The sequence below is a fragment of the Janthinobacterium sp. Mn2066 genome, from assembly GCF_049319705.1.
Lineage (GTDB): Bacteria > Pseudomonadota > Gammaproteobacteria > Burkholderiales > Burkholderiaceae_D > Janthinobacterium.
This window is the reverse complement of sequence record NZ_JBMOUF010000010.1, coordinates 168,069-265,281: the sequence shown is the minus strand read 5'-3', so window position 1 is coordinate 265,281 and position 97,213 is coordinate 168,069. Positions and strand designations below refer to the sequence as shown.

Genomic DNA, 97,213 nt, shown 5'->3' with positions numbered 1-97,213 from the left:
GTGAAAGTAGGTTATTGTCAGGCTTGTTATTCGAAAAAACCCCTTCCGGTGATCCGGTTGGGGTTTTTTTACGTCTGGTGATTTTGCAGCACATGCTTGCACCCCAACACCTGAAGAGCCGGGGTCAGACCCGGCGGGTCTGACCCCAGTCTTTGCGTCTGGGGTAATAAGCAAAAAAATCCGATTTTTCCACCATATCCAGGCAAACTCCTATATAATTCGCCTCCTCAGATCAGACGGTTTGCTGCCCAGTTGGGAGCAGGCTGTTGAAAAAGTTATGCCTGATGACCATAGCAAGTTGGTACCACCCCTTCCCATCCCGAACAGGACCGTGAAACAACTCTGCGCCGATGATAGTGCTGCAACCAGTGTGAAAGTAGGTTATTGTCAGGCTTGTTATATAAAAAAACCCCGCTAGATGCGGGGTTTTTTTTCGTCTGGAACTTCCATCTGCCTAGATACCCCAGACGATGCTTTCGCCTTCGGCCTTGGCCGAGCGCAACATTTCCATCAATGGAAACGCACGTTGCGAGAAATGGACTCTTTGCGCCAGTGCGTGCTCGACCGTTTCACCATCTTCGCGTGTCTCTGGCGTATGCACATCATGCTCGACATCATTTTCCGGATGCAACTTGGTTTCCGCGACTTCCTGTTCCAGCAAGGCCAGCGCTGCACCTGCTTCCGCCGGCGTGATCACGCCGCGGGTCGGGTTCTTGTGCAGGATGTCGAGGATGCGCTGGGCATGTTCCTGATACATCAGGACAGCAGGGGAGGATTTGGATTTGAATGAGATCAACATAAGAACTTTCTGAAACTTGTTATTGGTGTCGAAACAGTAGCACGACTTGAAAATTCGCACAGGGCGTCCGCTCACTGTGCCCGCATGCTGGTAAGCCAGCTGAGCTTATCTGTTGGACAGCGTACTTATTTACAAGCCCTTCGACCAGCAATAACTCTTACTTTAAGTTAAAACTAAGTATTGTTTTTTTGGTTAATGGCGACTTTATTCCAGCTTGACCGAATCCATGAAAGTGTCGATCGCTTCGCGTGACAGTTTCTTTTCATCGCCGATGATGACGACCTGGAAGATGCGTTTGTCTTGTGCAATGAAGCGCGCTATCAGCACCGTCTGCTTACCTTGCTGCGTGCCGCTTGCTTCAATGCTCAATGAACTTTGTTGACGTGTGCCGGCCGGCGTGCTGCTGGCTGCCGACACCGATTTTTCGCTGCGCACGCTGCCCTTGATATTGTTCAGCAAGGCAGCTTTCATCGCAGGCAGGGCTGCCTCGGCCTGTGCTTGCGTCGGCATCAGTGCATTGCCGATGGCAAAGGTATTCCCTTCAGCCTGGCTGGCCGTCATGGTCAGGCTGACCTTGCTTCCATCCAGATCCACGTCGCGCGTCAGACGCGAGGGCTTGCCTGGAAAGAGGGCGCTGAATTGCCCGTCAGGACTGCGATAGTCGCGCCAGTCGAATTTCGGACTGCAGGCGGACAGCACGCTGGCGGTAGCCAGTGCGGCAAAAACCATGGCGATTGATGTTTTTTTCATCATTCCATGGTAGCAGTACCATTCGCAGCTGGCAATCACGGTTCAATGCTCGCGTAGCACGCGCCGGTACTGGATGGCTTCTGCCACATGCGACTGGGTAATTTTTCGGCTGTCCGCCAGGTCGGCGATGCTGCGCGCCACACGTAACACCCGATGATAGGCGCGCGCGGACCAGTGCAGGCGCAGCATGGCATTGAGCAGGAGTTGCTCACCGCTCTGGTCCAGGGGGCAGTGCTGCTCTATTTCAATGCTGGACAGTTGCTGGTTGCGCTTGCCCTGGCGCGCCTGCTGTAGGGCAAAAGCGGCCGCCACGCGGGTTGCGATGACGGCGGAACTTTCACCGGTCGACTGGCGCGCCAGGGAAGAGGGCAGCATGGCGGCCACCTCGATCTGCATATCGATACGGTCGAGCAAGGGGCCCGACAAACGGCCGTGATAGCGCAGCACGGCGTCCGGCGTGCAGCGGCAGCGGCCGGAAGCGTGGCCCAGATAGCCGCAGGGGCAGGGATTCATGGCAGCAATCAATTGGAAGCGGGCAGGGAACTCGGCCTGGCGCGCCGCCCGTGAAATGCTGATGAGCCCCGATTCCATGGGCTGCCGCAAGACCTCCAGCACCCTGCGGTCAAATTCGGCAATTTCATCGAGAAACAAGACCCCACAATGTGCCAGTGAAATTTCACCTGGCCGCGGGATATTGCCGCCCCCTACAAGGGCCACGCCGGACGCGGTCTGATGCGGGGCGCGATAGGGGCGGCGCTTCCAGTTTTCCACTTTGAAATTGCCGCTCAGGGAATGCACGGCTGCCGATTCCAGCGCTTCGTCTTCGCTCATCGGCGGCAAGATGCCGGGAAAACGGCAGGCCAGCATGCTCTTGCCAGCGCCGGGCGGACCGACCATCAGCAAGCTGTGGCCGCCTGTCGCTGCCACTTCCAGCGCGCGTTTTACTTGCTGCTGGCCTTTTACGTCCAAGAAGTCAGGGAACTGGAAGGGCGCCGGCGCCAGTTGCGGCTGATGGCGTTGCAAGACGGTCTGGCTGTCGCGCGCGGCAAAGTGGGCGCACACCTCAAGTAGGGTGTGGGCGGGATAGATGCAGGCGTCGTGCACCAGGGCCGCCTCGTCGGCATTTGCGTAGGGCAAGATGAAGGCTCGCCTTGCACCGTCTTGGTTACGCTGCATGGCAAAGGTCATGGCCAGTGCACCACGGATGGGACGCAACTGCCCAGACAGCGATAGTTCGCCGGCAAATTCATAGCGGTGTAATTGATCGCCCGGTAGTTGGCCCGAGGCTGCCAGGATGCCGAGCGCGATCGGCAGATCGAAACGTCCGGATTCTTTCGGCAGGTCGGCTGGCGCCAGGTTGGCTGTAATGCGCCGCGCGGGCATCTCGAAACCGCAGTTCTGTAGCGCCGCACGCACGCGGTCGCGCGATTCCTTGACTTCGGTATCGGGCAGGCCGACGATGGTAAACGAGGGCAAGCCGTTGGCAAGATGGACTTCGACGTTCACCTCCGGCGCCTCCATGCCGGCCAGGGCGCGGCTTTTCAGGACAGCTAGGCTCATTGGATTCCCCGGCAGGATTGCTGCTGGAATCGTACTGGTTCGTAGAATGCAGCGTATTGAGGCGCGCCAAGGCGGGGCGCCAAGTTGGCATGGTAGCTTGTCAGTATTGCGTGACTCTTCCATTGCACGTAATCAGGTATATTGATGAAACCAGATTGTGCGACGTTTATGCGTTGATTCCGCATGCAGCCGCTGTGTTTGAGGGGGCACAAGATAGAAAATACGGTTTTACTGGCACGACGCTAGAATAGCGTGCTGTATTGAAATACTAAAACTGGTTGCATAATTGAACCTGATGAATTAGTATTCATGACTATAGTAATGGAGTAATACCTTGGGTTGCATGACAGTCAACGGGTGTCCGAATGGCCAGACATAAAGAATTTGAACCGGAAGCAGTATTGGATGAGGCTATCTCCCTCTTTTGGGAGAGGGGTTACGGGCGTACATCGATGAGCGATCTTGTCGAAAGGATGGGGGTGCACAAGCGCAGCATGTACGACACCTTTGGCGATAAGCGGACGTTGTTTCTGCAAGCCCTCAGCAAGTATGCCCAGCGGGAACATATGTTGCAGCGCGAAACGGCCAATGCGCAGAATTGTCAATCTGCCATTCGCTCACTGCTGGAATCGGCAATCGTTCCATCGCTCGCGCATCCTGCTGGATGCCTGCTGGTTAACTGTGCTGTCGAGGATGCGGCGTTTGATGAAGACATCGCCCGCCACGTACGAGCCACCTTTGCCTTCACTACCTCGCTTTTTTTACAAGTAATTATGCGAGGGCAAGAAGCTGGGGAAATTCAACAGCGTTATTCGGCGGCGCATCTGGCCGCACAACTCTTCAACACCTGGCTCAGTGTCCGGGTGCAGGTTCGCGCCGGAGTCGAAGTTTCCTGTCTGCGCGAGGTCATCGATATTGCCTTGGGCCAACTGAATTAAATTTTTTTGCCCTTTTCTGCACCGATCGTTCTCATATTTATCTGAAAGGAATTGTAATGTTGCTTCAACAAAAAGACGCAGGCGATATGCCTGCCAATTCGTGGCTGGGCGTGCTTGTCATTGCACTCGGTGCGCTGTCGCTGGTCGTCACCGAGTTCTTGCCTGTCGGGCTATTGCCAGGTATTTCCCGCGACCTGGGCATAGCCGAAGGCACTGCAGGACTGGCCGTCACGGTTACCGCTCTACTGGGTTTCATCGCTGCACCAATCACGGCAATTGCGATTGGCAAGGCTGATCGCAAATGGGTGCTGCTTGGCTTGACTGCGTTGCTGGTCATCTCCAGCGTGCTGTCGTGGAAGGCGGCAACTTTTGGAATGCTGCTGCTTGCACGCATTATCCTGGGCGTCGCGATTGGTGGTTTTTGGGCGATATCCATCACGGCGGCGGCAAAGCTTGTTGCACCTGAAAAAGTGCACGCTGCCTCATCGCTGGTGTTTGCCGGTATCTCGATTGGCTCTGTAATCGCAGTACCGGCCGGCTCGTACATTGGCGCCCACGCAGACTGGCGCGATGGTTTTCTCGGAGCTAGTGTTCTCGCGATGGTGTGCTTCGTATTACAGCTCATTTTCTTGCCGTCGCTCAAGATGAAGCATGGCGTGAACGTGCGCGACTTCTTTGGTTTGCTGAAAGACGCAAAAGTGCGTGCAATTTTCCTGACGGTTATTTTTGTCGTCGCCGGACAATACGCAGGCTACACTTTCGTTACGCCCTATCTTGAACAGATCACGCGCCTCGATACCGGGATCGTCAGCGCGCTGTTATTCGCTTACGGCGTATTTACAGTAGTGGGTAACTTTGTCGGCGGCGCTTTTGCCGGCCGAAATCTGCACAAAACCGTGCTTGCCACCGCCTGGATCTATCTGCTGTCGCTGGCTGCAATGGCACTCTTTGCGACCAGTCCAGTGCTCGCCGGCGTCGCATTGCTGGTGTGGGCCTTGTCATGGGGAATGGCGCCAGTCGGCACGCAATTGTGGCTGTATCACGCAACCCTGCATGCCCCCGAGGCTGCGCAGGCCATGAACACTAGTGTCTTCCAGTTGTCGATCGGACTGGGTTCCCTGCTTGGAGGTATTGCAGTCAATAAGCTGGGCTTGCACAGCTCAATGTGGCTGGGTGCGGCGATCCTGGCGCTGGCCGTCTTGATGGTCTATATCGTCGGCCGGATGAATCGGCCCGTAGCTATCGCGTAAGATCGAGACTGACAGGAGAGTGAAATGCAAGCAACAGCAGTTGTCGTGGGCGTTGGTTCGGAACAGGGATTAGGCGCTGCCGTGGTCCGTAAGTTTGCACGGCAAGGTTTTCATGTGATCGTTGCAGGCCGCACCATGGATAAACTTGAGAAAGTCGTCGGCAGCCTTGGGGTGGGCGGAGGTACGGCCATCAGGGTCGATGTCACCGAGGAAGCGGAGGTTCTTCGGTTGTTCGCATTGGCTAATGCGCCTGGTGCAGGGCGGGCAGCCGCAAGCGTCGTGGTTTTCAATGCTGGTAATAATCAGCATATTCCGTTCCAGCAGGTATCAGCAGCGCAGTTCGAGGATTTTTGGCGTGTCGGCTGTCTTGGCGGTTTCCTGGTCGGCCGGGAGGCCGCGAACCTGCTGCTGCCGCAAGGTCAAGGGACCCTCATTTTCACCGGTGCTTCGGGCAGTTTGCGTGGCAGTTCCGGTTACGCGCATTTCTCAGCCGCCAAGGCAGGGCTACGCATGATCAGCCAGAGCATGGCAAGAGAGTTTGGTCCGCAAGGCTTGCATGTTGCCCATGTGGTGATCGATGGGGGCATTAATGGCACCAGGCTGAAGACCCTGCGTCCCGATGCGGCTGCTCAGCGAGGCGCTGACGGGCTGCTGGATATCGATGCCATTGCCGAGACTTACTGGCAGCTGCATTTGCAACATCGCACTGCCTGGACGCAAGAAATTGATTTGCGACCATTCAAGGAGCCATTCTGAGACTGAGGAGGTGCGATGCGCGAAGGACCTGCCTAGTTCATGGACACGATGCGCGGCAGTAACACGTCTTCAGGCTGTAAAAGACGACCATCTTCGGACCACATTTCCAGTTTTTTGAGTGGGCGTTTTTTTCTGGCGTCCAGCGGAATGGAGCCCATTTCCTTGGGTTCAAAAAGGTGGTCGGCGCCCCATTGCCCCAGGGCGACCAGCACGGGGAGCAGGGCGACGCCCTTTTGCGTCAGGATGTATTCCTGATAGGCACTGCCGTCCGAAGCCGGGACGACTTCCAGGATGCCTTGTTCGGTCATCGTTTTCAGTCGGCTCGACAGGATGTTTTTTGGAATGCCGAGACTGCGCTGGAATTCGCTGAATCGGCCGATGCCAGCGGCAGCGTCGCGGATAATGAGCAAGGACCACCAGTCGCCGATGGCATCGAGCGATCGGGCGATCGCACACAGATTTCCTTGAAGGCTTTTACGTTTCATGCCAGACCCTACCTAATTGCCGTAGGATAGCATAAGAGTTTTATCATTAAACTGAATTCCGCATTACGGCCGGAGTTCGTGGCCAGCAATCGCATCCACTTCGATCCTGCGGCTCCAGAGCGAAGGCTGACACTGCAGCAGCAGCGTTACGCCATCTTGATGCCTGAAGCGCATCAAGACAGTGCAAGCGCAATGCTTACTTCTGTTGTTCGTTCAAGCGCGCTTCCAGTTCCACTACACGCAATTCCAGTGCGTCCAGTTTGGCGCGGGTCTTGGCCAGCACTTGCGCCTGGATATCGAATTCCTCGCGCGTGACCAGATCCAGGCGGGCAAAGCCCTGGGTCATCATCGACTTCACATTTTTCTCGATATCCTTGGCCGGCGAGTTTTCGATGGCCTGGTGGATCTTGCCTTGCAAATCATTAAAGAAAGTATTCATGTCCATGATGGGTCCTTTAGGTGTTCTTCGGGGTGTGGCAGGTGCAACGCACCATTGCGGTGCACTTCAGCCTTAATCTGGTGCGCAGCTGGGCTAATTTTCAAATCTTTAACAGGGTAGGTCCGTCATTGCTGCTGTTTGCAGGCTATGTGTGGGCATAAATACAGCTATCAAGGTGACAAGGTAGCTGGCACGTATTCTGCTAAAGAATTCATAAACGCTCTGTGATCTCCAGGCAAGATTTTAAACCTCAACCGCTTTAAAAGCTCAATAAAAGGAAATCGCCATGAAGAATCTGTCTCACAGTATCACTCTAGCAGCAGCGTTGACATCGGGCATGGCTATTCTGTGCGGCAACGCCATGGCGCAGGAGGTGGCCAGCGCTGCACCGGCCGTAGCGGACACTGTGCCTGATAATGTGGTGAGCTATAACGTGGCGCTGACCAGCGATTACCGTTATCGCGGACTTTCGCAAAGCCGTCTGGATCCCGCCATCAGCGGTGGCATCGACTATACGCACAATCCCACGGGACTGTATGTGGGCACGTGGATGTCGAGTATCAAGTGGATCAGGGATGGTGGTGGTGATGACAATCTGGAATGGGACATCTATGGCGGCAAGCGCGGCGACCTTGGCGCAGGGTTCAGCTACGATGTCGGTGGCTTGTATTACTACTACCCCTCGAATGGCCTGAGCACGAATGCCAATACCTTTGAACTGTACGGCCAGCTCAGTTACGGCCCGGCCTACCTCAAGTATTCGCATGCGACCACGAATCTGTTTGGCGTGGCCGATAGCAAACACAGCGGCTATCTCGATGCGGGCCTGAACTTGCCCATGTACGACGACTATACGCTCAACCTGCATGTGGGACACCAAAACGTCAAACACAATGACTCGCTCAGTTATTACGACTACAAGCTGGGCGTGAGCAAGGATTTCCCGGGCTTTGCCACCGTATCGCTGGCGGTTATCAAGGCCAATATCACCTCGCTGGCGCCCAACGGCACGAATCTGGCCAAAACCGGCCTAGTAGTCACTGTTTCCAAAACCTTTTAAACGAGACCGCCATGAAAATGATTACCGCGATCATCAAACCGTTCAAGCTGGACGAAGTACGTGAAGCCTTGTCGGCTATCAATGTGCAAGGGATAACTGTCACTGAAGTCAAAGGCTTTGGCCGCCAGAAAGGCCACACGGAACTGTACCGCGGCGCCGAGTATGTGGTCGATTTCTTGCCAAAAACCAAAATCGAGGCTGCCGTCGATGACGCCATCGTCGACCAGGCCATCGAAGCGATCGAGGGCGCCGCGCGCACCGGTAAAATCGGTGATGGCAAGATTTTCGTCTACAACCTGGAACAAGTTATCCGCATCCGCACCGGCGAGACCGGTAACGAAGCGCTCTAAGGGGAATCTTAATGAATAAAAATATAACAAAAGTACTTGCTGGGATAGCCTGTCTGTTTGCCTTTGGCGTGGCCGCGCCCAGTTTTGCCGATGCGCCGGCTGCCGCCACGACTGCGGCTGTAGCTACGCCTGCCGTGACGCCGGCGCCCGATGCGGTACCTGCCGCAGCTGCGCCGGCGCCTGCCGCTGCCACCCCTGCAGCGGCACCGGTGCCGAATAAAGGCGACACCGGCTTCATGATGTTGTCCACCTTGCTGGTGATTTTGATGACCATTCCCGGCCTGGCCCTGTTCTATGGCGGCCTGGTGCGTTCCAAGAACATGCTGTCGGTGCTGATGCAGGTGTTCATGGTATTTGCCCTGATCGTGGTGCTGTGGTGCATTTATGGCTACTCGATCGCCTTCACGGAAAAAACCGCCTTCTTCGGTGGCTTTGACCGCCTGTTCCTGAACGGCATCTGGGATCCGGTGAAAGGCACGTTTGCCACCGCCGCCACCTTCAGCAAGGGCGTGGTCATTCCCGAGTTCGTCTATGTTGCCTTCCAGGGCACGTTTGCCGCCATCACCTGCGCACTGATCGTCGGCGCCTTTGCCGAGCGCGCCAAGTTTGCCGCCGTGCTGGCTTTCGTGGTGCTGTGGTTCACTTTCGGCTACTTGCCAGTGGCGCACATGGTCTGGTTCTGGACCGGCCCTGACACCATCACCAATGCAGCCACCTCGGCCAGCGAAACCTTGAAAGCGGGCTGGCTGTTCCAAAAAGGTGCGCTGGACTTCGCCGGCGGCACCGTGGTGCACATCAATGCCGCGATCGCTGGCCTGATGGGCGCCATCATGATCGGCAAACGCGTCGGCCTGGGCCGTGAATCGATGGCGCCACACTCGCTGACGATGACCATGATCGGTGCCTCCCTGCTGTGGGTGGGCTGGTTCGGTTTCAATGCCGGTTCGTCGCTGGAAGCAGGCGATGTGGCGGCATTGGCCTTCGTCAATACCTTGCTGGCGACCGCCGCCGCTACCCTGTCGTGGGTGTTTGGCGAATGGATTACCAAGGGCAAGCCTTCCATGCTCGGCGGCGCATCGGGCGCTGTCGCCGGCCTGGTGGCCATCACCCCGGCAGCAGGTTTCGTCGGCCCGATGGGCGGCCTGGTGATCGGCCTGATCGCTGGCGTGGTCTGCCTGTGGGGCGTGAATGGCTTGAAACGCCTGCTGGGTGTCGATGATTCGCTGGACGTGTTTGGCGTGCACGGCGTGGGCGGTATCCTGGGCGCCTTGCTGACCGGTGTCTTTGCTGCACCACAACTGGGCGGCCAGGGCGTGTTCGACTATGTCACCAATAAAATGTCGGCTGACCCGTATTCGATCGGCCATCAGGTGCTGGTGCAGGCGGAAGCTGTCGGCACGACCATCATCTGGTCGGCGGTGGTGTCCCTGATCGCCTATAAGCTGGTCGACATCGTTATCGGCCTGCGCGTACCGGAAGAAGAGGAGCGCGAAGGCCTCGATATCACCAGCCATGGCGAGCAGGCTTATCACGGATAATAATTAATTATTTGACATGGCAGCGCCCCGGCGCACCGTGTCAACGTTGTTTTGCTTGTAAGGGCGCCTCATCGAGGCGCCTTTTTTTTCTTTATACGAATGCAAAAGGTCTTTAAAACAAGGCTTTTGCCCCGATTTGGGGTACTTACACGGTAATATAGTCGGCAGTTCTGTGTGCTTTTCGATGCCTGCACATAATTTAAGGATGTAACTATGGTTCCCCACCTCGTCACGGCCCTGACTGGACCGCTGCTCGACCTAGAAAAAAAGATCCTGGCCGCGACGCCGGCCATTGAGCGCTGGTTCCGCATGGAGTGGCAAGAGCACACGCCGCCTTTCTATTGCTCAGTAGACTTGCGCAATGCCGGTTATAAGCTGGCGCCCGTCGACACCAATTTATTCCCTGGCGGTTTCCATCACCTGGCCACGGAAATGCTGCCCTTGTCGGTGCAGGCAGCGATGGCCGCCATCGACAAATATTGTCCGGACGCCCGCAATCTGCTGATGATTCCGGAATTGAATAACAACACGCCCCATTATTTGCAAAACGTGGCGCGGTTGATGCAGATTTTCCGCCAGACAGGCTTGCATGTGCGCCTGGGCTCCTGGTCGCCCGAGATTACCCAGCCGACGCCGCTGGCGTTGCCAGATGGCAATATGCTGGTGATCGAACCGCTGGTGCGCCTGAACAATGGCCGCCGCCTGGGCCTGAAGGATTTCGATCCCTGCACGATCTTGCTGAATAACGACTTGTCGGACGGCATACCCGATATCTTGCAAAATATTCATGAACAAAGCCTGCTGCCGCCTTTGCATGCGGGCTGGGCCTTGCGCCGCAAGAGCAACCACTACACGGCTTACGATGAAGTAGTGAAAAAGTTCGGCAAGATGATCGATGTCGATCCCTGGATGCTGAACCCTTTCCACGCCAAGTGCAGCGACATCAACTTCCAGGAAGGCGAGGGCGAAGATGCGCTGGCCGCCAGCGTGGACGTGCTGCTGGCGAAGATCCGCAAGAAATACAAGGAATACGGCATCAAGGAAAAACCGTTCGTGATCGTCAAGCCCGATGCGGGCACCTATGGCACGGGCATCATGACGGTGCGCGACGCCAGCGAAGTGCGCGACCTGTCCCGCAAGCAGCGCGACACCATGTCCATCGTCAAGGATGGCAAGGTGGTCACGGACGTGATCATCCAGGAAGGCGTGCCGACCTTTGAAAGCATCAAGGATGCGGTGGCCGAGCCGGTGGTCTACATGATAGACCGCTACGTGGTGGGCGGTTTTTACCGCGTGCACGCGGAAAAGGGCGTGGACCAGAACCTGAACGCGCCCGGTTCGCAATATGTGCCGCTGGCGTTTGCGCAGCAGCACGCGGTGCCGGACTTGAAGGCCAAGCCGGGCACGGCGGCGCCGAACCGTTTTTATGTGTATGGCGTGGTGGCGCGGCTGGCCCTGCTGGCTGCCTCGCTGGAAATGGAACGCACCGACCCGAATCCCGAGGTGTATTGATCCTGCCAGCCGTATCGCCAGGCGCGGGAGCAACCTCGCCTGGCGATCTCGGCTAGAATCAAGCATTCACCCTCAAGCATCTCCGACTGGACCGTACATGAAAATCGCATTCCTTGCCGACCCGCTGGCGGGCTTCAAGACCTACAAAGATTCCACTTTTGCCATGATGCGCGAGGCGGCCCGGCGCGGTCACGCCATCTATGCCTTCGAACAAAAGGACATGGCGCTGGAAGAAGGCATCGTCACGGCCGAAGTGCAGCACATCGTGCTGACGGGACATGAGCACGACTGGTACGAAGTCGTGTCCCGCGAGGAAGTGCGCTTGTCGACCCTGGACGCGATCATCGAACGCAAGGATCCGCCGTTCGACATGGAATATGTGTACGGCACGTATTTGCTGGAGCTGGCGGAAAAGCAGGGTGCGCGCGTCTTCAACAAGCCGTCGGCCATCCGCGACAACAATGAAAAGCTGGCGATTGCGCAGTTTTCCGAATTCACCTCGCCTACCCTGGTGACGTCGAGCGAAGCGCGCTTGCGTGCTTTTCATGCGAAACACCAGGATGTGATCTTCAAGCCGCTCGACGGCATGGGCGGCACGGGCATCTTCCGCGTCAAGGCCGATGGCTTGAACCTGGGCGCCATCATCGAAACGTTGACGCAAAACGGTGGGCAAACCATCATGGCGCAGCGTTTTATTCCCGATATCGCCAAGGGCGACAAGCGTATCCTGGTGATCGGCGGCAAGCCGGTGCCGTTTTCCCTGGCACGCATCCCGCAGGCCGGTGAAGTGCGCGGCAACCTGGCCGCTGGCGGCACGGGCGTGGCGCAGCCATTGACGGCGCGCGACCTGGAAATCGCTGAAAAGCTGGGCCCTATCCTGGCCGGCCGTGGCCTGATGCTGGTAGGATTGGACGTGATTGGTGACTACTTGACGGAAGTCAACGTCACCAGCCCAACTTGCTTCCAGGAAATCATGCAGCAGACCGGTTTTGATGTGGCCGCCATGTTTGTCGATGCGGTCGAACTGGGCGTCACGCAGCATCGTGCGCAGCAAAGTTAACAAGGTGAAATGATTATGGTAGGGATCTTGCTCATGACCCACGCCCCATTGGGACAGGCGTTTGTTGCCGCCTGTGCCCATGTGTTCCGCGGGCCGACCGAGCGTTTTGAAGCAATCGATGTGCTGGCCGACCAGGATCTGGCCGAAGTGCAGAAACTGGCCTCGGAAGCCATCTGCCGCCTCGACGATGGTTCGGGCGTGCTGGTGATTACCGATGTGAAGGGCGGTACGCCGTCCAATTGCTGCAACAAGCTGGCGGACGCGGGCCGGGTGGAAGTCATCGCCGGCATCAGCCTGCCGATGCTGTTGCGCGCCATCACGTATCGCCGTGACACGCTCGATGTGGTGGTGGAAATGGCGCTGGCCGGTGCGCAAAGCGGCGCCGTGCGCGTCGACAACCGCATTCGCGTTGGCGAGTAGGAAAGGAAATGGCCGCCGCCCTGAAGGCGGCGGATTTTATCGTAGTGACAGTCATCAGCGCAGTATTCAGGGATAGAGACTATACAAAAATGATTCAAAAAGAACTCGAAATCATCAACAAGCTGGGACTGCATGCACGCGCGTCCGCCAAATTTACGCAACTGGCCGCCAAGTTCAAGAGCGACGTGTGGCTGACCCGCAACGCGCGCCGCATCAATGCCAAATCCATCATGGGCGTGATGATGCTGGCTGCCGGCAAGGGCGCCAAAGTGACCCTGGAAGCGGAGGGCGAAGACGAGCAGGCTTGCGTCGACGCGCTCACCGCCCTGATTAACGACAGGTTTGGCGAAGGCGAGTAATGCCCGCCGAACGCAGCCGCAGCCGCATCCCGACAGGTCAACCCATGGCATCCTTCACGCTCCACGGCATCCCGGTCTCCCGCGGCATCGCCATTGGCCGAGCGCATCTGCTGGCGCCGGCCGCCCTTGACGTCAAACATTACCTGGTCGCCCAGGAACAGATCGAAGCCGAAGTACTGCGTTTGCAACATGCGTTCGCTACTGTCCACAAGGAACTGCAAACCCTGTGGAACGAGTTGCCCAAGGATGCCCCCACCGAGCTGGGCGCCTTCATCGACGTGCACGCGCTGATTTTGTCCGACCCGATGATTTCAGAGGCGCCGCTCGACATCATCCGCACGCGCCATTACAACGCCGAATGGGCGCTGCTGACGCAGATCGATGAATTGTCGGCCCAGTTCGACGAAATCGAAGATCCGTATTTGCGCGAGCGCAAGGCCGATATCCAGCAAGTGGCCGAGCGCGTGCTGAAGGTCTTGCTGGGCACCGAACAACTGCTGCCCGTGGCCGCTGCCGAAGATGAGCTGATGGCGCAGATGGTGGTCGTCGCGCACGATATTTCGCCGGCCGACATGCTGCAGTTCCGCGACCGCTCCTTCATCGGTTTCATTACCGACGTGGGCGGACAGAACTCGCATACGGCCATCGTTGCGCGCAGCCTCGATATTCCGGCGGCCGTCGGCATGTCGCAGGCGTCGACCCTGATCGAGCAGGACGACTGGATCATCATCGACGGCGATGCCGGCGTGGTGATCGCCAACCCCAGCGCGCTGGTGCTGGAGCAGTACCGCGAACGCCAGCTGGCCATGCAGCGCGCACGCAAGAAGCTGGGCAAGCTGAAGAAAACGCCGGCCGTCACCAAGTGCGGCACGCCGATTACCCTGCTGGCCAATATCGAATTGCCCGACGATTGCCCGTTTGCGCTGGAATCCGGCGCCAGCGGCGTGGGCCTGTTCCGCTCCGAATTCCTGTTCATGGGCCGCGCCCACAAGATTCCGTCCGAGGATGAGCAATTCGAGGCTTACCGCAATACCGTGGTGTCGATGAAGGGACGCGTGGTCACCATCCGCACGCTCGACATCGGCGCCGACAAGCCGCTCGACCAGTCCGACCATACGGCGCTGAACCCGGCCCTGGGGCTGCGCGCGATCCGCTACTGCCTGGCCGAGCCGCAGCTATTCCTGACGCAATTGCGGGCGATCCTGCGCGCGTCGGCCTTTGGCAAGGTGCGCATCCTGATCCCGATGCTGGCGCATGCGTTCGAGATCGACCAGTCGCTGGCGATGATCGAGCAAGCCAAGGCCAGCCTGCGCGAAGAGGGCGTCAAGTTCGATGAAGAAGTCGAAGTGGGCGCCATGATCGAGATTCCCGCGGCTGCGCTGGCGCTGCCCATGTTCGTCAAGCGCATGGATTTCCTGTCGATCGGCACCAACGATTTGATCCAGTACACCTTGGCGATCGACCGGGTCGATTACGAAGTGGCGCACTTGTACAATCCGCTGCACCCGGCCGTGCTGCAACTGATTTCGATGACGATCGCGGCCGGCCACAAGGCGGGCATCGACGTGGCCGTCTGCGGCGAGATGGCGGGCGATGTGAAACTCACGCGCTTGCTGCTGGGCATGGGCTTGCGGGAATTCTCGATGCACCCGGCGCAGCTGTTGTCAGTCAAGCAAGAGATCCTGAACAGCGACCTGGGGCTGATCGCACCACAAATGCGCAAAATTATGCGTTCGATGGAGCCAAATGTGATCGCCGAGGCGGTACAACAGTTGCAGCTCATGTAAACTGTCAGCTTATCAGCATCAGGGTACGGCGCGCGCGGCAAGCCGTGCTCTGGTGTCAAAGTTGCAGAGCCTATCATCGCGGCTTTGCATCGATCATGGCCCGTGGGGCCACCCCCTTTATAAACCGACACGAACATGTCATCCATTGGAATCGTTTCACCGCAAACCATGTATTTTGCGGAACCCCTGCAGCTGCAAAGCGGAGCATCGCTGCAGGACTATATGTTGATGTATGAAACCTACGGCACCCTGAACGCGGACAAATCGAACGCGGTGCTGGTCTGCCACGCCCTGAACGCCTCGCACCATGTGGCCGGCGTGTATGCAGACGCACCGAAAAACACGGGCTGGTGGGATAATATGGTTGGTCCCGGCAAGCCGCTCGACACCAACAAATTCTTCGTCATCGGCGTCAACAACCTGGGCTCCTGCTTTGGCTCGACGGGGCCGATGCATACCAATCCCGCCACAGGCAAGCCGTATGGCGCCGCCTTCCCCGTCGTCACGGTGGAAGACTGGGTCAGCGCGCAGGCGCGCCTGGCCGACCAGCTGGGCATCACCCAGTTTGCGGCCGTGATGGGCGGTTCGCTGGGCGGCATGCAGGCGCTGGCCTGGAGCATCATGTTCCCCGAGCGCCTGCGCCACTGCGTGGTGATCGCCTCGACGGCCAAGCTGTCGGCGCAAAATATCGCGTTTAACGACGTCGCCCGCCAGGCGATTCTGTCGGACCCCGATTATCGGGGCGGCGATTTTTATGCGCATGGCGTTGTGCCCAAAAACGGCTTGCGCGTGGCGCGCATGGTGGGCCACATCACTTATCTGTCGAATGACGACATGGCCGAGAAATTCGGCCGCAAGCTGCGCGATGCGGCGCAGACCGGTGATTACAAATTCGGCTTCGGCATCGACTTCGAGATCGAATCCTACCTGCGCTACCAGGGCGACAAGTTTTCCGAATATTTTGATGCGAACACCTATCTGCTGATCACCAAGGCGCTTGATTACTTCGACCCGGCGCGCGCCCATGGCGGCGACCTGGCCAAGGCACTGGCCGGCACCAGGGCCAAGTTCTTCCTGGCCTCGTTCTCTACCGACTGGCGTTTTTCGCCTGAATGCAGCCGCCAGATCGTCGAAGCGCTGGTGGTCAACCGCCGCCAGGTGACGTATGCCGAAATCGATGCGCCGCATGGCCACGACGCCTTTTTGCTGGAAGATGCGCGCTATATGAACATGGTGCGCGCCTATTATGGCCAGGTATGGAATGACATCGAGGCAGGCACGCCCGCTTTGGTACGGCAACCGCAGACAGCCCGCCAGGGCGCAAAGGAGACAGCATGACTTTTGACGAATTGAGCGCGCTGCGTCCCGACCTGGCCTTCATCGCCCACTGGGTGCCGAAAAACGCCCATGTGCTCGATGTGGGCTGCGGCGACGGCGTCATGCTGGAATACCTGCAAAGCGACCGCGAATGCAGCGGTTATGGCATCGAGATCGCCGATGACAAGGTGCTCGACAGCACCCGCCGTGGCGTCAACGTGATCCAGCAAGACATGGAAAAAGGCCTGGCCATCTTTGGCGACAACAGCTTCGACACGGTGCTGTGCCTGTCGTCCCTGCAAATGATGAAGCAGGTCGAGCCGCTGTTGCGCGACATCGTACGCGTGGGCACCGAGGCGATCGTCTCGTTTCCCAACTTCGCCCACTGGCCGCACCGGCTGGCGCTGCTCAAGGGCCGCATGCCGGTCTCGAAATCGCTGCCTTACCAGTGGTACGACACGCCCAACGTGCGCTGCGCCACCATCAACGATTTCCGTGAGCTGGCCGAGGAATGCGGACTGGAAGTGATCGAGTGCGTGGCCCTGGCCGAAGGCAAGATGGTCTCCGTGCTGCCGAACCTGCGCGGCGACCTGGCCGTGTTCCGCCTGCGTAAAAAAGCGGTGCATTGATGGACACTGTCCCGGCGCCAGGCTGGCGTAGCTATGCCAATGGCCGCATGCTGGCCGTGCTGGTGCTGGGATTCAGTTCCGGCCTGCCGCTGTTTATTTTGCTGTATCTGCTGCAGGCCTGGCTGGCCAAGTCGGGGCTGAACGTCAAGGCGCTGGGCTTGTTCGCCCTGGTGCAGTTCCCGTACATCTGGAAATTCCTGTGGGCGCCGCTGATGGACCGCTATCCCATCCTGGGCCTGGGACGCCGCCGCGGCTGGATGGCGCTGACCCAGCTGGCGCTGTTTTTTGCCATCGGCAGCATGGGCATGCTCGATCCGCTCACGCAGATTGGCCTGATCGCAGCTGCTGCCGGCGGCGTGGCCTTTTTGTCGGCCAGCCAGGACATCGTCATCGACGCCTACCGCCGCGAAATACTCAGCGATAACGAGCAGGGCCTGGGTGCGGCTGTCCTCGTCAACGCCTATAAAGTGGCGGGCATGGTGCCCGGTGCACTGTCGCTGATCCTGGCCGACCGCATGCCCTGGCAAGCCGTATTCTGGATCACGGCCGCCTTCATGCTGCCTGGTTTGCTGTGTACCTTGCTGATACGTGAACCGGCCGTGTATGGTGCACCGCCCAGTACCATGCGCGAAGCGATCATCTTGCCGTTCAAGGAATTCATCGCGCGCGATGGCTGGCGCAACGCAATGTGGATACTGGCTTTTGTGCTACTGTATAAAATCGGCGACAGCATGGCCACCGCGCTGGCGACGAAGTTTTATCTGGACCTGGGTTTCAGCATGACGCAGATTGGCCTGGCCGCCAACACCACCGGTTTCTGGGCCAGCCTGGCTGGTGGCATCGTGGGCGGCGTGTGGATGCTCAAGCTGGGCATCAACCGGGGCTTGTGGGTGTTTGGCGCCTTGCAGGCCTGCGCCATCCTGGGGTTTGCCTGGCTGGCACAGGTGGGACCGAATACCGCCTTGCTCAGCGCCGTGATCGGCTTTGAAGCCTTCGCCAGCCTGGGCCTGGGCGCTGCCGCCTTTGTCGCCTTCCTGTCGCGCAGCACGGACCCGCGCTATACGGCCACGCAATATGCGCTGTTTTCCAGCCTCAGCGCCGTGCCGCGCACCCTGATCAATGCCTCGGTGGGTTTCCTGGTCGCGGAGCTGGGCTGGTTTTCGTTTTTTATCGTCTGCTTCTTCCTGGCCTTCCCAGCCATGATGATGTTGCCAAAAATTGCTCCATGGAGGACTCGTGACACGACACCCGTTTAAATATCTCACTGCAGTGGCCAGCCTGTGCGCGGCCACCGTGCTGGCGCCGCTGCCCGTCCTTGCCCAGCAGGCGACGGTACAGGATGGCATCAAGGTGCGTCCGCTGTCGAACACGCGCATTTTTGCCGGCGGCGAAAATTTCAATGAAAAATCCAGGCTGCAGTACACGCAACTGCTGCGCGAGGCGAAAGACAAGAATGCCCTGGTGGGTGACAGCGATCCGCAGGTCAAGCGCCTGCGGGCCATCGCCCAGCGCATCATTCCGTTTGCGTCCCGCTGGAACAATGCGGCCAGCAGCTGGCAGTGGCAAATCAATTTGCTCAATTCCGATGAGGTGAACGCCTTTTGCATGCCGGGCGGGCAGATCGCTTTTTACAGCGGCATCCTGAATAAACTGAACCTCACCGACGATGAAGTGGCCGTCGTGATGGGACATGAAATCTCGCACGCCTTGCGCGAACATGCGCAGGCGCAGGCTGGCAAGGGCAACCTGGCGGCGGTTGGCGCCAAGCTGGCCGGCGCCGGCCTGTCGGCCTGGCTGGGCGTCGACCCGAATCTCACCAGCACCGCCACCAATATGGCGGCGCAGGGCGTGATGCTGAAGTTTTCGCGCGACGATGAGCGCGAAGCGGACCTGATCGGCATGGACCTGGCCGCGCGTGCCGGTTTCGACCCGCGCGCCGGCGTGGTGCTGTGGCAGAAAATGGCAGCGGTGAGCAAGGGCGCGCCGCCGGAATTCCTGTCGACCCACCCGTCGGGCAGTGACCGCATCTCGCAAATGAACAATCACATGGCGCAAGTGCTGCCGCTGTACGCGCGCACCAAGGGCGTGAGCGTGGATGCCTTGCCACCATACCGCAGCAACGTTGTCGCTGCGCGCTAGCATGTCTTCCAGCCGCAATCAGCCTGCACCACCGCCGTTACCCATGCGCGACGGCGTGGCGCCCAGCTATCTGTGGCTGCCGGAAGGACAGTGGCCGGACATGCTGTCCTTCCTGGTCGAACGTTATCCGCAAATCAGCGCCGCGCAATGGCAAGACCGCATGGCGCGCAGTGAAGTGGTGAGTGGCGAAGGCGCCGTGCTGACACCGGCCAGCCCTTATCAACGCGGCATGCGCATCTTTTATTACCGCGAACTGGAATATGAGACGCCGATTCCGTTCCAGGAGGAGATCCTGTTCCAGGATGAGCATCTGGTGGTGGTGGACAAACCGCATTTCCTGCCGATGACGCCGGGCGGGCGCTTCGTGCAGGAGACCTTGCTGACGCGGCTGAAGAAAAACCTGGGCATCGCCGAACTGACGCCGATCCACCGGCTCGACCGCGAGACGGCCGGCGTGGTGATCTTTTCGCGCCAGCCGGCCAGCCGTGGCGCGTACCAGTCGCTATTCCAGCGCCGCGAAATCGCCAAGGAATACGAGGCGCTGGCGCCGCGCCTGGAGGGGCATGCCTTTCCATTCACCTACCGCAGCCGCATGGTCGACGGCGACAAATTCTTCCTGATGCGCGAAGAGGCGGGCGAGCCGAATTCGGAAACCATCATCGACGTGATCGAGCAGCGCGGCGACCTGAATCTGTACCGATTGTTTCCGCATACGGGCCGCAAACACCAGCTGCGGGTGCACCTGGCGTCGCTGGGCATCCCCATCGTCAACGATGCGTTTTACCCGGTGGCCCTGCCGTGCAAAGAGGATGATATGTCGCAGCCCTTGCAACTGCTGGCGCGGGCGATCCGCTTTACGGACCCGTTGACGGGTGAGCTGCGCCACTTTGCAAGCCGGCGCCAGCTCGGCGTTTAAGCTTTCGGCGTGTAATCGATAATCAGCGGCGCGTGATCCGAGAAGCGCTCGTCCTTGTACACGCTGACCGTATGCGCCTGGGCGGCGATGCCGGGGGTAGCGACGTGATAGTCGATACGCCAGCCCACGTTCTTGGCGTAGGCCTGGCCGCGGTTGCTCCACCAGGTGTATTGTTCTTCGCGCTTGTCCAGGCCGCGGTGTACATCGATGTAGCCCAGTTCATCGAACACGCGCGTCAGCCAGGCGCGTTCTTCGGGCAGGAAGCCGGAATTCTTCTTGTTGCCTTTCCAGTTCTTCAAGTCGATTTCGTGGTGGGCGATATTCCAGTCGCCGCAGATGACGATTTCGCGGCCCAGCGCCTTCAATTCCAGTAAATGGGGCAGGAATAATTCCATGAAGCGGAACTTGGCTTCCTGGCGCTCCGGGCCCGACGAACCGGACGGGCAGTACACGGAAATGACGGAAAGGTTGCCAAAATCGCAGCGCACATAACGGCCTTCGGCGTCGAATTCAGGGCTGCCGAAGCCGATATGCACGGCGTCCGGTTCGACCTTGCTGTACACGCCCGTGCCGGAATAGCCTTTTTTCTCGGCGTAGTGGAAATGGCCATGGTAGCCGTGCGGATTGAGGAATTCCGGCGTCATGTCGGGCAGTTGCGCCTTCAATTCCTGCACGCAGATGAAATCGGCCGTCTGTGTGCCCATCCAGTTGAAAAAGCCTTTTTTGGCGGCGGAACGGATGCCGTTCAGGTTGGCGGAGATAATTTTTGGCATAGGTAATCAGGAAAAATGGGGCGGAGCAGGGCGGCGGAACGGATTGTCTCGGCGGTGCGCGCGGATTAAAATACAGGCACTTTCAAATAATGAGGCTCATGTGAATAATTTACGCCAGCAGTTTATCGCGTTTTCAGTATCCAAGGGAGTCTTGCGGTTCGGCGAGTTCACCACCAAGGCCGGGCGCCAGTCGCCTTACTTTTTCAATGCCGGCTTGTTCCACGACGGCGCTACCCTGGCCGAGCTGGCGCAGTTCTATGCCCAGACCCTGCTCGACTCGGGCGTCGAATTCGACATGCTGTTCGGCCCCGCCTACAAGGGCATCACGCTGGCCTCGGCCACTGCCGTGGCGCTGGCCGGCAAGGGCCGCAATACCTCGTTTGCCTTCAACCGCAAGGAAGCCAAGGACCATGGCGAAGGCGGCACCATCGTCGGCGCCAAATTGCAGGGCAAGGTTGTCATTATTGACGATGTGATCTCGGCCGGCACCTCGGTGCGCGAGTCGGTGGACATGATACGCGCCGCCGGCGCCGAACCGTGCGCCGTGCTGATCGCGCTGGACCGCATGGAGCGTTCCGGCCCGGACGGCCAGTTGTCGCCGAGTTCGGCGGTGCAGGAAGTGTCGAAACAGTATGGCATTCCTGTCATCTCGATCGGCAATCTGGACGATTTGTTCGGCTACCTGAATGGCGCTGGCGCCGATCCGGAGCTGCTGAAGTTCAAGGACGCCGTGTCGGCCTACCGCAGCCGTTACGGGATCTGATATCAACGTCCTGTTCGTCTGCAGCCGTAACCAGTGGCGCAGTCCCACGGCGGAGCGCGTGTTCCGCCGTCACCCTGCGCTGGCCGTGCGTTCGGGCGGCACCAGCCCGAACGCGCGTCATCCCGTCAATGCCAATGACCTGGCCTGGTGCGATGTCATTTGTGTGATGGAAGAAAAGCACAAGTCGCGCTTGCGCGCACAATTTGGCCGTCTGCTGGAACACAAGACCATCCACGTGCTCGATATTCCAGATGATTACCAGTTCATGCAGCCGGAACTGGTGGAACAGCTGGAAGTTTCGGTCGTCTCCATTCTCGGCCTCGACTGACCCAGCATACCTGCGCATGGCGCCGCAGGATGTCGCGCAACAGCGCCCTGGCCACGCCGTGGTGGCGAAATGGCGGTTTCACAAACACCATGTTCAGCGTGACTTGTCCGCCGTTGCGGCTGAAGTCAAGCATGGCCACTTGCTGGCCATCGATGCAGGCCGATAGCGCGTGTTCGCCCAGCGGCATGATCGTGATATCGATTACCCCAGCCATGGCTTGAGCGCCGCATGCAGGCCCAGGGCGAACAGGCCTATAAAAAAGCATTTCTTGAACAGTTCGGGCGCGATGCGTCCGCGCAGCCATTGGCCGGCCAGCATGCCGGCCAGCGCCGGCAGCAGGGCCCAGGCCGAAGCGCCTGCCGCGCCCAGGCTGAAATTGCCCTGCAGCGCCAGGCTGGCGGCCAGTGCGATGGTCGATGCGGTAAACGCCAGTCCCAGCGCCTGCACCAGTTCGTCGCGCGCCAGTCCCAGCCCCTGCAGATACGGCACGGCGGGGATCACGAACACGCCCGTGGCGGCCGTCACCAGGCCCGTCGCCGCACCGACTACGGGGGCCAGCCAGCGTTCATGCCGTGGCGGCACGTGCAGCCGCAGCGACAGCAGGCCAGCCAGCGCATACAGCATCAGCGCCAGCCCCAGGGCGATGACGGCCCAGTCGCCGCTGTCGCGCGGCAGCAGCGCGCCACCGGCGACGGTACCGCTCATGACCGTCAACAGCAGTGGCCACAGGCGGCGCAGCAGGGCGCGCAGGCCCGGCCCGGCTGCCAGTTGCCACACATTCGTCACCATCGACGGTACGATCAGCAGGGCGGCCGCCTGCACCGGCGGCATGACCAGGCCCAGCGTGCCCATGGCCACGGTCGGCAAGCCCAGCCCGACTACGCCTTTGACGAAGCCAGCGAGGATGAAGCTGGCGCAAACGACCAGCAGAAATGAGCTGTCCATGATGTTGAGTGATGAGTAAGAATGAGCGAATTTTGCGCCGGCTTGCCGTATTTGCAAAGATGGATTATCTTGACTCAGCCTCAGTGAAATCCATAGGCTGATAAGATGTGCCGAAGGAGGCGTCATGCGGTTTGATCTGGTCGATTTGCAATTGTTCGTGCACGTGGTGGAAGCGGGCAGCCTGACGGCGGGCGCCGAACGCAGCCATCTGGCGCTGGCGTCGGCCAGTGCGCGCGTGCGCGGCATGGAGGAGGCGCTGGGCATGCCCTTGCTGCTGCGCGGCCGGCGCGGCGTGGAAGCCACGCCCGTGGGGCAAACCTTGCTGCACCATGCGCGCCTGGTGTTGCAGCAGATGGAAAAAATGCGCGGCGAACTGGGTGAGTTTGCGCGCGGCTTGAAAGGGCAGTTGCGGCTGCTGTGCAATACGGCGGCGCTCAGCGAATTCCTGCCCGAGGCGCTGGGTACTTTCCTGGACCGCCATCCCAACCTGACGGTCGACCTGGAAGAGCGCCTCAGCTACGATATCGTCAAGGCCGTTGCGGAAGGGCTGGCGGACATGGGCATCGTCTCCGATTCGGTCGACATGCGCGGCTTGCAAACCTTTTTGTTCCGGCCCGACCGCCTGGTGGTGATCGCTGCCGATGATGGCCTGCATCACCGCACCATCGGCCAGGATGGCGCCGTCGATTTCGCCACGGTGCTCGACCACGATTTCATCGGCCTGGCCGATGACAGCGCGATGCAGCAGTACCTGATCTCGCACGCGGCGCGCGCGGGCTGCCCCTTGAAAGTCAGGGTGCGCCTGCGCAGTTTCGATGCCGTCTGCCGCATGGTGGCCAATGGCGTGGGCATCAGCGTGGTGCCGCTGGCGGCGGCGCGCCGCTGCCAGCAGACGATGGCGCTGCGCTGCCTGGAATTATCCGATCCCTGGTCGGTACGCAATCTCACCATTTGCGTGCGCCAGTTCAGTGAACTACCCCTGTATGCGCGCCAGTTGATCGACCACCTGAAGGCGTGACGGGGAAAACAGGAGCCAAGATGCGTTTTTCAGAAGACAGGATGGATACTTTGCGCTGCAGCGACCAGGTCGAGCGCCCGATTCATATCTGGCAGCCGCCAACACCGCCACGCGCCGTGATCCTGGCGCTGCACGGCGGCATGGCGCATGCCGGAGACTACGTCACGCCAGCCCTGTATTTTCGCCAGCACGGCATCGCCACCGTCAGCTTCGACATGGTGGGCCACAACGGCCAGCGCAAGGTGGATATCCCTTCGTTCGAGACTTTTCTCGACGATGCCGAGCTATTCCTGGCCTGGGTCAGGCAAACGTATCCGGGCTTGCCCATCTTCGTCATGGGCCACTCGATGGGCGGCCTGATCGCCACGCACCTGGGCTTGCACCGCTTTGCGGGCGATCCGGCGATTGCCGGCTTCATCATCTCTTCGCCCTACTATGTGAATGCGATTCCCGTGCCGAAAGTGCTGCAGATGCTGTCCGGCTGGCTGGCCAGCCGCTTTCCCACCATGAAAGTGCCGCTAGGAAACTTGACCATGCTGCTGACGCACGACCAGGCCATCACCGCGCGCCACTTCCAGGATGAGCGCGACGGCATCCGCGCCAGTGAAGTGTCGGTGCGCTTCGCCCACGCCCTGACGACGGCGCAAAAAGCCCTGTCTGGCGGCCTGTCCAGCTGGACTTTCCCGCTGTTTGCGGTGGTGGCCGGCGACGACAAGCTGGCCAGCAGCCGTGCCACCGAAGCCATGCTGCGCAGCGTGCCGGACGATCTGCTCGACTACCACCTGTATCCGGCCAATTTCCATGAAAATTTCAATGAGATCAATCGCGAGACCATCTTTGCCGGCATCCTGGACTGGATGGAAAAATTCCTTTCACCCGCCACGCCGCAGGGGGAGTAAACTAAGTTCGTCCTAAGCTGCGCTTTTTATCTTGATACAGTGAACTGATGGAGGGTGACATGGCACATGACAGCGGTAGTACTCCGGGTCTGGCGGCGGCAATGCTGGTTGCAGGATTGCTGTGGGGCGGCGCGGTGCAGGCGCAGGCCGACAGCGCATTGCCGCCGATACATAAAAGCGGCGCGGTCGAGTATTTAAGCGGCGGCATCGGCCTCGATGAATCGACGGCCATCAAGAACGCCAGCCGGCAGTGGCCATTGAGCCTGGTGTTTTCCGTGCAGGCGGCGGGCCGCGCGCAATTTGCTTCCGACGTGAAGCTGGAAGTGCGCGACGCCAAGGGCACGCTGGTGCTGCAGACAACCGCCAGCGGGCCGTACCTGCTGGCGCGGCTGGCGCCGGGCAGCTATCGCCTGCATGCCAGCCTGGCCGGCAAGACGCTGGAACGTCAAGTCGAAGTCAAGGCCGGCAGTTCGGCGCGCGTGGAGCTGGTATGGCCCGCAGGGACGAATCAGGGCTAACTCCGATCTCGGACAAAGACGACAAGGCCCGCGAACGGGGCTTGTCGGCGCATATCCTGCCCACCTCGGCCACGATGATCGGCGTGTGCATGACGGTGCTGTCGATCGGCCACCTGGGGCCGCGCGGTGAATTGCGGGTGCTGGTCGACAAGCTGCTGGCGGCGGATGCCTTGCTGTTTCTGGTCAGCGCCGTGCTGTCCTTCATGTCGCTGCGCCCCGGCCAGGCGCGCCAGCGCTACGAATGGTGGGGCGAGCTGGTGTTCATTTGCTCGCTTGCCATGCTGGCGCTGGGCGCGGTGGTGCTGGCTTTCCTGGTCAGCTGAATTCAGCTGACATCGACCACGCGGCCTTCTTCTGCACTTTGCAAGGCCAGCTCGATCAGGCGTATCGTCGCCAGTGCGTCTTCGGGGGCTACCGGTGCGGGCGCACCGCGAAGAATGGCGTCGGCCATGCCCTGGTAAAAATCCTGGTAGCGGCCGGCCTGCATGGGCAAATGGTCGAACTGGCCATCGGGCTGGGTGCCCAGGTGCAGCGCGCCACGCACGGGGTCTTGTCCCCAGCCTGGCTGGTCCGGCTTGCCGCCCGCCTTCAGGGCGTCTTCCTGCGGGTCGAGGCCAAACTTCACAAAACTGCCTTTATCGCCATGCACGGCAAAGCGCGCCGTGGGTGCTTTCACCAGGCAGCCCGCCTGCAGCACCACGCGCAGCCGGTCGTAGTACAGCACGAGGTGCATATAGTCGATGGCTTGCGCGCCATCGCGCTGCAGGGCGATATCGGCGTAGATTTTTTCCGGTGTGCCGAACAGCTGCATGGCCTGGTCCAGCATGTGCGGCCCCAGGTCGTACAGCAAGCCGCCACCCGGCGCGCTGGATTCACGCCAGCGCTGGCGGATCTCGGGGCGGTAGCGGTCGAAATGCGATTCGAAACTGGCGATGCGGCCCAGCGTGCCTTGGGCCAGCAGCGCTTTCAAGGTGAGGAAATCGCCATCCCAGCGACGGTTATGGTACACGCTGAGCACCAGCTTGCGTTCATTGGCCAGGTCGATCAGGGTTTGCGCCTGGGCGCTGGAAATCGTGAAGGGCTTGTCCACCACCACGTGCTTGCCTGCCAGCAGGGCTGCCTGCGCCAGGCTGAAATGCGCTTCATTGGGCGCAGCGATCACCACCAGTTCAATCGCCGGATCGGCAAACAGCTGCGCCGCATCGGCGTACACGGTCGCTTGCGGCCAGTCCTTGTGCACCAGCTCAGGTTTGCTGGAGGCGACGGCCGTCAGTTCGAGGGCATCGACGGTAGACAGGACGGGGGCGTGGAAGGTGGCGCCGGCAAAGCCGTAGCCAACCAGGCCGGTGTTGATTTTTTTCATGGCATGTTCAGGGCGTGGAAGAATCCATGATCATACCTGCAAGTGGGCGGCGGCATCGTTGCCGTGATGCGCTGCGATGCCGCCGCTTTCAGATTAATCCAGGGTCCAGACGTATTGTATTTGCACGCTGGAGTCGACTGGCTTGCTATTGGCCAGTGCCGGCTTGAAGATGCACTTGGCGATGCCGCTGCGCGCCGCTTCATCGAGGGCAGGATGGCCGCTGCTCTTGACCACGCTCGAGCCCTGCACCTTGCCGCTGGTAGCGACATCGAAAGACAGGGTGACGGTGCCGGTTTCCTTGGCCTGTATCGATGCGGCAGGATAAACAGGCTTGGCGCATACGCCAAAGTCGATGATGGCTTTTTGCGTGACGACCGGTGCGCTGGCAGCGGCGACGGCCTGGCCGTAGATGCCAAGGCAGGCGCCGGCCAGGGCCAGCAGCGGCACGGCTGCTTTCCAGTTCAATGCTTGTGGTGCGGGGCGCAGCAATCGTTTGATACGTGACATAAGATCTCCTCCGTTGGCCGCCTGGGCCAGGTGGTGGGTTGAGAACTGGAGACGTTCCAGTTCCGAAAGTGCAAGAGCCAGACGCCGCGGTTCGCCTAGTTGTCTTGCTGCGAAATCGTCTGCAATGTGTTCGCGCTCGATGCGCACGCCACGTGAAATCCACCAGACGGCAGGGTGGAAGAACAGCAGCGCCTCGATGGCGTTTTGCAGCAGGTTGAACAGGTAATCGTGGCGGCGGATGTGCGCCAGTTCGTGCGCCAGCAGCGCCGCCAGCAGGTCGGGCGGCATGCCCGTGATCAGCGAGGCGGGCACCAGCACCACCGGGCGCCAGACGCCGGCCGTGACAGGGCTGGCGATGCCATCGAGTATGCGCAGGCGCACGGTGCGCGTCACCCCGGCTGCTTGCGCCATCTGCGACAAGCGTGTTTGCCACGCGGCGTGCGTGACGCCGGTGCGGCTGGCGCTGCGTTCTATCCACAGCATGCCCAGCGCCATGCGCAAGGCCAGCACGGCGGCGCACAGTGCCCACACGCTGACGATGACGCTCAGGGCGGTGTGCAGGCCGGGCCAGCCTTCGGGCGCCAGCAGTGTTGTGGACAGCAAGGGACCGGCAAACGCAGCGCTGGCGGCGTCGCCGCTGGCCAGGCGCAGGGACAGCCCTACCGCTGGCCAGCACAGGCAGGCCAGCAGGGCGCCGCAGCCGACTGCGTAGCGCGCTTCCGGGCGGGCGTTGCGCAGGGCTGCCCAGGCCAGCGCGGTGGCGCAGCCGATCAGCAAGCCTTGCCACAGGAAGTGCAGCAGGGTCCAGCCCAGCGCTTGTACCAGGGCGCTCATGATTGTTCATCCTTGAGCATTTTTTCAATTTCCTCGCGCTCGGCGCGCGACACGCCAGTACGCAGCGCCGCCAGCACCAGCGCCTTGGCCGAACCGGCAAAGGCTTTCTGCATCAGTTCCTTGAGCAGATTGGTCTGCAGGCTGTCTTGCGCCTGGGCCGGTGCATACACGTGCGAGCGCTGGCTTTCATCACGGATCAGCAAGCCCTTGCCATGCATGATCTGCATCAGGCGCAGCACCGTGCCGTACGTGATGGCCGGCTTGGCCAGCGCCATCGCCTCATGCACCTGCTTGGCCGTGGCCGCGCCCAGGGGCCATAGTGCTTGCAGCAGGTCGAGCTCGGCTGCCGTGGGTTTTGGAATGGCGGAAGTCTTGGCCATGTTGTTTTTCCTCTTGCTGGAATTTCAATATGGCTAGATTAATCGTTGTAGACAGAAATGTATACTTTAATTTTCAATACTGCCAAAAAGCTTCTTAATTCAGGCTAGAGAACCAGACAAGATTGTTTATGAGTCGTTCGTTCAGACGAAAAAAAAGGACGCCGCAGCGTCCTTTCTATTTTCAGGCGGTGATCAGCCCGCCAGCTTGGCTTTCAGCAGTTCCGTCAGCTGGGCCGGGTTGGCCTTGCCTTTCGAGGCCTTCATGGCCTGGCCGATCAGCGCGTTGATCGCTGCTTCCTTGCCGGCGCGGTACTGCTCGACCGACTTGGCGTTCGCTGCCAGCACTTCATCGACGATGGCTTCCAGGGCGCCCGAGTCCGAGATCTGTTTCAGGCCCTTGGCATCGATGATGGTGTCGACCAGGTTGTCGTCGGACGACTTGGCTTCCCACATGCCGGCGAAGACTTCTTTCGCGGCCTTGTTGGAAATCGTGCCGTCGGCAATGCGTTTCAGCAGCGCGGCCAGCTGGGCGGCCGAGACGGGCGCGTTATCGAGATCCACGCCTTCGCGGTTCAGGGTCGATGCGACATCGCCCATCAGCCAGTTGGCGGCGGCCTTGGCGTTTTCCTTGCCGGCTTTTTCCACCACGGCGATGAAGTAGGTCGCCATCGCCTTCGATTGCGTCAGCACCAGCGAGTCGTATTCCGGCAGCGCGTATTCGCTGACGAAACGCGCGCGCATGGCCGCTGGCAGTTCCGGCATCGAGGCCTTGACCGTGTTGATCCATTCTTGCGAGATGGTCAGCGGCGGCAGGTCCGGGTCCGGGAAGTAGCGGTAATCCTGGGCGTCTTCCTTGCTGCGCATTTCGCGCGTTTCCTTGCGGTCCGGGTCGTACAGGCGGGTCGCTTGCACGACCTTGCCGCCGTCTTCGATCAGCTCGATCTGGCGGCGCACTTCCACGTGCACCGCTTCTTCGATAAAGCGGAAGGAGTTCAGGTTCTTGATTTCGCAGCGGGTGCCGAATTCCTTCTGGCCGACCGGGCGCACGGACACGTTGACGTCACAGCGGAACGAGCCTTCCTGCATGTTGCCGTCGCAAACGCCCAGCCACATCACCAGCGAATGTAGCGCCTTGGCATAGGCCACGGCTTCGGCGGCGCTGCGGATTTCCGGTTCCGAGACGATTTCCAGCAGCGGCGTGCCGGCGCGGTTCAAGTCGATGCCGCTCATGCCCGCATAGTCTTCATGCAGCGATTTGCCGGCGTCTTCTTCCAGGTGGGCGCGCGTCAGGTTGACGGTCTTGGTGACGAACTCGCCATCTTTTTCGTAGCCGAAGGTCAGCGCGCCGCCGATCACGACCGGGTCTTCGAACTGGCTGATCTGGTAGCCCTTCGGCAGGTCAGGGTAAAAATAGTTCTTGCGCGCGAAGACCGATTGCGGCGCGACGGTGGCGCCTACGGCCAGGCCGAAGCGGATCGCGCGGTCGACGGCTTGCTTGTTCATTACCGGCAGCACGCCTGGCAGGGCCAGGTCGACCGGGCTGGCCTGGGTGTTGGCATCGGCGCCGAACTTGATCGGCGAACCGCTGAAAATTTTTGAGTCGGTCGTGAGCTGCACGTGGTTCTCAAGACCGATGACGACTTCCCATTGCATAGTGTTCTCGCTTAATTTTGGTGGCGCCGCCTGGGCGGCGCGAATCTGTTCTTGGTCTGCTTTTTACACGCCTGCAGGGCTGCGCGTATGCCAGTCCGTCACTTGCTGGAACTGGTGGGCGACGTTCAGCAGCTTGGCTTCGGCAAAATAATTGCCGATGATTTGCAGGCCCACCGGGCGGGCGCTATTCTTTTCGCCCGTGCCGAAACCGCAAGGGATGGACATGCCAGGCAAGCCGGCCAGGCTGGTCGACAAGGTGTAGATGTCGGCCAGGTAGTTGGCGACCGGGTCGTCCGTCTTGTCGCCCAGGTCCCAGGCCACGGTCGGTGCGACCGGTCCCATGATGACGTCGCAAACGGCGTTCGGGCCATTCAGCACGGCTTCGAAATCCTGCGCGATCAGGCGGCGGATTTTTTGTGCCTTCAGGTAGTAGGCGTCGTAGTAGCCGTGGCACAGCACATAGGTGCCGATCAGGATGCGGCGCTTGACTTCGGCGCCAAAACCTTCGGCGCGGCTCTTCTTGTACATGTCCTGCAAGTCCTTGTACTCGCTGGCGCGGTGGCCATAGCGCACGCCGTCGTAGCGCGACAGGTTCGACGATGCTTCGGCCGGGGCGATCATGTAGTAGGCCGGAATCGACAGCGCCGTGTTGGGCAGCGAAATGTCGACCAGGGTGGCGCCCAGCTTTTCATATTGCGCCAGCGCGCCGCGCACGGCCGCTTCCACATCCTTGGACAAACCCTCGCCGAAGTATTCGCGCGGCACGCCGATGCGCAGGCCCGTCAATGGTTGATCGAGCTCGCGCGAAAAATCTTCCGCCACGCCGCCCTGTTCCGGCGTCAGACTGGTGGAATCGCGCTCGTCGAAGCCGGCCATGGCACTCAAGAGCAGGGCGCAGTCTTCGGCCGAGCGGGCCATCGGGCCGCCCTGGTCCAGCGACGAGGCAAACGCGATCATGCCGAAGCGCGAGACGCGGCCATAGGTCGGCTTGATGCCGGTGATGCCGCAAAAGGCGGCGGGCTGGCGGATCGAGCCGCCCGTGTCGGTGCCGGTAGCCGCTGGCGTCAGGCCGGCAGCCACGGCGGCGGCCGAACCGCCGGACGAACCGCCAGGCACGGCCTGGTGGTCCCACGGATTCCTGACCGCGCCGAAGGCCGAGTTTTCATTGCCGGAGCCCATGGCGAATTCATCGCAGTTGACCTTGCCCAGGCTGACCATGCCGGCCGCCAGGAATTTTTCCACCACGGTGGCGTCAAACGGGCTGACGTAATTGCCCAGCATCCTTGAGCCGGCCGTGGTGCGCCAGCCTTTGGTCACGAATAAATCCTTGTGGGCGATCGGCACGCCCGTCAGCGGGGTAGCCGTGCCGTTGGCGATGCGCGCATCGGCTTCGGCCGCTTGCGCCAGGGTCAGCGCACGGTCGACGTGCAAGAAGGCGTTCGAGCTGTCCGCTTCGATGCGGTCGAGGAAATGCGTCGCCAGGGCTACGGCGGAAATTTCCTTGTTCTGCAAAAGCGTGGACAGCTGTTTGATGGATTTTGTATGCATGGCGGTTCTAATCTAATCTAGTCTGTTCGGCGAAGGAGGGTATCGAGGTGCGGCGTATCGCGGCGTATCGATTATTCGATGACCTTCGGCACCAGATACAGGCCGTCCTGCACCTTCGGCGCCACGGTCTGATAGTCGTCGCGGCGATTCGGTTCGGTGGCCACGTCTTCGCGCAGGCGCAGGGCGATCTTGTCCATGTGGGCGGCCAGCGGGTGGCTCAGCGGGGCGACGCCATCCGTATTGACGGCTTGCATTTGTTCGGCCAAGGCAAAAATTTTGTTCAATTGTTCAAGCGACGCCGTCGCCTGCTCGTCGGCCATGTCAAGTTGTGCCAGATGGGCGATGCGTTTTACGTCGGATAGTGTCAGGGACATGTCGAATGGCGCGGAGTGCCGCGCAGATAATATTAAGTTAGCGTTTTGATAAAACGCGGGTATTTACTGCTCTTTTGCTCACAAAAACTCTGGAATGCCGCGTAACTCGCGGCCGCAAGACTCGCACTTTTCCATGGTTTTTGAGCAAATCGCATTCAAATTATAAGGTAGAATGGCGGGTTAATGCGTTGTCGGCGCTGATGGACTGCTGCCGCAGCATAGAAAAGATTGCGCAAGCGCCAAGTGAAACCCGGAAAAATCGCCTTATCGGATTTTTAAGGGGCCGGAAAGCGCCCGCTTTGAAACTCCCTATAAACAGCTTTTGCGCAGCTCGATGCGCTACAGGACACTCATGTTTGGTTTTTTACGCAGGTATATCTCCACCGATCTGGCCATTGACTTGGGCACGGCCAACACCCTGATCTATGTACGCGGCCTGGGCATCGTCCTGGACGAGCCGTCCGTTGTTGCAATCCGCCAGGAAGGCGGTCCGAATGGCAAAAAGACCATTCAGGCAGTCGGCAAGGAAGCCAAGCAGATGCTGGGCAAGGTGCCGGGCAATATCGAAGCCATCCGCCCGATGAAAGATGGCGTGATCGCCGACTTCACCGTGACCGAGCAGATGCTCAAGCAGTTCATCCGCATGGTGCACGACTCGAAATTCTTCCGTCCATCGCCGCGCATCATCATTTGCGTGCCATGCGGTTCGACCCAGGTCGAGCGCCGCGCGATCCGCGAATCGGCGCTGGGCGCCGGCGCATCGCAGGTCTACCTGATCGAAGAGCCGATGGCTGCCGCGATCGGCGCCGGCCTGCCGGTCTCGGAAGCGACCGGCTCGATGGTGGTCGATATCGGTGGCGGTACCACCGAAGTGGGCATCATCTCGCTGGGCGGCATGGTCTACAAAGGTTCGGTGCGCGTCGGCGGCGACAAGTTCGACGAAGCCATCGTCAATTACATCCGCCGCAACTACGGCATGCTGATCGGCGAACAGACGGCCGAAGCGATCAAGAAGGCCATCGGTTCGGCTTTCCCTGGCTCGGAAGTGAAGGAAATGGAAGTCAAGGGCCGCAACCTGTCCGAAGGCATTCCGCGCTCGTTCACCATTTCCAGCAACGAGATCCTCGAAGCGCTGACCGACCCGCTGAACAACATCGTGTCGGCCGTGAAGAACGCGCTGGAACAGACGCCGCCGGAACTGGGCGCCGACATCGCCGAAAAAGGCATGATGCTGACCGGTGGCGGCGCGCTGCTGCGCGACCTGGACCGTTTGCTGATGGAGGAAACCGGCCTGCCGGTGCTGGTGGCCGAGGACCCGCTCACCTGCGTGGTGCGCGGTTCCGGGATGGCGCTGGAGCGCATGGACAAGCTCGGCTCGATCTTCTCCTACGAATAATCTGACAGAAGGGCCGGAGAAGTATTTCCGGCCTTTTTTGGGTTTTGGCGCCGACGTTTGAGCGGCGCCTGTACGTTGGCGCACTGCGCCTGATTATTGGATGTCATGGAATACAGTCCTCCGCCACTTTTCAAACAAGGCGCCTCTGCCCGCGTCAAGATGATGGTGTTCGCCGGCATTTCGATCGCCCTCTTGCTGGTCGATTCACGCATGCACGCCTTGACCGCCGTGCGCCAGGCGGTCGGTACGGCGCTGTATCCGGTGCAGATGCTGGCCCTGATGCCGCGCGATGTGGCCCAGGGCGTGGGCAATTATTTTTCTTCGCTGTCCGTGCTGGAAAAACAGGTACGCGACCTGAAACAGGAACAGATCACCTCGGCGCAGCTCTTGCAGCAGGCGCAGTTGAATCTGGTCGAGAACAATCATTTACGTAAATTGATGGATGCGCGCGAGCGCGTGCCCGTCAAGACCATGCTGGCCGAAGTCCTGTACGACACGCGCGACGCTGCCACCCGCAAGATCGTGCTCGATCGCGGTACGCAAAATGGCGTTGAACTGGGCCGCCCCGTGATCGACAACCTGGGCGTGGTAGGCCAGGTGACGCGCGTGTTCCCGTTTACGTCGGAAGTGACCTTGCTGACCGATGAAGAGCAGGCGATACCGGTGCAGCTGCTGCGCAATGGCGTGCGCAGCGTGGCCTATGGCCGCGGCAAGTCCGGCACCATGGAATTGCGCTTCACGGCGCCCAGCGCCGATATCCAGATCGGCGACATCGTGATTACCTCGGGCCTCGATGGCCTGTATCCGGCCGGCCTGGCGGTGGCGCGCGTGACCCTGGTCGAACGCAATGCGCATGGACCGTTTGGCCGCGTGGTGTGCCAGCCGCTGGCAGGCATCGAGCGCAATACCCAGTTGCTGATCCTGATGACGTCGCCGCAGATTCCCCCGCGCCCACCGGCGGAAGACATCAAGACGGGCCGCAAGATTGCCGGCAAGATGGCGCCGATCAAGGATACGGCGGCGACGCCGGCCGCGCCTGCGGCCAATGCGCCAGCCAATGCCGCTGCCAATGCCCCGGCGAATACGGCAGCCAGGACGCCGGCAGCGCCGGCGCCGCAGCCAGCACAGAAACCCGCGCCTGCGCCCGTTAATGCAGCACCGAAAGAAACGACACCATGAACCGCCCGCATTACATCCTGCTGCCGGTCAGCCCGATTTTTATCGGTTTCAGCCTGCTCTGCGCATTTTTGCTGAACCTGTTGCCATGGGGGCAAACTATCGGCGTGCCCGATTTCGTCGCGCTGGTGCTGGTCTTCTGGGGTATCCACCAGCCGCGTAAGGTCGGCATCGGCGTGGCCTTCTTCATGGGCTTGATGATGGACGTGCATGATTCGACCCTGATGGGCGAGAATGCGCTGGCCTACACCTTGCTGTCCTACTTCGCCATCATGATGCACCGCCGCGTGCTGTGGTTCCCCGTCATGACGCAGGCCTTGCACGTGCTGCCGCTGCTGCTGCTGACGCAGCTGCTGCAGATGGTGACGCGGCTGATCGTTTCCGGGCGTTTCCCCGGCTGGCTCAATTTCATCGAAAGCCTGGTGGCCGTGATCCTGTGGCCGGTGATTACCTGGGTCTTGCTGGCGCCGCAGCGCCGTGCCGTGGACCGCGATCATAACCGGCCGATTTAAGCGCTCGCCCAGCCATGACTGAAATCAAGAACACCGAGCGCGAACTGCATTTTTTCCGCATGCGCCTGACGGCCCTGGGCGTGCTGGTTTTCATCTGCTTTTCGCTGCTGCTGGCGCGCTTCATCTGGCTGCAGGTGATCAAGCACGAAGACTATGCGACCAAGGCCGAGGATAACCGCATCTCCGTGGTGCCCATCGTGCCCACGCGTGGCCTGATCCTGGACCGCAATGGCGTGGTCCTGGCGCGCAATTATTCGGCCTATACGCTGGAAATCACGCCGTCGAAACTCAGTGCCAGCCTCGATTCCGTGATCGATGAGCTGTCGACCCTGATCCAGGTCGACATCAAGGACCGGCGGCGTTTCAAGAAGCTGCTGGAAGAATCGAAGAATTTCGTCAGCGTGCCGCTGCGTACGCGCCTGACTGATGAAGAAGTGGCCCGTTTCACGGCCCAGCGCTTCCGTTTCCCGGGTGTTGAAGTGCAGGCGCGTTTGTTCCGCCAGTATCCGATGGGCGAGATCGCCTCGCATGTGGTGGGTTTTATCGGCCGTATCAACCGCAATGAATCGAAAGCGCTGGAAGAGGGCGATGACGCCGCCAACTACAACGGCACCGACCATATCGGCAAGGAAGGCCTGGAAAAAAGCTATGAAAAGCAGCTGCACGGCACCACCGGCTATGAAGAGGTGGAAGTGTCGGCCGGCGGGCGCGCCATGCGTACCCTGTCGCGCACGGCCGCCATCCCCGGCAGCAATCTGATCCTGTCGATCGATATCGAACTGCAAAAGGTGCTGGAAGAATCGTTCGGCGAATGGCGCGGCGCAGCCGTGGCGATCGATCCGGAAACCGGCGATATCCTGGCCTATGTTTCCAAGCCCGGCTACGATCCCAACCTGTTCGTCGATGGCATCGACCAGCAAAGCTGGAACGACTTGAATACCTCGCTGGACCGGCCGATGGTGAACCGGCCGATTTCCGGCACCTACGCGCCCGGCTCGACCTTCAAGCCCTTCATGGCGCTGGCCGCGCTGGAACTGGGCAAGCGCACGCCCAGCCAGTCCATCGTCGATCCCGGCTACTTCATGCTGGGCGGGCATATGTTCCGCGACGATAAGGTGGGTGGCCACGGCATCGTCGACATGCATAAATCCATCGTCGTGTCGTGCAATACCTATTACTACCAGCTGGGCCGCGACATGGGCATCGACGCCATCCACGACTTCATGAAGCCGTTCGGCTTCGGCCAGCTGACGGGCATCGACCTGAGTAATGAAAAGACGGGCGTGCTGCCATCGACGGAATGGAAGCGCAACCGCTTCAAGACGGCGGCGCAGAAGAAATGGCAGGGCGGCGACACGATCTCGGTCAGCAACGGCTCGGGCTACAACTCCTACACGCCGCTGCAGATTGCCCACGCGGTGGCCAACCTGGCCAATAACGGCGTGGTCATGAAGCCGCATCTGGTGAAAATCATCGAGGATGGCGGCACGCATGCGCGCACCCTGACGGTGCCGAAGGAAAGCTACCGCATTCCGCTCAAGCAGGAAAATATCGACGTCATCAAGAAGGCCATGGTCGGCGTGACCAGCGAAGCGGGCGGCACGGCCGCGCGCATCTTTGCCGGCGTGCCATACACGGTGGGCGGCAAGACGGGGACGGCGCAGGTGGTCGGCATCAAGAAAAACGAGAAGTACAACGCCAAGCTGCTGGCCGAACGCCTGCGCGACAACGCCCTGTTCACGGCTTTCGCGCCGGCCGACAAGCCGCGCATCGCGATTGCCATCGTGGTGGAAAATGCCGGTTTCGGCGCCGGCGTGGCCGCCCCGATCGCGCGCAAGGCGCTCGATTACTACCTGCTGGGCAAGCGTCCTAGCGACAAGGAAAAAGACACTACCAAGGTGCCGAAGGAAGACGTCGACGAAGTGCGGACCCTCGAAGAAATCAATGACGAGCAGGCTGCCCCGGCGCCTGCCAGGCAATAAGGAAATCCATGTCCATTAACGAAAGGCGCTCGCTGTGGCGGCGCGCCAAGCCCTATCTGATGGTGTTCGACCTGCCGCTCATGGTGATCATCCTGATGCTGCTGGCGACCAGCCTCGTGACCTTGTATTCCGCCAGTATCGGCATCCCCGGCAAGATCGAAGACCATCTGCGCAACATCCTGCTGTGCTTTTTCGTGATGTGGCTGGCGGCCAATGTCACGCCGCAAATGCTGATGCGCATCGCCGTGCCGGCCTATACGGTCTCGGTGCTGCTGCTGGTGGCCGTAGCCCTGTTCGGCACCATCAAGCTCGGTGCGCGGCGCTGGCTGCATATCGGCGTGATCGATATCCAGCCGTCCGAATTCCTGAAGATCGCCTCGCCGCTGATGCTGGCCTGGTTTTTCCAGCACAGTGCCGGCGCGTTGCGCTGGAAGTCCTTTGTCGCGGCAGCCGTACTGCTACTGGTGCCGGTCTACCTGATCGCGCGCCAGCCTGACCTGGGCACGGCCTTGCTGGTGGTGGCGGCAGGGTTTGCCGTGATTTTTCTCGCTGGCCTGTCGTGGAAAGTCATGGCGGGTTTGCTGCTGGCCGCAGTCTGCAGCTTGCCTATCGTCTGGTCGCATCTGCATGACTACCAGCGCGACCGCGTGATGATGCTGATCGATCCGACCAAGGACCCGCTGGGCAAGGGCTTCCATATCATCCAGTCCATCATTGCCATCGGCTCGGGCGGCATGACGGGCAAGGGCTGGACGCATGGCACCCAAGCGCACCTGGAATTCGTCCCGGAACGCACGACCGACTTCATTTTCGCCGTGTATTCGGAAGAGTTTGGCCTGATCGGCAACCTGATCCTGATGCTGATGTATCTGCTGCTGATAGGGCGCTGCATGATGATCGCCGCCAACGCCCCCAGCTTTTTCACGCGCCTGCTGGCAGGTTCGCTGACCATGATTTTCTTTACCTACGCTTTCGTGAACATGGGCATGGTCAGCGGCATCGTGCCGGTGGTCGGCGTGCCGTTGCCTTTCCTCAGCTACGGCGGCACCGCGCTGCTGACCCTGGGCGTGGCGGCCGGCATCCTGATGAGCATCCAGCGCCACCGCAAGCTGGTGCAGACCTGATGGCCGGCGATCTGGACATCCGCCGCTTCCGGCGCCGCCTGGCCGCGCTGGCGCTGCTGATTGTCGCCGGCCTGGTACTGATCATGGCGCGCATGGTGTGGCTGCAGGTGGCGCGGCACGAAGAACTCGCGGCCCAGGCTGAACAGAACCGTATCGTGCGGCCGGCGCCGGCATCGCCGGCTGGTGGTGCACAGTGATGGCGGCAGGCGGACGCCCGCTGTGGCAGCGGATGCGTCCGCACCTGATGGTGTTTGACATACCGCTGACCATCATCATCGTGATGCTGCTGTCGGTGGGGCTGGTGACCTTGTATTCGGCCGGGCTGGCGATACCGGGCCGTGTCAACGACCAGCTACGCAATATCGTGGTGGCTTTCCTGGTGATGTGGATGGCGGCGAATATCCCTCCAGCCATGCTGCAGCGTCTCGCGGCGCCCGTCTACATGCTGGCGGTGGGCTTGCTGGTCGTCGTCGCGCTGTTCGGCACGATCAAGGGCGGTTCGCGCCGCTGGATCACCATCGGCATCCAGTTGCAGCCATCTGAATTCATGAAGATCGCCATGCCGCTGATGCTGGCCTGGTTCTTCCAGCGCCAGGCCGGGTATCTGCGCTGGCCAGTGTACGTGCTGGCCGCGCTGCTGCTGGCGATCCCGGTCGGCCTGATTGCGCGCCAGCCTGACCTGGGCACCGCGCTGTTGGTGGTCGCAGCAGGCGCCTGTGTGATTTTTCTCGCGGGTTTGTCGTGGAAGGCGCTGGCGGCGTTGGCCCTACTGGCTTGCGCCAGCCTGCCCGTGATGTGGCCCTTCTTGCACGACTATCAGCGCGAACGCGTGCTGACCTTGATTGACCCGTATCATGACCCCCTGGGCAAGGGTTTTCATATTATCCAGTCGACGATCGCCATCGGTTCAGGCGGCGCGGTTGGCAAGGGCTGGACGCATGGTACGCAGACGCATCTGGAATTTCTGCCCGAGCGCACGACCGATTTCATTTTCGCCGTATTCTCGGAAGAGTTCGGGCTGGCCGGCAACCTGGCGTTGCTGGTGTTGTACCTGCTGCTGATCTGGCGCGGCCTGGTCATCGCCTCGCGTGCGCCGACTTTGTTTACGCGGCTGCTGGCGGGGGCCATGACCATGATTTATTTTACCTATGCCTTCGTCAACATGGGCATGGTCAGTGGCATCGTGCCTGTGGTTGGGGTGCCGCTGCCGTTCATGAGTTACGGTGGTACGGCCTTGCTGACGCTGGGCCTGGGCGCCGGCATATTAATGAGTATCGAGCACCATAGCCGCAAGGTGCGCGGTGCTGATGGCATGCGGACCTGGAGCTTGCCTGCGTGAGCAGGGCGCCCGCAGACAAAACAAAGAGGACGTGTCTATGAATCGAAGTACTATCCGAAACGCTGCCGCGGTGCTGTCCGTGCTGGTATTGACCGCCTGCGGCACCACGCCGCAAAAGTCATCCAATGTGCCGCTGCCGCCTTCTGGCGGCAAGGTCAAGGTGCCCGTGCGCCAGGATCCGACCTTGCCGGCGCTGCCGGCGGCCGGCTCCGGCCGCGGCGGCTATTACAAGGATGACGGTCCTGGCGACAATCCGCCGCCTAACCTGCGCGACGTGCCCGATGCGGAAGTGCGCAACGAACCGTATTCCACGCGCGCCAACCGTCCGTATGTCGTGTTTGGCAAAACCTATACGCCGATGACGGATAACCAGCCGTTTACGCAGCGTGGCATCGGCACCTGGTATGGCAAGAAATTCCATGGCCAGCGCACCTCGTCGGGCGAGATCTACGATATGTACAAGATGACGGCGGCCCATCCGACCCTGCCGATACCGTCGTATGCGCGGGTGACCAGCACCGAGAGCGGCGAGCAGGTGATCGTGCGCATCAACGACCGTGGCCCGTTCCACGCCACGCGCGTGATCGACGTGTCGTACACGGCCGCGCTGAAACTGGGTTTCCTGGGCAAGGGCAGCCACGAGGTGATCGTCGAGCGCTTGCTGCCGGCCGATATCGATGCGATCCTGGCATCGCGCGCGGCGCCCAAGCCGGCGCCACTGACGCCGTCGGTGGTGGCCATTTCCATCGATACGCCGCCCGAGACGAGCGCCGTGGTACAGCCGGAAGTCACGGCGCAGGCAGTCGATGCCACCGTCGCGGCGCCTGCGCCAGCCGCACTGGCCAGCGGTTTTTATCTGCAGCTGGGGGCGTATTCGCGCGCCGACAATGCGGAAACAGGGCGCACCCTGCTGGCGCCGTATGCGTCCAGCCTGGGCAAGCTGGAAGTGGTGCCGGCCGGCCCGCTATTCCGTTTATACGGTGGACCGTTCGCCAGCCGCGCCGATGCGGCACGGGCGGCGGCCAGCTTGCCGGAATCGGCCGGTGTCAAGCCGATTGTCATTCAACGCTGATTATTTGCAGCTGCGCAGTTCCTGGTCCGGGAACTTCGCCTTGATCTCCAGCAGGCGCGCATGCGTGGCCGCATCGAGGTCGCGGAACTGGTAGGACAGCAGTTTGCTGGAACTGTAGCGGGGACCGACGCGGGCGCTGTGCACGCCCCGTTTATTGAGCGCCGCCAGCTGGCTTTGCGCGCTGTCTTCCGACTTGAACACGCCCAGTGAAATCCCCCAGCGTATGGGGCTGCCTTCGCCCATGACGAAGTAATTCGTCACGCCCAGCTGTTTCAGTTCGCCGGCCTTGCGGTCGGCGCCTTCCTTGCTGCCTTGCGAAGGGATGTAGACCATATAGCTGGAAATTTCCTGTCCCGCGACATTGCGGCGCGACTGGCGGTCGCCCAGTGCCAGCGCGTCCAGTTGCGCTTCGAAACGGCGTCCGTCGGCCAGCACGAAGTTGCCCACTTCCGTGCAAGCATAGGTTTGCGGTGCGGCAGGTGCGGCCGGTATTTCTGGCGCAGCGGCGGGCGGCGTGACGATCGCTTGCGCCTGCGCTTCGCTTAGCAGCTTGATCTTGTCGATGTGAAGCTGGGCTTGCAGGCGTGCCGGTTCGTGCGTCTCGCTGCGAAAACTGCCCAGATAGCCCTGGCCGATGGCCAGTACCAGCACATTGATGGCGGCCAGCAGCCAGAAGACGAATTTCAGCATGCCTGTTCCCCTTGATGGTCAATCTGTGCGGCCGTTTGCAAACCGGTCATGACGATATTGTCCACCAGCCGGAAGGCAATCGAAAGGGCGGAAGCGATGCGCGGCGCGGCGCCGCCCGACAGCAAGCAAGCCGTGGCGCCATGCATGCGCACGGCCCGCTCGATGGCGCCCGCCTGGGCCGCCAGGCAGCCGCTGAGGATAGCGTCATCGGTATTGTCGGCAAAGCCGCTTGGTGCGCGGTTCCCGTCGCCGATCTGCGGCAGCTGCGCCGTATTGCGCGCCAGCGAACTGGCCATCAGGCCCAGGCCCGGCAAGATCATCCCGCCCAGGAAAACGCCGTCGGCGGTGATCGCGTCGATGGTGGTGGCGGTGCCGCAATTGGCGACGATGACGGCCTGGCTGGGCGCCAGCGCGTGCGCGCCGATGGCGGCGGCAAAGCGGTCGCAGCCCAGTTGCGACGGATCGCGGTACGCGTTGACGACGCCGGCCAGCCGCGGCAGCGAGGCGAACAGGCCCGCCTGAACCGGCAGCATGGCTTGCAGGCGCGCGCCGATGGCGGTTCCTGCCACATTCGACAGCAGCACTTCCGAGACGGCCAGGCCGGCCCAGGTGGCTTGCAAGCTATGCAGCTGCGCGTGCGCCACGGCGCCGCTGGCCAGCCAGGCGCCGGCCGCGCTGCCAGGCGAGACCAGGGCCCATTTGATGCGCGTATTGCCGGCGTCGATCAACAGCAGCATGGCTTACTCCTGGCCCAGGCGCAGCGAGATATCGCCGGACATGATTTCGACCAGGCCGGTCTCGGTGCGCAGCAGCAAACGGCCCAGGTGGTCGACGCCACTGGCGACGCCTTGCTGCAGCAGCTGGCCATTGTCGAGGATTTTCACGTGCTGGTCCTGCCACGCGTGCAGGCTGTTCCAGCGTTCCGCAAAGGGCGCGAAGCCCGTGTCGTCGAATTCGGCCAGCACGCCGGCCAGGCGGCTGAGCAGGGCGGCCACCAGGGTATTGCGCTCCATCTGCGCCAGCCACGGCACGGCCGATACGCTGCGCCCGATCTGCTGCTCCAGTGCGTCGGGCATCAGCAAATTGATGCCGCAGCCGATCACCGCCCACACACCATCGGGCGTTTGCTGCGATTCGACCAGGATGCCGGCCAGCTTGCTGCCATCCTTCATCAAGTCATTCGGCCATTTCAGTTGCACCGGCACGCCCAGCGCGCAGATGGTTTCCGCCAGCGCCACGCCGACGGCCAGCGGCAAGCCGACCAGCTGGTGCAGCGGTCCCTTGAAGCGCCAGGCCAGAGAGAACATCAGGGTGGCGTCGGGCTGCGATAGCCATGGACGGCCCGCGCGGCCACGGCCGGCCGTTTGCTGACCGGCGATGCGCAGGGTAGGGCCGGCCAGGCTGGCGCAGCGGGCCAGCAGGTCGGCGTTGGTGGAGCCGGTTTCCTCGACCACTTCGATGGTCACGTGGGAGGCGCCGGTGGCGCAGTGCGCGCCAATGGCCGCGCTGGTCAGGTCGGTATGCTTGGTCATGGTGTCCGGTATTACTGGTGTTCGCCCGATGGCTTGCGTGCCTGGCGCGCCTTGCGCGGCGCCCTGGCGAACAGCCGGTCGTAGAGAAGGTTGGGCAGCGCGCGCAGCAGCTTGGCGACGATACCCATCTGCCAAGGAATCACGCGGTAGCTGTCGCCGTCATCGATGGCGCGCGCGGCGCGGGCGGCGAATTTCTCGGCCGGCATCAAAAAGGGCATGCGGTAGGCATTGTGGCGCGTCATCGGCGTGTCGATATAGCCGGGGGTGATGGTGACGACCCGGATGCCGGCTGTTTTCAATTCCAGGCGCAGCGATTCGCAGTAGCTGATCACGGCCGCCTTCGAGGCGCTGTAGGCTTCGGCGCCGGGCAGGCCGCGGATGCCGGCCACGCTGGCGATGCCCACCAGGCGCCCGCTGCCCTGGACTTTCATGGCGGCGATAAAGGGCGCAAAGGTGGCGACGGTGGCCGTGACGTTAATCTCCATCAGGCGGGCAAACGCATACAGGTCTTCCGCGTGTTCGGTCAGGGTGCCGTAGGAAACGCCGGCGCTGGCGATGACGACGTCGATGCGTCCTGCTGCCTGTAAAAAATCCTCGGCCGCCAGCTTCAGCGCCGCGTGGTCGCAGACATCGACGGCGTAGGCGCGGTGCAGTTCAGGCTGGGGCAGGGAGGCGATCAGGTGGGCCAGGCTTTCGCCGCGGCGGGCCAGCAGGCCCAGCCGGGCTCCCTGGCGCGCGTACTGCAACGCCAGGGCGGCGCCCAGTCCGCTCGACGCGCCGGTGATGAATACGCTCGATACGCTATTACGCACGGCGCGCCAGGGAGGTGTGCATGCTTACTTCTTTTCCGCTTTGGCTTTCGCCACCAGGATGTCCATCACGGTCAGGGCCTGGCTGTTCAGCTGCTCTTCATTTTTTGCCGTCTTGCTGCCCTGGTCGGCTTGCGAAGGCGAGGTGATGTAGCGGCCATCGATGGCGATCATGGGCCAGAAAGTGACGTTATATGCCTGCATCATGGCATCGGCGTGGCGGATGCGGCCCGAGATGCCCATCGAGCGGTAGGTGTCGATGAATTTCTGGCGGTCGACGCCCTGCTTGGTGATGAAATCGAACACGGCATCATCGGTGTTCAGGCGGTTGCGCTCCACGTGCATGGCCTGGAAGACCTTGGTGTGCAGCTTGTCGACCAGGCCCATGGCTTGCAGCGTAAAGAACAAACGCTGTTGCGGCGCCACGCTTTCATCGCGCGACACGTGCACGCGCTTGAAGACGATATTGTCGCCCTGTTTCTTGACCCACGCCGACAACTGCGGTTCGAGTGCATTGCAATGCGGGCAGTAGTAGGCGAAAAACTCCGTCACTTCGACCTTCTTGCCCGCATCCGTTGGCTGCGGCGTGGCCAGGGTTTCATACTCGACGCCGTTTTTCGGATCGGACGGCGAGGCATGGGCTCCCAGGGCGGCGCTGCACAGGGCGGCGGCGAGCAGGACTTTGTTCAGAAAACGCATGCTGATTCCTTATTTTTGGTTGCGAACGACGGCGACATCGACGCCGTTTTCAGAGAGCTTGGTGCGCGCGCGGTTCATCGCCTCGACCTGGTTGAAAGGACCGATACGGACCCGGTGCAGCACGCCGTTATCGGTGCTGCGGTCGCTGATGGCCGCTTCAAAGCCCAGCAAGGCCAGTTTGCCGCGCGTGCTTTCGGCGTCTGCCATATTCTGGAAGGCGCCAGCCTGCAGATAATAAATCCATTTGTCGCTGGCTGCATCGGCTGCCTTGGTTTCCACCTTTGCCTGTGGCGCAGGTGCGGCGGCAGGTGCTTTCGGCGCCGGCTTGTCCTTCAGGGTGCCGATCAGTTCCTGCAGCGGATCGGCCGGTGGCGCCTTGGGCGCCGGTGCTGCCGGCGCCACCGGGGCTGGCGCCGCTGGCGTTGCCACCTGTGTGCCTGGCGTGGACAGTTCACGCGGCTCTTTCGAAAAATCGCGCGCCGCCTCCTTGGCTGCTTCCTTGTTGCCGTACATCGGCTTGTTCGGATCGGCGATCTGGCCGGCCGTCGGCTCGGCCGATTTACCGGCCTTGCCACCCGACTTGTCGGTGAAAGGCGACGAACCCTTGGTGATCATCAGGGCGACCACCACGGCAATACCCAGGCCGACGACCAGGCCGATGATGATGCCGACCAGGGTGTTGCCCTGCTGGCGGCGGACAGGAGAGAAACGGGAAGCGCAAAGGGAGGCGTGGTTCATTGGCGGTTAGACTTTCGCGATTACATTTTGGTTGGCGCGGATACGCCGATCAGTGCCAGGCCGTTGCGCAGTACCTGGCGCGCAGCCACCACCAGCGCCAGACGGGCCAGTTTGACGGCTTCGTCTTCGACCAGCACTTTTTCGGCGAAGTAGAAGCTGTGCAGGTTGGCGGCCAGGTCGCGCAGGTAGAACGCCACCTGGTGCGGTCCCAGTTCGCTTTGCGCGCGCACCAGCATTTCCGGGTAGGCGGCCAGGGTCGCCAGCAAGGTCGCTTCGGTCGGCGCTGTCAGGGCAGACAGGTCGGCGCCGGCGATGCTGCTTTCATCGCCGCCCCAGTTTTCCAGGATGCGGCAGATGCGCGCATGCGCGTACTGGACGTAATACACCGGGTTTTCATCGGTGGTTTTCAGGGCCACGTCGACGTCGAACACGAATTCGGTGTCGGCCTTGCGCGAGATCAGGAAGAAGCGCACGGCATCGCGGCCCTTGGCGATATCGCCGCCGCCCGACCATTCGATCAGGTCGCGCACGGTGACGTAGGAGCCGGCGCGTTTCGAGATCTTCACTTCTTCGCCGTCCTTCATGACGGTGACCATCTTGTGCAGCACGTAGTCGGGATAGCCCTGCGGGATGCCCATGTCGAGCGCCTGCAGGCCGGCGCGCACGCGGGCGATGGTGCCGTGGTGGTCGCTGCCCTGGATGTTGATGGCCTGGTTGTAGCCGCGCTGCCATTTCACCAGGTGGTAAGCCACGTCCGGCACGAAATAGGTGTAGCCGCCGTCGGTCTTGCGCATCACACGGTCCTTGTCGTCGCCATAGTCGGTGGTGCGCAGCCACAGCGCGCCATCCTGTTCATAGGTGTGGCCGGCCTTGACCAGGTTTTCCACCGCGGCGTTGACCTTGCCGTCGGCGTACAGCGAGGACTCCAGGTAGTAATTGTCGAACTTCACGCCGAACGCCTGCAGGTCGATGTCCTGTTCGTTGCGCAGGTAAGTGACGGCGAACGGGCGGATCGATTCGAGATCGTCCACATTGCCATTGGCCGTGGCGGGCAAGCCATCGCTGGCCGAGACGGTCTTGCCGGCTTTAAAATCTTCGGCGATGTCGGCGATGTAGTCACCGTTGTAGGCCGATTCAGGCCATTCGGCGTCGCCCGGCTTGAAGCCGCGCGCGCGCGCCTGCACGGAATGGGCCAGGGTCTGGATCTGCACGCCGGCGTCGTTGTAGTAAAACTCGCGCGTGACCTTGTAGCCTTGCGCATCGAACAGCGACGACAATGCATCGCCCAGCGCCGCCTGGCGGCCGTGGCCCACGTGCAGCGGGCCGGTCGGATTGGCCGAGACGAATTCCAGGATCACCTGTTTGCCGGCGCCGGCCGTGCCGCGGCCATAGCGATCGCCTTCGGCCAGGATGGTCTTGACCACGGCCTGTTTCGCGGCGGCCGAGACGCGCACGTTGATGAAGCCGGGGCCGGCGATTTCCACCGCCTCGATCAAGCCTTTGCCGGCCGGGTTGGCCAGTACGGCCGTGACGATGGTTTGTGCCAGTTCGCGCGGATTCTGTTTCAGCTGCTTGGCCAGTTGCATGGCGATATTGCAGGCGACGTCGCCATGCGATGCATCGCGTGGTCGCTCGAGCACCACGGACGGGGTCAGCGAGGTGCCGGCCAGGACGGGAGCGAGGGCGGCCTGGAACAGGGCGATGATTTCTTGTTTCTGTTGGGCGAGCATGAGCAGGATGGCGGTGGAACCGCGTTAAGAATGAATAGAATGAATAAGGATGTAGCAATAAGGTGCAACAAAAGCAAACGGACGGCTGGCATGCGCCGCCGCCCGGACAGCTTTAATTATACTGGTTTGCTGTCAGGAACAATACGCAAGCGGGCCTGCAGCGCGACAGCAGGCAGGACCGCAAGTGGGGGCACGAGTGGGACAGCCTGTCCAGGCTGGCCATTTTCACTATCTTATCAGAGCGGCATGCCGGCGCATGGTGATATTAATATTGCCAATTAAATACTTTTAATGTGCGATAACGATGCGGGAAAACATCAGCACTAGCAGTTCTCCCTCTATATAGGCAGTTTTTTGCCGCAAATTGCCCGGATCGCTGCAATCGTCTGGTTCAGAGAGCGCCACAAACGCTACAATCGACCCTTTATTGATGACGCGCGGCCGCGATTGCCCCCATGCCGCCAGCCGCGCGCAGCCACACCGGATACTCTATGATCAAGCGCCCCACGCTGAAACTGAAAACCAAGCCGGCGCCAGGCCCGGCGACGGCGCCGAAATTGCGTCCCAGCTACCATCCCGATTTGAAACCCGTGTTGCAGCCCGGCTTCCAGCCTGATCTGCGCGCCGATTCACTGGCCTTTTGCCTGCTGGGCGCCGCCAATGCGGTAGCGCAAGTACGTACCGGCACGGCCTTGCCGCAGGCGCTGGCCAAGGTGTTTACGCAATCGAACGCCAGCCCGCAAGCGCGCGGCGCGATCCAGGATATTTCCTACCGTACCATGCGCCAGCTGGGCCGCAGCGAAACCCTGGTCGGCTTGATGACCTCGAAGGCGCCCGAGCCGCCGATGCTGGCCGCACTGCTGTGCTGCGCGCTGTCGCTGATGTCGCCCGAGCCGGGCGAGCAGCCGTATGAAGAATTCACGGTGGTGGACCAGGCCGTCACGGTCGCCACCTCGCATCCGGACCTGGCGCACGCCAAGGGCATGGTCAATGCCGTGTTGCGCCGTTTCTTGCGCGAACGTAAATCCTTGCTGGAAGCGGCTTTGCAACAACCGTTGGCACAATGGAACTATCCGCAGTGGTGGATCGATTCCTTGCGCCTGGCCTACCCGCGCGACTGGCAAGCCATTTTGACGGCAGGCAATGCCGCGCCACCGTTGACCTTGCGCGTGAACCGCCGCAAGAGCACGGTGGAAGCCTACCTGGCCGTGCTGGCTGAGGCCGGTATCGCAGCGCGCCAGGTGGGACCGTTTGCCGTGCGCCTGGACAAACCGATCGGCGTGCACCTGATTCCCGGCTTTGAGCAAGGTCATGTTTCGGTGCAGGATGCCGGCGCCCAGCTGGCCGCACCGTTGCTCGATTTGCACGATGGCATGCGCGTGCTGGACGCCTGCGCGGCGCCGGGCGGCAAGACTTGCCACATCCTGGAGATGGCTGAGGTGCAAGTGACCGCCATCGACGCGGACGCCAAGCGCTTGCCGCGCATCGCCGAAAACCTGGAACGCCTGGGTTTGCACGCGACCCTGAAGGCGCAGGATGCGCAATCGAACGCGTGGTGGGATGGCCAGCAATACGACCGTATCCTGGCCGACGTGCCGTGCACGGCATCCGGTATCGTGCGCCGCCATCCCGATATCCGCTGGCTGCGCCGCAAGGGCGATGCGTTCCAACTTGCAACACTTTCATCGAAAATCCTGGACAACCTGTGGCAGATGCTGCGCCCCGATGGTAAATTGCTGTTCGTGACTTGCTCTTTGTGGCCGCAAGAATCCGAAGCGCAAGCGGCGGCCTTTGCGGTACGTAATAATGCGACTCGTTTGACAGCCCCTGGCCAGCTCTTGCCCACCGGCAGCGCGGAACAGGACCATGACGGTTTGTTCTATGCGTTATTCCAAAAAAATGCGGCTTGAGCACGGCGTCGCTCTTTTTCCTACGGACTACACTGGCACACTTGTGACAAAACGACTCTTCCGACTCCTGGCCCTGCTGCTGATGCTGGCATGTCTGATGCCTCGCGCGTATGCCGCCGATGTGGTTGAGATCACGCGTTTTTACATCGAGTCGGGGGAAGATGGTTACAAACTCGATGCCCGCTATTCCTTTGATCTGAATCATGATCTGGATGACGCCGTGCAGCATGGCGTGCCGCTGTTTTTCACCACGGAAATCGAGATTACCCGGCCGCGCTGGTATTGGTTTGACGAAAAAGCCATCGTGGCGCGCCAGACCAGCCGCCTGTCGTATAACGTATTGACCCGCCAGTACCACGTTTCCATCGGCGGCTTGCAGCAAAGTTTCCCCAGTCTCGACGATGCGCTGTTCCTGATCCGGCGGCCCAGCCGCTGGCTGGTGGCGCCGCGCGGCGCGCTGAAGGTGGGGCAGACGTATAACGTCACCTTGCGCATGGGCATGGACCGTGATTACCTGCCCAAGCCGATCCAGGTCAACGCCTTCAATAATAGCGACTGGCGTCTGGCGTCGAATAAAAAAACCTTCTTGTATACGGCGGAGTAGTGACACAAGCATTGCGCTATCTGCTGGTGGTGGGCGGCGGCATAGTCAGTATCCTGCTCTTCCTGCTGGCGTCCGCCTCGGACAATTCCGGCTTCTTCGACCGTTACTATTCCTGGCTGCTGGGCCTGAACGCGGCCGTGGCCGTCTCGCTGCTGGCGCTGGTCGGCATTTCGCTGGCGCGGCTGTATGCCCGCTACAAGAGCGGCAAGTTCGGCTCCAAGCTGATGACGCGGCTGGTGATGCTGTTCGCCGCCGTCGGCATCTTGCCGGGACTGGTGATTTTTCTTGTTTCCGTGCAATTTGTTTCCCATTCCATCGAATCGTGGTTCAACGTCAAGATCGAGGCGGCGCTGGAATCGGGACTGGAACTGGGGCGTGCCGGTCTCGATGCGGCCCTGGTCGAGCTCGATCATCGGGGCCACAAGGCGGTCGAGGAGCTGCACCTCGATCCGGTCGCCAGTCCCATCATCCTGACGAGCCTGCTGCGCGAGGAGGGGATGCAAAATGTGATGCTGGTCAGCGCCGATGGCGTCTTGCTGGCCAGCGCGGGACCGCATAGCGCCGCTGACTTGCCCACGCCGGCCATGCTGGCGCAGGCTGCCTTGCCGGCCGGCTATGCCTCGGCCGAGGGCGGGCTGGAACTGCACGATGACGGCATGGAGTCGGGCGCCGCGCCGCGCGCGCCGCCTTCGCCGCTCGACACGGCCGCCAGCCTGCGCTTGCGCGTGCTGGTGGCCGTGCCGGGGCCCTCCGTGTCGCCGCGCTACCTGCAATTGCTGCAATCGGTGCCGCCCAAGCTGGCCACCAATGGCGAAATGTTGCGCGCTGCCTACAGCGAGTACAAGGAACGTTTTGTGGCGCGCGTGGGCTTGCGCAAGATGTACATGGAAATCCTCACCCTGACCTTGCTGCTGGCCATCTTTGGCGCCATCGGCAGCGCCTTTCTGATCGCCGGCAAGCTGGCCCAGCCTTTGCTGCTGCTGGCGGAAGGCACGCGCGCCGTGGCCGAGGGCGACTTGTCGCCGCGCCCGATCGTCGCTACCAAGGATGAACTGGGTACTTTGACGCAATCGTTCAACATCATGACGCGCCAGTTGCTCGATGCGCGCACTTCGGTGGAAAGCAACCGCGCCGCGCTGCAAAATGCCAAGGCCCACCTGGAATCGGTGCTGGCCAATATGTCGGCCGGCGTGATGGTGCTCGATGGCGATTTCAAGCTGGTGACCTGCAATGAGTCGGTCGAGCGCATCTTGCAGCATTCGGGCATCAGCATGGTGGGCTTGCCACTGGCAAGTATTGTCGGAATGGAAGAGTTTGGCGAGGCCATCATCAGCGCCTTCACGGCGCAGAGCGCGCAATCGGCCTCGGGCCGCAACCAGCAGCGACTGCACTGGCAGCAGCAGATTGAAATCCCGCGCCGCCTGGGCAGCAGTGCCGATGAGCATGACATCACCTTGCTGGCGCGCGGCTCGCGTTTGCCGCTGGAGTCCGGCAGCGGCTACATCGTTGTCTTCGATGATATCTCCGACGTGATCTCGGCCCAGCGTTCGATTGCCTGGGGCGAAGTGGCGCGCCGCCTGGCGCATGAAATCAAGAATCCGCTGACGCCGATCCAGCTGTCGGCCGAGCGCCTGCAAATGAAGCTGGAAGGCAAACTGGAGCAGCCCGACGCCGATTTGCTGGGCCGCGCCACCACCACCATCGTCAAGCAGGTCGATGCGATGAAGCGCATGGTCGATGATTTCCGCGACTATGCGCGTACGCCGCCGGCCGTGCTGGTGCCGCTGCGCCTGAATGAACTGATCGAAGAAATCCTGAACCTGTATCTGCGCGGCGATGATGGCGACATCATCCACCCGCAACTGGCGCCGAATTTGCCGATGGTGATGGGCGATCCGACTCAGTTGCGCCAGGTAATCCACAATTTGCTGCAGAATGCACAGGACGCCATGGCAGAGCTGCCGCCGCACTCGCCACATCCCCGGATTGACGTGAGGACGGAAGCAATTCATTATCGCAGTGCAGACGGCGGCGTGAACATCGCCGTGCGGCTGGCCATCACCGACAATGGCCTCGGTTTCGCGCCGAAGATCCTGGCGCGGGCCTTCGAGCCCTACGTCACGTCGAAGGCGCGCGGCACGGGGCTGGGCCTGGCGATGGTGAAGAAAATCATCGATGAGCATGGGGGGCGCATCGATATCGAGAACCGTGTGGACGGCAATGGCGCTTCAGTGGTCATTTTGCTGTTAAAGTTAGCTCCCGACGCCCCGGCTTAGCAATTGCTGGACGGGAAGTCTGGTTTAGTATTTAAAACACTAATAAAATCATAGTTGTCCGCTGTGCGCCTGTTGTGTGCGGGGGGCGGCGAAATGAGGAAGGCAATACACGAATGGCAAACATACTCGTAGTGGATGATGAAATGGGTATCCGTGAGTTGCTCTCGGAAATATTGGGCGACGAAGGACATGCTATCCAGCTGGCCGAAAATGCGCAGCAGGCGCGCGAGGCCCGTGCGGCCGGCGCGCCCGACCTGGTGCTGCTGGACATCTGGATGCCCGATACCGATGGCGTGACCTTGCTCAAGGAATGGCAGCGCGATGGCTTGCTGACCATGCCTGTGATCATGATGTCGGGCCACGCCACCATCGATACCGCCGTCGAAGCGACACGCATCGGTGCACTCAACTTCCTGGAAAAACCGATTGCCCTGCAAAAACTGCTGAAAGCAGTCCAGCAAGGCTTGACGCGGGCCCAGGAAACCGTGCGCGCCCCTAGCGTGGCGCCGCGGCCTGCCGCACCGGCGCCTGCCGAGGAAAGCAGCAGCCATCCGGCGCCCAGTTTTGGTGGCAGCGCACCGCAGCAGATGATGGTGCGTCCGGGCATCGCAGCACCGGCGGCGACGGAAGGCCATGGCTACAATCTGTCGTTTGACCTGCCTTTGCGCGAAGCACGCGACGCCTTCGAGCGCATGTATTTCGAGCATCACCTGGGCCGTGAAGGCGGCAGCATGACGCGCGTGGCGGAAAAAACGGGCCTGGAGCGCACCCATTTGTACCGCAAGCTGAAACAGCTGGGCGTGGAACCGGGCAAGCTGGCCAAGAAAAACCTGTGATGGATGGTGTGACTCACGTTGCGTAATCTCCCCCAGCGCGCGACGCGGCTGACCCTGGTCAGCGGCGGGCGCGCCCCTGAGCGCGAGGCCGCCATCGCGCAAGCCTTGCAGCCGCAGGAAAGCACGGCCGTCATCCTGGAAGGCCTGGCGACTGGTAATTCGATACTGGCCGACCTGGCTGAACCCACTTCCCCCTCTTCATCGTTACCCTTGCAACTATTGCGTATTGCGCCAGGCTGCCTGTGCTGCAGCGGCAATCTGGTATTGCGTGTAACATTGAATCGTCTTCTGCGCCATCCCCCTGCGCACCTGTTCATCAGCCTGGCAGACGCCACGCATATCGAACAATTGCGCGCCTGGCTGTCTGCCAGTCCCTACGACGTCTGGCTGGCGCTGGAGGCGGATCTGCTGCTCACTTAGTTTGATCGTTCTTGCATCTCGTTACAAATGTGACCCCGCAGAGGTGGGCGTGGCGCTTGAAATGGCGCCGGTGAACCCCACCTCAGTTCTGAAACCGCAGGAGCTTCTCCTGCTTGAGCGAAGGACGCAAAATGAACCTGATCTATAACAGCGAGCAATATAGCGTCGTCGAATTCGGCGCCGACCGTGACCTGGAAGCCTTGCGTTTTGGCGGTTATGAAATCGTCGACAAGGGCGGCAAGCGCGAAACCTTTATCGCCGGCGTGCTGGCGCAGAACTTCCGCCGCGATGTCACCGAACTGATCGCCAGCGAACCCAGCATGGAAGAGATCGATGAATTCCTGGGCAGCTACGATTCCCTGATGAGCCAGCCTGTTTTGCTGCATTGAGGTAGTGTTGTTTGATGGCGATAGCCACCATACCAATCCGCGAGTCGGCATGGTATGGTGGCAGCGTTACCTCGCTGCAAACAGACCATGTGCCAACTTCTCGCAATGAATTGCAATGTCCCTACCGACATTGTGTTTAGTTTTACCGGCTTTGCCATGCGTGGCGGCCACACCGATACCCACCATGACGGCTGGGGCATCGCGTTTTTCGAAGGCGCTGGCGTGCGCCATTTCGTCGACCACCAGGCTGCGATCAATTCGCCGGTGGCTGAACTGATCAAACGCTATCCGATCAAGTCACGCAATGTCATCGCGCATATCCGCAAGGCCACGCAAGGCCAGGTGGCGCTGGAAAATTGCCATCCCTTCGTGCGCGAACTGTGGGGCCGCTACTGGGTGTTTGCCCATAATGGCGACCTGAAAGAGTTCAATCCCGTGCTGACGGGCAGCTACCGCCCCGTGGGCTGCACCGACAGCGAGCGGGCCTTTTGCTACCTGCTGCAAGAATTGCACGCGCGCTTTGGCGACGCCCCGCCGGACCTGCCGCAGCTGCACGCGGCGCTGGCCGAGTTGCTGCCCGGCATAGCCGCCCATGGTACGTTCAATATGATGCTGTCCAGCGGCGACGCCTTGTTTGCCCATTGTTCCACCAGCTTGCATTATCTGGTGCGACAGCATCCGTTTCCCACTGCTACACTGTCCGACAATGATCTGAGCGTGGACTTTTCCCAGGTTACCACGCCACTGGACCGGGTCGCCGTCATTGTGACCCAGCCGTTGACCACCAATGAGTCGTGGACGGCATTTGCGCCGGGCGAATTGAAGTTATTTGTCGATGGCGCAGTACAGGAACAGTAATCCGTATAATTTGTTGACGACAATAGTAGCAATTGCTGCCAAAATACATCCGAAACAAAGAAATTCGGGTAAAGTATTGTCAATATTGAACCTAGATGCGGGCGCAGAGGGCAAGGCCGGCGTCACTCGACGTGATTGATGAAGAATTAATGATCGATATTTCCAGCAACGACATTTCCCCCAAACCCTTGCGCGTACGCGAGTTTTATTTGGGCCGCCAACCGATACTGGACCGTAACCAGGCCCTGTTTGGTTATGAGTTGCTATTCCGCAACGCCCCTGTCGGCCCTGCGAATATCACCAGCGACCTGTCCGCTACCGCTGCCGTGATCGCGCATGCCTCGCAGCTGGGCATGGAAAAAGTGATCGGTGACGCGCTCGGCTTCGTGAATGTCGATGCCGACGTGATCATGAGCGATATCTTTGTTTTCCTGCCGCGCGAAAAAGTGGTGCTGGAAATCGTCGAATCGATGACCGTCACGCCGGAATTGCGCACGCGTATCAGCGAGCTGGTGGGCCACGGCTACACCTTTGCGCTGGAAAACGTGGTGTCGGACACGAATCAGGTGCAGCAATTGCTGCCGCTGGTGGACTACGTGAAGATGGACATGAGCACCGTCGATCCGGCCGTGCTGGCCAGCCTGGCGCCCCGCTTCAAGCAGGAACACAAAAAGCTGGTGGCGGAAAAGGTCGAGACGCGCGAAGAATTCAAGACGGGCCTGGATCTGGGCTTCGATTACTTCCAGGGCTATTATTTCGCCAAGCCGGCCATTATCACCGGTAAAAAACTGTCGCCGTCGCAACTGGCCGTGATGGAACTGATGACCCTGGTGACGTCCGACGCCGATAACATGGATATCGAGCGCGCCATCAAGCGCGACGTCTCGCTGGCCCTGAACCTGTTGCGCCTGGTCAATACGCCGGCCGTGGGCGCGCGCCAGCGCATCGATTCGCTGAGCCAGGCCGTCACCGTGCTGGGCCGCCGCCAGCTGCAGCGCTGGCTGCAAATCATGCTGTATGCGGAACCAAGCAAGCGCGGCCATAGCATGACGCCACTGCTGATGCTGGCCACCACGCGTGGACGCTTGCTGGAATTGCTGGCGCATAAACTGCGCCCCAATCACGCGCATTCGGCCGACATCGCCTTTACGGTCGGCATCATGTCCTTGATGGATACCCTGTTCGGCGTACCGATGTCGGAAATCCTTTCCCAGATCGAAGTGATTGATGAAGTGAGCGAAGCCTTGCTGTCGCGCAGCGGTTTCTATGGCGACCTGCTGCGCCTGGCCGAATGCATCGAACGCATCGAAGACCTGGAAGGTGAAATCGTGCCCACCCTGCGCGACCTGGCGATGTCGCCGGACGACCTGGTGGAGCTGGAAATGGCCGCCTACGAATGGAGCGACAACGTTGTCAGATACGCCCTTTAATTGATGCACTCTTCTTGAAAAAGCCCCGCCCGGCGTTGCCATGGCGGGGCTTTTTACTTATGCTGCGGCACCGGGCCAGTGCTTGTGCAGTTCGGGGTCGGTGCGCAGTTCCCACAGGGCCAGGATGACCACGGCGATACCGACGATCAGCTCGTTCCACAGCATCACGCGTTGGTCGGCCAGCCGTAATATCCAGGGCGACGCGGCGACCCAGACGCCCACCAGCAGGTTGACGACGACGGCCCAGAAATACGTCTTGTACAAGTCGAAGGCCGCCAGCACGGCGATCACCAGGCCGGAGATGATGGCATTGCTCATTTGCGCCGAGCCGTCGGGATAGGAAAAGACCCATGGCGACACGATCAGCCACAAGCCCAGCAGCAGGATCACTTGATCTTGCCAGCGTTTGAATGCGAAATGGTTTGCCATGGCAGCTCCTTGACGTTGAGGGAACGGGCCGGAGCGGCCATGCAGCATGCCGACCGGCATACTGGGTTAGTGTCTGCGGCGCGCTGAAAGTTCCACGCGCCGCCAGCGTCAAGCCAGGGCAGCGCTTACGATAAATTCGGCGCCAGCCAGCGTTCCACATCGTCCACGCTGGCGCCACGGCGCTTGGCCATGTCTTCTACCTGGTCCATGCCGATCTTGCCGACCACGAAGTATTTCGATTCCGGGTGGGCAAAGTAAAAGCCGGAGACGGCCGCGCCAGGGAACATGGCGTACGACTCGGTCAGCAGCATGCCGATTTCCTCGGCCTGCATGACATCGAACATCTCCCGTTTGACCGTGTGTTCGGGACAGGCCGGGTAGCCGGGTGCGGGCCGGATGCCGACATATTTTTCGCCGATCATGTCGTCGTTGCTCAGGTGTTCGTCGGGCGCATAGCCCCACAAGTCCTTGCGCACGCGCTCATGCAGGTATTCGGCAAACGCTTCGGCCAGGCGGTCGGCCAGCGATTTCAGCATGATCGACGAGTAATCGTCGTGCGCCTCTTCGAAGCGCTGTTCATATTTCTCGATACCCAGCCCGGAGGTGACGGCAAACATGCCGATGTAATCTTTCACTCCGGAATCTTTCGGCGCGATAAAGTCGGCCAGGCATTGATTTGGCCGCTGCACGCCGTCGACAATGGGTTTCACGCCTTGCTGGCGCGTACCGTAATAGGTGAACGCGACGCTGGTGCGGGTATCGTCCGTATAGATTTCGATATCGTCATCGTTGACGGTATTGGCCGGCAACAAGGACACCACGCCATTGGCCGTCAGCCAGCGCCCGTCGATCAGCTTTTTCAGCAAGGCCTGGCCTTCCGCGTAGACCTTGCTGGCCGCGTCGCCCACCACTTCATCGGTCAGGATGGCGGGGAAGGGACCGGCCAGGTCCCAGGTCTGGAAGAACGGCCCCCAGTCGATATAGTGGGCCAGGGTGGCCAGGTCCACATTCTTGAACAGGCGCCGGCCGATGAATTTCGGTTTCACGGGCGTGCAGGCGCCATCGAACGGCACGATCATGCGGTTGGCGCGCGCCTGCGCCAATGGCAGGATGGGCAGCGCCTTCTTGTTGGCGTGCTGTTCGCGGATGCGCGCGTAATCGAGTTCGATTTCTTCCACGTATTTTTCGCGCTGTTCCGGCGTCAGCAAGGATTGCGCCACGGACACGGAACGCGAAGCGTCCGGCACGTAGATCACGGGGCCTTCGTAGTTGTGCGCGATCTTGACGGCCGTGTGGGCGCGGCTGGTGGTGGCGCCGCCGATCAGCAGGGGAATTTTCAGCATGCGGAAGTGTTCGTCGCGCTGCATTTCCTTGGCGACATAGGCCATTTCTTCCAGCGACGGCGTGATCAGGCCGGACAGGCCAATGATGTCGGCGTTTTCCACCTTGGCGCGGGCCAGGATTTCCGAGCACGGCACCATCACGCCCATGTTGACCACTTCGAAGTTATTGCATTGCAGAACTACGGTGACGATATTCTTGCCGATGTCATGCACGTCGCCTTTTACGGTGGCCATGATGATCTTGCCTTTCGGCTTGGCGACGATGCCCGTGCGTTTTTCCTCCAGCAGCTTTTCTTCTTCGATAAACGGGATCAGATGGGCCACCGCCTGTTTCATGACGCGCGCCGATTTCACCACTTGCGGCAAGAACATCTTGCCCTGGCCAAACAAGTCACCGACCACGTCCATGCCGGCCATCAATGGTCCCTCGATCACGTGGATCGGGCGGCCGCCATTGTGCAGCAATTGCTGGCGCGCTTCTTCCGTGTCTTCCACGATGAATTGCGTGATGCCGTGTACCAGTGCGTGCGACAGCCGCTCCTGTACCGTGCCTTCGCGCCAGGCCAGGGTTTGCGCTTCGGCCTTGCCGCCCGCTTTCAGGGTGCCGGCAAATTCGATCATACGTTCGGTGGAATCTTCGCGGCGGTTCAGCACCACGTCTTCCACCCGCTCGCGCAATTCCGGATCGAGGTTGTCGTACACGCCCACCATGCCCGCATTGACGATGCCCATGGTCATGCCGGCCTTGATGGCGTGGTACAGGAACACTGTGTGGATGGCCTCGCGGGCCGGATCGTTGCCGCGGAAACTGAAGGACACGTTCGACACGCCGCCCGAGATCTTCGCGTACGGCAAGTTTTCCTTGATCCAGCGCGTGGCGTTGATGAAGTCCACGGCGTAGTTATTGTGCTCTTCGATACCGGTCGCCACGGCAAAGATGTTCGGGTCGAAAATAATGTCTTCCGGCGGGAAATCGAGCGCATCGACCAGCAAGTGATAGGCGCGGGCGCAAATCTCGATCTTGCGCTCGAAGGTATCGGCTTGCCCCTTTTCATCGAAGGCCATGACGATCACGGCCGCGCCATAGCGGCGGCACAGTCTGGCCTGGCGCAGGAATTCCGCTTCGCCTTCCTTCATGGAAATCGAATTGACGATGGCCTTGCCCTGCACGCATTTCAAGCCAGCCTCGATCACCGACCATTTCGACGAATCGACCATGATGGGCACGCGCGAAATGTCCGGTTCCGAGGCGATCAGGTTCAGGAAGCGCGTCATGGCGGCCAGCGAATCGAGCATGGCCTCATCCATATTGATATCGATCACCTGTGCGCCATTTTCCACTTGCTGGCGCGCCACCGACAGCGCTTCGTCATATTGCTCGTTCAAGATCATGCGCGCAAACGCCTTCGAGCCCGTGACGTTGGTGCGCTCGCCCACGTTGACGAACAAGGATTCGTCATTGACGACGAACGGTTCCAGGCCGGACAGGCGCAGGTCGTGCGACGGGGCCGGCACGGTACGTGGCGTATTTTTGGACAGCAACTCGCCGATGGCGGCGATGTGCTCGGGCGTGGTGCCGCAGCAGCCGCCGGCCATGTTCAGGAAGCCCGCGTCGGCAAATTCGCGCAGCAGGGCGGACGTGTCGGCTGGCAACTCGTCGAAACCCGTGTCGCTCATGGGGTTGGGCAAGCCCGCGTTCGGGTAGATACACACGAAGGTGTCGGCGATCTTCGACAGTTCTTCCGCATACGGACGCATCAGGGCCGCGCCCAGCGCGCAGTTCAGGCCGATCGTCAGCGGTTTGGCGTGGCGCACGGAATTCCAGAAGGCGGGCACGGTCTGGCCCGACAGGATACGGCCCGAGGCATCGGTGACGGTGCCGGAAATCATCAAGGGCAGGCGTACCACCTCCGGGTTTTGCTCGTAGAACAGGTCGATGGCGAACAGGGCTGCCTTGCAGTTGAGCGTATCGAAAATGGTTTCCACCAGCAGCACATCGGCGCCGCCGGCTACCAGGCCGCGCGTCTGTTCCAGGTAAGACGCCACCAGCTGGTCGAAGGTGATGTTGCGCGCGGCGGGGTCGTTCACGTCGGGCGAGATCGAGGCCGTCTTGGGCGTGGGCCCCAAGGCGCCGGCGACGAAGCGCGGCTTGTCCGGCGTGGAATATTTATCGCAGGCGGCACGCGCCAGCCTGGCCGCGGCCACGTTCATTTCATAGGCCAGGTGGGCCATATGGTAATCGTCCTGAGCGATCGTGGTGGCGCCGAAGGTATTCGTTTCGATCAGGTCGGCGCCGGCCGCCAGGTAGCGCTCGTGGATTTCCTGGATCACGTGCGGCTGGGTCAGTGTCAGCAGTTCGTTGTTGCCTTTGACGAACAGTTCACGCGCACCGCTATCGGCCGGTGCGGCGAAATCAATAAAACGGCCTTGCGGACCACCGCGGTAGGCTTCTTCGTCGAGCTTGTATTGCTGGATGATCGTGCCCATCGCGCCGTCCAGGATCATGATCCGCTGCGCCAAAATGGCGCGCAAGGTGGCTTCGGTCGGGGACAGGGCGGGGATCACGGTATCGGTCATTTCAAGCTTTCAATAGGCAACGGGCGGTGTGGCGCGGCGGCAAGGCGCTTGCGGACCAGCCTGATAGGCTGGGGGAGAGTGCCGGCCGGGTAGGCAGGCAAGGGCTGGCAAAAGCGGGCAAGCCTTGAGACACCGGGCCTAAAATTATACGGCATCAGGCTGCTTTAGTTTCCCGGCCCGCCCTTGCGGCGGCCAATACTGGCCATGCCTGATGTTGCCATGCCACATGCAGTTCCCTTCCCGGCCCTCCGCGCCACTGCCTTGCCTTGCGCAGCCGCCACTATCAATTCGATAGTTGCATTTCTGAAAATGTTAATTATTCCATTTGACTTCCCTGATTGATACGACAAGCTTGCGATTTTGCTGTGTGGAAAATCTTCCACACTTCATGATTTTCGGCATTTATTTTTTAGGGCGTTGCCGATAAAAAAACCAAGCTTGAGGTACAGCAATGCAGAGTGAAAAGGGGCATGTTTTAAATAAACATTGTTTTTTATTTCATGTAATTCATTATTAAAATTCATTAAACCAAAAGCACTGATAGTTGTCTTTCGGAATCAAACTCGCGGATAATAATGGCTTTCTGAATTCTAATTCTCACTAAAAGTCACCAATATGTCACATTTCTTATGTTTGCTGCCTGGCTGCGCGCCACGCGGAACCAGGGGGCAGCAATGAAATACCGTCTGCTAGTTTGTCTGTTTGTCATGCTGGGCCTGTCTGCATGCGGCGGCGGCGGTGGGGGCGGTGGCGACACCGTGGTGGCAACCAGCTCGAACAGTCCGGCCATCAAGCCTGCCGTGACGGCAGTGTCAGCGAGCAATGTCGCCGTTGGCGGCAACCTGGTACTGACCGGCACGAATCTGAGCCAGGTGACGGCTTTCCAGATCGCCGGCGTGACTGTCTCGACCAGCAGTGTCAGCGATACCAGCGCTACGCTGGTGATGCCTGGCGTGCCGGTATCCGGCGTTTTGAGCCTGGTTTCTGCCAGCGGCACGGCCGCTACCAGTTATAACGTGACGGTGTATGTGCCGCTGACGGTGAGCAGCATTGCGCCGGCCAGTGGTGGCGTGGGATCCGGCGTGACGCTGACGGGCAATGGCATGGGCGCCGTGACGGCGGTGCTGTTCAGCAACGGCACTGCCGCCACCTTGCAAAGCCAGGGCGCAAATAGCGTGGCGTTGGTGGTGCCCGTGGGGGCAGCGACGGGACCGTTGACGGTGCGCGGCCCGTATAACGATGTCATCACCAATGACAGTTATACCGTGTTGCCGAGCGTGTCGGTGACTTCGATCACGACGGCCGTGAGCGGCGCAACCATGTCGGTGACGATACAGGGCAGCAATCTCGACCAGGTGACGACGGCGACGGTCGGCAATACGCAGGCGACCATCGTCAGCGCCACGGCCAGCCAGCTGGTATTGAACGTGCCTGCCACGGCGACCGGCAATGTGCTGCTGTCGGCGCCGTCGCGCGTCGCCGTCAATGCGGGCACGGTATCGGCATTTACCCTGGGCAGCATCGACTTTGCCCAGGTGCTGGACTTTAACGCCAGCGATACGTCCTTGCACCTGACGCGCGGCAAGGCCGCTGCCGTGCGCGTGTCCGTGCTGGGCACGCAAACGGGCCGCAGCAGCCCGGCAGTCACCTTGACGGCGACCTCGGCCACCGGCGCCAGCCTGGGCAGCATCGCCATGAGCGGTCCGGCAACCTTGCCAACGGCAATCAATACCTACAGCTTCAATGGCAACTTCAGCGCTGTCTTGCCGGCAAGCTGGATCGCGCCGGGACTGCAAGTCCGCGTGACGGCCGTCGGCAATGACGGCACGCAAGTGAGCCAGCAAGCTACGCCGGCCATCTCGAGCGCGGCAAAAATCAACCTGGTGCTGGTCCCCCTGAGCACGGACGATGGCATTTCGCAAGTGCCGGATGCCGACGTGATCCGTGCGGCGCTGGCCCTGGTCTATCCTTATGCAGCGGACAATATTACGATCAGCACCCGTGCACCGCTGGCCATTGCCGGCAGCAGCAGCGTCGATAGCTGGTGGACCGACATCGCCTTGCCGGCCCTGGAGTCGGCGCGCGCCAACGAAAACAATACGGCGTTCTACTTTGGTTTCGTCTCGAAACTGTCGGCCAGCCGCACGGCCGGCCTGGCGTATATCAGCAACCGCACGACGGGCGGCGCCAACCCTTCCGCACTGGGCCTGGACGCCACCTTCGGGCAGACGGCGTCGATCGATCCGTTTGGTAATGCCTGGCCGCAATGGCTAGCCACCATGGTGCATGAGCTGGGACACAACCATGGCTTGTTCCATGTCAATTGCGGTTCGCCAGCCAATCCCGTGACCGATTACCCGTACAACAACGGCGACCTGGGGCCGCAACCGATTTACAGCAGCAATTATGGCGCCACCATCGGCCAGCTGAGCCAGGCTGCCTACGCCAGCGGCAACACGACCAAGCAGATGAAGGACGTGATGAGCTATTGCAGCGGCGCCTGGTTCTCGGACTACAGCTACACGCGCATCCAGCAATTCCTGGAAAAGCGCACCACCTTGTTGGGCCGCAGCGTGCAGGTCGGCGCCAGCACCGTGCCACCGGAAAATGGCTATCTGACCATTTCCGGCCGCATCACGCCAGCCGGCGTGCAATTGCGTCCTGCCGAAGCGTCCACCACGGCCGGCCAGCAAGTTGCCGGCGCGAATGCGGCTTATACCTTGCGCGTGCTGACGGCGTCCGGCAAGACTATCGACGTGCCATTCGATAGCATGCAGCTGGCCGACCACAGCGGCAGCGTCAGCCACTTCCGCGTCACCCTGGCCAATCCTGGCGATATCCAGGATGTGGAAGTCCTTTCGCAAGGCAAGCCATTGGCCAAGCTGGACAAGGCGGCCCGCCGCAACAAGGCAGTCGCGGCGACCAGCGCCGTGACGTTTGACACCACGCAAAACGATGGCAGGCTGGCCTTGACCTGGGATGCGCAAACGGAGCCGTATGCAGCCGTGCTGTACGTGGGCGCCGATGGCCGCAAGCAAGTCGTTGCCAGCGGCTTGACGGGCGGTGCTGCCAGTGTCGACGTGAGCGCCCTGCCAGCCGGCGGCCGCTTCGAGATCAGCCTGTCGTCATCGGTGGGCGGCCGTTTGATGAAGGTGCAGCGCCGCTGATCACGGTGGCTGCATCAAGAAAAGGGCTTGCCGCGGCAAGCCCTTTTTTATGCGGCGAACGTTTGCCCGACTCAGGTAAAACGCTTGCCTTCGAGCGGGAAACCCTTGATGAATTCGGCGGCTGGCAGGCGCTTGCCGCCCGGTTTCTGCAACTGGGTCAGGCGCAGCGAACCATTGCCGCAGGCCACCACGATGCCGTGCTGGGCGTCGGCCGCCAGTACCTGGCCGGCTTCCTGCTTGCTGTCCGCTTCCAGCACGTCGGCGGCCCAGATCTTGACGGTGACGCCATCGACCAGGCCGCAGGCGCCGGGGAAGGGATTGAAGGCGCGGATTTTCAGGCCCAGTTCCAGCGCGGGCAGGCTGAAGTCCAGCGCCGCTTCTTCCTTGGCGATCTTGGCCGCGTAAGTGACGCCCGCTTCCGGCTGCGGCACGGCTTCCAGTGGCGCCTGCTGCATCTTGCGCAGGGTCTCGACGATCATCCTGCCGCCCAGCGCGGCCAGCTTGTCGTGCAGGGTGGCGGTGGAGTCGCCCGCTTCGATGGGCGTGCGCTCGATGGCCAGCATGGGACCCGTGTCGAGGCCTTCTTCCATCTGCATGATGGTGACGCCCGTTTCATCGTCGCCCGCCTCGATGGCGCGGTGGATCGGGGCCGCACCGCGCCAGCGCGGCAGCAGGGAGCCGTGGATATTGATGCAGGGGCGGATATCGAGTGTGCTGCGCGGCAAGATCAAGCCATAGGCGGCCACCACCATCACATCGTAGTCGGTGGCCAGCAGGCGCTCATGGGCCGCTTGCGCTTCGGCGGCGCGCTGCGGGTCCTTGCTATCCATGCGCAGGGACAGCGGCTGCAGCACCTCGATGCCGTGTTCCAGTGCGTATTGCTTGACGGCCGAGGCGTGCATCTGCATGCCGCGGCCGGCAGGGCGGTCGGGCTGGGTCAGTACCAGCGGAATCTCGAAACCGGCTTCGTGCAGGTCTTTCAGGGCGATGGCGGCGAATTCAGGCGTGCCTGCGAAGATCAGTTTCATATTCTTCCTGTTCGTGTGAGGCTGGCTTAAAAACGGCGGTTTTGCGCGCGCAGGCTTGCTTCGCGTTCCAGGCCGCGGATTTCCTTGATCATCTTGGTCTTGATACGGTTGCGCTTGAGCGGCGACAGGTATTCGACGAACACCTTGCCCATCAAGTGATCCATTTCATGCTGGATGCACACGCCCAGCAAGCCATCGGCTTCCAGTTCGAACTGCTTGCCGTGCTGGTCCAGCGCACGCACCTTGATGCGCGATGGACGCTCGACGCCGTCATACACGCCAGGCACGGACAGGCAGCCTTCGTCGTAGACCTGCTTTTCTTCGCTGGCCCAGATGATTTCCGGATTGATAAATACTTGCAGCTGGTCTTTGGTTTCCGTCACGTCGATCACCAGCAATTGCTCGTGCACATCGATTTGCGACGCAGCCAGGCCGACGCCAGGGGCGTCATACATGGTTTCGGCCATGTCGGCGATCAGCGTCTGCAGGCGTTCATCAAAGGCCGTCACGGGCTTGGCGACCGTGTGCAGGCGCGGATCGGGGTAACGCAAAATGTTTAATATGGACATACGAATTCGACTGGTTAAGGTGGGCGCCGCTGCGCCCGGTTATTTGTGCCTGGGCCATGCGGAAGATGGCGCGGCGATGCAGGCTGGGTGTTCCTGGATACTTTTTGGATACGGTAGTGCAGTGCGCGCAAGGTGCAAGGGCGTGGCAGTCTGGTTCGCCAGTCCGCCGTAATGCGTCTGCCGCAAGTCGAAATTTTATCACAGACCCCCATGCCGCTGTGGCAGGCAGCCATTTTCCGCCATGTCCGGGGCCACTTCTTGCGCCGTTCGATATCGCCGCGCCGCCGCGCCGCTACCATGGTCAGGGCAGACCCTGATTAACCAGCGAGCGTGTCATGCAGGCAGAAACAACGGTAGACAAGGGGCAGGTGGCGGACGATCTGGCGGCCTGGCTGCGCCTGCAGCATCTGTCTGGCGTGGGGCCAGTCGCGGCGCGCGCCTTGCTGGCCCGTTTCGGTTTTCCGCCGCAGATTTTTTCGGCCCCGTTCGAAGCCCTGTGCGAGGTGGTGTCAAGCAGCGTGGCGCGCACCATTGCCGAGCCGCCCCGGAGGGTCGCCAACAGCCAGCTGGAGCTGACCTTGCAGTGGCTGCAGCGGCCCGGCAACGCCGTGCTGACCCTGGCCGACGCCGCTTATCCGCCCTTACTGCTGGAAATCGCCGATCCACCGCTGCTCTTATATGTCAGGGGCCGGGCTGCACTGCTGTCGCGCCCGGGGATCGCCATCATCGGCAGCCGCAACGCCAGCGCACAGGGCATGCAGAACGCGGCCGCGTTTGCCCAGTCGCTGAGCGGGGCCGGCTTGACCATCATTTCGGGCCTGGCGCTGGGCATCGATACGCATGCGCATGAAGGGGGCTTGCGCGGCCAGGGCTCGACGGTGGCCGTGATCGGCACCGGTGCGGATTTAGTGTATCCGAAGCGTAACCTTGATCTGGCGCAAAGAATTGCCGAACAGGGCTGCATCGTCAGCGAGTATGCGCTGGGCTTGCCCGCGATGCCCAGTAACTTTCCTCGGCGCAATCGCCTGATCAGCGGCCTGGCGCGCGGCGTGCTGGTGATCGAGGCGGCTGCCCTGTCCGGTTCCCTGATCACGGCGCGCCTGGCGGGCGAACAGGGGCGCGATGTGTTTGCCTTGCCCGGTTCCATCCATTCCACCCTGGCCAAGGGCTGCCATGCACTGATCAAGCAGGGCGCCAAGCTGGTCGAGTCGGTGGAAGATGTCTTGCAGGAACTGCAGTGGCAGGGCGGCGCCGAAAGCCTGGCGCCCACGCCCGCTATCGCGCCCCAAAGTGCTGTGCTGGCCGCGCTGGGCTACGATCCGTGCGATGCCGATACCCTGGCCGAGCGCAGTGGTTTGGCCGTGGAAGCCGTGATGGCGGAGTTGCTGGCGCTGGAAATGGCGGGTCTGGTGGAACGTTTGCCTGGTGGATTGTTTCAACGCTGCAAATGACAGTCTGCCACTTGTGTGGCGGCCATGCCGCATGGGCGCGCTTTGTCGGGATGCACTCTTGTGCCGTGGCGAGCTTAGCTGATAGAGTAGAGCCATGTTCGATATCCTGGTGTACCTCTACGAGACTTATTACCGCCCCGATGCCTGCCCCGAGCCGGCCGCGCTGGCGCGCAAACTGTCGGCCGTCGGTTTTGACGACGTGGAGATTTCCGAAGCGCTGGTCTGGCTGACCGACCTGACGGCCATGGCCGGTGTCGAGCACACCCTGACGGCCAGTTCGACGGGCACGCGTTTCTATGTCCAGCAAGAAAGTGATGTGCTGGGCGCAGCTGCCATCGGTTTCATCCAGTTCCTGGAAAGCGCCAGGATACTGTCGCCGCTGCAACGCGAAATCGTCATCGAACGCGCGCTGGCCCTCGATGAGGCGCCTGTGTCGCTGGGCAAGCTGAAAGTGATCGTGCTGATGCTGCTGTGGAGCCAGGGCAAGGAACCGGATGCGCTGATGTTTGACGACTTGTTTATCGACGACGAAGACCTTCCTCCCCGCCTGCTACACTAAAAAAGCCCATGGCGGTCTTGCCGGCCTTGCCACGGACATTGTTAGGGCACGCCGGCAACGATCTCTATCAAGATGCCACCGAGTTTGCCGTGGCATTTGCTCCCGCGCATCCTTGCTTGCAGATAACTTGCCGAATTCTTCAATACGCGCTTATCATTGGCCGCTTGACAAGACCACAAGTCACAATGCCAGGTAAAGACAAAAGCGTCAGCGTCTGGCAATGCACTGTATGATGCGCATGCTGAAACTATCCTAGAGCATTTTTCGAGACTAAAAAATATGACAAAAACCCTCATCATCGCCGAGAAGCCTTCTGTCGCGAACGATATCGCGAAGACGCTTGGCGGCTTTACCAAGCACGATGAGTACTTTGAATCGGATGACTACGTCCTGTCGTCGGCGGTGGGCCACTTGCTGGAGATCGCCGTACCGGAAGAATTCGACGTGAAGCGCGGCAAATGGAGTTTCGCGCACTTGCCGATGATTCCACCGTATTTCGCGCTCAATCCGATCGCCAAGACGGAAGCGCGCCTCAAAGTATTAAACAAGCTGATCAAGCGCAAAGACGTCACCACCCTGATCAACGCCTGCGACGCGGGGCGCGAAGGCGAGCTGATTTTCCGCCTGATCGCGCAGAACGCGAAGGCCAAGCAACCGGTCAAGCGCCTGTGGCTGCAATCGATGACGCCGGGCGCCATTCGCGACGGTTTCTCCAATCTGCGCAGCGACGAAGAAATGTTGCCGCTGGCCGACGCGGCCCGTTGCCGTTCGGAAGCGGACTGGTTGATCGGTATCAATGGTACCCGCGCCATGACAGCCTTCAACTCGAAAGAGGGCGGCTTTTACCTGACCACCGTGGGCCGGGTGCAAACGCCGACCCTGTCGATCGTGGTCGAACGCGAAGACAAAATTAAAAAGTTCGTGCCGCGCGACTTCTGGGAAGTGCGCGCCGAATTCGTCTGCGCGGCAGGCATCTATGAAGGCCGCTGGCTCGACACCAAGTTCAAGAAGGACGAGAACGATCCCGAGAAGCGCGCCGAGCGCCTGTGGAGCAAGACGGCGGCCGATTCGATCGCCACCGCCTGCCGCGGCCGCCAGGGCACGGTGACGGAAGAATCGAAACCGACCACCTCGATGGCGCCGGGCCTGTTCGACCTGACCAGCCTGCAGCGCGAAGCGAACTCGCGTTTTGGTTTCTCGGCCAAGAATACGCTGGGCCTGGCCCAGGCGCTGTATGAAAAGCACAAGGTGCTGACGTATCCGCGTACCGATTCGCGCCATTTGCCGGAAGACTACATGCCGACCGTCAAGCAGGCGCTGGAAGTGGTCAAGGAAAACAGCAACTACCACCAGTTTGCCAAGCAAATCCTGGACAAGGGCTGGGTCAAGCCGAACAAGCGCATCTTTGACAACACCAAGATCTCGGATCACTTTGCGATCATCCCGACCACGATCGCGCCCAAAAACCTGTCCGAACCGGAACAGAAGCTGTACGACCTGGTCACGCGCCGCTTCATGGCCGTATTCTTCCCGCCGGCGGAATTCCAGGTCACCACGCGCTACACGGAAGTGTCCGGCCATCAGTTCAAGACTGAAGGCAAGGTGATGACCAATCCCGGCTGGCTGGCCATTTATGGCAAGGAAGCGTCGACAGACGCCGACAAGGAAAGCAATGGCAACGGTAACCTGGTGCCCGTGGCCAAGGGCGAAAAAGTGCAGACGGAAAGCGTCAGCGCCAACGGCCTGGTGACGAAGCCGCCTGCGCGCTACACGGAGGCGACCTTGCTGTCGGCGATGGAAGGCGCGGGCAAGCTGATCGACGACGACGAGCTGCGCGATGCGATGGCCGGCAAGGGCCTGGGCACGCCAGCGACGCGCGCGGCCACCATCGAGGGCTTGCTGACGGAGCGCTACCTGCTGCGCGAAGGCCGCGAGCTGATGCCGACCGCCAAGGCGTCGCAGCTGATGACCTTGTTGAAGGGCCTGGGCGTCAATGAATTGACGGCGCCGGAACTGACGGGCGAGTGGGAATACAAGCTATCGCAGATGGAAAAGGGCAAGATTTCGCGCGATGAATTCATGCGTGAAATCGCGCAGATGACGCAAATCATCGTCAAGCGCGCCAAGGAATACGACAACGACACGATCCCCGGCGATTACGCGACCCTGCACACGCCGTGCCCGAATTGCGGCGGTGTGGTGAAGGAAAACTACCGCCGTTTCGCCTGCACCAAGTGCGAATTCTCGATGAGCAAGACGCCTGGTTCGCGCCAGTTCGAAATCGAGGAAGTGGAACAATTGCTGAAGGACCGCACCATCGGCCCGCTGCAAGGTTTCCGCTCGAAGATGGGGCGTCCATTCGCCGCCATCCTGCGCATCGTGCGCGATGAAGACATCCAGAACTTCAAGCTGGAATTTGATTTCGGTCAAAACGACGACAGCGAAGATGGCGAAGGCGTCGATTTCACGGGCCAGACAGCGCTGGGACCTTGTCCCAAGTGCGCCGCTGGCGTGTATGAAATGGGCCTGGCCTATGTGTGCGAACACAGCGTGGCGAAACCGAAGACGTGCGATTTCCGCAGCGGCCGCATTATCTTGCAGCAGGAAATCTTGCCGGAACAAATGGCAAAACTGCTCAACGATGGCAAGACCGATCTGTTGCCTGGCTTTATCTCGCAACGCACGCGCCGTCCCTTCAAGGCTTTCCTGGTGCGCGGCAAGGATGGCAAGGTGAGCTTCGAGTTTGAAGAACGCAAGGCCAAGCCGGGCGCCAAGGCGCCGGCCAAGGGCAAGGCGGCAGCTGCCGAGGTGGAAGGCGAAGAAGGCGCGGCGCCAGCCAAGAAGGTCGTCGCCAAGAAAGCGCCAGCGAAAAAGGCCACGGCCGTGAAAAAGCCGGCAGTTAAAAAAGCGCCGGCCAAGAAGGCGGTGGCGGCGGAATAACCTTTATTCCACCAGGATAGGAAGCCAGGGCGGTTGCCCTGGCTTTTTTTTAGTCCAGATAATCCGAATACTCGCGCTGGGCGTAGTTTTTCACATTCGCCCAGGGTTGGGCCCGGCTCAGGGTAGGCTGCAGCTTGACGTCGACCCGGCGATAAAAGGTGTTGGCGCGGTCGCCGCTTTCGATGATCAGCGGTATCTGTTTTTGCTCATCCCACAGCACGCGCTGGAAGACGCCATTCTTTTCCACTTCGCGCCAGCGCGCGCCCGCGACGGTCGACACCTGTTTCGACAGCGGCATGGCGGCCACCAGCTTCGGGTCCAGCAAATAAAAACTGTTTTCCCAGGAACCGTCGAAATTGACGTTCTCGTATTCCGCTTTCGGGATCGCCACCACCACCTTGTCGTGGGCATCGATGTATTCCACCTTGACGGTGTTCTTTTCCAGCATCACGTGGCGCGGGATCACGACCGGGTTGAAATGCTTGTGTTCATGCTGGGTGCTTTTCAGCGCCACTTTCTTGTTGTCGCCATGCGCATCGTCGTGTGCACTGTGGGCGGCCGGCAAGACGCGCTCGACCCACACGTGGCCGGGGCGGCGCAGCATTTTTTCTTCGTAGCGGCTTTCGCGCGTCACGCCTTCCGGCGTCAGCACGCGGTTGTAATAGCGGATGCCCAGGTCCAGGTCGACGGGAGTGGCCGGGGCGGCTTGTGCCGTGCCGGCAAAGCCGGCCGCCAGCAGGATGGCGATCAAGTGCGATTGCATGGTGGTCCTTTACATGTGCAAGGGGGCGGATGCCACTTGCGTGTCATCCGCCCCGGTCTGACTACTTATTGATATCAATCAAAAGCCGAATGCCGCCTTCAGCAAGTCGAACACCTTGGTGTTGTCCAGCGTGCCCTTGAAGGTCTTGGCGCCGGCGCCGGTAGCGAGCAGCTTGACGTCGCCGCCGCCGTGGGTTTCGCTGGCCAGGCGCACGCCCGTTTCTTGCAGATAGTTGTCGGCCAGCGCGGTGGCGCTGTCGACGCTGGTGCGCAGGTTCGGGCGGTTCGGGCCATTGCCGAACACCAGGGTGGTGTAGGTATTGCCATCGGCATCCTTGCTCGGCTGGCCGGACTTGTAGTCGCGGTTGATGTCGAGGATAGGATTGCCGCGCTTGCCATAGCCGTTGAAGGCCAGGGTGTGGTCATGGTCGGCCGTGACGATGATCAGGGTGTTCGACAGAGTCGGGTCGGTCAGCTTGATCTTGTCGATGGCCGCCTTGATGGCGTCGTCGAAGGCGATGGTGTCGCTCAGCGCGCGCTTGGCGTTGATGCCGTGCAAGGCGTGGTCGATACGGCCGCCTTCGACCATCAGGAAGTAGCCATTGCTGTTTTGCGACAGCAGATCGATTGCTTTGACGGTCATTTCCGACAGGCTAGGCTGGGTCGCGCCTTCGCCCAGCGGCGGCGTGGCGGTGCGGTCCAGTTCATATTCCAGGTGGCTGCGGGTGGAATACAGGCCGATGAACTTCTTGTTGTTCGGCGCCGCTTGCATGTCGGTCTTGGTGGCGGCCACCGTGTAGCCCTTGGCGGCAAATTCCGCCAGCAGGTCACGGCCATCGGCGCGGCCATATTTATTGGTGGCCGACCATGGCGTGTAGTGGTTGCGGCCGCCACCCATCAGCACATCGACGCCATCGAGCAGGGCGGCGTTGTAGCCTGCGCCGCCCGGTACGCTTTGCGCGGCAATCGCGTATTGCGCATTGCGGTTGCAGATGTGCGAGAAGGTCGTCGCCGGGGTGGCGTGCGTCAATTCCGTGGTGGTGATGGCGCCCACGGCCTTGCCCTTGGCTTTTGCCAGTTCCAAAATTGTCGGCACGGATTTGCCGTTGCCGCTGGCCGGGCAGTTATCCACGCCCAGGTTGCCGTTGGCGTCGCGGCTGGGCTCCTTGGCGATGGTGTCCGACGACATCGAGATGACTTCATTGTTCATCTTGACGCCGGTCATGTAGGCGGCCATCGATGGCGCGCTATCCGTGGTTTGCGCATCGTTCGAGTAGGTCTTGATGCGCGCCGTGCGTTCCAGCTTGTCCATGTTCAGGCTGCCATCTTCGCCGTATTTGTAGATGCGCGAAGCGGTCACGACCGATGGGCCCATGCCATCGCCGAGGAAGAAGATGACGTTCTTGGCGTCGGCGGCGTAGGCGCTGGCCACGCTGGCGGCCATCAGGGTGGCCAACAAGGAGAGATTCAGGGCGGCGGGTTTCAATGCGAGTTTCATATGCTAGTCCAATTCTTTATCTTGGGGATTACAGACCGCCGGCGCTCTTGACCAGGCCGAATACTTTGGTGTTGTCGATGGTGCCCAGGAAGGTGTCTGCACCCTTGCCGATGGCGCCCAGGAAGACATCCGTGCCGCCGTGCGTTTCATTGCCGGCAGAAACGCGGATCACTGCTTCCTGGTGGTAAGTGTTGGCGCTAGTCACGGTTTCATCGAGGCTTGCCATGGTGGCGCGGCTCGCTTGCGTGCGGTTTTCGCCATTGCCGAAGCCGATGATGGAGTACGGTGCGCCGTCGAGGTCTTTCTCGATGGCGCCGGTCACATAGTTCTTCACCAGGCCCAGTACGCCAGGGTTGCCGGCGGCCGTCTTGCCGGTGCGCTTGGCGTAGCCGTTCAGCACCAGGGTGTGGTCATGGTCGGCCGTGACGACGATCAGGGTATTGGCCAGGGTCGGGTCGGTCAGCTTGGCCTTGTCGATGGCGGCCTTGATGGCGTTGTCGAAAGCGACGGTGTCTTGCAGCGCTTTCTTGGCGGTGGTTTCATGCAGCGCATGGTCGATGCGGCCGCCTTCGACCATCAGGAAATAACCCTTCTTGTTCTTAGCCAATACGTCCATCGCCTTGGTGGTCATTTCCGCCAGGCTTGGTTCCTTGGTGGCATCACGGTCCAGGTCATAGCTCATGTGGCTGGAAGTGAAGGTGCCGAACAAGCGGTCGGTTTTCGTGCCATCGACGGCCTTGAAGTCGGCGCCTGTGTTGGCGACGGTGTAGTTTTTCGCTTTCAGTTCGGCCACCAGGTCGCGGCCATCGGCGCGCTTGCCGCCGTTCTTGAATGGTGTAAAGAATTGCGCGCCGCCGCCCAGGACCACTTCCAGGCCGGTGGTGCCCAGGGCGCTGTTGTAGCCTGCGCCGCCTGGCACCAGTGCCGCGGCGATATCGTTTTCCAGGTCGCGGTGGCAGATATGCGAGTAGGTGGCCGCTGGCGTGGCGTGCGTGACGCGCGCCGTGCTGACCACGCCTGCCGCAAAACCCTTGGCCTTGGCCAGTTCCAGCAGCGTGGTGGCTGGCGTGCCATTGCCGGCGCCGCACTTGTTGACCAGCTTGTTGCCATTGGCGTCCACGCCTGGCTCGATGGCGACCGTATTGGCCGACATGGAAATGACTTCATTGTTCATCTTGACGCCCGTCATGTAGGCGGCCATCGATGGCGCGCTGTCGGTCACTTGCGCGTCGTTCGAGAAGGTCTTGACGAAGGCCGTTTCCGGCAAGGTATCCATGGTCAGCGAACCTTCTTCGCCCACCGAGTAAATGCGCGCCGCCGTCATGGTGGTCAGGCCCATGCCATCGCCGAGGAAGAAGATGACGTTTTTCGGTGGAGCTTCCACCACGACTTCTTTATTGTCGCTGCCGCAGGCGGCCAGCATCAAGGTGATTGCGACGCTGCAGGCAGCGACGGAAGTTTTTCTGCGTGTCATGTGATCGATCCAGCTCGGTTGAAGAAGCTGGCAAGATAACAATTATTTGTTACGTAACAATGACACTGTATTTTTTTATGTCGAGCGCGACTATCCGATTTTGTCGATACGCCAACGTTCAGCGCCCACGCTGAGCACCTGGCCAGGCTGGCTGTCGTCGAGTGTTGGCAAGACCATCGTTGCGCCCTGTTCCAGCCAGCCATGATTCGAGGCGGCGATATGCCATGGCGCTGCCGCGTGGGCGCGCCGCAGCAGTGAAAATTCGCTGCCTGTCGTTGCCGGAAACTGCGCATCCGCGCGTCCGCAGGCCCAGGCCGCCTGCTCGCCGCCGATGATCAGGTAAGCGACCTTGCCGCTATCGTCGAGGCTGTCGAGGCGTGCACCAAGGACGGGGCCGGAGGCCACGCGCAGCCAGTCTTCCTGGTAGCTGGCGTCGAGGCCGCTTTCATGCAGATTGTCCGGCGTGTCGAAACGCATCAGGCCGGCGTCAATCTCCTCGCTGATGGTGGGGAAGGCGATTTCCGGGCGCCACTCGCAACGCTCGCCTTGCACCACGGTGACGCCGGCAAAGCCGCTCTGGGCGCCAAAGCGGGCCAGTTGTGCGGGCGGCAGGCTGGCAAGCAGGGCTGGGTCGGTGACGCGGGGCCGGTCTTGCGGCACGCGCAAATCGATGTGGAACAGCGCTGACTGGAACCACCAGACGCTGGTCGTCAAATCGATGCGGCCATCGCTGCGGAAAATACCGGTGCGCCGCCAGATACCCTGATAAGACGCTGGGACGGGAGAAATGAAGTTGGACATATTAATAATGCTGATGTGAATTATAGATAAGGTCGATATTATCTTATTTTTAAAATGCAATCCGGAATATCGTGAATGGCGCTTATAAATAAATGTGATGGCTCGATTATTTTTCAGTTTTCCTTTCGGGAATAAAAAAAGCCTGAAGTTTTCACTTCAGGCTAAAGCCGATGAGAGGCTGAGTTGAAAATCAGATCATCTTATTTTTTATCGGCGATGAAATGGTCATCCGCGCCGGCCGGGATCGGAATATACAGGCGGTCCCACTTGTCGCCGTCGAGCAAGTCCCAGGTGTGGCCTTTGCCCTTCACGTCTTCGGCGATCAGGATGGTGCCTGGCTCGATGATGAAGGTGTCGCCATTCGTCACCTTGAACTGCAGCTTGCCCTTCAGGGTCACGACGTACTGCATGCGTGGCGCCGGATGGGCCACTTTTTCATAGGCGTCGACCTTGGTTTGCGCGAAGAAGCTGGTGGCCGGCATATGGACCTTGGTTTCCAGCTTGCCATATTCAAAGGCGCAGTCGCCATTGGGCAGGTTGATCAGGCGCACGGCCTTCAGGTAGGTTGGCGCTTCTTCTTCGTGGTGGCTGGCTGCCGCCTGGTTACCGACCGTGGTCGTGGCGTTCATGTCTTTGGCCGAAGCCGCGCCAAAACTCAGCAACGACATCAGGGAAAAAATGGCTAAGGTAGTTTTCGTCTTCATTCGATTTCAGGCGTGGTGGTTTAATGGTGGTGACTATGTAGTAATACGTATATGGGCGGCGCATTCATCATGCTCTGATAATGCGGTATGCTTTTTATACTGTATTCCTAGTCCCGCCAATTTGCAATGCTGTTTATAATGCAATGCGCTATTCACGATTCTGGCTATATTATTTTAAATATCGAATTGTGTATATATTTTTACAGTTTTAAATAAAGCTCGATTTTATCGACCACGATGGTGACGTCAGGGTATTCGGTCTTGCCATCCTGCTCGAAATGCCCGAGCACGATGTCTGCCTTGAAGTGCCTCAGGGGATTGTTCGAGGCCGGGTCCAGCCGGTTCAGCTCGAACTTTTCCGGCGCGATGGTCCACAAGGTAGGGTGCGCTTCGAGCCGCTGGCGCAGCGCCGCATCGATCTTCGCGTCGGCCACATGGAAGGTGAAGATGGCCTGGTAATCGTGCGGTGGATGGGCCATCGGCAAGTGCGCGGCGGTCAGCCCGTTCTTGCCGCCAAACATGGCCATGCCATGCGTGCCCCAGGTCGGCATACTGGCATGCGGATTGGTGTGGCCGGCCGGCATGGCCATGCCCGGCATGGCGGGCTCGGCCGCCAGCGCCGCCAGCGACAGCAGCGCGCCGCATAGCGTCACAGCGAGTTTCTTCATGCTTTCACCAGCAGTTTGCCGCGGTGTTCGCCGCCGAACAGGGAATTGAGGGCGCTCGGCAATTGCTCGAAGCCTTCGATGATGGTTTCCTCGAACACGATGTCACCGGCTTGCACCCACGGCGCGACGATACGGCGCATTTCATCCATGCGGTGCAGGTAATCGCGCGCCAGCATGCCCTGGATGGTGGCGCGCTGGTACAGCAGGTGATGCAGCAGCCGGGGCCCCAGTTCCGGGGTTTCCAGGCCGCCGCTGTATTGGCTGATCTGGCCGCAAATCACGATGCGCGCGCGCCGGTTGATCAGCGGAATGATGGCGTCCGTGATCATGCCGCCCACGTTGTCGAAGTACACGTCCACGCCGCCCGTCAGGCGCTTGATTTCCGCACCCAGCGTATCGGCATCGTTAAATGCCTTGTAATCGATGGCCCAGTCCAGTTTTAATGTGTCGCGCAGCCAGTCGCACTTGGCCTGGCCGCCCGCGATGCCCAGCACGCGCGCGCCGTGGCGCTTGGCAAATTGCGCCACCAGCGAACCGACGGCGCCGGCCGCGCCCGATACCACCACCACTTCGCCCGCATGCGGCTTGCCCGATTCGGTCAGGCCGAACCAGGCCGTGCGGCCCGGCATGCCCAGCACGCCCAGCGCGGTGGTGACGGGCGCCTGCTGCGGATCGATCTTGGTCAGGATGCCGGCGTTGACCTTGGCGTGCGTCTGCCAGCCCGTATAGGCGCTGACCCAGTCGCCCTCCACGAACGCGGCGCTGTTGGAGGCCAGCACCTGCGCCACCACGGCGCCTGCCTGCACCGTATTGAGCGGATGGGCTTCGGTATCGTAGGTCGGCTTGCTGGACTGGCCGATGCGCATATACGGATCGACGCTGAAATAACGCGATGCGATCAGCACCTCATTGGCCGCCAGGCTGGTATCGAGCGTCTGTTCGACCAGTTCGTAGTGCTCGGGGGTAATGGCGGCCAGCGGCTGCTGGCGGTATATCCATTGTTGCTGGATCAGTGACATGGCGGTCTCGCGAAAAATGGGGATGCGATGATGGTAGACTGTGGTTTGTATCCCGTAAAGCAACTTAAATTCACTATTCGTATCCCATCAGGACATCATGAACTTGTCTGACTTGCGCATTTTCGTCAGCGCCGCGCGCCGCCCCTCGCTGGGCGCGGCCGCGCTGGAAATGCATTTGACGCCCTCGGCTATCTCGAAAGCCTTGAAACGCCTGGAAGACAGCCTGGGCACGCCGCTGTTCGACCGTTCCGCCAAGCAACTGGTGCTCAATACCAGCGGCCAGCTGCTGCTGGAGCGCGCCGCCACCTTGCTGGCGCTGGCCGACCAGACGCGCACCGACATCATGGGTGAAAAAGCCGCGCTCGATTGCCGGCTTGGCGGCCCGGCCATCTTGCTGTGGCGCCAGGGCAGGGCGCTCGCCGGCGCCTTGCGCGGGTATCCGCAAGCAAACCTGCGCATGCTGGCCATGTTCGAGGAAGAAGCGCTGGCTGCGCTGGCCCGTGGCGATATCGACGCGGCGCTGGTGACGGGCGAGGTGCTCGATGGGCGCGGCGAACACTGGTCGCCGGAATGGCAAGCCACGCCGCTCGGCAGCGTGACCCTGCACCTGGTGGCCGGCCGTTCGCACCCACTGGCGGCGCAGCTGTCGCCCAGTGACGATGGATTGCTGCACGCCAGTAGCGCCCAGGTGCTGCAGCATGATTTCGCTTGCCCGTCGCGTTCGCTGTTTTGCGGCGCCCAGCGCGGTGCCCGTTCCGATGGCTGGCGCGACGATGCCTTGCCGCGCAAGATACGCTACTGGAGCGACGATCTGCAATTGCTGCTCGGTTTCGTCAAGTCGGGCGATGCGCTCGCTTACCTGCCCGAGTTCGCGCTGGAAGACCAGGAACTGCTGCGCATCCAGGTCGACGATTGCGCCTTCGAATGCAGCGAACAGGTGGCGCTGGTATGGAACCGCCAGCAGGCGGGCGGCTGGCTGCAGCGGTTGGCGCAGATGCTGGAAGAGGGGCTTGATTAGAGCGATTCATGCAATTAACAGTTGCATATAGGCCAGTTTTTCGTTCGGTTTGAGCAACGTAAGATGGGCGCATTCCATTTCCCGCAAAGGCCAGACCATGAAAGCTTTCTTTTCGACCCTCATCCTGGGCAGCGCCGCGTTCGCCGTGCAAGCGCATGCCGCCGCTGTTGCTCCCCTGACACTGGACGTCTTCAATCCCGGCGAGGTGGCCATCTTCCCGGTCGCCTCCGTACTGGTCAGCGGCCAGCATGACGCCGTGCTGATCGATGCGCAGTTTTCGCGTGGCGAAGCGGAAAAGCTGGTGCAAAAGATCCTGGCCAGCGGCAAGAAGCTGACCACCGTCTACATCAGCCACAGCGATCCCGACTATTACTTTGGCCTCGACGTGATCAAGGCGGCTTTTCCGCAGGCCAAGATTGTCGCCACTGCCGACACCGTGGCCGAGATCAAGCGCAAGGCCGATGCCAAGGTGGCGTACTGGGGCCCGATCCTGAAAAGCAATGCGCCGCAGAGCATTGTTATTCCGCAAGCATTGAAGGGCAAGCGCATCACGCTCGAAGGCCAGTCGCTGCACATCAGCGGCCCGACGCCATCGCGCACCTATGTGTGGATACCGTCGATCAAGGCCGTGGTTGGGGGCGTGGTGCTGTTCAACAATCTGCACGTATGGATGGCCGATACGCAAACCCTGCAATCGCGCCAGGACTGGATCAAGACCCTGGACGGCATCGCCGCGCTCAAGCCCGTCACCGTGGTGCCTGGCCACTTCAAGCCCGGTTCGCCGTTCACGCCGGACAGCATCGCCTTTACCCGCAATTATCTGGTGACGTTTGAAGCGGAAACCGCCAAGGCCGCCAATTCGGCCGCCCTGATCGCCGCCATGCAGCAGCATTATCCGAAGCTGGGGCTGGACAGCGGGCTGGGCATCAGCGCCAAGGTTGCCAAGGGCGAGATGCAGTGGTAAGCCCCCTCGTTTTCAACATACTAATGATTCAAGGATAAACCCATGGCCACATTGCATTACATTTTCGACCCCCTGTGCGGCTGGTGTTATGCCGCCGCGCCGCTGGTGGAAGCGGCGCGCGCCGTGCCCGGCTTGACGGTGGTGTTGCACGGCGGTGGCATGATGACGGGCAGCAATCGCCGCCAGATCACGCCTGAATGGCGCAACTATGTCTTGCCGCATGACCGCCGCATCGCCCAGCTGACGGGCCAGCCGTTTGGCGACGCCTATCTGCATGGCTTGCTGAACGACAGCAGCGCCATGATGGATTCCGAACCGCCGACCACCGCCATCCTGGCGGCCGAAGCGCTGGCCGGCAAGGGACTGGACATGCTGCACAAGGTGCAGGGCGCGCACTATGTCGATGGCTTGCGCATCGCCGACCTCCCGGTGCTGGTAGCGCTGGCGCAGGAACTGGGCCTCGATGGGGCAGCTTTTGAAACGCAATACGGCTTGCTGGCAGGCGGACCTGTCGCCAGCCATATCGCGGCCAGCCGGACGCTGCTGGCCAAGGCGGGTGGCCAGGGTTTCCCTACTTTTGTACTCGACGATGGCGACGGCGGGCTGGGGCAGATCGACGTGGGCGCTTACCTGGGCCAGGCGGGCAAATGGCGCGCCATGCTGGACCAGACTTGCGATGAAAATAGTTGTTCATTGTAAATATCTATCGAATCAATAAAATCAATTAGCTTTTCCTTTGTTGTGCTGCTGGTTACACTGAACCCATCAGCTAACCAGTTACAACACAACCAAGGAAAAGCCGCCATGAAACAGCCGCCACTCACCACCGCCTCGGGCATCCCCGTCGCCGATAATCAGAATTCCATCAGCGCCGGCTCCCGTGGCCCCTTGCTGCTGCAAGACTTTCACCTGATCGAAAAACTCCAGCATTTCAACCGCGAGCGCATCCCCGAGCGCGTGGTGCACGCCAAGGGTTCGGGCGCCTACGGCACGTTTACCGTCACGCATGATATTTCCGGCTTGACCAAGGCCAGGCTGTTTTCCGAAGTGGGCAAAAAAACCGCCACCTTCGTGCGCTTTTCGACGGTGGGCGGCGAACGCGGCAGCGCCGATACGGAACGCGACCCACGCGGCTTTGCCATGCGTTTCTACACGGAAGAGGGCAACTGGGATTTGGTGGGCAATAACACGCCAATGTTCTTCATCAAGGACCCGATCAAGTTCCCGGACTTTATCCACACGCAAAAACGCGATCCGCAAAGCAATCTGAAATCGGCCGAGATGATGTTCGATTTCTGGAGCCATGCGCCGGAAAGCCTGCACCAGGTCACCATGCTGTTCTCGGACCGCGGCACGCCGGACGGCTACCGTCACATGGATGGCTTCGGCAGCCACACGTATAGCCTGATCAATGCCGATGGCCAGCGCGTGTACGTGAAATGGCATCTGAAAACCCGCCAGGGCATCAAGAACCTGAGCGCTGCCGAAGCAGGCCGCCTGGCCGGCGCCGACCCCGACTACGCCCAGCGCGACCTGTTCGGCGCCATCGAGCGCGGCGATTTCCCCCAATGGGATGTCAAACTGCAAGTGGCGACCGAAGAACAGTTGGCAGCATGGGAAGCGCGCACGGGCTGGAATCCGTTCGACTTGACCAAGGTCTGGCCGCACAAGGATTTCCCCCTGCAGCCGGTAGGCGTGTTCGAGCTGAACCGCAATCCGGACAATTACCACGCGGAAGTGGAGCAGGCCGCGTTTTCGCCCGCCAACGCCGTGCCGGGCATGGGTTACTCGCCCGACAAGATGCTGCAAGGCCGTTTGTTTGGCTACCATGACGCCCAGCTGTACCGGGTTGGCACGAATCACCAGCACTTGCCGGTGAATGCCCCCCGCTGCCCGTTCCACAACCAGCAGCGCGACGGCAGCATGGCCATCCACAATGGCGGCGCGGCGCAAAACTACGCCAACGTGGCGGCGTCCGGCAGTGCCCCGCAAGGTTTGGGCAATGGCGAACCGGCGCTGGACCTGCATGGCGGCGCGGCGCGCTACGATGGCCGCGGCCAGGAAGACGATTACACGCAAGCCGGTAATCTGTTCCGTTTGCTGACGCCGCAAGGCAAGCAAAACCTGTTCGACAACCTGGCCGGTCCCTTGAGCCAGGTGCGGGCAGAAACCCTGCAGCGTCAGCTGGGTCACTTCGACAAGGCCGATCCAGCCTACGGCGCCGGCGTGCGGGCAGCGTTGAAGGCACGCGGCATCGATAGTTAATCAGTCAAGCAAAGGACAGCCATGAACGCACTATTTATTTGGTCTTTACTCTCTTTCGAGATTTGACGTGGGTAATCAGGCAAACCGAATATGCCGATCGGCATCTAATATTGCCTTGTGGACATATTTGTCATGCATGCGTAGACTTGTCGTTTTGATGATGGTGCCGCCAACCCAGGCGGCGCCGCGATAAGAAAGTCTTGCAATATGAATATGGCCAAGTTGATAGTGCATGGCGATGACGCCACCTTGACATCCATCCTCGAAGTCTTGCCCAGCGACCCGGAACGCCAGTGGCGCAAGGGCGAGGCGAAGGAGGGCGGCCGCGTGTACCTCGATTCCGGTTTCGAGGTGCTGGTGGCCCAGGCATCGCAACCGCAAGTCTTGCCTTCGCGCTTGCGCAGCTACCTGGCCGAATGCACGTCGCGTGGCGTCAGCTTTGATATGCCGCGCATTGTGGCTGAATTGCAATTGGAGCTGCGTGCCGAGGCTGGCCAGGAGCCGCTGGACTTGTCGCTGGCCGATTTGCTGGCGCTGACGGAAATGGGCATCAGCCTGTCCATAGTGACGCGCACTGCCTGACGCCGTGCTAAAAATGGCCGCCGGATGAATCATGCGGCGGCCATTTTTATTGCTGCGATGATTATTTGTCGCTGACGTCGACAGTTACCATATTGTCGTCGGGCTTGCGGTCGATCAGCTTGTTATCGGGATCGATGCCCGCCTTGCCCGGCCGGCCATTGACCACCACCGTATAGCTGTTCTGCTTGGCCGTGACCAGCTTGCGTTCGCGCAGCAACGGCGTGCCATCCTTGTCGTCCACGCCGATCTCGATCAGGTCGTGCAGCGGCACTTCCTGCTCCTCGCCCTGTTCGCCCGCATGGAGCTTGCCTGCCTGCACATTGATGGTGACGTCATACTTGCCGTCGGCCCGCTTGTGCGCCGTAGCGGACAGGGCGCGGTTATCGAACAGTACGATTTTCTCGAACAGGTCGTCGATCAGGTAGGCCTGGTCCGCTGGCGTGACCTTGCGCAAGCCGTCGATCAGCGCTGTCACGCTGGCGTACGGCGGACCCTTCTGGCCGTAGTTCAGCAGCAGGTCGCGCAACACGCCATTGATCTTGTCTTCGCCGACGATATCCTGCAGCAGATACATGGCCAGGCTACCCTTGTTGTAATGGATGTAATCCTGGTTTTCATTCTCGGCCAGCGGCAACTCTTTCTTGCGTTCGCCACTGCGGCCCATCAGGTACTGGCTCAGGTTATAGCGCAGGAAGCGCCGCATCTTTTCCGGGCCAAAGGTTTTCTTCATCACCATCAGCGCCGAGTATTCGGCCAGGGTCTCGCTGAGCACGGTCGCACCCCGCGTATTGCCGCCGACCAATTGATGGGCCCACCACTGGTGCGCCACTTCATGCGCCGTCACATAGAACGGGTAGTCGAGATCCTTGGGATTCTTGTCGTCGACCTTGGCAATAAAGCCCAGCCCTTCCGAGAAAGGAATCGTGTTGGCGAACGATTGCGCAAAGGTGGCGTAGCGGGGGAACTCGACGATACGCAAGACCTTGTATTGATAGGGGCCAAAGTTTTTCGTGTAGTACTCGAGCGCATCCTTGCTGCCGCGGATAAAACGGTCCAGATTATATTCATGGCCAGGCTGGTAATACACATCGATCGCCACATCTTGCCAGCGCTCATGCCGCACGGCATAGCGGGCCGACTGGAAGGCGTAGAAATTGAGCATCGGCTGGTCCATCGTGTAATGGAAGTAATGGCGGCCCTTGGCGATCCAGTCGTTGTCCAGCGTGCCTGGCGCGATGGCCGTCTGGCCGTCCACCGTGCTGACGGTCGCGTCAAAACGGATGCGGTCGGCATCGTTGGCGACGTAGTTGTTGGCAAGACCCCGTGGATCGTTGCGCGGCAAGGCCCGCTCCTGCGCCGGCAAGCCATGTTTCTTGCGGTCGCGCGCATCCGTCAGCTCCAGCTGCGGCTGGTAGCCGATATGCGGCAGCACGGCATTCGTGAAGAAGGTGCCATTGGCCACCACCGGCGTCTCCTGGCCCAGTCCCAGTATGCCGCACGGCGCGTAGTCGATGTCGAAATCGAGGCCCAGGGTGGCGCCAGGCGCCAGCGGCGCGGCCAGGCGGTAGCTGTAAAAGCCCAGCCGCTTGTCGTCCAGGTCCGGGTGTACCCGCGTATCGAAGCGCAGGCGCATGCTGGCCTTCGGATCTTGCTGTACCAGAATCTGGCTGATCGGCGCACTGGTCTTGTTTTCCAGCAGGTAGCGGCCCTTGACGGCCAGGCGGCGCTGGTCCGGGTAGATGGCGACGTCGAGCTTGACATCGGTGATGCGCGGTTGTGGCGTGGCGGCAAATTTCTTGTAGTGCTGCTCGAAGCTGGCCCGGTCTGCATCGACGGCGTAGCCGGACTTGTAATCATTGGCCACGTGGAAAGTGTAAAACAGCACGCCGCCGGCGCCCAGGAAGATCAACAGGCCGGCCGCGAAGCTGGCCAGCACCGGTTGCGTCAGTGCATGGCGGGCCAGGCGCAGGCGGATGCGCCAGCTGTCTTGCGCGCCGCGCGGCCAGAACAGCAGGGACAGCACGGTCAGCATCACGGCCGCGCCGCTCCAGTACAGCAAGTACCAGCGTTCGCGCAACAGGTAGTGGCCGGCGCCGTTCATGGCGGAATACATGAAGCCGGGCGTGCTGCCATATAACAGCAGCGGGTCGTCCAGGCCCAGCGACGAGAAGGTGACGCTGGCGATGTAGTACAGGATCATCGCAAAATAGGCCAGGTACTTTTGGTTGAACAGCACCTGCACGAAAATGGCCAGCACGGCCGTCAGCGCATAGGACGGCAAATAGGTCAGCAATAGCGATTGCAGATACAGGCTTGGATCCAGATGGTAATAGCCGTTGACGATCTGGATCGACATGCCGCACAGCATGATGGCCAGGCTCAGCAAGGCTTGCAGGCCGATCAGGGCCAGCAGTTTCGACAGCAATGGCAGCCAGTTGGGCACGGGCAGGGCGTCGAGCATCAGGTGGATGCTGCCTTCGCGCTCGCGCCACACCAGTTCGCCCGCATAAAAGGTGGTGATTACCAGCATGAACAAGGTGAACGAGTTATGCACCAGTTCCAGCACCGCTTCCGTCACGGGATAGGTATTCGTGCCATACATGGAGCCGATGTCGAGCGCGCCCGCATACATGGTCAGCACGCCGGCCAGCACGATGACGACAAAATAGATGTTCTTGATGGTTTCGCGCAAGTTCAGCCAGCTCATCTGGAACAGCAGGCCGGCCAGGCTGCGCTGCGCAAAATCCGGTGGCTCATGCGTGGCGAGCGAGGCGTTCGACAGGCGCAACGGCACTTCCCCTTCACCGTGGCGCTTGGCCGCGCCGCTGTCGGGGGCGGCATGGAAGTGAAAACGCCAGTAGCCCAGCAGCAGCGCCACCAGGGCAAAGCCGAACCAGATGACGCGGTTCAGCAGGTACACCCCGTCCGGCGTGATCAGCCGCGTATTGCGTTCCGCATTCGGCCAGTATTCCGTCAGCCGTATCAGCGCCGTGGTGCCAAACGGGTCGATCAGGGCGGCCAGGGTCTTGAAATCGAGGTCGCGCGCCAGCGAGGGCGCCACCAGGTAGCCGATCAGCATGACTACCGAGCTGATGTAGACGGGCAGCATGCGCCGCGTCAGCGCCGCGATGATGAAAAAGATGGCGCCGAAGATGAACAGATTGGGCAGCAGGGTGAAGACATACGGCATCAGATAGGCTTGCGCGCGCTGCGGCCCCAGGCGGTCGGGATCGATGCCGGGCAGGTAGCTGCCCAGCCAGGCGCCCAGCACGATGCTGGAAAAGATGATGGCCAGCACGGCATATGCGCCCAGGAAGCGGCCGAACGCGTATTGATATTTCTTTAGCGGCGCACTGAAGAAGAAGTGCTGCATGCCGTATTCGAAGTCTTGCTGCACTGAACGGCCCATCATGGCGGCGACCACCACCACGCCGAAGCAGCCCAGGATGCTGCTGGTGAAGGCCAGCGAACGGGGCGCGTTGATCAGGAACTTGCCGCCGAATGAGATGGTGGCTTCCTTGAAGACGCCGCCGGCCGTGGCCATCCACAGCATGGACAGCGCCAGGAACATGAGGAAATATACCCAGGTGGACAAGAGCTTGAGCCGTTGTCGCGCTTCAAAGCTGGCGATGGCAAACATGGCCGCTCCTTAATCGCACACCGGGTCGACGTGGTGGCGCCCCGTGATGGTGGCGAAATACAAGTCTTCCAGGTCGCCGATGGCTTCCTCGAAGCCGTCGCCCGGATCGTCGTCGCTATACACGTGGATCAGGGTGCGCCCCGACAGCAGGCGGGTGGAAATGACGGCGTGGCGCTGCTGGAAGCTGGTCAGCTCTTTCTTGTCGACGAAACGCGCCCAGATCTTGCAGCTGACGTCATCGATCAAGTCCTGCGTTTTGCCGCACAGCAGCAAATTGCCCTTGTTGATGATGGCCATGTTGGCGCACAGGTCGGCCACGTCGGACACGATGTGGGTCGACAGGATCACCGTCTTGTCGACACCGATATCGGACAGCAGGTTGTGGAAGCGCACGCGCTCCTGCGGATCGAGGCCCGCCGTCGGTTCATCGACGATGATCAGTTTCGGGTCGCCCAGCAGCGCTTGCGCGATGCCGAAACGCTGGCGCATGCCGCCCGAAAAGCCGCCCAGGCGCTGATGGCGCACATCGAACAGATTGGTTTGCTGCAGCAGGCCGTCGACCACTTCGCGGCGCCGCGCGCGGTTCGACAAGCCTTTCAGGTTGGCAAAGTGGTCCAGCAGCTCATACGCCGTCACTTTCGGATACAGGCCAAAGTCTTGCGGCAGATAGCCCAGCATGCGGCGCACCTCGTCCTTGTCGTCGAGGACATCGTAATCGCCAAAGAAGACCGAACCCGAATCGCATTCCTGCAAGGTGGCCAGGGTGCGCATCAGGGTCGACTTGCCGGCGCCGTTCGGGCCCAGCAAGCCGAACATGCCGGGCGGGATCGTCAGCGAAATGTTATCCAGCGCCACCACGCCGTTGGCGTAGGTCTTGGATAATTTGCGGATCTGTAATTCCATACAACTCCTTGCTCATGCTGTGTTGCAGCCCGGCGCCAGACTGGTGGCGCGGGGCTATCGTATGGTGGCATTGTATTGAATTTAAGACGTACTGGGCAGTTGCATGCGATGTACGGTATTTTCGCGGGTCCAGAGTGCAATTGGCGGGGGCGGACGGCGCGCGTTCGCGCCCCCCGGACGGCCTTAATTCCTGAACAGGACCGATTCGCGCTTGAACCACCAGCGGCACAGCAGCAGCAGGGCGCCGGCGATGATGGTGGTCGAGGCCAGGATGGCGCCAAACATGCGGTAATCCATGGTGCCCTTGACCAATTCCTTCATGGCCAGCGAGACATTGGTGAGCGGCACCATCGACCACATCCAGTTCAGCTCCACGCCGGGCAGCATGGCCAGCACCGTTGGCAAGATGATCAGCAACATCAACGGCGTGATCATGCCGGCCGCTTCCTTGTAGCTTTTTGCATAGATCGAGATCGACAGCAGCAGCGAGGCGAAGATGGCGGCCGTCGGCACCAGCATCAGGGTCACCATGGCCAGGTCGGGCAAGCCGATGCTGCGCACCAGCAAGGCCAGGTTGCCTTCCAGCGAGTTGCCGAAGTACAGCAGCAAGCCGGCCATGCTGCCCACCATCAGGACGGCCGAAGTCATGCCGACCGTAAACAGCACCAGGAATTTGGCCAGCACGATGGCGCCGCGCGGCACGGGGGCCAGCAGCAGGGTTTCCAGGGTGCCACGTTCCTTTTCGCCGGCGCCCAGGTCGATGGCCGGGTACATGGCGGCCGTCAGGCACACCATCAGCAGCAGATAGGGCAGGATGCCGCCCACGATGGCGCCCATCTGTTCGCGCTGGTTGGCCGTCGATTGCTTGTCGAGCACGATGGGGTTCAGGGCAAACGCCAGCTGACCGGCATTCAGGCCCAGCGCCGACAGCGCCGTCGAGCGCAAGCTGTTGTTGTAGGCGTCGACGATCTCGCGCACGCGCTGCTGCGTGACATCGACCGTGCTGGCGCTGTTGTAATGCAGGGTGATGCGCGCTTGCTGCTGCTGTTGCAGGGCAGTATCGAAGCTGGGCGGGATCACCACGGCGAACTTGATGCGTTCGTCCGAAATCGCCTGGCGGATCTCGCTTTCACTGGCCAGGCTCACTTCGTGCAGATTGCCCTGCTGTGCAAAACGCGCGCTCAAGCCCGGTGAATGTTCCTTGCCGAACACGGCGTAGCTCATGTCCGCCAGCTTGGCGTTCTTGAACATATTGCTCGAGACATAAGCAAAACCGCCAAAAATCAAGGGCATGGCGAAGATGGGGATCAGGATCGTGAAGATCAGGGTCTTGCGGTCACGCGTCAGTTCCAGCAATTCTTTCAGGTAAATCGTCCACATGCGCTCAGGCTCCCTGGTTGATGACGCCGACAAAGGCGTCGTACAGATCGTGGCTGCCGCCCAGATGGCGCAACTCATCGACCGTGCCATTGAAGGCGGTGGTGCCGCGGTTGATGATGCAGACGCGGTCGCACAGTTTTTCCACTTCGTGCAAGTGGTGGGTGGAAAAGATCAGCGGTACGCGCAGCGCCTTGTAGCTGGCGATGAAATCGAGCAAGATTTTCGAGGACATCACATCGAGGCCGGTGGTCGGCTCATCGAGGATGACCACTTGCGGCGCATGCACCACGGTGCGGGCGATCGCGCATTTCTGCTTCATGCCGGTCGATAATTGGTCGGCGCGCTTGTCGCCATACTCTTCCATTTGCAGCAGCGCGAACAATTCATCGCAGCGCCGTTTCAGCTGCTCGGCCGGCATGCCGTGCAGGCGGCCGAAATATTCGACATTCTCGCGCGCCGTCAGGCGGCCGTACAATCCCGTCGAGCCCGACAAGAAACCGATGCTCTGGCGCGCCACCAGCGGTTGCTGCAGCACATCGACGCCATTCACGAAGGCGCTGCCGGCATCGGCCTGCAAGGCCGTCGACAGCAGGCGCAAGGTGGTGGTCTTGCCGGCGCCGTTGGGGCCAAGCAAGCCCAGCACTTCTCCGGGAGCACAGCTGAAACTGACGTCGCGCACGGCGTGGAACCAGCCTTCGTGTTCGCGGGGATCGCGTGTCTGCAGCGCTTTGCCTTTGTTATCCTTCCTGGAAGGCATGCGAAAACGTTTTGCCAGGTGCTTGACCTCTATCATAGGATGTGTCCATGTTGTCGGGGAGAACAGAGTAGCATGTAAAAAATGTAACTTGCAAGGTGGAAATATCGAAAAGCGTATTGAAAAAGTCAGCATCTTCATGCAAGCTGGCTCAGGGAGCGTTGCCAGCTGGCGCATAAGGAGGACAGGACCATGAATAGCATCGATCAGGCCACGCAAGACAAAGTGCTGGCCGTGGCGCGCGCCGGCATGACCAGCGCGGAAGCCATCGGCTTCTTTCGTGTCAGCCTGGGACTGTATTACCTGGCCGGCCTGATGCGGCAGGAAGAGATCGATTTCAAGCAGGTGGATGCCCGCTACAACCGTTTTATTTATCACAGCCTCGGTGGCGGGCACAGCATCGCCAGCGTGCTGCAGTTCATGAGCGGCGAGAAAGTCTTGCGCGTGCTGCAATCGGAACGCTTCCTGGCCGCGTTTGCCGAACACTGCCCCGACATTCCCATCGACAGTATTTCCTTTTTGATTTCGCTCAACCTGGGCGTGGCCAAAAGCCTGTCCGGGCTCGACGCCATCGGCCCCGTGGTGGACTGGATCGAGCAGGAAAAAGCGCGCACAGGTCAATAAAGCCTGAGTCCCCCTGCTGCCGGCGTGGGGACGGCTGGCCTTGATCGTCCTATAATCCATGTTTCCCCATACATGAATGAGCATAGCGACGATGACCGCGAACCCTTACTTTACTCCCCTGGATCGTTTGATTGTTGGCGCCGACAAGGCCCTGCGCGTCATGGCCGGCGTCGCTTCAGCCTCGCGCCCCACGCCGGCCGCGCAAGCGCCTGACGCCACCCTGAGCGCCGCCGAGCAGCGTCATAGCGCCGGCTTGATGCGCGTCAACCATGTTGGTGAAGTGTGCGCGCAAGCCCTGTACAACTCGCAGGCGCGTTATGCGCATAGCCCGGCGATCCGCGCCCAGTTCGATGAAGCGGGCCGGGAAGAAGAAGATCATCTGGCCTGGACGGCGCAGCGCCTGACGGAACTGGGTTCGCGTTTGAGCCTGCTCAACCCGCTGTGGTACGCCGGTTCGTTCGCGCTCGGCACGCTGGCCGCCCGCATGGGCGACGGCCGCAGCCTGGGTTTCGTGGTGGAAACAGAGCGCCAGGTAGAAGCCCACCTGGCCAGCCACCTGGAAGAGCTGCCGCCGCAAGACGCCAAATCGCGCGCCATCGTGCGTCAGATGCAGATCGATGAGGTGGAGCATGGCGCGGCGGCGCAGCGCTTGGGCGCCATCGATACGCCGGCGCCGGTGAAGGCCTTGATGGGCCTGATGGGCAAGGTCATGACCAAGACTGCTTATTATATTTAGGCGCAAAAAGAGCCGGGGGCAGACGGGGACGCCGAGTCCCGTCGGGTCTGACCCCAGTTTTTATTCCTCGATGATTTCAAACGAGTGCGTAATCTCGGCGGTCTTCGCCAGCATGATGGAAGCCGAGCAATATTTGTCATGCGACAAGGCCACCGCCCGTTCCACGACATTCTGCCTCAAGGCCTTGCCGCGTACGGTGAAGTGGAAGTGGATCTTGGTGAACACTTTCGGATCGGTGTCGGCGCGCTCGGCCTTGAGGGTGACTTCGCAGCCACTGACGGCTTCGCGGCCCCGTTTCAGAATCAGCACCACGTCATAGGCGGTGCAGCCGCCCGTGCCGAGCAGCACCATTTCCATCGGGCGCGGCGCCAGGTTGTGGCCGCCGCCATCGGGCGCGCCATCCATCGTCACCAGATGGCCGGAGCCGGTCTCTGCCCGAAAACTCATGCCCGACGGGCCATTCCAGCTAACTTTGCATTCCATCGTACTCTCCGAAGTTGTAAGCGTTTTGTATTGTAATGGAGGATAGACCGTCCATGTTCGGCCCGCCAAGCCGCGACAGCTCTACGTTTGCACTTGACGCGGTACGGCAAAGCCGCTTATACTTGTCGGCTTTCCGTTCGCTCAGGAAAAGTAAATAAGGCAGAGTCCGCACAGTTGTACCGGCGGAACCACCATTTGAGCGTGTAATCTATTAGGAAGTCAACATGAAAACATTTTCCGCTAAAGGACATGAAGTCCAGCGCGATTGGTTCGTGGTTGACGCGACGGACAAAGTCCTCGGACGTGTTGCCAGCGAAGTGGCACTCCGACTGCGCGGCAAACACAAACCAGAATTTACTCCTCACGTCGATACCGGCGACTTCATCGTCGTCATCAACGCAGGCAAACTGCGTGTGACCGGTACCAAAGCTACTGAGAAAATTTACTACCGTCACTCTGGCTATCCAGGCGGCATCTACGAAACCAACTTCCAGAAAATGCAACAGCGTTTTCCAGGTCGCGCGCTTGAGAAAGCGGTCAAAGGCATGTTGCCTAAAGGCCCACTCGGCTACGCAATGATCAAGAAGCTGAAAGTGTACGCGGAAGGTTCCCATCCGCACGCTGCTCAGCAACCTAAAGCACTTGTTCTCTAAGGAACTGACATGATCGGTAATTACAATTATGGAACCGGCCGTCGCAAAAGTGCAGTGGCTCGCGTTTTTATCAAAGTTGGCACAGGCTTGATCGTTGTTAACGGCAAACCAGCAAACGAATACTTCTCGCGCGAAACCGGTCTGATGGTCATTCGTCAACCTCTGGAACTGACCGGCAATGTTGAGCGTTTCGACATCAAAGTCAACGTTCACGGCGGCGGCGAGTCCGGCCAGGCTGGTGCAGTTCGTCACGGCATCACCCGCGCACTGATCGACTACGATGCAGCGTTGAAATCGGATCTGGCCAAAGCCGGCTTCGTGACCCGCGATGCACGTGAAGTTGAGCGTAAAAAAGTTGGTCTGCGCAAAGCACGTCGCGCAAAACAATTCTCGAAGCGTTAATTTTCACGCTACAGCGCCTTCTGGCGCTGGTCGAAAAGCCGCTGGACGCAGGTCTGGCGGCTTTTTTGCATTTCAGCGTGACATGCCGTTGCGCTGTAAAATATGCACATTGCCATCCATGCATATGCTGCAGCACCCTTATTTATTCATAGAATTTATACACACAAGGAAAGAACATGATCAAAGTTGGCATCGTCGGCGGCACTGGATACACGGGCGTGGAATTGCTGCGTTTGTTGGCAAATCACCCCGATGTCGAGTTGACGGCGATTACTTCGCGCAAGGAAGATGGCTTGCCCGTTGCTGACATGTATCCTTCCTTGCGTGGCCACGTGAAACTGGCGTTTTCGTCGCCGGACAAGGCGAACCTGGAGCAATGCGACGTGGTCTTTTTTGCCACGCCGCACGGTGTTGCCATGGCGCAAGCGCCGGCGCTGCTGGCTGCCGGCGTGAAAGTCATCGATCTGGCGGCTGATTTCCGCCTGAAAGACCAGGCCAAGTTCGAGCAGTGGTACAAGATTCCGCACACCGCGCCGGAGCTGATAGCCCAAGCCGTGTACGGCTTGCCAGAGCTGAACCGTGACGATATCAAGCAAGCCAAATTGATCGCCAATCCGGGTTGCTATCCAACCACCATGCAGCTGGGCTTTTACCCGCTGCTCAAGGCGGGCCTGGTCCACGCGGGCGGCTTGATCGCCGACTGCAAATCGGGCGTGTCGGGCGCCGGCCGCAAGGCCGAGATCGGCATCCTGTTCTCGGAAGCAAGCGACAGCTTCAAGGCTTACGGCGTAGCCGGCCACCGCCACTTGCCGGAAACCACGGCCCAATTGCAGCGTTTCACGGACGACAAAGTCGCGCTGACCTTCACGCCGCACCTGGTGCCGATGATACGCGGCATGCATTCGACCCTGTATGCGCAATTGAACAAGGATGTCAGCAATGAAGAATTGCAAGCCTTGTTCGAAGAGCAATACAAGGACGAGCCTTTCGTGGACGTGATGCCATTCGGTTCGCATCCGGAAACGCGCTCCACGCGCGGCTCGAACATGCTGCGCCTGGCCTTGCACCGTCCGGAAGGCGGCAATACCGTGATCGTGCTGGTGGTGCAGGATAACCTGGTCAAGGGCGCGTCGGGCCAGGCCGTGCAATGCATGAACTTGATGTTTGGCTTGCAAGAAACGGCTGGCTTGCAGCATGTTGCCCTGCTGCCGTAAATAGGAGTTTCGGCACGATGGTTGTGCAGGTCCGGGGCCTTTCTCCCGGACCTGTGATAGATTGAACTGTCACGTTTACCGAAAGGATGGCGTTCATGTTCGAGCGCAACGCGAAAAACCCCATCGATACCCTGATCGGCGCTTCGACGCAGCTGCAGGGCGACTTGCTGTTTTCCGGCGGATTGCGCATCGATGGCCATGTGCGCGGCAATGTGACGGGAGAGTCGGGCGAGCCCACGTATGTGGTGCTGGGCGAGGGCGGGCGCATCGATGGCGAAGTGCGCTGCTCCAGCCTGGTGGTCAGCGGCGAGATCAACGGCCCCGTGTATGTGTCCGAAATGCTTGAAATCCAGCCAAAAGCCCGCATCTGCGGGGAAGTGTATTACAAGGTGCTGGAGATGCACAGCGGTGCGCTGGTGCAAGGCAAGCTCAGCCGCCATGAGGGCGTCGATCCCGTGCTGCACCTGGCCGTCTCTGAAATGTGAAATAACAACGGCCGCTGGCCGTGACCAAGCCGGCCACAGCGCGACTTGCGCCAACCGTCTATAATGAAGCCATGTTTTCTCAGGAGTCTGAAATGAATGCCGTCGCTGAAATGCAAGATGTGATCCCTAGCCCTATTATCTTCACCGATAGCGCCGCTGACAAAGTCGCGCAGCTGATCGAAGAAGAAGGCAATCCCGACCTGAAACTGCGCGTTTTTGTGCAGGGTGGCGGCTGTTCCGGTTTCCAGTACGGCTTCACCTTCGATGAAATCGTCAACGAAGATGACACCACCATGGTCAAGAACGGCGTCCAGCTGCTGATCGATTCCATGAGCTACCAGTACCTGGTCGGCGCGGAAATCGACTACAAGGATGACCTGGAAGGTGCGCAATTCGTCATCAAAAACCCAACCGCAACTTCCACCTGCGGTTGCGGCTCCTCGTTCTCAGTTTAAGCGCACCTGAGAAAAAGTCCATGGCTGCGTTGCATGGCCTGGCCGTACTATTCGTACTGCCTGCGGCCATGCGCCTTGCCCTGAACATTTTTCAGGCACGCTGAGATCATGGCGGATTAAAAATAGCGGATCACTGATCCGCTATTTGTGTTTCTACGATTCCTCTAGCGCGGATACAGCGCTCCCAGCACGCGCAATCCCTGCGCGCCCGTCACTGCTGGCAGATTGCCCGGCTTGCGCTGGGTAAAGCGCCAGGCCAGCCAGGCAAACGCCAGTGCTTCGACCTGACTGGGCGCCACGCCCAGCGCCTGCGTCGATTCAACTTTCATTGTTGGTAACTCTTTCGCCAGCTCCCGCAGCAAGCTGGCGTTATATGCGCCGCCACCGCATACATACACGGCATCGGCTTGCGCGCCGTCGCGCGCGATGGCTTGCGCCAGGCTGACGGCCGTCAAGCGGGTCAGGGTTGCTTGCACGTCGGCGGGCAGGGCGTGCGGATAGTTGGCGAGCTTGCCGGCCAGCCAGTCGGCATGGAACAGGTCGCGGCCCGTGCTTTTCGGCGCCGGCAGCGAAAAATAGGCTTCACCCAGCAAGTCGGCCAGCAAGCCGGGGATCACCGAGCCGGTGGCAGCCCAGGCGCCATCCGCATCGTAGGCGTGGCCCTGGTGCTGCAGGATCCAGCCATCCATCAAGGCATTGCCCGGACCCGTATCGTAGCCCGTCACCGTGCCATCGGCATGCAGCACGCTGATATTGCTGATGCCGCCGATATTGGCCACCACGCGCGTCTTGCCGGCTTCATTGAATATGGCCTGGTGAAAGGCGGGCACCAGCGGCGCGCCCTGGCCGCCAGCCGCCACGTCGCGGCTGCGCAAGTCGGCGATCACGTCGATGCCCGTCAGTTCGGCCAACAGGGCAGGATTATTCAGCTGGCGCGTAAAACCCAGTTCGGGACGGTGGCGGATGGTTTGCCCGTGTGCCCCGATGGCAACAATGGCTTCAGGACCGATGCCGGCTTGTTGCAGCAGAGTAGTGACGCAGTCGGCGTAGTGGCGCACCAAGGCGTTGGCGGCCAGCGCCTCGCGCTCGATTTCATTCTGGCCCGGACCTTGCAGCGCCATCAGGTCGCTGCGCAGGCTGGCAGGGAAGGCTATATAAGCATCAGCCAGGCTGCGCACGCCGTCCTCTGAAAAATCCACCAGGGCGCCATCGACGCCATCGAGGCTGGTGCCGGACATCAGACCGATATAAAGCATATTCTTCCTTCGTGATGAGGTAGATGAATAAAAAAGGCACCGGCCATCGAAACGGGCGGTGCCTTGTAGTCTACCCCGTGGGGCAAGCTGCGCTTAGCGCGAAGCGATTGCCGTGTCGTTAGGACGCAGCAGGGTGAAGCGGTGCATCATGTCATTCGACACCAGGCGGAAACGCGCCAGTTCGGCTGGCGTCAATGGCGCTTGCGCCAGTACGCTCACCTTGCTTGGGTCTTGTGCTGCGCCGCCGACGCGGAATTCATAATGCAAGTGGGCGCCCGTCGACCAGCCGGTGGTGCCGACATAACCGATCACATCGCCCTGGCTGACTTTCTGGCCTTTTTTCAAGCCGGCAGCGAAGCGGCTCATGTGGGCGTAGGCGGTGCTGTAGTTGGCCCAGTGTTTCAGGACCACGATGTTGCCATAGCCATTTTGCATGCCGACCGACTCGACCACGCCATCGCCCGATGCGTGGATAGGGGTGCCCGTTGCTGCGGCGAAATCGATACCCTTGTGCTGTTTCCAGTTGCCGGAAATCGGATGCACGCGCATCGAGAAGCCGGACGAGATACGGGAAAACTGGAGGGGGGATTTCAAAAAGGCTTTTTTGAGGGACTTGCCGTCGAAGCTGTAGTAACCGCCGCCTTGCTTGCTGGCCGGGTCTTCGAACCACACGGATTGATAGGTCTTGCCGCGGTTGGTGAATTCACCGGCCAGGATGCGGCCTGCGCGCACGAATTCGCCATCTTGCCAGAAAGTTTCATAGACCACGTTGAAGCTGTCGCCGCGCTTGATATCGGAACGGAAATCGATATTGGTCGAGAACATGTCCACGATTTGCGAAGAAATCGAATCCGGCAGGCGGGTGCCGTCCAGGCTGGAATCGATGGCGGCAAACAGGGTGGAAGTGATCTTGCGGGCATGCATTTCAACGCGGCGTTCCAGCTGGGGCGCTACTTCGGACGCCACGAACTTGTCACCTTTGCGGGTGATCAGGATGTTTTTCACCGATTTGTCCGTGCTGTCGACCAGGGTCGCGCGCAGCCAGTTCAGTTCGCCGTTTTCGGTCGTTTGCGCTTGCACGCGCTTGCCCGTTTTCAGCAGCATCACGCCGCGCGCAACCTTGTCGGACTTGATGAAACTGGTGGCCGCCGCATCATCCACGCCAAGACGGGTCAGCAAGGTGGCGAGGGTATCGCCGGCGCGGACTTTTTCTTCGTGGGTGAAATTCTGGTCTACCTGCTCCATCGCCGAGATTTGCGCCGACAGGTCGGGCATTTCCAGGTTCTCGGCAATCGACTTGACCGGCAGGTCGGACGCGTCGGGCGCCAGCGGAGCAACACCAGCGGCGCCGAAGGCGACTACGGTGAGCAGCACCGCAGAGACGCCGATAATGCGTGCTTTGCGGGTCGTCGCCAGCTGTGTGTACAGGCGGGAGCCTGTGATTTTATGTATAGGGTTCATGCAATCAGTTAAAATTTGCCTTTGAACGATGCCTGAACTAGCGCTCTTTATTGTTATTTTGTTTCGTTTTCATGCGGCAAGATTGATGGGATCGGGCATTATAACAAACTCCGCAAACCTACTACCATTTTGAGATCTACTGTCAAATTTTATGGAAATCAACACCACCGCATCGCCTGCCAAGGCTAACGCAACTCAAGCCGCGCTTCCTCTGTCGGACAGAGTACAAGAAGCCCTCGCGATTACCAAGCGTGGCGTCGATGAACTCTTGATCGAAAGCGAATTTGCGCAAAAATTGGCCCGTTCCGAACAGACTGGCGTACCACTGCGCATCAAACTGGGCCTGGACCCTACCGCACCCGACTTGCACCTGGGTCACACTGTCGTACTGAACAAGATGCGCCAGCTGCAAAACCTCGGCCATCAAGTGATTTTCCTGATCGGCGACTTCACATCGATGATCGGCGACCCATCGGGCCGCAACGTCACGCGCCCGCCGTTGACAAAAGAACAGATCGAGATTAACGCGATGACGTACTTTGCGCAAGCATCTTTGGTGCTGGACGCGAGCAAGACGGAAATTCGCTATAACTCGGAATGGTGCGATCCGCTGGGCGCGCGTGGCATCATCCAGCTCGCTTCGCACTACACGGTGGCGCGCATGATCGAACGCGACGACTTCACCAAGCGCTTCCAGGGCGGCGTGCCGATTTCCGTGCATGAATTCCTGTACCCGCTGATGCAGGGTTACGATTCGGTAGCCCTGAAGTCGGACCTGGAACTGGGCGGCACCGACCAGAAATTCAACCTGCTGGTGGGCCGCGAACTGCAAAAGCAGTACGGCCAGGAACAGCAGTGCATCCTGACCATGCCGCTGCTCGAAGGCCTGGACGGCGTGGAAAAAATGTCGAAGTCGAAGAATAACTACATCGGCATCACGGAACCGGGCAACACCATGTTTGCCAAGCTGATGAGTATTTCCGACGTCATGATGTGGCGCTACTACGAGTTGCTGTCGTGGCGCTCGATCGCCGAACTGGCGCAGCTGAAGCGCGAAGTGGAAGAAGGGCGCAACCCGCGCGATGCGAAAGTAGCTCTGGCGCAAGAAATCGTTGCCCGCTTCCATTCGCAGCAAGCGGCTGAAGATGCGCTGGCCGACTTCGTCAACCGCTCGAAAGGCGGCATTCCTGACGACGTGCCGGAAGTCAGCCTGGGCGGCGGCCCGCTGGCGATTGCGCAATTGCTCAAGCAATCCGGCCTGTGCCCATCCGTCTCGGAAGCGACGCGCATGATCGACCAGGGCGGCGTGCGCATCGATGGCACCGTCATCAGCGACAAGGCCTTGAAGGTCGAGAATGGCGTGTTCGTGCTGCAAGTTGGCAAGCGCAAGTTTGCACGTGTCACCTTGACGGCATGATTGCGCTGTTGCAAAGAGTCACGCAAGCGAGGGTGGTGGTCGA

95 protein-coding genes and 1 rRNA gene (1 of these 96 running past the window's edge) are annotated in these 97,213 nt (G+C 60.6%); 57 read left to right on the top strand and 39 right to left on the bottom strand.

The genetic code is table 11. The annotated features are described in order from the left end of the window. Positions 1-280 precede the first annotated feature (280 nt). A 5S ribosomal RNA gene (gene rrf / locus ACL9RI_RS20655) occupies positions 281-393 on the top strand. 61 nt (positions 394-454) lie between these two features. Here rrf and ACL9RI_RS20650 read toward each other — a convergent pair. From ACL9RI_RS20650 to ACL9RI_RS20640, 3 genes are all read right to left on the bottom strand, one after another. Then, on the bottom strand, positions 455-799 hold the full coding sequence (locus ACL9RI_RS20650; RefSeq protein WP_422728352.1) for a DUF1840 domain-containing protein: 345 nt from the start codon (positions 797-799) through the stop codon (positions 455-457). A gap of 204 nt (positions 800-1,003) precedes the next feature. Further along, on the bottom strand, positions 1,004-1,549 hold the full coding sequence (locus tag ACL9RI_RS20645) for a hypothetical protein (protein WP_422728351.1): 546 nt from the start codon (positions 1,547-1,549) through the stop codon (positions 1,004-1,006). A gap of 42 nt (positions 1,550-1,591) precedes the next feature. Next, entirely contained in the window at positions 1,592-3,109 is a 1,518-nt protein-coding gene (locus ACL9RI_RS20640; protein ID WP_422728350.1) for a YifB family Mg chelatase-like AAA ATPase, read from the bottom strand. A 365-nt stretch (positions 3,110-3,474) separates the two neighbouring features. Between ACL9RI_RS20640 and ACL9RI_RS20635 the strand changes: the two genes are divergently transcribed. Genes ACL9RI_RS20635 through ACL9RI_RS20625 form a run of 3 tightly spaced genes read left to right on the top strand, consistent with a single transcriptional unit; the run spans position 3,475 to position 6,053 of the window. Further along, positions 3,475-4,047, top strand: a complete 573-nt coding sequence (locus tag ACL9RI_RS20635; RefSeq protein WP_422728349.1) for a TetR/AcrR family transcriptional regulator — start codon at positions 3,475-3,477, stop codon at positions 4,045-4,047. A 56-nt stretch (positions 4,048-4,103) separates the two neighbouring features. Continuing rightward, positions 4,104-5,297: an MFS transporter gene (locus ACL9RI_RS20630; RefSeq protein ID WP_422728348.1), complete on the top strand. Its 1,194-nt coding sequence runs from the start codon at positions 4,104-4,106 to the stop codon at positions 5,295-5,297. Positions 5,298-5,321: 24 nt separating this feature from the next. Next, positions 5,322-6,053 (top strand): SDR family NAD(P)-dependent oxidoreductase, encoded by a 732-nt coding sequence (locus tag ACL9RI_RS20625; protein ID WP_422728347.1) that lies wholly within the window; start codon positions 5,322-5,324, stop codon positions 6,051-6,053. Between the two features lie 32 nt (positions 6,054-6,085). Here ACL9RI_RS20625 and ACL9RI_RS20620 read toward each other — a convergent pair whose 3' ends face one another. After that, positions 6,086-6,538: a winged helix-turn-helix transcriptional regulator gene (locus ACL9RI_RS20620; protein WP_422728346.1), complete on the bottom strand. Its 453-nt coding sequence runs from the start codon at positions 6,536-6,538 to the stop codon at positions 6,086-6,088. 196 nt (positions 6,539-6,734) lie between these two features. After that, positions 6,735-6,983, bottom strand: coding sequence for an accessory factor UbiK family protein (locus tag ACL9RI_RS20615; protein WP_422728345.1), 249 nt, complete (start codon positions 6,981-6,983; stop codon positions 6,735-6,737). Between the two features lie 280 nt (positions 6,984-7,263). On the opposite strand from ACL9RI_RS20615, the gene ACL9RI_RS20610 reads away from it, so the two are divergent. The 13 genes from ACL9RI_RS20610 (at position 7,264) to ACL9RI_RS20550 (ending at position 20,064) form a co-directional block, all read left to right on the top strand. Then, the gene (locus tag ACL9RI_RS20610; protein WP_422728344.1) at positions 7,264-8,037 is read left to right on the top strand and encodes a TorF family putative porin; all 774 of its coding nucleotides are present in this window, start codon (positions 7,264-7,266) and stop codon (positions 8,035-8,037) included. A gap of 11 nt (positions 8,038-8,048) precedes the next feature. Beyond that, positions 8,049-8,387 (top strand): P-II family nitrogen regulator, encoded by a 339-nt coding sequence (locus tag ACL9RI_RS20605; RefSeq protein ID WP_010393464.1) that lies wholly within the window; start codon positions 8,049-8,051, stop codon positions 8,385-8,387. Positions 8,388-8,398: 11 nt separating this feature from the next. Next, on the top strand, positions 8,399-9,925 hold the full coding sequence (locus ACL9RI_RS20600) for an ammonium transporter (RefSeq protein WP_422728343.1): 1,527 nt from the start codon (positions 8,399-8,401) through the stop codon (positions 9,923-9,925). 213 nt (positions 9,926-10,138) lie between these two features. Then, complete coding sequence (gene gshA / locus ACL9RI_RS20595) at positions 10,139-11,437, top strand: glutamate--cysteine ligase (protein WP_183680347.1); 1,299 nt, start codon at positions 10,139-10,141, stop codon at positions 11,435-11,437. A 97-nt stretch (positions 11,438-11,534) separates the two neighbouring features. Then, on the top strand, positions 11,535-12,497 hold the full coding sequence (gene gshB / locus ACL9RI_RS20590; RefSeq protein ID WP_422728342.1) for a glutathione synthase: 963 nt from the start codon (positions 11,535-11,537) through the stop codon (positions 12,495-12,497). 15 nt (positions 12,498-12,512) lie between these two features. Beyond that, on the top strand, positions 12,513-12,917 hold the full coding sequence (locus ACL9RI_RS20585; protein ID WP_422728341.1) for a PTS sugar transporter subunit IIA: 405 nt from the start codon (positions 12,513-12,515) through the stop codon (positions 12,915-12,917). An 89-nt stretch (positions 12,918-13,006) separates the two neighbouring features. Continuing rightward, on the top strand, positions 13,007-13,276 hold the full coding sequence (locus tag ACL9RI_RS20580; RefSeq protein WP_422728367.1) for an HPr family phosphocarrier protein: 270 nt from the start codon (positions 13,007-13,009) through the stop codon (positions 13,274-13,276). Between the two features lie 44 nt (positions 13,277-13,320). Beyond that, positions 13,321-15,063: a phosphoenolpyruvate--protein phosphotransferase gene (ptsP, locus tag ACL9RI_RS20575; protein WP_422728340.1), complete on the top strand. Its 1,743-nt coding sequence runs from the start codon at positions 13,321-13,323 to the stop codon at positions 15,061-15,063. A 135-nt stretch (positions 15,064-15,198) separates the two neighbouring features. After that, positions 15,199-16,401, top strand: a complete 1,203-nt coding sequence (gene metX / locus ACL9RI_RS20570; protein ID WP_422728339.1) for a homoserine O-succinyltransferase MetX — start codon at positions 15,199-15,201, stop codon at positions 16,399-16,401. Continuing rightward, positions 16,398-17,009 carry a methionine biosynthesis protein MetW gene (gene metW, locus ACL9RI_RS20565; protein ID WP_422728338.1) on the top strand — a complete coding sequence of 204 codons (612 nt, stop codon included), beginning with the start codon at positions 16,398-16,400 and terminating at the stop codon, positions 17,007-17,009. The genes metX and metW overlap by 4 nt, the downstream gene beginning before the upstream one ends. Then, a complete protein-coding gene (locus tag ACL9RI_RS20560) occupies positions 17,009-18,265 on the top strand; it encodes an AmpG family muropeptide MFS transporter (RefSeq protein ID WP_422728337.1) in 1,257 nt (418 codons plus the stop codon). The genes metW and ACL9RI_RS20560 overlap by 1 nt, the downstream gene beginning before the upstream one ends. After that, on the top strand, positions 18,246-19,148 hold the full coding sequence (locus ACL9RI_RS20555; RefSeq protein ID WP_422728336.1) for a M48 family metallopeptidase: 903 nt from the start codon (positions 18,246-18,248) through the stop codon (positions 19,146-19,148). Before ACL9RI_RS20560 ends, ACL9RI_RS20555 begins: the two co-directional genes overlap by 20 nt. A 1-nt stretch (position 19,149) precedes the next feature. Next, a complete protein-coding gene (locus tag ACL9RI_RS20550; protein ID WP_422728335.1) occupies positions 19,150-20,064 on the top strand; it encodes a pseudouridine synthase in 915 nt (304 codons plus the stop codon). Here ACL9RI_RS20550 and ACL9RI_RS20545 read toward each other — a convergent pair. Continuing rightward, the gene (locus tag ACL9RI_RS20545) at positions 20,061-20,837 is read right to left on the bottom strand and encodes an exodeoxyribonuclease III (RefSeq protein WP_422728334.1); all 777 of its coding nucleotides are present in this window, start codon (positions 20,835-20,837) and stop codon (positions 20,061-20,063) included. The two genes, ACL9RI_RS20550 and ACL9RI_RS20545, sit on opposite strands and share 4 nt — an antisense overlap. A gap of 100 nt (positions 20,838-20,937) precedes the next feature. Here ACL9RI_RS20545 and pyrE point away from each other — a divergent pair, with 100 nt between their 5' ends. Further along, positions 20,938-21,600, top strand: a complete 663-nt coding sequence (gene pyrE / locus ACL9RI_RS20540) for an orotate phosphoribosyltransferase (RefSeq protein WP_422728333.1) — start codon at positions 20,938-20,940, stop codon at positions 21,598-21,600. A 1-nt stretch (position 21,601) separates the two neighbouring features. Continuing rightward, the gene (locus ACL9RI_RS20535) at positions 21,602-21,928 is read left to right on the top strand and encodes a low molecular weight protein tyrosine phosphatase family protein (RefSeq protein WP_422728366.1); all 327 of its coding nucleotides are present in this window, start codon (positions 21,602-21,604) and stop codon (positions 21,926-21,928) included. Here ACL9RI_RS20535 and ACL9RI_RS20530 read toward each other — a convergent pair. Further along, positions 21,864-22,115 carry a GNAT family N-acetyltransferase gene (locus ACL9RI_RS20530; protein ID WP_422728365.1) on the bottom strand — a complete coding sequence of 84 codons (252 nt, stop codon included), beginning with the start codon at positions 22,113-22,115 and terminating at the stop codon, positions 21,864-21,866. The two genes, ACL9RI_RS20535 and ACL9RI_RS20530, sit on opposite strands and share 65 nt — an antisense overlap. Before the next feature lie 14 nt (positions 22,116-22,129). After that, positions 22,130-22,873, bottom strand: coding sequence for a sulfite exporter TauE/SafE family protein (locus ACL9RI_RS20525; RefSeq protein ID WP_422728332.1), 744 nt, complete (start codon positions 22,871-22,873; stop codon positions 22,130-22,132). Between the two features lie 124 nt (positions 22,874-22,997). Between ACL9RI_RS20525 and ACL9RI_RS20520 the strand changes: the two genes are divergently transcribed. The 4 genes from ACL9RI_RS20520 to ACL9RI_RS20505 are packed head-to-tail and all read left to right on the top strand — an operon-like array spanning position 22,998 to position 25,631. Then, positions 22,998-23,891, top strand: a complete 894-nt coding sequence (locus ACL9RI_RS20520; RefSeq protein ID WP_422728331.1) for a LysR substrate-binding domain-containing protein — start codon at positions 22,998-23,000, stop codon at positions 23,889-23,891. A 20-nt stretch (positions 23,892-23,911) separates the two neighbouring features. Further along, positions 23,912-24,790, top strand: coding sequence for an alpha/beta fold hydrolase (locus ACL9RI_RS20515; RefSeq protein WP_422728330.1), 879 nt, complete (start codon positions 23,912-23,914; stop codon positions 24,788-24,790). A 59-nt stretch (positions 24,791-24,849) separates the two neighbouring features. Then, the gene (locus tag ACL9RI_RS20510) at positions 24,850-25,308 is read left to right on the top strand and encodes a carboxypeptidase regulatory-like domain-containing protein (protein WP_422728329.1); all 459 of its coding nucleotides are present in this window, start codon (positions 24,850-24,852) and stop codon (positions 25,306-25,308) included. Next, on the top strand, positions 25,281-25,631 hold the full coding sequence (locus ACL9RI_RS20505; RefSeq protein WP_422728328.1) for a hypothetical protein: 351 nt from the start codon (positions 25,281-25,283) through the stop codon (positions 25,629-25,631). The genes ACL9RI_RS20510 and ACL9RI_RS20505 overlap by 28 nt, the downstream gene beginning before the upstream one ends. 2 nt (positions 25,632-25,633) lie before the next feature. On the opposite strand, the gene ACL9RI_RS20500 is transcribed toward ACL9RI_RS20505, so the two are convergent. The 6 genes from ACL9RI_RS20500 to gatC form a co-directional block, all read right to left on the bottom strand. Beyond that, on the bottom strand, positions 25,634-26,671 hold the full coding sequence (locus tag ACL9RI_RS20500; RefSeq protein ID WP_422728327.1) for an oxidoreductase: 1,038 nt from the start codon (positions 26,669-26,671) through the stop codon (positions 25,634-25,636). 93 nt (positions 26,672-26,764) lie between these two features. Next, complete coding sequence (locus ACL9RI_RS20495; protein ID WP_422728326.1) at positions 26,765-28,012, bottom strand: M56 family metallopeptidase; 1,248 nt, start codon at positions 28,010-28,012, stop codon at positions 26,765-26,767. Further along, positions 28,009-28,392, bottom strand: coding sequence for a BlaI/MecI/CopY family transcriptional regulator (locus ACL9RI_RS20490; RefSeq protein ID WP_422728325.1), 384 nt, complete (start codon positions 28,390-28,392; stop codon positions 28,009-28,011). Before ACL9RI_RS20490 ends, ACL9RI_RS20495 begins: the two co-directional genes overlap by 4 nt. Positions 28,393-28,584: 192 nt before the next feature. Then, positions 28,585-30,090: an Asp-tRNA(Asn)/Glu-tRNA(Gln) amidotransferase subunit GatB gene (gatB, locus tag ACL9RI_RS20485; protein WP_422728364.1), complete on the bottom strand. Its 1,506-nt coding sequence runs from the start codon at positions 30,088-30,090 to the stop codon at positions 28,585-28,587. An 18-nt stretch (positions 30,091-30,108) separates the two neighbouring features. Continuing rightward, positions 30,109-31,593 carry an Asp-tRNA(Asn)/Glu-tRNA(Gln) amidotransferase subunit GatA gene (gatA, locus tag ACL9RI_RS20480; RefSeq protein WP_422728324.1) on the bottom strand — a complete coding sequence of 495 codons (1,485 nt, stop codon included), beginning with the start codon at positions 31,591-31,593 and terminating at the stop codon, positions 30,109-30,111. 71 nt (positions 31,594-31,664) lie between these two features. After that, the gene (gene gatC, locus ACL9RI_RS20475; protein ID WP_183680306.1) at positions 31,665-31,967 is read right to left on the bottom strand and encodes an Asp-tRNA(Asn)/Glu-tRNA(Gln) amidotransferase subunit GatC; all 303 of its coding nucleotides are present in this window, start codon (positions 31,965-31,967) and stop codon (positions 31,665-31,667) included. A gap of 352 nt (positions 31,968-32,319) precedes the next feature. Between gatC and ACL9RI_RS20470 the strand changes: the two genes are divergently transcribed. The 8 genes from ACL9RI_RS20470 to ACL9RI_RS20435 all read left to right on the top strand — a co-directional run bounded on the left by ACL9RI_RS20470 (position 32,320) and on the right by ACL9RI_RS20435 (position 40,568). After that, entirely contained in the window at positions 32,320-33,363 is a 1,044-nt protein-coding gene (locus tag ACL9RI_RS20470; RefSeq protein ID WP_010393186.1) for a rod shape-determining protein, read from the top strand. Positions 33,364-33,468: 105 nt separating this feature from the next. Next, entirely contained in the window at positions 33,469-34,542 is a 1,074-nt protein-coding gene (mreC, locus tag ACL9RI_RS20465; RefSeq protein ID WP_422728323.1) for a rod shape-determining protein MreC, read from the top strand. Further along, positions 34,539-35,051 carry a rod shape-determining protein MreD gene (gene mreD / locus ACL9RI_RS20460; protein WP_422728322.1) on the top strand — a complete coding sequence of 171 codons (513 nt, stop codon included), beginning with the start codon at positions 34,539-34,541 and terminating at the stop codon, positions 35,049-35,051. The genes mreC and mreD overlap by 4 nt, the downstream gene beginning before the upstream one ends. Before the next feature lie 14 nt (positions 35,052-35,065). After that, on the top strand, positions 35,066-37,033 hold the full coding sequence (mrdA, locus tag ACL9RI_RS20455) for a penicillin-binding protein 2 (protein ID WP_422728321.1): 1,968 nt from the start codon (positions 35,066-35,068) through the stop codon (positions 37,031-37,033). 8 nt (positions 37,034-37,041) lie between these two features. After that, entirely contained in the window at positions 37,042-38,157 is a 1,116-nt protein-coding gene (rodA, locus tag ACL9RI_RS20450; RefSeq protein WP_422728320.1) for a rod shape-determining protein RodA, read from the top strand. Then, entirely contained in the window at positions 38,157-38,354 is a 198-nt protein-coding gene (locus ACL9RI_RS20445; protein WP_422728319.1) for a hypothetical protein, read from the top strand. Before rodA (ACL9RI_RS20450) ends, ACL9RI_RS20445 begins: the two co-directional genes overlap by 1 nt. After that, positions 38,354-39,496, top strand: coding sequence for a rod shape-determining protein RodA (rodA, locus tag ACL9RI_RS20440; protein WP_422728318.1), 1,143 nt, complete (start codon positions 38,354-38,356; stop codon positions 39,494-39,496). Before ACL9RI_RS20445 ends, rodA (ACL9RI_RS20440) begins: the two co-directional genes overlap by 1 nt. A gap of 37 nt (positions 39,497-39,533) precedes the next feature. Continuing rightward, the gene (locus ACL9RI_RS20435) at positions 39,534-40,568 is read left to right on the top strand and encodes a septal ring lytic transglycosylase RlpA family protein (RefSeq protein WP_422728317.1); all 1,035 of its coding nucleotides are present in this window, start codon (positions 39,534-39,536) and stop codon (positions 40,566-40,568) included. On the opposite strand, the gene ACL9RI_RS20430 is transcribed toward ACL9RI_RS20435, so the two are convergent. The 7 genes from ACL9RI_RS20430 to argS are packed head-to-tail and all read right to left on the bottom strand — an operon-like array spanning position 40,569 to position 46,766. Continuing rightward, positions 40,569-41,258 (bottom strand): SPOR domain-containing protein, encoded by a 690-nt coding sequence (locus ACL9RI_RS20430; RefSeq protein ID WP_422728316.1) that lies wholly within the window; start codon positions 41,256-41,258, stop codon positions 40,569-40,571. It abuts the gene before it with no gap. Then, positions 41,252-41,995, bottom strand: coding sequence for a type III pantothenate kinase (locus tag ACL9RI_RS20425; RefSeq protein WP_422728315.1), 744 nt, complete (start codon positions 41,993-41,995; stop codon positions 41,252-41,254). Before ACL9RI_RS20425 ends, ACL9RI_RS20430 begins: the two co-directional genes overlap by 7 nt. A 3-nt stretch (positions 41,996-41,998) precedes the next feature. Then, positions 41,999-42,790 (bottom strand): biotin--[acetyl-CoA-carboxylase] ligase, encoded by a 792-nt coding sequence (locus tag ACL9RI_RS20420; protein ID WP_422728314.1) that lies wholly within the window; start codon positions 42,788-42,790, stop codon positions 41,999-42,001. Between the two features lie 11 nt (positions 42,791-42,801). Continuing rightward, positions 42,802-43,602, bottom strand: a complete 801-nt coding sequence (locus ACL9RI_RS20415; protein WP_422728313.1) for an SDR family oxidoreductase — start codon at positions 43,600-43,602, stop codon at positions 42,802-42,804. Between the two features lie 24 nt (positions 43,603-43,626). Further along, positions 43,627-44,298 (bottom strand): thiol:disulfide interchange protein DsbA/DsbL, encoded by a 672-nt coding sequence (locus ACL9RI_RS20410; RefSeq protein ID WP_422728312.1) that lies wholly within the window; start codon positions 44,296-44,298, stop codon positions 43,627-43,629. A gap of 9 nt (positions 44,299-44,307) precedes the next feature. Further along, positions 44,308-45,036 (bottom strand): SPOR domain-containing protein, encoded by a 729-nt coding sequence (locus ACL9RI_RS20405; RefSeq protein WP_422728311.1) that lies wholly within the window; start codon positions 45,034-45,036, stop codon positions 44,308-44,310. A 20-nt stretch (positions 45,037-45,056) separates the two neighbouring features. Beyond that, entirely contained in the window at positions 45,057-46,766 is a 1,710-nt protein-coding gene (gene argS / locus ACL9RI_RS20400) for an arginine--tRNA ligase (protein ID WP_422728310.1), read from the bottom strand. Between the two features lie 491 nt (positions 46,767-47,257). Between argS and rsmB the strand changes: the two genes are divergently transcribed. The 8 genes from rsmB (at position 47,258) to ACL9RI_RS20360 (ending at position 55,489) form a co-directional block, all read left to right on the top strand. Beyond that, positions 47,258-48,676, top strand: a complete 1,419-nt coding sequence (gene rsmB, locus ACL9RI_RS20395; RefSeq protein WP_422728309.1) for a 16S rRNA (cytosine(967)-C(5))-methyltransferase RsmB — start codon at positions 47,258-47,260, stop codon at positions 48,674-48,676. 97 nt (positions 48,677-48,773) lie between these two features. Beyond that, complete coding sequence (locus ACL9RI_RS20390) at positions 48,774-49,280, top strand: DUF4390 domain-containing protein (RefSeq protein ID WP_422728308.1); 507 nt, start codon at positions 48,774-48,776, stop codon at positions 49,278-49,280. Further along, entirely contained in the window at positions 49,280-51,556 is a 2,277-nt protein-coding gene (locus ACL9RI_RS20385; RefSeq protein WP_422728307.1) for a sensor histidine kinase, read from the top strand. Before ACL9RI_RS20390 ends, ACL9RI_RS20385 begins: the two co-directional genes overlap by 1 nt. 113 nt (positions 51,557-51,669) lie before the next feature. After that, positions 51,670-52,392: a response regulator gene (locus ACL9RI_RS20380; protein ID WP_422728306.1), complete on the top strand. Its 723-nt coding sequence runs from the start codon at positions 51,670-51,672 to the stop codon at positions 52,390-52,392. A gap of 18 nt (positions 52,393-52,410) precedes the next feature. Continuing rightward, positions 52,411-52,812, top strand: a complete 402-nt coding sequence (locus tag ACL9RI_RS20375) for a GTPase (protein ID WP_422728305.1) — start codon at positions 52,411-52,413, stop codon at positions 52,810-52,812. A gap of 131 nt (positions 52,813-52,943) precedes the next feature. Beyond that, positions 52,944-53,201 (top strand): BTH_I0359 family protein, encoded by a 258-nt coding sequence (locus ACL9RI_RS20370; protein WP_071325424.1) that lies wholly within the window; start codon positions 52,944-52,946, stop codon positions 53,199-53,201. An 87-nt stretch (positions 53,202-53,288) separates the two neighbouring features. Beyond that, positions 53,289-54,059, top strand: coding sequence for a class II glutamine amidotransferase (locus ACL9RI_RS20365; RefSeq protein WP_422728304.1), 771 nt, complete (start codon positions 53,289-53,291; stop codon positions 54,057-54,059). A 149-nt stretch (positions 54,060-54,208) separates the two neighbouring features. Then, complete coding sequence (locus ACL9RI_RS20360; protein WP_422728303.1) at positions 54,209-55,489, top strand: EAL and HDOD domain-containing protein; 1,281 nt, start codon at positions 54,209-54,211, stop codon at positions 55,487-55,489. Between the two features lie 57 nt (positions 55,490-55,546). On the opposite strand, the gene ACL9RI_RS20355 is transcribed toward ACL9RI_RS20360, so the two are convergent. Next, entirely contained in the window at positions 55,547-55,918 is a 372-nt protein-coding gene (locus ACL9RI_RS20355; RefSeq protein ID WP_422728302.1) for an SPW repeat protein, read from the bottom strand. Between the two features lie 125 nt (positions 55,919-56,043). Continuing rightward, positions 56,044-59,838, bottom strand: coding sequence for a methionine synthase (gene metH / locus ACL9RI_RS20350; protein WP_422728301.1), 3,795 nt, complete (start codon positions 59,836-59,838; stop codon positions 56,044-56,046). 674 nt (positions 59,839-60,512) lie between these two features. Between metH and ACL9RI_RS20345 the strand changes: the two genes are divergently transcribed. Then, the gene (locus ACL9RI_RS20345; RefSeq protein WP_422728300.1) at positions 60,513-63,005 is read left to right on the top strand and encodes an IPT/TIG domain-containing protein; all 2,493 of its coding nucleotides are present in this window, start codon (positions 60,513-60,515) and stop codon (positions 63,003-63,005) included. 71 nt (positions 63,006-63,076) lie between these two features. Here the strand turns inward: ACL9RI_RS20345 and fmt are convergent, their stop codons facing one another. Beyond that, on the bottom strand, positions 63,077-64,033 hold the full coding sequence (fmt, locus tag ACL9RI_RS20340) for a methionyl-tRNA formyltransferase (protein WP_422728299.1): 957 nt from the start codon (positions 64,031-64,033) through the stop codon (positions 63,077-63,079). A 26-nt stretch (positions 64,034-64,059) separates the two neighbouring features. After that, positions 64,060-64,602 carry a peptide deformylase gene (gene def / locus ACL9RI_RS20335; protein ID WP_183680259.1) on the bottom strand — a complete coding sequence of 181 codons (543 nt, stop codon included), beginning with the start codon at positions 64,600-64,602 and terminating at the stop codon, positions 64,060-64,062. 335 nt (positions 64,603-64,937) lie between these two features. Between def and dprA the strand changes: the two genes are divergently transcribed. The 3 genes from dprA to ACL9RI_RS20320 all read left to right on the top strand — a co-directional run bounded on the left by dprA (position 64,938) and on the right by ACL9RI_RS20320 (position 69,552). Further along, positions 64,938-66,053 carry a DNA-processing protein DprA gene (gene dprA, locus ACL9RI_RS20330; RefSeq protein WP_422728298.1) on the top strand — a complete coding sequence of 372 codons (1,116 nt, stop codon included), beginning with the start codon at positions 64,938-64,940 and terminating at the stop codon, positions 66,051-66,053. 94 nt (positions 66,054-66,147) lie between these two features. Continuing rightward, complete coding sequence (locus ACL9RI_RS20325) at positions 66,148-66,612, top strand: DUF494 family protein (protein WP_422728297.1); 465 nt, start codon at positions 66,148-66,150, stop codon at positions 66,610-66,612. A gap of 279 nt (positions 66,613-66,891) precedes the next feature. Then, positions 66,892-69,552: a DNA topoisomerase III gene (locus tag ACL9RI_RS20320; protein WP_422728296.1), complete on the top strand. Its 2,661-nt coding sequence runs from the start codon at positions 66,892-66,894 to the stop codon at positions 69,550-69,552. Positions 69,553-69,601: 49 nt separating this feature from the next. On the opposite strand, the gene ACL9RI_RS20315 is transcribed toward ACL9RI_RS20320, so the two are convergent. The 7 genes from ACL9RI_RS20315 to ACL9RI_RS20285 all read right to left on the bottom strand — a co-directional run bounded on the left by ACL9RI_RS20315 (position 69,602) and on the right by ACL9RI_RS20285 (position 76,478). Continuing rightward, complete coding sequence (locus tag ACL9RI_RS20315; protein ID WP_422728295.1) at positions 69,602-70,315, bottom strand: hypothetical protein; 714 nt, start codon at positions 70,313-70,315, stop codon at positions 69,602-69,604. 78 nt (positions 70,316-70,393) lie between these two features. Then, positions 70,394-71,758, bottom strand: a complete 1,365-nt coding sequence (locus ACL9RI_RS20310; protein ID WP_422728363.1) for an alkaline phosphatase — start codon at positions 71,756-71,758, stop codon at positions 70,394-70,396. Positions 71,759-71,840: 82 nt separating this feature from the next. Then, on the bottom strand, positions 71,841-73,235 hold the full coding sequence (locus ACL9RI_RS20305) for an alkaline phosphatase (protein ID WP_422728362.1): 1,395 nt from the start codon (positions 73,233-73,235) through the stop codon (positions 71,841-71,843). 141 nt (positions 73,236-73,376) lie between these two features. After that, positions 73,377-74,087 carry a hypothetical protein gene (locus tag ACL9RI_RS20300; RefSeq protein WP_422728294.1) on the bottom strand — a complete coding sequence of 237 codons (711 nt, stop codon included), beginning with the start codon at positions 74,085-74,087 and terminating at the stop codon, positions 73,377-73,379. A gap of 200 nt (positions 74,088-74,287) precedes the next feature. Then, a complete protein-coding gene (locus ACL9RI_RS20295) occupies positions 74,288-74,791 on the bottom strand; it encodes a hypothetical protein (RefSeq protein ID WP_422728293.1) in 504 nt (167 codons plus the stop codon). Between the two features lie 200 nt (positions 74,792-74,991). Beyond that, the gene (locus ACL9RI_RS20290; protein ID WP_422728292.1) at positions 74,992-75,459 is read right to left on the bottom strand and encodes a hypothetical protein; all 468 of its coding nucleotides are present in this window, start codon (positions 75,457-75,459) and stop codon (positions 74,992-74,994) included. Continuing rightward, complete coding sequence (locus tag ACL9RI_RS20285) at positions 75,456-76,478, bottom strand: NADP-dependent oxidoreductase (RefSeq protein ID WP_422728291.1); 1,023 nt, start codon at positions 76,476-76,478, stop codon at positions 75,456-75,458. The genes ACL9RI_RS20290 and ACL9RI_RS20285 overlap by 4 nt, the downstream gene beginning before the upstream one ends. A 97-nt stretch (positions 76,479-76,575) precedes the next feature. Here ACL9RI_RS20285 and ACL9RI_RS20280 point away from each other — a divergent pair, with 97 nt between their 5' ends. The 5 genes from ACL9RI_RS20280 to ACL9RI_RS20260 all read left to right on the top strand — a co-directional run bounded on the left by ACL9RI_RS20280 (position 76,576) and on the right by ACL9RI_RS20260 (position 81,307). Beyond that, a complete protein-coding gene (locus ACL9RI_RS20280; RefSeq protein ID WP_422728290.1) occupies positions 76,576-77,496 on the top strand; it encodes a LysR family transcriptional regulator in 921 nt (306 codons plus the stop codon). Positions 77,497-77,593: 97 nt separating this feature from the next. Continuing rightward, positions 77,594-78,460 (top strand): MBL fold metallo-hydrolase, encoded by an 867-nt coding sequence (locus ACL9RI_RS20275; protein WP_422728289.1) that lies wholly within the window; start codon positions 77,594-77,596, stop codon positions 78,458-78,460. Between the two features lie 42 nt (positions 78,461-78,502). After that, a complete protein-coding gene (locus ACL9RI_RS20270) occupies positions 78,503-79,159 on the top strand; it encodes a DsbA family protein (RefSeq protein ID WP_422728288.1) in 657 nt (218 codons plus the stop codon). A 105-nt stretch (positions 79,160-79,264) separates the two neighbouring features. Next, a complete protein-coding gene (locus ACL9RI_RS20265) occupies positions 79,265-80,725 on the top strand; it encodes a catalase (RefSeq protein WP_422728287.1) in 1,461 nt (486 codons plus the stop codon). 213 nt (positions 80,726-80,938) lie between these two features. Next, the gene (locus tag ACL9RI_RS20260; protein ID WP_422728286.1) at positions 80,939-81,307 is read left to right on the top strand and encodes a hypothetical protein; all 369 of its coding nucleotides are present in this window, start codon (positions 80,939-80,941) and stop codon (positions 81,305-81,307) included. Between the two features lie 61 nt (positions 81,308-81,368). Here the strand turns inward: ACL9RI_RS20260 and ACL9RI_RS20255 are convergent, their stop codons facing one another. The 4 genes from ACL9RI_RS20255 to ACL9RI_RS20240 all read right to left on the bottom strand — a co-directional run bounded on the left by ACL9RI_RS20255 (position 81,369) and on the right by ACL9RI_RS20240 (position 88,023). Next, positions 81,369-84,947, bottom strand: a complete 3,579-nt coding sequence (locus ACL9RI_RS20255; RefSeq protein WP_422728285.1) for an ABC transporter permease/M1 family aminopeptidase — start codon at positions 84,945-84,947, stop codon at positions 81,369-81,371. Between the two features lie 9 nt (positions 84,948-84,956). Further along, positions 84,957-85,850: an ABC transporter ATP-binding protein gene (locus ACL9RI_RS20250; RefSeq protein WP_422728284.1), complete on the bottom strand. Its 894-nt coding sequence runs from the start codon at positions 85,848-85,850 to the stop codon at positions 84,957-84,959. Positions 85,851-86,033: 183 nt separating this feature from the next. Next, complete coding sequence (locus ACL9RI_RS20245) at positions 86,034-87,230, bottom strand: ABC transporter permease (RefSeq protein ID WP_422728283.1); 1,197 nt, start codon at positions 87,228-87,230, stop codon at positions 86,034-86,036. 4 nt (positions 87,231-87,234) lie between these two features. Beyond that, positions 87,235-88,023, bottom strand: coding sequence for an ATP-binding cassette domain-containing protein (locus ACL9RI_RS20240; protein WP_422728282.1), 789 nt, complete (start codon positions 88,021-88,023; stop codon positions 87,235-87,237). Positions 88,024-88,176: 153 nt separating this feature from the next. Here ACL9RI_RS20240 and ACL9RI_RS20235 point away from each other — a divergent pair, with 153 nt between their 5' ends. Together ACL9RI_RS20235 and coq7 are read left to right on the top strand one after the other, a co-directional pair. After that, the gene (locus tag ACL9RI_RS20235; protein WP_300751607.1) at positions 88,177-88,608 is read left to right on the top strand and encodes a hypothetical protein; all 432 of its coding nucleotides are present in this window, start codon (positions 88,177-88,179) and stop codon (positions 88,606-88,608) included. Positions 88,609-88,699: 91 nt separating this feature from the next. Further along, positions 88,700-89,344 carry a 2-polyprenyl-3-methyl-6-methoxy-1,4-benzoquinone monooxygenase gene (gene coq7, locus ACL9RI_RS20230; protein WP_422728281.1) on the top strand — a complete coding sequence of 215 codons (645 nt, stop codon included), beginning with the start codon at positions 88,700-88,702 and terminating at the stop codon, positions 89,342-89,344. A 60-nt stretch (positions 89,345-89,404) separates the two neighbouring features. Here the strand turns inward: coq7 and ACL9RI_RS20225 are convergent, their stop codons facing one another. After that, a complete protein-coding gene (locus tag ACL9RI_RS20225; RefSeq protein WP_422728280.1) occupies positions 89,405-89,827 on the bottom strand; it encodes an OsmC family protein in 423 nt (140 codons plus the stop codon). A gap of 224 nt (positions 89,828-90,051) precedes the next feature. On the opposite strand from ACL9RI_RS20225, the gene rplM reads away from it, so the two are divergent. From rplM to erpA, 5 genes are all read left to right on the top strand, one after another. Continuing rightward, the gene (rplM, locus tag ACL9RI_RS20220) at positions 90,052-90,480 is read left to right on the top strand and encodes a 50S ribosomal protein L13 (RefSeq protein WP_010393282.1); all 429 of its coding nucleotides are present in this window, start codon (positions 90,052-90,054) and stop codon (positions 90,478-90,480) included. Positions 90,481-90,489: 9 nt separating this feature from the next. Continuing rightward, on the top strand, positions 90,490-90,882 hold the full coding sequence (gene rpsI / locus ACL9RI_RS20215) for a 30S ribosomal protein S9 (protein ID WP_038496320.1): 393 nt from the start codon (positions 90,490-90,492) through the stop codon (positions 90,880-90,882). Positions 90,883-91,058: 176 nt separating this feature from the next. After that, entirely contained in the window at positions 91,059-92,096 is a 1,038-nt protein-coding gene (gene argC, locus ACL9RI_RS20210; RefSeq protein ID WP_422728279.1) for an N-acetyl-gamma-glutamyl-phosphate reductase, read from the top strand. A gap of 95 nt (positions 92,097-92,191) precedes the next feature. Continuing rightward, positions 92,192-92,581: a bactofilin family protein gene (locus ACL9RI_RS20205; RefSeq protein ID WP_422728278.1), complete on the top strand. Its 390-nt coding sequence runs from the start codon at positions 92,192-92,194 to the stop codon at positions 92,579-92,581. 92 nt (positions 92,582-92,673) lie between these two features. Beyond that, on the top strand, positions 92,674-93,036 hold the full coding sequence (erpA, locus tag ACL9RI_RS20200; RefSeq protein WP_183680207.1) for an iron-sulfur cluster insertion protein ErpA: 363 nt from the start codon (positions 92,674-92,676) through the stop codon (positions 93,034-93,036). Positions 93,037-93,200: 164 nt separating this feature from the next. Here the strand turns inward: erpA and ACL9RI_RS20195 are convergent, their stop codons facing one another. Together ACL9RI_RS20195 and ACL9RI_RS20190 are read right to left on the bottom strand one after the other, a co-directional pair. Further along, complete coding sequence (locus ACL9RI_RS20195) at positions 93,201-94,292, bottom strand: anhydro-N-acetylmuramic acid kinase (RefSeq protein WP_422728277.1); 1,092 nt, start codon at positions 94,290-94,292, stop codon at positions 93,201-93,203. Between the two features lie 93 nt (positions 94,293-94,385). Then, positions 94,386-95,753 (bottom strand): peptidoglycan DD-metalloendopeptidase family protein, encoded by a 1,368-nt coding sequence (locus ACL9RI_RS20190; RefSeq protein ID WP_422728276.1) that lies wholly within the window; start codon positions 95,751-95,753, stop codon positions 94,386-94,388. A 151-nt stretch (positions 95,754-95,904) separates the two neighbouring features. Here ACL9RI_RS20190 and tyrS point away from each other — a divergent pair, with 151 nt between their 5' ends. Next, positions 95,905-97,170, top strand: coding sequence for a tyrosine--tRNA ligase (gene tyrS / locus ACL9RI_RS20185; protein WP_422728275.1), 1,266 nt, complete (start codon positions 95,905-95,907; stop codon positions 97,168-97,170). Further along, a protein-coding gene (gene dtd / locus ACL9RI_RS20180) for a D-aminoacyl-tRNA deacylase (protein WP_422728274.1) crosses the window boundary here: on the top strand, positions 97,167-97,213 show its beginning. It continues 400 nt past the right edge of the window; only the first 47 of its 447 coding nucleotides appear in the window; the start codon lies at positions 97,167-97,169; its stop codon lies off the right edge, out of view. The genes tyrS and dtd overlap by 4 nt, the downstream gene beginning before the upstream one ends.

Coding starts and splice junctions, on each gene's coding strand:
- ACL9RI_RS20260 (WP_422728286.1), top strand. CDS start 80,939: ATGGCCAAGTTGATAGTGCATGGCGATGACGCCACCTTGACATCCATC.
- gatA (WP_422728324.1), bottom strand. CDS start 31,593: ATGCATACAAAATCCATCAAACAGCTGTCCACGCTTTTGCAGAACAAG.
- ACL9RI_RS20255 (WP_422728285.1), bottom strand. CDS start 84,947: ATGTTTGCCATCGCCAGCTTTGAAGCGCGACAACGGCTCAAGCTCTTG.
- ACL9RI_RS20280 (WP_422728290.1), top strand. CDS start 76,576: ATGAACTTGTCTGACTTGCGCATTTTCGTCAGCGCCGCGCGCCGCCCC.
- ACL9RI_RS20310 (WP_422728363.1), bottom strand. CDS start 71,758: ATGGCCGCCAGCGTGGCCAGCGCCTACGCCGCCGACGCCAAGAACGTC.
- ACL9RI_RS20295 (WP_422728293.1), bottom strand. CDS start 74,791: ATGAAGACGAAAACTACCTTAGCCATTTTTTCCCTGATGTCGTTGCTG.
- ACL9RI_RS20265 (WP_422728287.1), top strand. CDS start 79,265: ATGAAACAGCCGCCACTCACCACCGCCTCGGGCATCCCCGTCGCCGAT.
- ACL9RI_RS20405 (WP_422728311.1), bottom strand. CDS start 45,036: ATGAACCACGCCTCCCTTTGCGCTTCCCGTTTCTCTCCTGTCCGCCGC.
- ACL9RI_RS20580 (WP_422728367.1), top strand. CDS start 13,007: ATGATTCAAAAAGAACTCGAAATCATCAACAAGCTGGGACTGCATGCA.
- ACL9RI_RS20515 (WP_422728330.1), top strand. CDS start 23,912: ATGCGTTTTTCAGAAGACAGGATGGATACTTTGCGCTGCAGCGACCAG.
- ACL9RI_RS20360 (WP_422728303.1), top strand. CDS start 54,209: ATGATCGATATTTCCAGCAACGACATTTCCCCCAAACCCTTGCGCGTA.
- argC (WP_422728279.1), top strand. CDS start 91,059: ATGATCAAAGTTGGCATCGTCGGCGGCACTGGATACACGGGCGTGGAA.
- ACL9RI_RS20610 (WP_422728344.1), top strand. CDS start 7,264: ATGAAGAATCTGTCTCACAGTATCACTCTAGCAGCAGCGTTGACATCG.
- metH (WP_422728301.1), bottom strand. CDS start 59,838: ATGACCGATACCGTGATCCCCGCCCTGTCCCCGACCGAAGCCACCTTG.
- ACL9RI_RS20235 (WP_300751607.1), top strand. CDS start 88,177: ATGAATAGCATCGATCAGGCCACGCAAGACAAAGTGCTGGCCGTGGCG.
- ACL9RI_RS20420 (WP_422728314.1), bottom strand. CDS start 42,790: ATGACCAAGCATACCGACCTGACCAGCGCGGCCATTGGCGCGCACTGC.
- ACL9RI_RS20430 (WP_422728316.1), bottom strand. CDS start 41,258: ATGCTGAAATTCGTCTTCTGGCTGCTGGCCGCCATCAATGTGCTGGTA.
- ACL9RI_RS20635 (WP_422728349.1), top strand. CDS start 3,475: ATGGCCAGACATAAAGAATTTGAACCGGAAGCAGTATTGGATGAGGCT.
- ACL9RI_RS20640 (WP_422728350.1), bottom strand. CDS start 3,109: ATGAGCCTAGCTGTCCTGAAAAGCCGCGCCCTGGCCGGCATGGAGGCG.
- ACL9RI_RS20190 (WP_422728276.1), bottom strand. CDS start 95,753: ATGAACCCTATACATAAAATCACAGGCTCCCGCCTGTACACACAGCTG.
- ACL9RI_RS20240 (WP_422728282.1), bottom strand. CDS start 88,023: ATGATAGAGGTCAAGCACCTGGCAAAACGTTTTCGCATGCCTTCCAGG.
- dprA (WP_422728298.1), top strand. CDS start 64,938: ATGCAGGCAGAAACAACGGTAGACAAGGGGCAGGTGGCGGACGATCTG.
- ACL9RI_RS20325 (WP_422728297.1), top strand. CDS start 66,148: ATGTTCGATATCCTGGTGTACCTCTACGAGACTTATTACCGCCCCGAT.
- ACL9RI_RS20520 (WP_422728331.1), top strand. CDS start 22,998: ATGCGGTTTGATCTGGTCGATTTGCAATTGTTCGTGCACGTGGTGGAA.
- rpsI (WP_038496320.1), top strand. CDS start 90,490: ATGATCGGTAATTACAATTATGGAACCGGCCGTCGCAAAAGTGCAGTG.
- ACL9RI_RS20205 (WP_422728278.1), top strand. CDS start 92,192: ATGTTCGAGCGCAACGCGAAAAACCCCATCGATACCCTGATCGGCGCT.
- gatC (WP_183680306.1), bottom strand. CDS start 31,967: ATGTCCCTGACACTATCCGACGTAAAACGCATCGCCCATCTGGCACAA.
- ACL9RI_RS20410 (WP_422728312.1), bottom strand. CDS start 44,298: ATGCGTTTTCTGAACAAAGTCCTGCTCGCCGCCGCCCTGTGCAGCGCC.
- ACL9RI_RS20625 (WP_422728347.1), top strand. CDS start 5,322: ATGCAAGCAACAGCAGTTGTCGTGGGCGTTGGTTCGGAACAGGGATTA.
- ACL9RI_RS20550 (WP_422728335.1), top strand. CDS start 19,150: ATGTCTTCCAGCCGCAATCAGCCTGCACCACCGCCGTTACCCATGCGC.
- metW (WP_422728338.1), top strand. CDS start 16,398: ATGACTTTTGACGAATTGAGCGCGCTGCGTCCCGACCTGGCCTTCATC.
- erpA (WP_183680207.1), top strand. CDS start 92,674: ATGAATGCCGTCGCTGAAATGCAAGATGTGATCCCTAGCCCTATTATC.
- ACL9RI_RS20275 (WP_422728289.1), top strand. CDS start 77,594: ATGAAAGCTTTCTTTTCGACCCTCATCCTGGGCAGCGCCGCGTTCGCC.
- ACL9RI_RS20195 (WP_422728277.1), bottom strand. CDS start 94,292: ATGCTTTATATCGGTCTGATGTCCGGCACCAGCCTCGATGGCGTCGAT.
- gshA (WP_183680347.1), top strand. CDS start 10,139: ATGGTTCCCCACCTCGTCACGGCCCTGACTGGACCGCTGCTCGACCTA.
- mreC (WP_422728323.1), top strand. CDS start 33,469: ATGGAATACAGTCCTCCGCCACTTTTCAAACAAGGCGCCTCTGCCCGC.
- ACL9RI_RS20560 (WP_422728337.1), top strand. CDS start 17,009: ATGGACACTGTCCCGGCGCCAGGCTGGCGTAGCTATGCCAATGGCCGC.
- ACL9RI_RS20355 (WP_422728302.1), bottom strand. CDS start 55,918: ATGGCAAACCATTTCGCATTCAAACGCTGGCAAGATCAAGTGATCCTG.
- ACL9RI_RS20495 (WP_422728326.1), bottom strand. CDS start 28,012: ATGAGCGCCCTGGTACAAGCGCTGGGCTGGACCCTGCTGCACTTCCTG.
- ACL9RI_RS20615 (WP_422728345.1), bottom strand. CDS start 6,983: ATGGACATGAATACTTTCTTTAATGATTTGCAAGGCAAGATCCACCAG.
- ACL9RI_RS20320 (WP_422728296.1), top strand. CDS start 66,892: ATGACAAAAACCCTCATCATCGCCGAGAAGCCTTCTGTCGCGAACGAT.
- ACL9RI_RS20530 (WP_422728365.1), bottom strand. CDS start 22,115: ATGCCGCTGGGCGAACACGCGCTATCGGCCTGCATCGATGGCCAGCAA.
- ACL9RI_RS20650 (WP_422728352.1), bottom strand. CDS start 799: ATGTTGATCTCATTCAAATCCAAATCCTCCCCTGCTGTCCTGATGTAT.
- ACL9RI_RS20585 (WP_422728341.1), top strand. CDS start 12,513: ATGGTAGGGATCTTGCTCATGACCCACGCCCCATTGGGACAGGCGTTT.
- tyrS (WP_422728275.1), top strand. CDS start 95,905: ATGGAAATCAACACCACCGCATCGCCTGCCAAGGCTAACGCAACTCAA.
- coq7 (WP_422728281.1), top strand. CDS start 88,700: ATGACCGCGAACCCTTACTTTACTCCCCTGGATCGTTTGATTGTTGGC.
- ACL9RI_RS20500 (WP_422728327.1), bottom strand. CDS start 26,671: ATGAAAAAAATCAACACCGGCCTGGTTGGCTACGGCTTTGCCGGCGCC.
- fmt (WP_422728299.1), bottom strand. CDS start 64,033: ATGAAACTGATCTTCGCAGGCACGCCTGAATTCGCCGCCATCGCCCTG.
- ACL9RI_RS20445 (WP_422728319.1), top strand. CDS start 38,157: ATGGCCGGCGATCTGGACATCCGCCGCTTCCGGCGCCGCCTGGCCGCG.
- ACL9RI_RS20645 (WP_422728351.1), bottom strand. CDS start 1,549: ATGAAAAAAACATCAATCGCCATGGTTTTTGCCGCACTGGCTACCGCC.
- rodA (WP_422728320.1), top strand. CDS start 37,042: ATGTCCATTAACGAAAGGCGCTCGCTGTGGCGGCGCGCCAAGCCCTAT.
- ACL9RI_RS20380 (WP_422728306.1), top strand. CDS start 51,670: ATGGCAAACATACTCGTAGTGGATGATGAAATGGGTATCCGTGAGTTG.
- ACL9RI_RS20285 (WP_422728291.1), bottom strand. CDS start 76,478: ATGTCACTGATCCAGCAACAATGGATATACCGCCAGCAGCCGCTGGCC.
- ACL9RI_RS20435 (WP_422728317.1), top strand. CDS start 39,534: ATGAATCGAAGTACTATCCGAAACGCTGCCGCGGTGCTGTCCGTGCTG.
- ptsP (WP_422728340.1), top strand. CDS start 13,321: ATGGCATCCTTCACGCTCCACGGCATCCCGGTCTCCCGCGGCATCGCC.
- ACL9RI_RS20545 (WP_422728334.1), bottom strand. CDS start 20,837: ATGCCAAAAATTATCTCCGCCAACCTGAACGGCATCCGTTCCGCCGCC.
- metX (WP_422728339.1), top strand. CDS start 15,199: ATGTCATCCATTGGAATCGTTTCACCGCAAACCATGTATTTTGCGGAA.
- ACL9RI_RS20620 (WP_422728346.1), bottom strand. CDS start 6,538: ATGAAACGTAAAAGCCTTCAAGGAAATCTGTGTGCGATCGCCCGATCG.
- ACL9RI_RS20300 (WP_422728294.1), bottom strand. CDS start 74,087: ATGTCCAACTTCATTTCTCCCGTCCCAGCGTCTTATCAGGGTATCTGG.
- argS (WP_422728310.1), bottom strand. CDS start 46,766: ATGCTCGCCCAACAGAAACAAGAAATCATCGCCCTGTTCCAGGCCGCC.
- ACL9RI_RS20315 (WP_422728295.1), bottom strand. CDS start 70,315: ATGCAATCGCACTTGATCGCCATCCTGCTGGCGGCCGGCTTTGCCGGC.
- ACL9RI_RS20390 (WP_422728308.1), top strand. CDS start 48,774: ATGCCTCGCGCGTATGCCGCCGATGTGGTTGAGATCACGCGTTTTTAC.
- ACL9RI_RS20605 (WP_010393464.1), top strand. CDS start 8,049: ATGAAAATGATTACCGCGATCATCAAACCGTTCAAGCTGGACGAAGTA.
- ACL9RI_RS20225 (WP_422728280.1), bottom strand. CDS start 89,827: ATGGAATGCAAAGTTAGCTGGAATGGCCCGTCGGGCATGAGTTTTCGG.
- ACL9RI_RS20245 (WP_422728283.1), bottom strand. CDS start 87,230: ATGTGGACGATTTACCTGAAAGAATTGCTGGAACTGACGCGTGACCGC.
- gshB (WP_422728342.1), top strand. CDS start 11,535: ATGAAAATCGCATTCCTTGCCGACCCGCTGGCGGGCTTCAAGACCTAC.
- ACL9RI_RS20525 (WP_422728332.1), bottom strand. CDS start 22,873: ATGGACAGCTCATTTCTGCTGGTCGTTTGCGCCAGCTTCATCCTCGCT.
- ACL9RI_RS20470 (WP_010393186.1), top strand. CDS start 32,320: ATGTTTGGTTTTTTACGCAGGTATATCTCCACCGATCTGGCCATTGAC.
- ACL9RI_RS20345 (WP_422728300.1), top strand. CDS start 60,513: ATGAAATACCGTCTGCTAGTTTGTCTGTTTGTCATGCTGGGCCTGTCT.
- ACL9RI_RS20370 (WP_071325424.1), top strand. CDS start 52,944: ATGAACCTGATCTATAACAGCGAGCAATATAGCGTCGTCGAATTCGGC.
- ACL9RI_RS20250 (WP_422728284.1), bottom strand. CDS start 85,850: ATGGAATTACAGATCCGCAAATTATCCAAGACCTACGCCAACGGCGTG.
- ACL9RI_RS20490 (WP_422728325.1), bottom strand. CDS start 28,392: ATGGCCAAGACTTCCGCCATTCCAAAACCCACGGCAGCCGAGCTCGAC.
- ACL9RI_RS20510 (WP_422728329.1), top strand. CDS start 24,850: ATGGCACATGACAGCGGTAGTACTCCGGGTCTGGCGGCGGCAATGCTG.
- ACL9RI_RS20425 (WP_422728315.1), bottom strand. CDS start 41,995: ATGCTGCTGTTGATCGACGCCGGCAATACGCGCATCAAATGGGCCCTG.
- rodA (WP_422728318.1), top strand. CDS start 38,354: ATGGCGGCAGGCGGACGCCCGCTGTGGCAGCGGATGCGTCCGCACCTG.
- def (WP_183680259.1), bottom strand. CDS start 64,602: ATGTCCATATTAAACATTTTGCGTTACCCCGATCCGCGCCTGCACACG.
- ACL9RI_RS20270 (WP_422728288.1), top strand. CDS start 78,503: ATGGCCACATTGCATTACATTTTCGACCCCCTGTGCGGCTGGTGTTAT.
- mreD (WP_422728322.1), top strand. CDS start 34,539: ATGAACCGCCCGCATTACATCCTGCTGCCGGTCAGCCCGATTTTTATC.
- ACL9RI_RS20600 (WP_422728343.1), top strand. CDS start 8,399: ATGAATAAAAATATAACAAAAGTACTTGCTGGGATAGCCTGTCTGTTT.
- ACL9RI_RS20630 (WP_422728348.1), top strand. CDS start 4,104: ATGTTGCTTCAACAAAAAGACGCAGGCGATATGCCTGCCAATTCGTGG.
- rsmB (WP_422728309.1), top strand. CDS start 47,258: ATGATCAAGCGCCCCACGCTGAAACTGAAAACCAAGCCGGCGCCAGGC.
- mrdA (WP_422728321.1), top strand. CDS start 35,066: ATGACTGAAATCAAGAACACCGAGCGCGAACTGCATTTTTTCCGCATG.
- ACL9RI_RS20290 (WP_422728292.1), bottom strand. CDS start 75,459: ATGAAGAAACTCGCTGTGACGCTATGCGGCGCGCTGCTGTCGCTGGCG.
- ACL9RI_RS20365 (WP_422728304.1), top strand. CDS start 53,289: ATGTGCCAACTTCTCGCAATGAATTGCAATGTCCCTACCGACATTGTG.
- rplM (WP_010393282.1), top strand. CDS start 90,052: ATGAAAACATTTTCCGCTAAAGGACATGAAGTCCAGCGCGATTGGTTC.
- ACL9RI_RS20305 (WP_422728362.1), bottom strand. CDS start 73,235: ATGCTGGCCGCCTGCGGCAGCGACAATAAAGAAGTCGTGGTGGAAGCT.
- ACL9RI_RS20505 (WP_422728328.1), top strand. CDS start 25,281: ATGGCCCGCAGGGACGAATCAGGGCTAACTCCGATCTCGGACAAAGAC.